Origin of the sequence: Paraburkholderia atlantica, assembly GCF_009362785.1 — a bacterium.
Lineage (GTDB): Bacteria > Pseudomonadota > Gammaproteobacteria > Burkholderiales > Burkholderiaceae > Paraburkholderia > Paraburkholderia atlantica.
Genome location: NZ_WHNQ01000005.1, coordinates 56,497 through 171,441, shown reverse-complemented (window position 1 = coordinate 171,441; position 114,945 = coordinate 56,497). Strand labels below are relative to the sequence as shown.

Below are 114,945 nucleotides of genomic sequence, written 5' to 3'. Positions count from 1 at the left end.
GCCTTCGGATTGCCGGGCCGCACCGCCGTCGACGAATTAACCGGCGCAGGCGCCTGCTGATCGAGCGGCCGCGCGCTCACCCCCGAATCGGGAATCGCGCCGACGGTAGGCTCGCTAACCTCGGGCTGCGAGGCGGCCGCCGGCGCCGTCGACGTAGCGGCCGCAGCAGCCTCCGCTTCCTGCGGCTGGATGTACTGGAACACCTTGACGACCTGCACGACACCCGGCACGCGGCTCGTGACGTCGGCGCCGATTTTGCCTTCGTCCATCGTGACGAGGCCCATCAGATAAACGTTGCTGCGCTCGGCCACGACCTTGAAGTTGTTCGCCGAAATGTTCTTCTCGGCAATCAGCGCGGTCTTCACGCGCGTTTCGAGATAGGTGTCGTTGGTGCGCGACGAGAACGAGCTCGCCGGCATGATCGCCAGTTCATTGACGATCGTATTCACGTTGCTCATGTTCCGCACGATGCTCTCGGCGCGCTGCTTCGACACCTCGCCCGCGACCTCGCCAGTCAGCAGCACGCGGCGGTTGAACACCGTGACGTTCACGTGCGCGGAGTCCGGCAGATTCTGGCTGATCTGCGACAGCGCCTTCACCTGAATCTCGCGATCCTCGGTCTGCGCGCCGAGCGTACGGCGGTCGGTCGCCATCAGCGCGCCACCGCCCGCCGCGGCCCCGACGGCGAGAAAGCAGCCTTGCAGCGTGGCCGACAGCCCCGCTGCGAACCCGACCACCAGCACGGTTCTAACCAGTGTCTTCTTGATGCGGAATACGCTCATCAACTAGCTCTCCTTCGAAATCAGTCTCAGTCTTCGCCGAGCAACATGGCATCGATGCCGTCGCACAGGCAATGGATGGTCAGCAGGTGTACTTCCTGAATGCGCGCGGTGCGATCGGACGGCACGCATACGTGGATGTCGGTGTCGCTCAGCACTTCGTGCGCGCGGCCGCCGCCCTTGCCGGTCAGCGCAACGACGATCATTTCGCGCTCATGCGCGGCCTCGATCGCGGCGAGCACGTTTGCGGAATTACCGGATGTGGAGATTGCGAGCAACACGTCGCCGGGCTGACCGAGCGCCCAGACCTGTTTCGCGTAAATCTGTTCGAACGAATAGTCGTTGGCGATCGCGGTGAGCACGGAGGTATCGGTACTGAGCGCAATGGCCGGCAGGCCTGGCCGCTCGCGCTCGAAGCGACCAATCAGCTCGGCGGCGAAATGCTGCGCATCGGCGGCCGAACCACCGTTGCCGCACGCGAGGATGCGATTGCCATTGGCGAGCGCGGCGAACATCGTGTCGATCGCGGCGGCGATCGGCATCGACAGGGTTTCGAGGGCTTCGAGTTTGACTGCCGCGCTGTCGCGGAAGTGTTGTTGGATGCGTTCGACTGACATCGAGTCTCTATCTTCTACCGCGAATGGACCGCACTGTGCGGCCGTGTTGTGAAGTCATACTGCCAGGCTATGGCCGCCGATGAGCTCGCGCGGCACGCGAGCGCAAGTTTATCGCACTCACGCACGTTGTCCGCGCGGGCCGTCAGAGTTCGTCGGCGCGAAACGCATCGCGCAACCAAACGAGCTTGCCGCTCTCGAACGCGATTACGTCGAAACGGCACGCGGGTTCGTCGCGCGGGCCGCCGCGGTTCGTCGCGGCGCGCGTCGCCAGATAGTGCCGCGCCGCTCGCACGATGCGCTGCCTCTTCTGCCAACCGATGCTCGCGGCCGCACCGCCGTAATGCCGCTGCGCACGGGCGCGAACTTCGACGAACACCAGCGCGCCGTCGCGATCACGCATCACGAGATCGATCTCGCCGCCCCGACACGTCACGTTGCGCGCAACTAAGCGCAGACGCTGTCGCTGCAAAAATTCTTGCGCGCGCGCTTCGAATGCCGCGCCGACGGATTTGGACTGGTGCGCGTAGTAAAAGTTGTGGGCGGTTTCCGGACTGGCGCTGATGGGCGTCTTTTGCGTATTCTTCGACGCGACCTGCTCGCGCAAGCCCACATGGCACAATGTCGGCCTCGTTCCGTCTGTTTGTGTCTTCCGTGTCATGACTCCTCTCTCCGAACTCGCGCAAGGGCAGCAGTACCCCGCCGCCGCGCTATATGTGGTGGCCACGCCGATCGGCAACATCGCCGACATCACGCTGCGCGCGCTGCACGTGCTCGGACTCGCGGATCGCATCGCCGCCGAAGACACCCGCAACACCGGTCAGCTGCTCGCGCGCTACGGCATCTCGAAGCCGCTCGTCGCCGTGCATCAGCACAACGAGCGGGCAGCCGCGCAGCGCGTGATCGAATACCTGCAAGCCGGCGAGCGCGTGGCCTACGTGTCCGACGCGGGCACGCCGGGCATCTCGGACCCGGGCGCCAAGCTCGTCGATGCCGTGCGCGAGGCCGGCTTCCCGGTAGTCCCGCTGCCCGGCGCGAGTGCACTCGCCACCGCGCTCAGCGCTACCGGCGACTGGGTCGCGACGTTCTCGTTCCTCGGCTTCCTGCCGCCGAAGCCGAAGGCGCGCGCCGCCGCCTTGCAGGCGCTCGTGCAACATCCTCACGCGATGGTGTTCTACGAAGCGCCGCACCGGATCGTCGAGACGGTGCAGGCACTCGCCGATGCGTTCGGCGGCACGCGCCGTCTGCTGATCGCGCGGGAACTGACGAAGTTACACGAAGCGTTGCACCAGGGCACCCTGGCCGAAGGGCCAGCGTGGCTCGCCGCCGATGCGAACCGGCAGCGGGGCGAATTCGTGCTGGTGGTCGAGGGCGCGTCGCCCGAAGCGGCCGGCGAGCACGATCACGACGCGCTGCTCGGCATCCTGCTGGAAGAATTGACGGTGAGCAGCGCGGCGAAGGTCGCGGCGTCGCTCACGGGCGCATCGCGCAACGCGCTGTACACGCGCGCGCTCGCGCTGAAGGAAGACAAGCCCGACGTCTGAGAGCCAAGCCGGGCGAGTAAAAGGTGGAAGGAAAAAGAAAAGGGCCGCATATCGCGGCCCTTCGCTTGTCTACAGACGATTCGTTCAGTGGACGCGGCGTCACCGCCGCGTCACGTCACATCACTTGTTCGAATCCGAGTTCGACGCGAGCGTCTCGTTCAGCTCGGCGCGCGCTTCCTGCTGCGTGAGCCCTTCGATCTTGACCCGCGCGGTGCCGCTGTGGCGCATGTCGAGCATGCCGGCGGCCGCCATCGACAGGTCGATCACGCGGCCACGCGCGTACGGACCGCGATCGTTGATCCGTACGATCACCGAGCGCGAATTGGCCGGATTGGTCACCCGCACGTACGAGCCAAGCGGCAGCGTACGATGCGCGGCCGTCATGGCGTGCATGTCGTAACGCTCGCCGTTGGCGGTGCGGCGGCCGTGGAAGAAGCGTCCGTACCACGACGCGCGTCCGATCTGATGGAAGTCCGGAACGTCGACGCCGTCGTCGGTGAGCGGCTTCGCGTCAGCCAGCGACGGCGCAGGCGCGTTCGACGTGCTCGGGCTCGAGGCCGGCGCGCTACCGAACGATTGCGGTCCGAAAGAACTCAGGTGCATGTTCTTCGTACGTTGCGGCATGTCGTCCGCGGACGTATCGCTCGCGCCCGGAGGCGTGGCGCAGCCGGCCAGTACAAAAAAGGCAAAAAGAGTCCCTAGACCACGGGATAGCCGAGTTTTCATAAGACGTGCAAACACATTGTCGAGCCGCGTCACCCGCGAAACTGCTGGGCATGTTGCTTGCGGCTCCGGCGGTAGGGACGACAACGCGCCGCGCGAAAAAGCGCAGTACGTCAAAGCCCGGATACGGCTCACTGAGCCGCTACCGCACGGTTAATTTTCACGTCTGGCGCAACCTGTCCCCGGCAGCCTGACCAGACCCCACATGCCGCCAATCGAACGTGGCAAAGACACGTTCTTGCGCGCGCAACTCAGCGCGCAGGAACGGCGGCGTAGGCCCCACCCAGCGTCACGGAGGTTAATTCCGTAGCAGGCGCGCGGCGCCTGGCTGGGCAAGACGTGTGCATCGAACGCATCGATACTTGATGGCCGTCGGCATTCCGACAGCCCTTACTTGAATAGCGAGCGGCATCCCCGTTTTGTGGAGAAGCATCGCCTTGTGGCAGCACAACTCTTGTGCATGGAGTCCATTATACCCAAAAAAAATTTTTGGGATGGCGAGCGCCCCAAATCGTTGATCAATCTTCACATTTATCGCAAAAATGGGCATGCGAAAGGCGCGACAATGCCTTGCGGAGGCCCCGTCGCGTCGGCGGCGGAGACTGTCGCGAGGCCGGTACAATCAACGTTTTTCCAGCGCGTCGTCCAGCCATGAAAGTCACCCTGATCCCCGTCACGCCGTTCCAGCAGAACTGCTCGCTGCTCGTTTGCGAGACCACCGGGCGCGCGGCCGTCGTCGATCCGGGCGGCGACCTCGACCTGATCCAAGGTGAGATCGCGCGGCAGAACGTGAGCGTCGAGAAGGTCTTGCTGACCCATGGCCACATCGATCACTGCGCCGGTGCTAAGACACTCGCTACCCACTACGGCGTGCCGATCGAAGGTCCGCATCCCGACGAACGCTTCTGGCTCGACAAGCTGCCGGATCAAAGCACCCGCTTCGGCTTCCCGGCCGCCGACTCCTTCGAGCCGGACCGCTGGCTACAAGACGGCGACACCGTGCAATTCGGCGGCGAGAACTTCGAGGTCTACCACTGCCCCGGGCACACGCCGGGCCACGTCGTCTTCTTCAGCCGCGCGCATAGGCTTGCGCTGGTCGGCGACGTGCTGTTCGCCGGCTCGATCGGCCGCACGGATTTCCCGCGCGGCAACCACGCGGACCTGATCCGTTCGATCCGCGACAAACTCTGGCCGCTCGGCGACGACGTCACATTCGTGCCGGGCCACGGCCCGACCTCGACGTTCGGCGCCGAGCGCCGCACCAATCCCTACGTCGCAGACGGAGTGGGCGCATGAGCAGCGAAATCTATGTCAGTACCGACGTCGAAGCGGATGGTCCGATCCCCGGTCCGCACTCGATGCTGAGCTTCGCATCCGCCGCGTACACCGAGGACAAGCAGCTGATCGCGACGTTCTCGGCGAATCTCGAACTACTCGAAGGCGCGGCGCCGCATCCGGTGCAGGAAGCGTGGTGGAAGACCCAGCCGGAAGCATGGGCGGCCTGCCGCCAGGACTTGCAGAAGCCCGAGGCCGCCCTGAGCGCCTATGTCGATTGGGTCGAGGCGCTGCCGGGCAAGCCGGTGTTCGTCGCGATGCCGGCGGGCTTCGACTTCACCTATATGTTCTGGTACATGATGCGCTTCGTCGGCCGCTGCCCGTTCTCGTGGTCGGCGCTCGACATCAAGACGCTCGCGTTCGCGATGACCGGTCTGCCGTACCGCAAGAACATCAAGCCGCGCTTTCCGAAGCACTGGTTCGACGAGCACCCGCACACGCACGTCGCGCTCGACGACGCAATCGAGCAAGGTGCCCTCTTTTGCAACATGCTGAAGGACTTGCGCGCCCGTCAGCCCGAGCTGCCGGGAGACGGCAAGGATGATGGGGACGGCTCAGGGCAAAACGCCGCTCCGGACCCGGTAAATTAGGCAATCTCGCTCGCGAGAGCCGTTTTACATTGCGTTTCGTTTTCGCGCCCTCTACCATTCGTTGATACGGCGACGCTAACGGAGGCGCAGTTGACACTCGATACGTTCTCACAGAAGATCCTGCGCCTGCTGCAGCTCGACGCACGCCGTTCCGTGCAGGAAATCTCCGACCAGGTCGGGTTGTCGAGCACGCCGTGCTGGCGGCGCATCAAGGATATGGAACAGTCGGGCGTGATCCAGCGTTACACGGCGCTGCTCGATCGCGAAAAGCTCGGCTTGCACGTATGCGCGCTCGCGCATATCCATCTGACTCGTCACACCGAAGGCGGCGTCGAGCAGTTCGAACGGGAAATCGCTACCTGCCCCGAAGTGACCGAGTGTTACAGCACGACCGGTGAATCCGATTACATCCTGAAGATCGTCGCGCCGGACATCAAGGCGTACGACAGCTTCCTGCACGAACGCATTTTCAAGATTCCGGCCGTCGCGCAGGTGCGCACGAGCGTGGTGCTGCGCGAAATCAAGTTCGATACGCAGTTGCCGTTGTGACGGATGCCGCCGCCGGCAAGATGGGAGTTCGCGGTTTCGAGCGTCCGAAACTCACCAAACTCAGGCGGCGTTGTGAGGCTCCGTGGCGCTTGACCGACCGGCGGGGGCGACGCCGGTCTTGAGATCGGCCGCCGAACCGCCTTGCGCGGCCGAGATATCCCGTTGCAGCAGCACGTCGAGCTTGCGCGCACCGAGGCGTCGCTTGAGCGCCGCCAGATCGACGCGGCCGAGCGACTGCGCCTCGCTTTCAAGCAGACGAGCGGCCTCGGCGCTCTCTGCAGCACGCCCTTCACCGGACCCCGCCGCAGGCAACACCACCTCCACGTCTAGCCCGGTGCTCAGGTAGTGCAAATTCACCGCAGCGGCCCGCAAGCCACCGGCAGCCAGCGCCGCGTCGACTTCGGCGGTCACGCGCTCGCGCGGCGGCAGATCGACCGGTGGATGCGCGAGCGCATCGTTTTCCGGGTCAACGTGGATCAGCGCGTCGAGCACGCGCTTGTCGGTCAGCACACGCAGACGCGCCGACTCCGCGATGTAATGGCCTTCCGACACCGAAATCATCGGATCGACGAGGATGTGCGCGTCGACGAGCGCGAAATCGCCCATCTTGCGCGTGCGCATTTCATGCACGTCACGCACACCCGGGGTGGACATCAGCAACGCGCGCATGTCGGCGGCGGCGGTTTCGTCGAGCGCACGGTCCGACAGATCCTGCAGCGCGTCCCAACCGAAGGTCCACCCCATGCGCGCGACCATGAAGCCGACGATGGCCGCCGCAATCGGGTCGAGCAACCGCAAGCCAACGAGACTGCCGATCACGCCGATCCCCACCACCAGCGACGACGCCGCGTCCGAGCGCGCGTGCCATGCGTTCGCGATCAGCATCGCGGAACGCACGCGCTTCGCCTCGCGCAGCATGTAGCGAAACAGCGCTTCCTTGCAGACAAGTACGAGCACCGCGACTGCGAGCGCGCTCATGTGCACGGCGGGGATATTTTGTAGATCGGCGAGCCGCGTACCGGCGCGCCACAACATGCCGACGCCGACCGAGATCAGCAGTGCGCCGAGAAATAACGACGCCACAGTCTCATAACGGCTATGTCCGTAATTGTGATCCGCGTCGGGTTTTGCCCCGCTATGCCGATTGGCAATCAGCACCACAAAATCGGAAATGAGATCGGCGAGCGAATGGACACCGTCGGCAACTAGCGCCTGCGAGTGCGCGATCGTGCCGATGATGATTTGCAGCGTCATCAACACGGTATTGACCGCAATACTCGCAAAGGTACTTTTGCGCGCAACGCGTTGTTTCTCGGCGGTTTGGGCGATCGCGGCGGACGGCATGCTGAAAAGGCGGAAAGGTCAATTGTTGTTATTGTACCCGCCTCGAATCGCTCGCGCAGGGAAGCCCGCGGAAAAACCTTTTTAAAATCAGTCGCTTATCTAAACGAAAAGCATTCGCGTTCCAGTTACCTGAAGCACATGCGACAACAGCCGGGCGCCCCACATGACAAAACCGCGCCCTGAACGGTGCGCGGCTTTTTGAGATTCTGCAGCAGGCTATAAACGCGATGGATTGCCGGTATTCGCATTACGTGCAGGCAACCTTCACCGCCCGCCGGATCGCGATTACTTCTGGATCAGAAACTTCTCGCGATCAAGACCCGCGATCCAGCGCGGCGGCTTGCCGCGACCGGACCACGTGCTGCCGCTTTCGGGATCGCGATATTTAGGCGCGACGCCTGCGCGCGGCCGGCTCGCTTTAGCGCCCTTCGGTGCGCGGCCGCCGCCGAGTTCGCTCAGCGAAATGCCGTAGTCCGCCATTTTCTGCTTGATTTCATTCAAGACTTCCGCGTATTCGCGCGACTTCGCTTCTTCAATCTGCTTTTCGAGCTTCTCGCGCTGCGCGAGTAGTTCCTTGTAGGAAGACATAGGTTCCCTTGTGGTATGGATAAATGACGCCGGTCTTTTGCCGACTCGCCTTTGAAGGTTTCATGCCTCGGAATTTGATGGCGAGATTAACACAAAATAGAAAGACTGGATAAGCGCCCGGAAAAAATTAATTTAAATTCGTTTCAAAAAGTTTCCTGCTGCTTCTCGGTCGGACTACGGCCTTTCAAATAGCTGATTTCGCACCCCGCTGAAAAAATCCCGCCGATCTGCATATTGATCCGATTTATCTATCAGAAAATGAGACTTGAGGCGTCTATTGCACATCAAACATTTCACGGCATGAAAGCTTTGGCTCGGATAAGCGCGCTATTGATACGGGTGCCCCTTCGCCGTGACTGCTGCACCCTAAGTTTCCCGATAAACGATAAATGCTTAATCCGCATGCCGCTCGATGCAGACTTCGAGCGCCGCGTGCAATGTCCCGGAATCGGACCGGGCGTCATCGAATGCGAAACGACGGCGCACGCCGTTGCGTTTCAGATCGGCGCCATAACGATCGATGCCCAGCAATTCGACGTCGCCCGCGCCACTCAGCCGGCGACCGAATTCCGTGATCAGCGCGTCCTCCTCGCTGGCGGCGAGCGGCGGCAGCGGATCGAGTTCGGCGCCGTCGAGCCAGCCCATCGCCCCGAAGCCGCCGATGTAGCGCAGCCGCTCGATCTCCATGATCCAGAACGTGAAATCGCCCAACGCCAGATAGCGCTCCGCGTCCGGCTGATAGCGCAGGTAGCGCCGCACCAGTTCCGGGCTGGAGTCGACCGGCTCAAAGCGGCCGAGCAGCGTGACGCGCTGGCCGCTCAGCACGTCGCCGTCGGCTGCGTCGACGGCCAGAAAACCCGCGCGCGGATCGGCGTGCAAATTGTGAGTGTGCTCCGCGAGCCGGCTCACGAGGATCGTCGGACGATGCCGCGCGTCCGGCGCGAACGGCAGCACCGACGGATACGGAAAGCCCTCGGGCTGGCGAGCGTGCGTGGCGAGCGTGCCGACCGAGGCCTTGTGCAGCAGATGCAGCGGAGCGTGAGCGGGAATATTCAACTGAGCGTTCCTCGGGTGAATTTGGAATGAACGAAGAGCGGTGAGCGGCACAAAAGCCGCCGGGCGTGGCGATGCAAAAGCCAACTGCGGCGCGGCAAAGCATGACCTCCGGCAATCCCGCTTCGTTGCATCCCCAGCCTATCAATCGTATGCGCCCGATCCCACGGCTCCAAGCGTTAGCCACCACGCTTCGATAAAATCGGAGATCCGCTTTCAATGCGCTTTCTCGCGCCCTCCGCCTCGAGACCTCCGTGCCCGATCACCACGCCTCCGAATTCGCCGTCCTGCCGGCCGCCCATCGCAACCTGTCCGTCACCGCACGGCAACGCGCACGAATCGCCACGATGGCGCTGTTTTTCATCGCCGGCATGATGTACGCGTCGTGGGGCGTGCACGTGCCGACGGTGCGCGACCGCTTCCATCTGAATCCGGCGATGCTGTCGTTCGCCTTGTTCGCGGTGGCGGGCGGATCGATCGGCGCAATGGTGACCAATGCGTCGTGGATCGCGCGGGTCGGCACGCGCCGCGCCTGCCTGGCCGGCGGCCTCGCGATGGCCGCCTGCGCGGCGCTGATTCTGGTCGTGCCGGCGTACTGGATTCTGCTGGTCGTGCTGGCCGTCTTCGGCGCCGGCATGGCCACGCTCGACGTCGCGATGAACGCCGAAGCGAGCGCTGTCGAAAAAGCGCTCGGCAAGCCGATCATGTCGTCGCTGCACGGCATGTTCAGCCTTGGCGGGATGTTCGGCGCGGCGGTCGGCGGGGCGCTGCTGTCGCGCGGCATGGCGCCGGCCCTGCATCTCGCGCTCGCGGCGGCGGTCAGCGCGCTCGTGCTGGTGCTGGCGTGCCCGTCGGTGCTGCCGCACGTGCCGCACGCCGAGCATCCCGATGCCGCTGCGCCGCGCGCAAGCCGCTGGCGCTCGCCGGCGCTCTGGGCGCTCGGCACGATGGCGCTGGTCGCGCTGATCGCCGAAGGCGCGATGTACGACTGGGCCACGGTCTATATGCGCGATGTCGTGCTCTCGACGCCGGCGCTCGCGAGCGCCGCCTACGCGGCGTTTTCCGGCGGGATGGCGGCCGCGCGTTTTGCCGGCGACGCGGTGCGCGCCCGCTTCGGCGCACCGCAGCTCGTGATGATCAGCGCGACTCTCGCCTGCGCCGGAATGGTCGACGCGCTGCTGCTGCCGAATCCGGTCGCCGCGCTCGCCGGCTTTGCGCTGATCGGCCTGGGCCTCGCGAACATGATGCCGGTGCTGTTCGCGGCGGCGGCGAGCGTGAAGGGCATCCACGCGGCCGAGGGGCTCGCGCACGTCGCCGGGCTGGCCTATTTCGGCTTGCTGCTCGGACCGGTGATCATCGGCGCGGTCGCGCAGGTGACCAATCTGACGATCGGGCTGTCGGTCGTCGCCGTTTGCGCCGCGATGATCGCCTTCGCCGGGCCGAAGGTGCTGCGGCGTCTGAAGATCTGACGGGAGCGGTGAACAAAAGAAAAGGCACGCAAGCCTCACGGCTCACGTGCCTCTAAAGCAGCGAATCGAATTGCGGCGCGACGCCGCCTTCGATCACACCGAATTTACATCTTCACGACGTCGAGCAGCGTCTTCTTGCCTTGCTTGTAGTTGTACAGCGAGATCACGCCGTGCTGCAGGTCGCCCTTCGAGTCGAACGTCGTTTCGCCGATCACGCCCTTGTAGTCGGTCGCCGGCATCGCAGCCAGGATCTTCGCCGGTTCGGTCGAGTTAGCGCGCTTCATCGCGTCGACGATGATGTACACCGCGTCATACGTGAACGGCGCGTAAATCTGGATCGGCTGGCCGAAGCGCTTCTCGTACTTCGTTTCGAACGCCTTGCCGCCCGCCATCTTTTCGAGCGCCATGCCGGCTTCCGAGCAGACGATGTTGTCGGTTGCGTCGCCGGCCAGGTCCGACAGCTTGTCGGTACACACGCCGTCACCTGCCAGCACCTTCGCGCGCAGGCCGAGTTGCTTCGCCTGCTTGGCGAACGGGCCGCCGGTTGCGTCCATGCCGCCGTACATGATCGCGTCGGGATTTTCACCCTTGATCTTCGTCAGAATCGCGCGGAAGTCGACGGCCTTGTCGTTCGTCGCGTCGTGCGACACGACGTTCAAACCGAGCGCCTTCGCCGTCTTCTCGAACTCGTTCGCGAGACCCTGGCCGTACGCGGTCGAGTCGTCGACGATCGCGACGCTCTTCACCTTCATGCCCTTCGCCGCGTAGTTCGCGAGTGCCGGGCCTTGCTGAGCGTCGGTCGCGACGACGCGGTAGGTCGTCTTGAAGCCTTGCTGCGTGTAGGCCGGGTTCGTTGCCGACGGCGAGATCTGCACGATGCCCGAATCGCTATAGATCTTCGATGCCGGGATCGAGGTGCCCGAGTTCAGGTGGCCGACCACGGCGACTACCTTGTCGTCGACGAGCTTCTGCGCAACCTGCGTAGCCGTGCGGGGGTCAGCCGCGTCGTCTTGCGCGTCGAGTTGCAGCGTGACCTTCTGGCCACCGATCGTCAGACCCTTCGCGTTGATTTCCTCAACGGCCAAGCGCGCGCCGTTCTCGTTGTCCTTACCCAGGTGAGCGATACCGCCAGTCAACGGCGCAACGTGACCGATCTTGATGACCGTGTCGGCCGCGGCCGATGTTGCCAACGTCGCGAACAGCAGAGCGGCAGCGCTGATCGGCAACAGCTTTTGAATTTTGATGCTCATGTAAGTCTCCAGTTTCGGTCAAAACAACGTAATCGCCCTGTGCCCCGCTTCCCCTACACGTGTCGCTCAGTCCCGTGGACGACCACGCCGGTTGCATCGTTCATGCACTTGGCCAGTACGTTTACCGGACTGTTTGTGGCAGTTGGCAAACCGTACTTGCGCGCAAGTGTAGGCCAACAAATTAATTTGGGGGAATTTTTTGAGAAAGTGGGAACAACACTAATAGCGCAGTTCCTACTCGAGCCGCTCGCGGCTTGGGTGAGTGAGCCGCAAAGCCCCGTCCCATGCGGGTTTCCGATAATTGGGAAGATTCTCCGCGGGCGCGGATTTAGCGTTTTTCCGGCTTCTGTCACATAAGATTCGAAGGTTTTTTCAACTCAAAAATGTGGCGTGCCGCACAGGAATGTGACTGCGGTAAAAAACTTAAATCAGCCTTAAATCGACCACGCAATCAACGCATGAACTCGGCGATTCGCACGGAGGTCGCCCGCCATTCCTGCTCGAACTGCGCCATCAGTTCGGCCGCGCCGATTCCTTCGGCGCGCGTGCGCCCGAGCGGCGCACCCTGCCCCGCCCACAACGACAGATAGTCGCCGTTCTGCGCACGCGCCGCGTTTTGCCGCAACTCCTGCGTCAACGCGTTTTGCACCGGATACGGCGCAATGCTTTGCGCCGATTCGCGCAAACGTTGCATCAACGGATTGCGGATGCCGCGCGCATGACGGCCGGTGATCGCGCGCGTCACCGTGGTCGACGTATCGGACACACCGCGCACGCGGGTTTTCCATACCTCGGGGATCGCGCTCTCGCGCGTGGTCAGGAACGCGGTGCCCATCACCGCGGCTTGGGCGCCGAGCGCGAGTGCCGCGACGATGCCGCGACCGTCCATGATGCCGCCGGCCGCCAGCACCGGCAGCCCGGTCGCGTCGCCCAGTTGCGGCACGAGCGCCATCGTGCCGACCAGCGCATCTTCGAATGCGCCGATGAACGTGCCGCGATGCGCGCCCGCCTCCGCGCCTTGCGCGGTGACCGAATCGGCGCCCGCATCGCGCCACGCGATGCCCTCGGCAACATGCGTCGCAGTCCCAACTACATAGCTGCCGCTGGCGTGCAAACGCTCGACGTCGGCCGCCGGGAGCAGTCCGAACGTAAAGCCGGCGACCGGCACTCGTAATTCGATCAGCGCCTCCAGTTGCGCGCGAAAGTCCGGCGCATACCGTGCGAGCGGCTGGCCCGGCGGCAAACCGAGCTCGGCGCGCAGCGGATCGATCGCGTCGAGCGCGCGGCGCACGGTCGCTTCATCGGGTGAGGCGGGATCGAGCACGAACAGATTCACGCCGAACGGGCGATCGGTCAGCGCGCGAATCGCCGCGACTTCGCTCGCGATCTTCTCGGGTGCGAGCGCCGCGCCCGCGAGAAAACCGAGTCCGCCCGCATTCGACACCGCCGCGACGAGCGCCGGCGTCGTCGCGCCGCCGGCCATCGGCGCCTGCACGACAGGTACTCGCATCCGGAAACGCTCGGCAAACGGCGTCACAAAACCGCCTTCATTCATGTTCGTTTCCTTTCCGGCGCAAAGCCGTCGATGTGCTGATCGATGCGCTCGCCAACATGTTGCGAGATGCGCTGACACGCGCGAGTCATTACGCGTTGACTGTACCCACACGCGCTATCGCAGAGAAATGAATTATCGAGATCGTTTCAATCGCCTTACGAGAATCGAAGCGCGCCGCATCGGCCGCGAGGCCCCGTCCCGCCTCGCTGCAAGCCGGTTCTTTTGATGGCAAACTGACCGCCCGCTGCAGGGCCGCGTGGCCTTGAGCGTTTCATACACACCGACCTCGCGCGGCGTTCGCGCGAGTCAATGGAGAACAGCATGAGCACGACTTCCCGATGGATCGACATCCCGGCCGGCAACGACACTTTCGGCGGCTACCTCGCGCTGCCCAAGGGCGGCAAGGGACCGGCGGTCATCATCATCCAGGAAATCTTCGGCGTGAACAGCCATATCCGTTCGGTCGCCGATCAGTACGCGCAAGACGGCTATGTCGCGCTCGCCCCGGACGTGTTCTGGCGCGTGCAGCCGCGCGTCGAGTTGACGTATGAGGGCAAGGATCGGGAAAAGGGCATCGAGCTGATGCAGAAGACCAAGGTCGACGACGCGGTCGCCGACATCGGCGCCGCCGCGGCTGCCTTGCGCGCGCTGTCGGAAGTGACCGGCAAGGTCGCAGCGATCGGCTACTGCTTCGGCGGCCGTCTCGCCTACCTGGCCGCGGCGGCCGGTTCGGTCGACGCCGCAGTCGCCTACTACGGCGGCGGCATCCACAACCATCTCGACAAGGCCGCGAACGTCAAGGTGCCGATGCAGTTCCACTACGGCGAGCTCGACGCGCATATTTTGCCGTCGGACATCGGCCAGATTCAGGAGCGCTTCGCGGGTCGCGCCGACGTGCAATTCAACATCTACCCGAACGCGGACCACGGCTTCAACTGCTCGGATCGTGCGTCGTACAACCAGCACGCGGCGGCACTGGCGCATGGCCGCACGCTGACGTTCCTCGGCGAGCGGATGTAATTCGCGGAGCTCACGCATTTGAAGTGAGCATTCGAATTCACATCAGTCACGTCGGCGTCCAACTCAGGTACTCTGTGCAAGACGGCGTGTCGGCCGACACGCCGTCTTGTCACATGCGCGACTCCCGAGCGGAGCAACGCGAAATCGAGCGAAACGACGCTGTCGCGCTTGCATGGCCGGCCGCGAATTCGACGCAGCATGCCAACCGACCGCGAGGGCTCAACCGACGTGCTATCAGACTATCTCGCTCATGACGCCATCGGCCTCGCCGAACTCGTGCGCACGCGCCAGGTTAGCGCGCGCGAACTGATCGACGTCGCGATTTCGCGCACCGAGGCCGTCAATCCCGCGATCAACGCGGTCGTTCTGAAAGACTACGATGCGGCCCGCCAGCGTGCGTCGCGCGACGACGCGAATCGCGCGAATAGCGTCGAAGGCGTGAACGGAATCGACGACTCGACCGCCCACGCCGCGCTCGCCGGCGTGCCGTTCCTGATCAAGGATCTCGGCGCGCCCGTGGCGGGACTGCGCATGGCCATGGGCAGCCGCCACTACCGCCACTTCATTCCGACGCAGGACGCGCCGGTCGTCGCGCTCGCGAAAGCGGCGGGTCTGAATATCTTCGCGAAGACCAGCACCTCCGAGCTCGGCCAGATGCCTTATACGGAGCCCGAACTATTCGGCGCGTGCCGCAATCCGTGGAATCTCGATCACACGCCGGGCGGTTCGAGCGGCGGCGCGGCGGCGGCGGTCGCCGCCGGCGTCGTGCCGCTCGCGCATGCGTCGGACGGCGGCGGCTCGATCCGGATTCCGGCGTCATGCTGCGGACTGTTCGGCCTGAAACCCTCGCGCGGCCGCGTGCCGCGCGCGGCGCAGGCCAGCGCCGGCGAACTCGGCATCGATCACGCCGTCTCGCGCAGCGTGCGCGACAGCGCATTGCTGCTCGACCTGCTGGCGGGCAACGCCGAGCGGCCGACCGGCGCGCCCGGCACCTTTCTCGGCGCGACGCGCGAGCCATGCAAGCCGCTGACGATCGCCTACGTGACCGAACCGATGCTCGCACCGTCGTTATCGGCCGATGCCCGCGCCGCGCTCGACGACGCCGCGCAACTCGCGAGCTCACTCGGCCATCGTCTGGAGCCGGTGTCGCTCGGCGTCGATTTCGCGGCGGTCCGTCATGCGTTCCTGACGCTGTGGTCGGTGACCGCCGAAGACCTCGTGCTGAACGCGGAGCGCATCACCGGCCACAAGCCAACGCGCGGCGAGTTCGAAATTTCGACGTGGGCGATGGCGCATGTCGGCCGCAAGATCGGCGAGCAGGGCTTGCCGGCCGCGCTCGACGAACAGCGCCGCATCACCGCGCGTCTGACCGATCTGCTGAACCGCTACGACGTGCTGTTATGCGCGACGCTCGCGTCCGCGCCGATCAAGATCGGCGAGATGCGGCCGAGCTCCGTCGAGCGCATGCAGATGCGCGCGGTCACCACGATGCCGCTGGAACGATTGATGAAAAAACTGCTGTTCGAAGCGTCGAACAAGGCATTCGCGTGGGCCGGCTGCACCGAGCTGTTCAACCTGAGCGGACAGCCGGCGATGTCGGTGCCCTTGTACTGGAACGCGCGCGGGCTGCCGATCGGCGTGCAGTTCGCCGCGCGTGTCGGCGGTGAGGCGACGCTGTTCAGACTCGCCGCGCAACTCGAGGCGGCGCGGCCGTGGTTCGACAGGCGCCCGCCATTGATGAAAGCGCGGCGCTGAAAAAACCAGCGGCCTGCTGCAATGAAGCTTTGAAAATGCCGCCCGGCTTGTGCGCTGCACAGCTTGCGCCGCATTCGGCGCAAAACGCCACGATGGGTGTAGTCACGGGATGCGCCGCGATGTCGCCACGCATCCGGCGCAAAGCCTGCTAACACATCAAACGCAGGCTCGATCAGGCCTTCTTGTTATAGGCGCTGCACCATCCCGTGGCCGCCACCTGTTTGCCCGCGAACATCGGGCAGCCGCCGTAGGCGTCGCCCGCCTTGCCCTGGAAGAAGCTGCAGTTGCTGCATTGCTGGCCAGGCTCGAATTTGGCGAATTTCGCCTTGTCGACCTTGCTCGCGTCCGCCTTGTAGCCAAGCGCCTGCGCGGTCGGATCGGTTTCGGAAACTTTCGGCGCGTCGGCGAACGCCTGGCGCGACAGTGCGAGTGTCGATGCCACACCGATGCTGGTGATCAAAAACGTACGACGGGAAGATCTCATGGGGACTCACTCCATTTCTATTGGAATCAACGCCGTTCTGATGACAGCGTTCGCAAAGCATAGCAACGAAGCCGTCTCCCGTGATATTCCAAATGCTGGAGATAAGCGGATCGGTACGGTGTAACCGCGGCCTTACGCGCGCCCCGCCAGCTCGCACACCCGCTGCGCGATCGCCAGTGATGCCGTCAAACCCGGCGACTCGATGCCGAACAGATTGACGAGGCCGCGCACGCCATGCGCGGCCGGCCCCTGAATCACGAAATCGGCGGCGGGTTCGCCAGGACCCGAAAGCTTCGGACGAATGCCCGCGTAAGCCGGCTGCAACGCGTCATCGGGCAAGGCCGGCCAGTACGCGCGGATCGCCGCATAAAACGACTCCGCGCGATGCGGATCGACGTCGTAATTGATCGCATCGACCCATTCGACGTCGGGCCCGAAACGCGCCTGGCCGCCGAGATCGAGCGTCAGATGCACGCCGAGGCCGGCCTCGTTCGGCATCGGATAGATCAGGCGGCTGAACGGCGCGCGCCCCGAGATGCTGAAGTAATTGCCGCGCGCGAAGTAAAGCGGCGGCACGTGGCGCGGGTCGAGACCGCGAATCTTGCGCGCGAGCGCGTTCGCATGCAGACCCGCGCTGTTGATCACGCAGGCGGCGCTGATCGTGGTGGGCGCCGCACCGCCGACCGCGATCGTGAAGCGGCCGTTGTGAGCCTCGATCGCCTCGACCGGCGCATGGAACGCGCACATGGCGCCGTCGCGCTCGGCATCGCCTTGCAGCGCGAGCATGTACTGATGACTATCGACGATGCCCGTCTGCGGCGAAAACACCGCCTCCACGCATTCGAGCGCCGGTTCGAGCGCCTGCGCCTGATCGCCGGTGATGCGCATCAGGTCGAGCACACCGTTGTCGCGCCCTTTGGCCATGATGCTTTCGAGCTGCGGAATCTGGTTGCGCGACGTCGCGACGAGCAGCTTGCCGCAGCGCGAATGAGGCACGTTGCGCTCGGCGCAGTAGTCATACAGCATTTCACGCCCGCGCACGCACAGCGTGGCCTTCAGCGATCCGCGCGGATAGTAGATGCCCGCGTGAATCACTTCGCTATTGCGTGAACTCGTGCCCACGCCGATCGCGTCGGCGGCCTCCAGCACGATCACTTCGCGCCCGCGCGCCGCGAGAGCGCGCGCCGTCGCAAGGCCGATCACGCCGGCACCGATCACTACACATTCGATTTGATCCATATCCGTTGACGCGGCGCATCGCGCCGCGCGCTGCCTCGTTCAGCCGATGGAAGGAAGACAGGAACGGCACCTCGCCGCCGCGTTCCGTTCATTGTCGAACGTATCTGTCCGCTGGGTCTGCTTATGTCTTTTTATCACCCCCACGGAAAATTGTACGACTCGGTACAGACAGAAGTGACAAACGCTCGTGCGCATCGACCTGGTGATGGCGGCGCAAACCGGCTTGGCTCCGCGATCCACATCGAAAACAGCAATAATTGCCGTTGCATTCACCACACACACCGTACGAATTGCCGCGACAGCCACCAAAATCGCAAAAAAGCGCAGGTTTGGTGCGAAAAACCGGCCGAAAACGTTAAAAACCGATCGGTTTTCGCCGGTTTCCGTAATCGAGCCGGATATCGGCGGGTTCGACCTGGTCGCGTCCCGCGATGCGCGCCGCGCCGAAGCCGTTCAGGATCGCGCGGCGCATTTCGCGCGGCGATGCCCGCTTGAGCGCATCGAGCGTCGCGTCGCCGAGCGTCTCCGGAAAGCGCAGGCCCCAGTTGTGCGCGCCGCGGATCTCGTCGTAGATCGACTGCGCGATGCGTCGCGCGCCCGCGTGGTCCGGCGGCGGGATCTCGTAGACGTTCATGCGGTTCAGGATCGGCTCGGGGATCGCGCGTTCGTCGTTGGCGGTCGCGATCCAGATCACGTTGCCCGCGTTGATCGCTATCTCGGCGAACTCGTCGACAAAGCTCTGGGCGGTGTCGTGTTCGAGTAGCGCGTACAACGCGCCGAGCGGGTCGTATTGCGAATCGCCGGTCGCCTTGTCGATCTCGTCGACGGCGATCACCGGGTTCGCGTAGCTGCCGTTCACGAGCGCATCGAACACCTTGCCCGGTTTCGCGTTCTTCCATTGCGACGACGCGCCCGACAGAATCCAGCCTGCCGTCAGCGAACTCATCGCGACATATTGGTACGCGGTGCCGAGCAGGCGCGCCAACTGCTTTGCGAAATGCGTCTTGCCGATGCCGGGTTCGCCGAGCAGCAGGATAGGCATCAGTTCGAGCCGGTCCTCGGTTTCGAGGCACAGCGCGACCTGCTTGCGGATGTCGTCGAGCGGCGCTGAAAAATTGGGCAGCGCGTCAATCAGATCGTCGATCGATGGCATCCGGTTCGGCTTCACGCAGAAGCGCAGATTGCCCGTCTTCAGCATCTTTTCGTAGGTTGCGCGCAGCGCCTCGTTCGCGCCCTCGCCGAGACCGTTCAGCGCGCTTTCGACCTCGTCGAGGTCATACACCCGGCTGAACGAGGCCACGGCGATTTCCTGTTTGACCATTGCTGTTGTCATCGCTCACCCCGTCTGGCTGATCCTGCAGCGGCGGCGCCTTGTGAGCGCCGATTCCAGTCCAGTGTAACGAGGACACAATCGCGTGCAAGCCAGCAGTCGCGCGGCTCTGCTGCTAACGATCGCTGGCGTTCCGATCCTTATCTCGAATGGATTGTTGCTGAACCGGCCCTCGTCGACCGTGTCAGAAATCGTTGCGGCCATCAGGGGTAAGATTGCTCTCTAACCTGCTGGCGAGAGGCAAGGCAACCCCGCAACCGACGCGTGAGCGGAGATCTTTTTATGTGGAAAACCGGTATCGTGGCCATGCTGCTTGGCGCTTCGTTGCTCGCTCACGCGCAACAACGGCCAGCGCAGCAGGTCGTGCAATGGCAGTTGCAGGTGGTGAAAGACGGCCAGCAGATCGATTCGTTCGACGGCACCACCACCGTCGGCCAGGCGCGCACGGATACGCATCATCAGGTCGTGCAACACAACGTCGGCTGCAAGGACCAGCCGGCCGGCAGCATCGATCTGTCGCGCACCATCACGGTGTCGCCGCTACGCGTCGATCCCGAGGGCGTGATGTTTTCGATCGACACGCAGGAAACGCTCGAGGACACCAACGCGGGGCGCACCGACATCGGCTGCAAGCTGCCGCCGCAGCCGCGCCAGGTGAGCGCGAGCCACCCGGGTTTGGTGGTGCCGCCGGACCAATGGGCGAGCTGGACGATCGTCGATCGCAATCCGAACCTCGTGTACCGCGTGCATGCGAGCGTCGTGAGCAACGGGGCGAACGGCACCGGTACGAATGGCGGCATGAGCGGCAATGGCGCCGCGACTGGCGGCAACAATCCAAACTGACAGGAACCGCGCGCCTGACCGGCGCGCTCAAACAGAACACGTGGATAACGCGGCATGCGAAACCCAGAAGAATTGATCCGCGAGAGCCTCGCGCCGAACGATTTCGTCGCTGTGAGCTGGAACCTGCACAAGGGCCGCACCCCGCTCGGTTTTCAGGCCTGGCAGGCGATGCAGCGCTGGGTTCAATCGACTCACGCGGACGCGTACTTCCTGCAGGAAGCGATGGCGCGGCGCATGCCGTCGCCGGTATTGGCGAGCAGTTTCGGCGCACCGATGGGCGATCCGCTGTCCGACGTCTGGCACTGTCAGGCAACCGAAATCGCGCGCGCGCTCGAACTCGAAGTCGCGCTCGGCCCGAACGTGTTCAAGCCGTCGTGGCGGCACGGCAATGCGATCCTGTCGCCGCATCCGCTGGACCTCGGCGGCCGCTGGGACATTTCGGCGCACCGCTTCGAAAAGCGCGGTCTGCTGGTCGCGCGTGCGACGTTCGGCGGCCGGCTCGTCACGCTGCTGTGCGCGCATCTCGCGCTGACGCGACCGGCGCGCTTGCGGCAGATGAACTGGATCGCGCACTGGATCGCGAAGGAAGCCCCGGACGGTCCGCTCGTGCTGGCCGGCGACTTCAACGATTGGCGCAACGACTCGGTACCGCTCTTTCGCGAGCACGGCTTGCAGGAAGTCGCGACGCTGCTCGGCGAACCGGCGCGCACGTTCCCGGCGTTCTCGCCGGCGCTGTCGCTCGACAAGATGTTCGTGCGCGGCATGCAGCCGGTCGAATGGATCCAGCCGACGCAGGAGACTGCGTGGCTGTCGGACCATTTGCCGTATATGGCGAAGTTGCGGGTGGAGTAAACGCTTCTGTTCGTTGCGCTTTCGCCAACGGAAAGCGCCTAACCCCTCACTCGCGATGCGGCGTCCAGCTCAACGCCGCTTCGATCTTTTCGCCCGACTGCAACACGCAGCCGCCGACATGCTCTTGTGTACCAACCGCGTTAAAGCAGTCGATCGTATTCGTGACCGGCTCCACGCATAGCTGCGGATCGTTGGCCGGCGCGAACACGACCAGGTGATCGAACGGCGCGTCGGCACGCATCGTCAGATTGCGGCGCTCGTCGGGCCACGCGATCGTCGCCACGCGTGACCGGTTCGAAAAGCTGTTGTCCAGATCGAACGCGTCGGGCTACATGCCCGCGCGCAACGCGTCGACGGCCGGATGCGGGCCGAGATGCGTCGGCAGCACGTCGGTGTCCGCGTGCCACATCGCCTGAACGTCGGCATGGATGCGCGTCCCCGCGGTGCGCGGATAGTACGGGTGATGGCCCATGCCGAACGGCATCGGCCGATCGGCGAGATTTCGCGCGGACATCGTGATGTGGAGCGCGCCACCGCGCAACTCGATACGCTGCCGCGCGCGATAGCGAAACGGCCAGTCGCCGGTCACGCTCGCAGCGGGCTCGTGCTCGAAGTGCAAGTCCACCGCGCTTTCGCTGCGCGCGCCGACGCGCCACGGACGACGCCACGCGTTGCCATGCAGCGCGTGGGCGAAATGCGGGTCGTTGCCGGCGAGATCGATCGTCGCGCCGTCGAACGCGAAGCGCGCATCGCGAATCCGGTTGCAGTACGGGAACAGCGGGAAGCTCGCCATGCGCAGCGGATTGCGCGCTTCGAACGCTTCCGGCAGCGCTGGCCGCAGCCAGTGCAACGGACCTTCCGACGTGACTTCCTAGAACGCCGCGAGAGCGCCGCCAATGTCCGGCGCCAGCACCGCGCGCAATGCGCCAGCCGACAATGTGACGAGGCGCGCGGCGTTCGCCGGATCGTCGAGCCATGACAGTGGCGCCGCCGCTCGGGTCACGGTATCTGCCTCGCGCGGCCGGGCAGGATTCAGGGAAACGTCGCGCACAGCGGCGAAGCGCCGGGCGGCTGATGGGGCTGTGTTCCTGCTGCTCGTGATCGTGTTGCAGGCGCGGGTGTTGAAGCAGCGCGGAAAAAAGCGGGCGGCGGCGGCGTGAGCAAGCGGCACCCGCGAGTTGGCGTCATCAATACCATCGGACAGATTTTCCTTATTTGACTGAGGCTTGCCGCTACAATCGCCGCCCCCGACCCATATCTGTGTACCGATAGATTCGCCGTGAAACCGTGTGACCGTGACGTGTCCCCGACGCGTCAGGACGTCCCCGATCGTCGTCCTCGGTTTCCTTATTGATTGTTCGTGCGCAACGTCCAGACCGTCGCGGTGTTGGTGGCGTCGTCCACCGCTGTGAACTGCAGGTGGCGGTTGCTATCGAGGCCGAAGGCGAGGCCGAACGCGGAGCCCGGCGCAGGATCGACCTGCAATTGGGCGACGAATTGTCCGTCGACGGTGAACTCGACGATTTCGCCGGGCTGATTCGGGTCGGGGTTGACCGCGTCGCCGTTTGCGGTAACGAGATGCCCGTTGGGTGCGAGCGCCAGCGCAAGCGGACCGTGCAGATGTTTGTTGTCGTGGTAAATCATCCGGCCGACGCCGCCATCGTGATTCGCGCCCGCGGCGCCGTAGATGGCGAACACCGCGTTGTCACCGGTCGAGGCGACGTACAGCACGTCATGCGTTGGGTCGTATGCCAGTCCGGTCGGGCCGACCAGCAGTGCCGCCGGATCGGTGCGGTGTAGATAGCCTGACGCGATGATGGTCGAGCTAGGCAGCATCTGAACGCCGTTCTCCCCGATCGAAAGATCGATCCGCGCGACCTTTCCGTTCAGCACATCCGAGACGAAGACCCGGACGAATCGTCCCCCGTCGATCACGGTGAGGTCCCAAGGGCCATCCAGCAGCCTCTGATCTTTCAGTTCCGTGACGAGCCCGCCTTGCGGATTGATGACGAGCAACGAGCCCGGAGGGACGACGTTCTTGCCATCCGTAGTCGGGACGTTGCCCACCAGAACGAAGCCGCTTCTGAGCACCGCGAGCGCCGTCGTGAGACCGAGATTTTGCCCCTGGAAGAAGGTCACGGGATTGCTATTGGACACGAGCTTGACGATCGTCGTACCGGTTCCCTGCAGGTTCGACTGAGCATTGAAATTCGACACCACCACATCGCCGGGTTTGAGTGTGCTCCAGGACGGCACGCCGAACGGCACGAACGCCATGCCATACGGATTGACATCCCCGTTGGCCGGAACGGTCGACGAGGTCACGGCCTGCGGCGGCAAAATCACCTCCTGCGCCTCGGCTCCGACCGCCCCCAACGATAAAACCAGCAGACCGGCTTGACACACCGCACGACGTACGCGGCGCGATGCGCGTGCCCGTATCACCAATCCGTTGAAGTCCGTGTATGAACCGAATGCAGATATCGCACGAGAAGTTTCCATTTGACACCTCCTACTGGCAGTGGCGGTCGCAGCCGCCAGGACGAGCCGCGCAGCCACCGCACTGCCCTGCTTCGCGCGACTCGCGTGCTGCGTAAACGACGTGACGTCAGGCGTATTCCCCAAAAAATCGCGCCGTGCAACCGATAGTCGAACGCGAGGCGATCCCCATCGCGCCGGGACAGTTCCGCCCCTTTTGCCAGTTATATCTGCAGGGTCAATGCTGCAGCGCACGCCGCGTTTCGGTATCATCTTGAAATTGTTGCCCACGCGGCGCGTTGCTTTCGCGCCTGGCGGACAGCCAATGGCAGCCGCCCTGCGCGGCATTCGCCGAATCGCCGTACCCCGCTGAAGCACGGCCGCACTCACGCCAACGTACTTCGCGGCGCCAGCAAGCCGGCGCCGCCGCTTCCCGGTTTGGCAACCCGCTTTACCACGCTCGAGCGCCGCGCTGCGGCCCCGCCCCGGCGGGCACGGTAAAATGCTCGATTGCGCGGGAGTCCCGACCACGGATCAGCGCAGCATCGCCCTTGCCGTGCCGGCCGGCTCAGACGACTGGCCGCCTTTGTTTTCGCACTATCCAAGAAGCCATGAGCAACCTGAATTCACAAACCGTCCTGAGCGTCCATCACTGGACCGATACGCTTTTCAGCTTCACCTGCACGCGCGATCCGTCGTTCCGCTTCGAAAACGGCCAGTTCACGATGGTCGGCCTGCAGGTCGACGGCAAGCCGCTGCTGCGCGCCTACAGCCTCGCGAGTGCGAACTACGAAGAACACCTCGAATTCCTCAGCATCAAGGTGCAGGACGGTCCGCTCACGTCGCGTCTGCAGCATCTGAAGGTCGGCGACGAAGTGCTGATCGGCAAGAAGCCGGTCGGCACGCTGGTGGCCGATAACCTGCTGCCGGGCAAGACGCTGTGGCTGCTGTCCACCGGCACGGGCCTCGCGCCGTTCATGTCGATCATCAAAGATCCGGACATTTACGACCGCTACGAGCGCGTGGTCCTCACGCACACCTGCCGTTTCGTCGACGAACTCGCGTACAAGGAATACATCACCGAGCACCTGCCGGCGCATGAACACCTCGGCGAGCTCGTGCAGGAAAAGCTGCTGTACTACCCGACGGTCACGCGCGAAGCGTTCCAAAACCGCGGCCGCATCACCGAGCTGATCGAAACCGAAAAACTGTTCGCCGACCTCGGCGTGCCGGGTTTCTCGCTCGAAAACGACCGCGTCATGCTGTGCGGCAGCCCGCACATGCTGCGCGACACGCGCAAGCTGCTCGAAGACGCGGGCTTCAAGGAAGGCAGCAACAACGAGCCGGGTCATTACGTGGTCGAAAAGGCCTTCGTCGGCTAAGCCGGCATTCCCTGTTGCGGCCCCCGCGCCGCGAATTCCAAAAAAGGAGCCTGCGGGCTCCTTTTTTTGTTGCTCCGTTACAAATCGGCCGCCGTTACATCACCTCCGCTGTCAGAATTCCTCCGACAAGGCGCGCGCATGAGGAACATCAAGTAATTTCTGCAAACCATGCGCTAACCCTTGGTGCGACTGCTTTTTTAATCTTTTTGGGATATCATCGCGCCGCGAGATCAGACGAATTCATGCATTGAACATCGTCAACCCGAGTTGTTACTGAATGTAAATTTCGTTACGTTGGGCCATCGTGTTTCGTCCGACGCGAAACCTCGTGATTCGCAGGCGTGATTCCGTCTGCGCGCGCCCGCTTCGCTGTCCACTCCGCTTCCTGAGAGGGAAATTCATGGATACGTCGACTGCCGTCCCGTTCAACGCTGCGCTGGCCTCGGCCGCGCAGCGTGATGGCTTCGACATGCCATCGCACGCCGCGCGCGAGATCGAGCGGCTGCGCGCGCGGGTCCGCGAGCTGTCGGCCGAACTGGTCGAGGCGCAGGAAAGTGTGCGCCGCCACGTCGCGCGCGAGCTGCACGACGGCGTCGGCGCCGAGCTGACCGCGACGCGCTTCGCGCTCGCCGGCATCGAAACCTGGCTGCCCACCGACGCGCCGCCGCAATGCGCGGCCGCGCTCGCGGTCGCGAACCGTTCGCTCGACGCCGTGCACGCAGCGAGCCGCGAGGCCATCGCGCAACTGCACGCGCCGTCGTTCGAAACGGGCGTCGCCGGCGCGCTGATGTGCTGGGTGCGCGACTTCTCCACGCGGACCGGCTTGCGCGCCACCTTTACCTGCCCCGACGACGCGCGGCTCGCGCGCCTGCCGGCCGATGCCGCGCTTGCCGTGTTCCGTGTCGCGCAGGAAGCGCTGAACAACGTCGCGAAGCACGCACGGGCGAGCTGCGCCGACGTGCGCATCGAAACCGGTGCGCGTCATCTGAAACTCCTCATCAACGACGACGGCATTGGTTTGCGGCGCGGCGCGCGCGATCGCGGTAGCAAGAAAGAACCCGGCGGTCAGTTCGGCCTCACCGGCATGCAGGCGCGCTGCGCAGCATTCGACGGCGCGCTGCGAGTCGGCACGAGGCGCTCGAGCGTCGGTCGCGGCGAGGACAGCGGCACGGGCGGCAACGGCGCCATCGCCTCGCGCGGCACCTTGATCCAGGCCCGCTTCGCGTGGCACGCGCTGCTGGCAGCCAGCCCCGCCCCGTGCGCCGCCCGCCGCGCGCTGCAATCGTGAGCCCGCGACCATGAGCCTGCGCATCCTGATCGTCGAAGATCACGCGGTGGTCCGCCAGGGCGTCCGCCAGCTGCTGCTCGATCGCGGCGTCGCGCGCGAGGTCGCCGAGGCGCAAAGCGGCTCCGAAGCGCTCGACTCGGTCGTCCATCACGGCTTCGACGTCGTGCTGCTCGACATCTCGCTGCCCGACATGAATGGCGTCGAGGTGCTCAAGCGCCTGAAGCGCAAAGCGCCGCGCGTCGCGGTGCTGATGTTCTCGATGTACCGCGAGGACCAGTACGCGGTGCGCGCGCTCAAAGCCGGCGCGTCCGGCTATCTGTCGAAGACGGTCGATGCCGCGCAGATGATCGGCGCGATCCAGCAGGTCGCCGCGGGCCGCAAATACGTGAGCCCGGAGATGGCCGAGGCGCTCGCCGACTACGTGTCGTTCGACGGCGAGCAGTTGCCGCACGAAAAGCTGTCCGATCGCGAGTACCAGACGCTGTGCATGCTCGCGTCGGGCAAACGGCTCACCGATATCGCGGCCACGCTGTCGCTGTCGGTGAAGACGGTCAGCGTGTACCGCACGCGGCTGCTCGACAAGATGAAGCTGCGCAACAACGCGGAGCTGACGTTCTATGTGATGAGCAACCGCCTCGTCGATCTGAATCCCGCGATGGCCGGCTAGTCCAGCAGGCGCCGCCTCCCGTGCCTGCGGCGTTGTGCCGCAGCTACCCATCGGTGCGCCGGTGCAGACGGAGAAATTCCGTCCCCATCAATCGCCTACTCGGTAAAAGCTCGACCGCCGCACTGCGTGCGGCACCGCAAGACCACCGTCGTCCCTCCTGGCGGGAACTTCCACCCATCGCCCCGACCCGCGAAGCGCCGCCTTGAACCGGCCCGATGGCACGCATCCGCTAGAATTGCGGGTTTTCCCCGACATTCGGCGCGCAACACGCGTGCACCACTGGAGACCCACGCCAATGTCCCTGTTTCGAAAAAAGAGCGTCGAGCACATGCTTGCGGCAAGCGCTCAGACCGCCGGCCTGAAAAAGGCGCTCGGCGCGCTCGACCTGACCTTCCTCGGCGTCGGCGCGATCATCGGCACCGGCATCTTCGTGCTGACCGGCACGGGCGCCTTGCAGGCCGGGCCCGCGCTGATGATCTCGTTCGTGATCGCGGCGATCGCCTGCGGCTTCGCCGCGCTCGCCTATGCCGAATTCGCATCGACGATTCCGGTCGCCGGTTCGATCTACACGTACTCGTACGCGACGCTCGGCGAGCTGGCCGCGTGGATCATCGGCTGGGACCTGATGCTCGAATACGGGCTCGCGACCTCGGCGGTGTCGGTCGGCTGGTCGGGCTATCTGCAGTCGCTGCTGTCGGGCTTCGGCGTGTCGCTGCCGATGGCGCTGACCGCGGCCCCCGGCGCCGTCCCCGGACACGAAACGCTGTTCAACCTGCCCGCCTTCCTCGTGATGATGGCGATCACCACGCTGCTGTCGGTCGGTGTGCGTGAATCCGCGCGGATCAACAACATCATGGTGGCGATCAAGGTCGTGGTCGTGCTGCTCGTGATCGGCGTCGGCGTGTTTCACGTCACGCCGGCCAACTGGCACCCGTTCATGCCGCACGGCTGGAGCGGCGTGTTCGGCGCGGCCGCGGTGATGTTCTTCGCCTTCATCGGCTTCGACTCGGTGTCGTCGGCGGCGGAAGAGGTGAAGAACCCGAAGCGCGATCTGCCGATCGGCATCATCGCGTCGCTCGGCGTGTGCGCGGTGCTGTACGTGGCCGTGGCCGCGGTCGTCACCGGCATCGTGCCGTCCGAGAAGTTCATGGGCATTTCCCACCCGGTGTCGTACGCGCTGCAGCTCGCCGGGCAGAACTGGGTCGCAGGTTTCATCGATCTCGGCGCCGTGCTCGGCATGCTGACCGTGATTCTCGTAATGGCTTACGGTCAAACGCGGGTGATCTTCGCGATGTCGCGCGACGGCCTGCTGCCCGCGAAGCTGTCGAAAGTGCATCCGCGCTTCGCGACGCCGTTTTTCACGACGTGGCTCGTCGGCATCTTCTTCGGCCTGATCGGCGCGCTGGTGCCGCTCAATGTGTTGGCTGAGCTGATCAACATCGGCACGCTCGCGGCATTCTCGATGGTGTCGATCGCGGTGCTCGTGCTGCGCAAGACGCACCCCGAGCTGCCGCGTGCGTTCCGTTGCCCGGGCGTGCCGGTCGTGCCGGTGCTCGCGGTCGCATCGTGCCTGTTCCTGATGCTGAATCTGCAAGGCATCACGTGGGGCGCGTTCTTGATCTGGCTTGCGATCGGCATGGTCGTCTATTTCGGCTACTCGCGCCGTCATTCGAAACTGGCAAAGTAAAGCGCCGTTTTCGACGAGGCCGCGCCAATGAGCTGAATGGTCGCGAGCGCGGCATCGCTTTCCGCTGATCTATCGAAGCGCCCCGTCATGCCCTGCAGACGGGGCGCTTGTCTTTGCGGCGTCCCGTTCCGTGGCCCCCATCTTCTCTACGTGCGCTCGCGCGCGCCGACACACTTCCCCTCATAGCGCGTCCGCGCGATTTGTGCTTTACTTTTCGGCAGACTTGTAAAACCCGCAGCACCCTCATCGGACCTCGCGAACCGCAGTCACTCGCAGTCGAAGCAAAAGCAGGGGCAACAACAATCACAGGTCCGGTCTCACCCACAGCAACTATCTTGCATGGGATCGTGGTCAGCGTGGAGGCGGGGATCGATACGCCGAAGCGCTCGCTCCGATCAATAAAGGAGACAGCTTCATGGCGATCAGCATCAGTCTGACGGTCAATGGCGCACCCGTGAGCGCCTCAGTCGACCCTGGCACCCTGCTTGTCCAGTTCCTGCGCGATCAACTCCGTCTGACCGGCACCCACGTCGGCTGCGATACCGCGCAATGCGGCGCCTGCACCGTGCATCTGAACGGCCGCGCGATCAAGTCCTGCAACATCCTCGCCGCGCAAGCCGATGGCGCCGAAGTCACGACCATCGAAGGGCTCGCGCACAATGGCGCACTGCATCCGATGCAGGCGGCGTTCAAGCACTGCCACGGTCTGCAATGCGGCTTCTGCACACCGGGCATGGTGATGAGCGCGGTATCGCTGGTCCAGCGTCAACCCGATCTGACCGGCGACGAAGTGCGCGAGCAGCTCGACGGCAATCTGTGCCGCTGTACCGGCTATCACAACATCGTCAAGGCCGTGCTCGAAGGCGCCGCGGGTATGAAGGCGTCCACAGCATCGAGCGCAACTGCCGGCGCGAATGCCGCCGGCGCAACCGCCGCCTGAGGAGCCGACGATGAACGCACCCGATACACAGAGCCTGATCGGCGCCGCCGTCGAACGCAAGGAAGACTATCGCTTCCTGACCGGCAAAGGCCAGTACACCGACGACATCGTGCTGCCGCAGCAAACCTACGCGGTATTCCTGCGCTCGCCGCACGCGCACGCCAAGATCAACAGCATCGACACGAGCGCGGCCAAACAGTCGCCGGGCGTCGTCGCGATCTTCACCGGCGCGGACCTCGCGGCGGAGAAGGTCGGCGGACTGCCGTGCGGCTGGCTGATCCACAGCACCGACGGCAAGCCGATGAACGAGCCGCCGCATCCGGTGATCGCGCATACGAAGGCGCGGCATGTGGGCGACCAGATCGCGCTCGTGATCGCCGAATCGATCAAGGCCGCCAAAGATGCGGCCGAACTGATCGAGGTCGATTACGAAGAACTGCCGGCCGTCGTCGATACCGCGCATGCGGCCGACCCGGGTCAGGCGGCGGTGCACGACGAAGTGCCCGACAACGTCTGCTACAACTGGGGCCACGGCGACAAGGCCGCGACCGATGCAGCGTTCGCCAAGGCCGCGCACGTAACCACGCTCGACATCGTCAACAACCGCCTCGTGCCGAACGCGATCGAACCGCGTGCGGTCAACGCGAGCTATTCGGCGCAGGACGACAGCTACACGCTGTACGTCGCGAATCAGAATCCGCACGTCGAGCGGCTGCTGATGGCCGCGTTCGTGCTGTCGTTGCCGGAATCGAAGCTGCGCGTGATCGCGCCCGACGTCGGCGGCGGCTTCGGCTCGAAGATCTTCCTGTACGCGGAAGACGTCGCGCTCACGTGGGCATCGAAGAAGATCGGCCGGCCGGTCAAATGGACCGCCGAGCGCTCCGAGGCATTCGTTTCCGACGCGCACGGCCGCGATCACGTGACCAAGGCCGAGCTGGCAATGGACGCCGACGGCAAGTTCCTCGCGATGCGCGTGCATACGATCGCCAACATGGGCGCGTATCTGTCGACGTTCGCGTCGAGCGTGCCGACGATCCTGTACGCGACGCTGCTCGCCGGCCAATACGCGACGCCCGCGATCTACGCGGAAGTGAAGGCGGTCTTCACCAACACCGTTCCCGTCGATGCATATCGCGGCGCGGGCCGGCCGGAAGCGACGTTCGTCGTCGAGCGTCTGGTCGAAGCCGCGGCGCGCGAGATGAAGCTCGACCCCGCGGAAATTCGCCGCCGCAACTTCATCACGCAGTTCCCGTACGCGACGCCGGTCGGCCTCACGTACGACACCGGCGACTACAACGCGATCCTGTCGCGCGCGCTGACGCTCGCGGACGTCGAAGGCTTCGCCGCGCGCCGGCAGGAATCGGAACAGAACGGCAAGCGCCGCGGCCTCGGCTACTCGTGCTACATCGAGGCATGCGGTCTCGCGCCGTCGAACATCGCGGGCGCACTCGGCGCGCGCGCGGGCCTGTTCGAAGTCGGCCAGATTCGCGTGCACCCGACCGGTTCCGTCACGGTGTTCACGGGCTCGCACAGCCACGGCCAGGGCCATGAGACGACCTTCGCGCAAGTAGTCGCGGATCGCCTCGGCATTCCGCTCGACAGCGTCGAAATCGTGCACGGCGACACCGGCCGCATCGCGTTCGGCATGGGCACGTATGGCTCGCGTTCGATCGCGGTCGGCGGCTCGGCAATCTCGAAGGCGCTCGACAAGATCGAAGCGAAGGCGAAGAAGATCGCCGCGCATCTGCTCGAAGCGTCGGCGGAAGACATCGAGTTCAAGAACGGCGTGTTCCGCGTCGCGGGCACCGACCGCACCAAGGCGTTCGCGGAAATTTCGCTCGCCGCCTACGTGCCGCACAACTATCCGCTCGACGTGCTCGAACCGGGCCTCGAAGAAAGCGCGTTCTACGATCCGACCAACTTCACGTATCCATCGGGCGCGTACATCTGCGAGATCGAAGTCGATCCGGACACCGGCGAGAGCCGCATCCAGAAGTTCACCGCGGTCGACGATTTCGGCAACGTGATCAATCCGATGATCGTCGAAGGCCAGGTGCATGGCGGCCTCGGGCAAGGCATCGGCCAGGCGATGCTCGAGCGCTGCGTGTACGACAACGACAGCGGCCAGCTGCTGTCCGGCTCGTACATGGACTACGCGATGCCGCATGCGTCCGACCTGCCCGACTTCACGGTCGAGACCTCGAAGGGCACGCCGTGCACGCACAACCCGCTGGGCGTCAAAGGCTGCGGCGAAGCGGGCGCAATCGGCTCACCGCCGGCCGTGATCAACGCGATCATCGACGCGCTCGCGCCGCTTGGCGTGACCAATCTGCAGATGCCGGCCACGCCGCATCGCGTATGGTCCGCGATTCAAGCGGCGAAGCAAGCCTGACCCAACGATCCTGAGCGGAGCATTCGACATGTATTCATTCGAGTATCAACGCGCGACGGATCCGCAAGCGGCCGCCGCAGCCCTCACCGCCGACAGCGACGCGAAGTTCCTCGCCGGCGGCCAGAGCCTTCTGCCGACGATGCGCCTGCGTCTCGCGCAGCCGTCGCAACTGATCGACGTCACGCGGATTCCCGCGCTGAAGACGATCAGCGTCGACGCCAACAAGGTGACGATCGGCGCGGCCGTCTGCCATGCCGACGTCGCCGAACACGCGGACGTGCGGCGCGTGTTGCCCGCGCTGGCGGAGCTGGCCGCGAACATCGGCGATCGCCAGGTGCGCGCGCTCGGCACGATCGGTGGCTCGCTCGCGAACAACGATCCGGCCGCGTGCTACCCGGCCGCCGCGATGGGGCTCGACGCGACGATCGTCACGGACCGGCGGCGCATCGCCTCGGGCGATTTCTTCGTCGGCATGTATGAGACCGCGCTCGCGCCCGACGAGCTGATCGTCGCCGTCGAGTTTCCGGTGCCCGAGCGGGCTGCGTACGAGAAATTCCGCAATCCGGCCTCGCACTTCGCGCTAGTCGGCGTGTTCGTCGCGAAGTCCGCAGGCGGCGTGCGGGTCGCGGTGACGGGTGCGGCGCCGTCGGTATTTCGCGTGCCTGAGCTCGAAAGCGCGCTGTCGGCGAACTTCACGCCCGAGGCGGCACGCGCGGTCAGCGTGTCGCCCGACGAGTTGAACGAAGACATGCACGCGAGCGCCGCATATCGCGCGCATCTGATTCCGCTGCTCGCCGCGCGCGCGGTCACGAAGGCAACTGCCTAGCGGTACTCGCCAGGCTGCCCGGCTTGCCGCGCGTGCGCATCACGACGCGCGCAAGCCAGCTTCGTTCACTTCGCGAGCGGGCGCGAGAGTTCGACGCCTAGCTCGCGCCCATTGCGTTCTTCACTCGCGCCACGCCTCGTCATGGCCAGTCGCGCAGATTCAGGATCACCATGCAGCCGGCTTCGATCGACGACACCCTCGCCCAACTCGCCGCCCAATGCTATTTCGCGAGCCGCGAACTCGCGACCGCGCTGTATCTCGCGCTGCGCATGGAGCGGCCGCTGTTCGTCGAAGGCGAGCCGGGTGTCGGCAAGACCGAACTCGCGAAAGCGGCGGCCGGCATGCTCGGCACCACGCTGCTGCGCTTGCAATGCTATGAAGGACTCGACACCGCGAGCGCGCTTTATGAGTGGGACTACCCGCGTCAGATCATGGCGTTGCGGCTCGCCGAAGCGAGCGGCGAACGCCCCGACAACGACACGCTGTATCGCGGCGAATTCCTGCTGAAGCGTCCGCTTCTACAGGCACTGATGCCGGACGAAAACCATCCCGGCGCGCGGCGCGTGCTGCTGATCGACGAAATCGACCGCGCCGACGAACCGTTCGAAGCGTTCCTGCTCGAACTGCTTTCGGATTTCCAGGTATCGATTCCCGAGTACGGCACCGTACGCGCGTCACAGCCGCCGCTCGTCATCATGACGTCGAACCGCACGCGCGAAGTGCACGACGCGTTGAAGCGCCGCTGTCTGTATCAATGGATAGGCTATCCGGATCGCGAGCGCGAGCTCGAGATCGTCGCCGCGCGCGCGCCGCAAACGTCGGCGCAACTACAGCGGCGCGCGGTCGACTTCGTGCATCGGCTGCGCGGCATGGATCTGTTCAAGGCACCGGGCATCGCCGAAACGATCGACTGGTGCCGCGCGCTCGAAGCGCTATCGGTGACGGAACTCGATCCGCAATCGGTGCAGAACACGCTCGGCGTGCTGCTCAAGTATCAGGACGATCTCGCGCGTGTGGATGCCGCGCAGATCGCGCAGTGTCTGGCCGGGTGAGGGTCGCCGGCATGACGAATGACATCGGCATAGGCAGACGCGACGGTGCGAACCAGCAGTCCGCGCCCATGCTCGCGCGCAACGTGGTTCATTTCGTGCGCGTGCTGCGCGGCGCCGGTTTGCCGATGTCGCCCGCACAAGCCGTCGATGCGCTCGCCGCGTTGCAGTGGATCGATCTCGGCCGCCGCGACGACGTGCGCGCGGCGCTTGCCGCGCTGCTCGTCACCGCGCCCGACGAACGCGAGCTCTTCAATGCCGCATTCGATCTGTTCTGGCGCGACCCCGATTGGGAAGGCAAGCTGCGCGCGCTGCTGTTGCCGAAAGTACGCGACGGGCTGCCGCCGCCGAAGCGCAACAACCGTCTCGCCGATGCGCTCGCGGTACGCATGCCGCCGTCGCCGCATCCGAATGCGCCGCAGGAAACCGAGCAGCACGAACTGCATGCGCAGTTGACGTTCAGCGCGGAAGAGCGCCTGCGTCATCGCGATTTCGACACGCTGAGCGCGGACGAATGGCGCACGCTGCGTCATCTGATCCGCGGCCAGCGGCTGCCGCTCGCCACCGAACCGACGCGGCGTCTGAAGGCGGCATCGCACGGCACGCATGCCGACCTGCGCGCGAGCGCGCGGCACGCGGTGCGCGCCGGAGGCGACTGGACCGTGTGGAAGTATCGCGCGAGGGTCGAGCGCAAGCCGCCGCTCGTGCTGCTGCTCGATATTTCCGGCTCGATGAGCAACTACTCGCGCGCGGTGCTGTACTTCTGCCACGCGTTGTTGCAGTCGCGCGAACGTCTGCAGGTGTTTCTGTTCGGCACGCGGCTCACCAACGCGACGCGCGCATTGCGCGAACGCGATCCCGACGTCGCGATCGCGACGCTCAGCGATCAGGTGGTCGACTGGTCGGGCGGCACGCGCATCGGCGCGGCGCTCGCCGAATTCAACCGACGCTGGGCGCGCCGCGTGCTCACAGGTCGTGCGACGGTGCTGCTCGTCACCGACGGTCTCGATCACGAAGCGATCGACGTGCTCGATACCGAAATGGCACGCCTCGCACGTTTCGCGCATCGCATCGTGTGGCTCAATCCGCTGCTGCGGTTCAGCGGCTTCACTCCGAAGGCGCGCGGCGTGCAGGCGATCCTGCCGTATGTCGACGCGCATCGTCCGGTTCATAATCTAGACAGTCTCGCAGCGTTCGGCCGCGATCTCGCGCAATTGACGCGCGCGCCTCGCCACGCCGTCGCCGCGACGACACTCGCAGGAGCAACGTCATGGAATTGAGCGAAACTCATACGCTGCCGGTCGCGCAGCAGCAAACGTGGGACGCGTTGAACGACACCGAAATTCTGCGCGCTTGCATCCCCGGTTGTGAAAGCATCGACCCGGACGGCGAAAACGCGTACCTGGTCACGCTGAGCGCGGCGGTCGGCCCGGTCAAGGCGCGCTTCAAGGGGCGTATGCAACTGACCGATATCGACGCACCGAACGCCTACACGATCGTGTTCGAAGGCCAGGGCGGCGCCGCGGGTTTTGCCAAGGGCAATACGCAGGTCACGCTTGAAGCCGACGGCGATGCCGCGACGAAGCTCTCCTACACCGCCAACGCGCAGGTCGGCGGCAAGCTCGCGCAGATCGGCTCGCGGCTCGTCGACGGTGCGGCGCGCAAGATTGCCGGGGAGTTTTTCAAGCGCTTGAGTGCGCAGCTCTCGGGTGAGAATAGCGCTGAGGAAGCAGCGGACGGCGACGCCTCGGTGGATACCGAAGCCGAAGCCGCGTCAGCGTCTGCGTCTGAGCAAACGGAATCGAACGAGGCCGCGGACGGCGAGTCCGGCGGCGAAGCAAAGAAAGGGAAGAAATCATGGACAGCGTGGATCTCGAAGTTCTGAAGACCAGCGCCCGCTGGCTCGAGGACGGACATCGCGCGCTCCTCGTGACGGTCGTGAAGACGTGGGGCTCATCGCCGCGTCCCGAGGGCGCGATGCTCGCGGTGCGCGACGACGGCCTCGTGGTCGGCTCGGTGTCGGGCGGCTGCATCGAGGACGATCTGATCGACCGCGTGCGGCAACGGGGAATCGAGCAGACGAATCCGGAAGCGGTGAAGTACGGCATCACGGCCGAGGAAGCGCATCGCTTCGGGCTGCCGTGCGGCGGCACGATCCAGCTCGTGCTCGAACCGTTGACACGGCAAAGCGGCATCGCCGAATTGTGTCACGCGGTCGAAAATGGCCGGCTCGTCGCGCGTGAACTCGACATGGCGACGGGCGCGGTGCGGCTCGACAACGCGCAGGCGACCGACGGTGTGCATTTCGACGATAAGCGTCTGCTGACGATCCACGGCCCGCGCTACCGGATGCTCGTGATCGGCGCCGGGCAGTTGTCGCGCTACCTGTGCCACATCGCGGTGGGTCTCGATTATCAGGTGACGGTCTGCGATCCGCGCGAGGAATACACGGAGGAATGGGACGTGCCGGGCACGAAGATCGTCCGCACGATGCCGGACGATACCGTGACCGACATGAAGCTCGACGAGCGCTGCGCGGTGATCGCGCTCACGCACGATCCGAAGCTCGACGATCTCGCGCTGATGGAAGCATTGAAGACGCCGGCGTTTTACGTCGGCGCGCTCGGCTCGCGCCGGAACAATCACGCGCGACGGGAGCGGCTGAAGGAGTTCGATCTGAACGAAGCCGAACTGGCCCGTTTGCATGGGCCCGTCGGCATATATATCGGCAGCAGGACGCCGCCTGAGATCGCGGTGTCGATTCTGGCGGAGGTGACGGCGGCCAAGAATGGCGTGTCGCTGCCGACGCTATTGCAGGTCGAAGGCGCGAAGGCTGCGCGGGAGATTGCGGCGTCGGGTGGCGCCGCCTGCAGCGTGTAGCCTGCCGCGTTCAACCAACGAGGTGGAGGGCACCCGACGTGCCTTCCACGCTTACATCAAACCGCAAACCACCGCCGCGATCACCGAGCCGCTCACCAGCACCACGCCCACCACGCGGCGTTTATTCAATTCGGTCCACAGCAGCACGCCCGTCAGCGACAGCAGAATCAGGCTGCCCGCGATCGTATCGATCAGCAGCACCCACCCGACGCTGAGACCCACGCCCTTGTGCAGATTGCTCAGCGTCGCGAAGAACGAGTTGCGCGTGTGCTTCACCGTCACGAAGCCATTGCCGACCCAGTACTCGGCCTGCACGCTCTGCCCCGGGCCCATGATGCCGACCTGCCATTGCTCAGGCTGAATCGTGCTGTGATCGCCCCACGCGACCGGATGGGCGGGCTCGCGCTTCGCGCGTCCCGGCTTGCCGTCGATCTTCAGTTCGCGTTGCAGCCACTTCGCCATTTCGCCCGGCGAGTGCAGCGGTTTCTCAGGCACCGCGATCTGCATTTCCTCGACCTGCGGCGCGCCCGTCGATATTTTCAGCGGGCCGGCGCGATGATTGAGCAGGAAGCCGGTCACGCCGAACATCAACCCGAGCACCGCGCCCCACAAGCCGATCCAGCCATGCACGTTGCGCAGCCACCTGATGAAGGTCGCACGACGCGAACGCTGCCGCCGCGGCGCCTGTTGCGCGACGGCGCCCGGCGTAGCGACGCCCGGCGCGGCGACGGTAGGTTTCAAATCGATCGATTCAGGCGCGTTCAAAACGGACTCCGGGCTAGAGCGGTAGGAAGAATTCGAGTGAGAAGAGGCGGATCGGCCAGCTTGTGATGGGCGATCCGCGTGAAGGGCTGGCTGGCAGTCACAGAGGAGGACAAATGTGACGAAAAGCTTGCGACGCCTTTCAATTGAGAAACGTTATCATTACACAGTTAAGTGTATTGCTCAATGTCGGGGCGCTGTGGGCGCGCGGCGCATACCCGCCGGGCAATCTTCGAATCGCTTCCAGATGCGCGCCAGCCGCTTGACATCCGCGCGGCGCGAAACGACGCTAGCTGGCGATGCCGTCAACGTCGTCGTCCGGATACCTGCCGTCATGCGACTCTGCCTCGTGGTCCTTGCCTCCGCCGGCTGGCTGGCCGGCATTCATGCCGCGAGCGCGAGCGTGCCGGTCAAACTGGACGACCCCTACACCAACGAAGGCGAGACGCAGACCTTCACCATCAACGCTGACGGCTCGTATGCGAAGCTCGATTCGATGACGCTACACGTGAACAACGAAGCCGGCGTCGAGCGGGTCGCGCAGCAATACGTCTGGTTCAACCGCAACATGGCCGACGTGCAGATTCTCGAGGCCTACACGGTCACCACCGACGGCAAGCGTCACGACGTAGCGCCCGAGCAGATCCGCGACGTGCAGGAAGTCCGCTCGTTCGACGCGCCGATGTTCCAGGACATCCAGGAAAAGGTGATCGTATTCCCCGCGGTCGAACCCGGCGCGCGCGTGCACCTGACGTACCGCAAGACGCAGCGTCAGCCGATCGTGCCTGGGGAATTCAGCGACTTCACGCCGCCCGATCTCGCACCGACCCGCAACTTCCGCCTGATCTACGACCTGCCCGCCGACAAGCCGCTGTACGCGGACGCGCGCGGCTTCAGCGCGGTGACGCCCATCACGCGCGACGGCCGCACGCGCTACGAATTCTGCTACGACAAGGCACATTTCGACCGGCTGGAACGCGGCTCGGTCGCGTACGTGTCGTACGGGGATCGGCTGATGGTGTCGACCTTTCCGAGCTATGCCGCGTTCGCCGCGTCCTATCGCGGCTCCGCAGCCGACCCGGGCACGCACGACGCCGCGATCACCCAGCTCGCGCAGCAACTGACCGCGCACGACCACACCGCGCACGACAAAGCCAAAACGCTGTACGACTGGGTTCGCCGCAATATCCGCTATGTCGCGATCTACGTCGGGCGTGGCTCCGTCGTGCCGCACAGCGCGAGCGCGATCCTCGCGAACCGCTATGGCGATTGCAAGGACCACGTCGCGCTCTACGGCGCGCTGCTCGACGCGGTCGGCGTGCGCAACGAGCCGGCGCTGATCAGCAGCGGCACGATCTACACGCTGCCGAGCGTGCCGGGCTACGGCGTCATCAATCACGCGATCACGTGGCTGCCCGACTTGCAGATGTACGCAGACTCGACTGCGTCGAACGTCGAATTCGGTTTTCTGCCTTCATCCGACATGGACCGTCCTACCGTATTGATCGACGACGGCGTGCTCGCGCAAACACCGGCCACCGCGCAGATGTCGCGCAGCACCGATCTCGCGATCAAGATCGAGCCGGACGGCTCGGCGAGCTTCACGTATCGGCTGCAGGATGCCGGACCGTACGCCGAGCAGGCCCGCGCGCGGCTGCGCACGCAGTCGCCCGCGCAACGCGAGGAATCGATTCAGGCCGAGTTGCGCAATGTGAATCTGCGCGGCACCGCGACGCTGACGACGAGCGACCTCAGCGCGGCCGACGGCCCGCTCACGCTGACGATGAAAGGCACGCTCGAAAGTCTCGTGGTAACCGGCATGACCGCATCGATCCCGGCCTTGACGAGCCTCGGTGGCGGCGTCGAAGCCGATACGCGCTACTGGCTCGGGGAACGCAAGCGCACGCAGCCGTTCGTATGCCACAACCTCGCGATCCACGAACGCGCGCGCATCGAACTGCCGGCCAACTTCCGCGTGCTCGACATGCCGGAGGCGCAACGCACGCAGGACCGCTTCGTCGATTACACGTCGGAGTACGCGTTCGATCCGCTCAGCAACGTGGTCACGATGACGCGCGACGGCGCCACCCATTTCGACAGCGACGTCTGCACGCCCGATGATTTCACGCGCATGCGTCCCGCGATCGAAGCGATCGGGCGGGACGTACGCGCGCAGGTGATCGTCAGATCGACGTTGGTGGAGTCGTCGAATGTGGCGTCGCAGGCGCCTTGACCGTCAACACGTCAACACGTTAAACCGGCCACAACGGCCCTTCCTGCATCGCGCCGATCTGCTCGCGCATCTCGAGGATGCGATCTTCCCAGTAGCGCTGTGTGTTGAACCACGGAAACGCGGCCGGAAACGCCGGATCATCCCAGCGGCGCGCGAGCCACGCTTGATAGTGAATCAGCCGCAACGTGCGCAGCGCTTCGATCAAATACAGTTCGCGCGGCTCGAACTCGCAGAAATCCTCGTAGCCGGCGAGCAGATCGGCGAGCGCGCGCGACGCCTCCGCGCGTTCGCCCGGCAACAGCAGCCACAGGTCCTGAATTGCGGGACCCATGCGGCTGTCGTCGAAATCGACGAAATGCGGGCCCGCATCGGTCCACAGCACGTTGCTCGGGTGACAGTCGCCGTGCAGACGCAAGGTGCGAATCTCGCCAGCCCGCTCGAACGCACGCGCGACGCCTTCGAGCGCGAGATTCACGACGGTTTCCCACGCGGTGCGCAGGTCGTCGGGCACGAAACGATGCGCGAGCAGGAAGTCGCGCGGCTCGTAGCCGAACGTATCGATGTTCAGCGCGGGGCGTTCCGCGTAGTCCTGGGTCTGCCCGATTGCATGAATGCGCCCGATGAAACGTCCGAGCCATTCGAGCGTGTCGCGCCGGTCGAGATCCGGCGCACGACCTCCGCGTCGCTCGAAGACCGAGAAGCGGAAACCGTCGAAGCTATGCAGTGTGCGGCCATCCAGCACGCGCGCGGGCACGGCCGGAATCTCGCGCGCGGCGAGTTCGGCGACGAACGCGTGCTCTTCGAGAATCGCCGCGTCGCTCCAGCGCTCAGGACGATAGAACTTCGCGACCACGGGCGGGCCGTCTTCGACGCCGACCTGATACACGCGATTTTCATAGCTGTTGAGCGGCAGCAGACGGCCGTCGGTCCGCACGCCGGACGTTGCGAGCACGCCGTCGATCGCGTCCAGCACGGTTTCCGGCGTGAGCCGCGCGAACGGCACGGCGCCATCGGCGCCGGCCTGGGGATGGGAATTATCGGGAATGGTGTCGTTCATGCCCCGCATTGTGCGCCGCGCCGCGGGTAAAGACGAGAGCGACGGCTCGCAATGCGTGCGTGGCATCGCTAGAAATACGGGCTGATTTGCGGCGCGCCGTGAATCGACGCGCGCATCGACCCGCAGCGATGCTGGCGAGCCGATCTCACCTTACAACATCACTACAGCCCACTCCTGCGTGTCACACAACGGCAATGAGCAACAGATAAGCCTCTCGTTCAATGCGTCTGCGCGCCGGCCGGACGTATCAGGTCGCCGGTATCGATCAGATCTTCGAGGAAAAAGGGTTCGGTATTGAGCTGCCGCGATGCGCCGGGTTCGCCGGCGTACCACGCCACCATCGCCATGTCGCCAAGAATGCGCATGACGATTCCGCGCGCGCCTTGCGGCACGGCGATATGTACCGATCGGACAATGGAACCGACTTGCATGATAATTCCCCGCTTCCCTTAGCCGGCTTTATGATTTCACGCCGGTCGAGGTGATGATAAAAACGCCGCTTCGCATTGGACGTTGCGTGCGCACTTAATCTGTCGCGCGCGTGGCGCGTGAGAGGTTCGAGTCATTGTTCCCGCTTTGCGGGGCTTTGGGAAGGCGAATAGAAGGCTTTCACCAGTCGTTTCGCCCTATTCCCATTACGCTGCGCACAGCCGATGATCTCGGCTTCAGACGTCGTAATGAAGACCATCATAAACCCTGCGGGGGGAGACATCAAAAACGTGCATTGCCAGAACGATCTGCAAGATGCGGGTAACGCGCAGCTTCGCACCTGCCTTCGCGCCGACGGGCGCGCCTCCGTTTCCGATCCGCGCGGCGCGGCCGCCGCTGATTTCATGAGTCTGCGCTAGTCATGTGGATCGTTCGTCTCGCGCTACGGCGCCCCTATACGTTCGTCGTGCTGGCTTTGCTGTTGCTGATCGTCGGACCGTTGACGATTCTGCGCACGCCCACCGACATCTTTCCGAACATCGATATTCCGGTGCTGTCGGTGATCTGGTCGTACAACGGCCTGCCCGCCGACGAAATGGAGCGGCGCATCGCGCTGAACTACGAGCGCGGCTTGTCGGTGGCGGTCAACGACATCGAACACACGGAATCGACGTCGCTGAACGGCATCACGGTCATCAAGATCTTTTTCCAGCCGGGCGCGAATATCGACGAAGCGCTCGCGCAGGTCACCGCGCTGTCGCAGTCGCAAGTGCGCTCGCTGCCGCCCGGCATCACGCCGCCGTTCATCCTGCGCTACAACGCGTCGACGGTGCCGATTTTGCGGCTCGCGTTGTCGTCCGCGTCGCTGACCGAGCAGGAACTGTTCGACTTCGGCAATAACTTCCTGAAGACGCAGCTCGCCACAGTGCCGGGTGCATCCGCGCCGCTGCCGTATGGCGGCAAGCAACGGCAGATCATGATCGATATCGATTCGCGCAAGCTGCAAGAGCGCAATCTGTCGCCGATGGACGTGGTCAGCGCGGTTTCCGCGCAGAACCTGATTCTGCCTTCGGGCACCGCGAAAATCGGCTCGACCGAGTACTCGGTGGTAATGAACGGCAGCCCCGATTCGCTCGCGGGGCTGAACAACATTCCGATCCGCACCACCGCAAACGGCACCATCTTTATCCGCGACGTCGCGCACGTGCGCGACGGCTACCAGCCGCAGACCAACATCGTGCGCGTGAACGGCCAGCGTGCCGCGCTGCTGACGATCAACAAAAGCGGCAATACGTCCACGCTCGATATCGTCGATCGCATCAAGACGATGATGCCGACGCTGCGCAATCTGGTGCCGCCGTCGCTGAATATCGACCCTGTCGCCGACCAGTCGCTGTTCGTGCGCGCATCGGTGGAGGGCGTGCTGCGTGAGGCGCTGATCGCCGCGTGCCTGACGGGCCTGATGATTCTGCTGTTCCTCGGCAACTGGCGCGCGACGCTGATCATCGCGGTATCGATTCCGTTGTCGATGATCACGTCGATCATCGCGTTGTCCGCGCTCGGTCAGACGATCAACATCATGACGCTCGGCGGGCTCGCGCTCGCGGTCGGGATTCTCGTCGACGATGCGACCGTTGCGATCGAGAACATCAGCCATCAGCTCGAACAGGGCAAGACGCTCGAACAGGCGATTCTCGACGGCGCGCATCAGATCGCGATTCCGACGCTCGTGTCGACGTTGTCGATCTGTATCGTGTTCGTGCCGATGTTTCTGCTCACCGGTGTCGCGCACTATCTGTTCATTCCGCTCGCCGAAGCGGTGGTCTTCGCGATGCTCGCGTCATACTTCTTCTCGCGTACGCTCGTGCCGACGCTCGCGAAATATCTGCTGCGCTATCACCACAAGCCTGCTGATCTGCATCACGCGCCGGCGCAAACACGCAATCCGTTCATGCGCGTGCACTATGCGTTCGAGCGCGGTTTCTCGCGTTTGCGCGAGCGCTATCGCGGGTTTCTCGAAGCGCGTGTCGCGCGGCCGGGCCTGTTCGTCACGCTGTTTCTCGTGTGCTGTGGCGCGTCGCTGCTGTTGCTGCCGTTTATCGGCCGCGACTTTTTCCCTGCCGTCGATGCCGGCACGATCGCGCTGCACATGCGCGCGAAAACCGGCATGCGGGTCGAGGAAACCGCGGTGCTGACCGATCGCGTCGATGCGCGCATCCGTCAGCTGATTCCGGCCGGTGAACTGCATTCGATCATCGACAACATCGGCCTGCCGGTGTCGGGTATCAACCTGTCGTACAGCAACACGGGCACGATCGGCACCTCCGACTCGGACATCCTGATCACGCTGAACCCCGAACATCATCCGAGCGCCGGCTATGTGCGCACATTGCGGCGCACGCTCACCGACGAATTCCCCGGCGTGCAGTTTGCGTTTCTGCCGGCCGATATCGTCAGTCAGACGCTCAATTTCGGCATGCCGTCGGCGATCGATATCCAGATCGTCGGCCGTGAGGTGGCCGCCAATCGTGCGTTCGCCGCGAAGCTGCTGAACCGTCTGCGCACGGTGCCGGGCCTCGTCGATGCGCGCATCCAGCAGCCCGCCGATCTGCCGCGGATCTTCATCGACGTCGATCGCACGCGGGCGCAGCAAGCGGGCTTTTCGCAGCGCGATATCGCGAGCAATCTGCTGATCACGCTGTCGGGCAGCCAGCAGACCACGCCGACGTTCTGGCTCAATCCGCGCAATGGCGTCAGCTACAACGTGATCACGGAAGCGCCGCAATACACGATCGATTCGCTGCAATCGCTCGCGAACATTCCGTTGAACGCCAACGGGCGCAACAACATTCTCGGCTCGCTCGCGACGATGCGCCGAGAAGCCAGCAACGCGGTGCTCACGCACTACAACGCGCAAACCACGATCGACATCTACGGCACCGCCGACGGCCGCGATCTCGGCGGCGTGTCCGACGACATCCGCAAGATCATCGACGAATCGAAAGCCGAGCTGCCGAAGAGCTCGAGGATCGAACTCCGCGGCCAGGTGCAAACGATGAACGAGTCGTTCTCGGGCCTGCTCGCCGGTCTGCTGTTCGCGGTGCTGCTCGTGTATTTGCTGATCGTCGTCAATTTCCAGTCGTGGCTCGATCCGTTCATCATCATCACGGCGCTGCCGGGCGCGCTGGCGGGCATCGTGTGGATGCTGTTTCTCACCCACACCACGCTGTCGATCCCCGCCCTCACCGGCGCGATCATGTGTATCGGCATCGCGACCGCGAACTCGATTCTGGTGATCAGCTTCGCGCGCGAACAACTGCTGCTGCACGGCGACGCGACCCGCGCGGCGATTGAAGCAGGCTTCACGCGTTTCCGCCCGGTGCTGATGACCGCGCTCGCGATGGTGATCGGCATGGTGCCGATGGCGATCGGTCTCGGCGAAGGCGGCGAGCAGAATGCGCCGCTCGGGCGCGCGGTGATCGGCGGGCTCGCGGTCGGCACGCTGGCCACGCTGATCTTCGTGCCGGTCGTGTTCTCGATGATCTATCGACGGCTCGCGGCGCGGCATCAGCGCGCCGCGGAACATGTGGTGCAGAAGCCATGAACATCCGGAACGCGATGACCGTACCAGCCGGCACGCGCATCATGCGATGCCACGACACAAGAGGCAGCATCGACTGCCCATGCAATTTCGAAGGGGAAGTTTGATGGAAGCACAACGTCCCGGCGGCTCGGGTTCAGGCTCTGGCGACGGCGGCCACGCCGCGCATGATCCGGCGAAAGCGCGACGCACGCGCCTGATCATGATTGCCGCCGCCGTCGCGGTGCTCGCGCTCGCCGCGCAAGGCATCTGGTCGCGCCACGATGCGCATGCGGCGCTCGAACGCGATGCCGAGCACACGAGCCAGATGAGCGTCGAAGTCGTGCAGCCGCAAAAGTCGTCAGCCGGGTTCGATCTGACGTTGCCCGGCAACGTCCAGGCCTTCCTCGACACGCCGATCTACGCGCGCACCAACGGTTATCTGAAGAAGTGGTACGCCGACATCGGCGCGCGCGTGAAGAGCGGCCAGTTGCTCGCGGAAATCGACACGCCCGAAATCGACGACCAGTTGCGCGCCGCCCGCGCCGATCTCGCGAACGCCGAAGCGAATTACGCGCTGGCGAAGAGCACCGCGGATCGCTGGACGGATATGTTCAGGAGCAAGTCGGTGTCGAAGCAGGAGACCGACGAAAAAGTCGGCGACATGCTCGCGAAAAAGGCCACGCTCGACGCCGCGCGTTTCAACGTCGCCCGACTCGAAAAGACCCAGTCGTTCCAGAAGGTCTATGCGCCGTTCGACGGTACCGTGACCGCGCGCAACGTCGACGTCGGCGCGCTGATCGACGCGGGCAGCTCGGGCGGCCCCGCGAAGGAACTGTTTCATGTCGCGCAGGCGGACCGGCTGCGCGTCTATGTAAACGTGCCGCAAGCGTACGCGCAGCAGGTGCGCGCGCAGCAAAGCGCGTTTCTGACGCTGACCGAGACGCCGTCGCGGCACTACCCGGGTATGGTCGCGCGCACTGCGGGCGCGGTCGATCCGCAGCAGCGCACGATGCTCGTCGAGGTCGACGTCGACAATCGCAGCGGCGAGCTGTTGCCGGGCGCGTACGCGCAGGTGCATTTCGCGCTCGGCGCGGGCACGGCGTCGTTCACGCTGCCGGGCAACGCGCTGCTGTTCCGTCCCGACGGCGTCAAGGTCGCGACCGTCGATCCGCAGCACAAGGTGAAGCTGCTGCCGGTGTCACTCGGCACGGACTTCGGCACGCGCGTCGCGATCGTGGCGGGTCTGCAGGGCAATGAGCAGGTGATCCTGAATCCGCAGGATTCGATCGTCGATGGCGCGCCGGTACGGATCGTGCCGCGCAAGGCGGAAGACGGTGCGGCTTCGGAAGGTGCGGCTGGGGCGGCCGGTGCGGCGGCCAGCTCGCCGGCGGCGCAAGGCGGCGCGCGGCCGGGCGCGAGGACGTGATCATGAAGATGTCGGTTATGCGGCGCGCGCTGGCGTCATCGGCTGAATTCGCGCGCGGGTCGGCGAGCGATTCCATTCGCGCCTCGGCAGTCGCGCTGGCTCTCGCCGGCGCGCTCGGCGCCTGCACCGTCGGCCCCGACTACGTGAAGCCCGCCGCCGTCACACCCGCGACCTGGCGCGAACTCGAAGGCACCGGCTGGAAGCCCGCGCAACCGGCCGACACGCTCACGCGAGGCGCGTGGTGGCGCATCTACGGCGACGCATCGCTCGATGCACTCGAACCGCAGGTCGCAAGCGCGAACCAGGACGTGCAGGCCGCCGAGGCGCGCTTTCGCGCGGCGCGCGCGAGCGTCGCGCAATATCGCTCGCAATTCTTCCCGGTAGTCACCGCGGGCGTCCAGTATTCGCGCACGCGGTCCTCGGAGAACGTGCTGCATAAATCGACCGCCGGTCTCGCGCTGAACGACTATCTGGTGCAGGTCGACGCGTCGTGGGAACCCGACCTGTGGGGCCGTGTGTCGCGCAGCGTCGAAGGCGCGAAAGCTGGCGCGCAAGCGAGCGCCGCCGACCTCGACGCCGCGCTGCTGTCGATGCAGGCCGAGCTCGCCACCGATTACTTCGAGCTGCGCGGACTCGATCAGGAGCGCCGACTCCTCGACGACACGATCAAGGCCTACCAGGAGGCGCTCGAACTGACGCAGCATCGCTTCACCGGCGGCATCGCGACCGATGCCGACGTCGCGCAGGCGCAAACCCAGCTGAAGACGACCCAGGCGCAGGCGCTCGACCTCGGCGTTCAGCGCGCGCAGCTCGAACATGCGATCGCGATCCTGATCGGCCAGCCGCCGTCGACCTTCACGCTGCCGGTCGCGCCACTGGTCGCGGTGCCGGTGATCGCCACGGCCGGCGTGCCGTCCGGATTGCTCGAGCGGCGTCCCGATATCGCTGCGGCCGAGCGGCACGTCGCCGCGATGAACGCGCAGATCGGCGTGGCCACCGCGGCGTTTTTCCCGAACCTCGTGCTGGCCGTGACGGGCGGACTCGAGGCGACCAACTATAGCCAGTGGCTGCTCGCGCCGAGCCGGCTGTGGTCGCTCGGGCCGACGCTCGCCGGCACGCTGCTCGACTTCGGCGGCCGCGCGGCCGTCAAGGAGCAGGCGCGCGCGCACTACGACGAAAGCGTCGCGCAATATCGGCAAACGGTGCTGAACGCGTTCGGCCAGGTCGAGGACAATCTGGCCGCGCTGCGCGTGCTGGAACAAGAAGCGGCCGCACAGGACGACGCGGTCGCGGCCGCGCGGCGCTCGCTCGCGGTCGTGTCGGACCGCTACCGGAACGGCGCGATCACCTATCTCGACGTGGTCGTCGCGCAGACGACCACGCTCACCAACGAGCGCAACGCGGTGTCGATCGCACGCCGCCGGATGGCCGCGAGCGTCGCGCTCGTGAAGGCGCTCGGCGGGGGCTGGGATACGTCGGTACTGCCGGGCGACGATGCGCTTGTACATCCGTCGACGGCGACTTCGGGGGCGACGCAGGCGCCGGCGCCGGCGCCGACGCCGGCCAGCGACGCCGGGGCGCACGGCTAGCGACGGAAGACGGGCGCGCGACATGCTGTGGGCAACGCGGCGCGCCGCGTTGCCCACGCCACCGGCTCGAAACGCGTTTTCAGCGTATCCTTAACGTCTTTGCGCGTTTCCGTGTGACCCAAGGAGTTCAGTTGTGACCCTGCCGCCGCAATCCCAGCGGACTGCATCTGCCGTTCCCTCCCCCCTAGCAGCTTCAGCAGCTTCCACCCGCACCACCAGCGTGTCGGACATCCCCTTTCTGGAACGCGGTTCGCGCGCGTACTGGCGTGCCAGCCTCGCGCTGCTGTTCGCCGGCTATGCGACCTTCTCGCTGCTCTACTGCGTGCAGCCGCTGCTGCCGTCGTTCTCCGAAGCGTTCAACGTGACACCGGCGCAAAGCAGTCTGTCGCTGTCGCTATCCACCGCGGCGCTCGCACTGGCGATTTTCGTCGCGGGTTTCGTCTCCGAGGGTTGGAGCCGGCACAAGCTGATGACGCTGTCGCTGACGGTGTCGTCGGTGCTGACGATTGGCGTATCGGTCGCGCCGCACTGGAATCAGTTGCTCATTCTGCGCACGCTCGAAGGGCTCGCGCTCGGCGGCGTGCCGGCCGTCGCGATGGCTTATCTCGCGGAGGAAGTGCATCCGGATGGCCTCGGTCTCGCGATGGGTTTGTACGTCGGCGGCACGGCGATCGGCGGCATGGCTGGGCGGGTGATCACCGGCGTGGTTGCGGATCTGTTTTCATGGCGCGTCGCAATCGGCACGATCGGCGTGCTCGGCCTGCTGTCGATGCTCGCGTTCCGCGCATTGCTGCCGCCGTCGCGCCATTTCGTGCCGCGCCGCGGCCTCGGCTTCGCGCATCACCGCACGTTGCTGTTGCGGCAGTTCACGCGACCGGGCCTGCCGCTGCTGTTCCTGCTCGGCTTCGTGCTGATGGGCAGCTTCGTCACGCTGTACAACTACATCGGCTACCGGCTGCTGGCGCCGCCGTATCGGCTGAATCAGACGGAGATCGGCGCGATCTTTATCGTCTATCTGGTCGGGGTGGTCGCGTCGCCGTGGTCCGGGCGCATGGCCGATACGTTCGGCCGCGCGCGCGTGCTGATCGGGAGCCTGCTGCTGATGGTGTTCGGCCTCGCGCTGACGATGCTGCATCCGCTCGCGGCGGTCGCGACCGGGATCGCATGCGTGACGTTCGGGTTCTTTGCCGGGCATTCGGTCGCGAGCGGCTGGGTCGGGCGTCTGGCGAAAGATGCAAAAGGCCAGGCCGCGGCGCTGTATCTGCTCGCGTACTACATCGGCTCGAGCCTGATCGGCTCGTATGGCGGCCACGTGTGGGCCGGTCACGGCTGGAACGGGGTCGTCGGGCTGGTCGGTGCGCTGCTCGCGATCGGCTTGATCGCCGCGAGGCACTTGCGCGGACGCGAATAGCCGCACGCGGTCACCCAGTCCGCGTGGATCGGCGAAAAACGAAAGGCTTGCGTAAGCGAACGCTTGATACTTCCCGGCGTGTTTTGTTGCGCCGCGCCAATCGCCGCATGCCTGCTGCGCCGGGGTTCAGCAGCTTGCGAATAAGCGCCGACGCGCACGCTTGCGCCGTCGCGCCGCTCCATCAGTCTCCTATACTCGATTAGTGCACTGGTACTGCATGATTTCAAAGCCGCAGCCTCTGCCGGAACGACATAGCGACCATCCCGCATGGGAGGAGACGAAGATGACGTACTTTACGATCGGCGATTTCATCCTGGTCATTCCGATGGCGTTGGCGGGTGCGCTATTCGTCGGCGCGCTGCCCTGCAAAACCGAGTTGCGTCACAACGCGCTGCGTGTGCTGGGCGCGCTGATCGGTGTGATGTGCGCGGTGGCGCTGGTCGAGGGTCTGCCGGCGCTCGTATAGAGCGCGGCGAAGTACCAACGAAAAAGCCGCACGCCGAGCGTGCGGCTTCGTTTTGCCCTTCGTTCCATCCGCCTGTTGCGCGGACGGCTTGTCACGCGATCAGATCGCCTGATCCGTCGACGGCTTTTCCCACAGATTGATCCCACCTTCGGTCGCATAGCGATCGATTTCGGCGAGTTCGTCGGCCGAGAACGCGAGGTTCTTCAGCGCGCCGACGTTCTCGCGCACCTGCTCCGCGCGGCTCGCGCCGATCAGCACCGAGGTCACGCGCTGATCGCGCAACGCCCACGCGAGCGCCATCTGCGCGAGGCTCTGACCACGGCGCTGCGCGATGTCGTTGAGCTTCCTCACGTGCTCGATGTTCTGCGGGCTCAGATGCTCGTCTTTCAGCGAACCGCCGCCCGGCTTGTTGACGCGCGCATCGGCCGGCACGCCGTTCAGGTACTTGCCGGTCAACAGCCCTTGCGCGAGCGGCGTGAATGCGATCGCGCCAGCGCCGACTTCGTCGAGCGTATCGAGCAGGTCGTGTTCGATCCAGCGGTTCAGCATGTTGTACGACGGCTGATGGATCAGCAGCGGCACCTTGTATTCGGCGAGCAGCTTCGTCATTTCGCGCGTCTTCGCCGACGAGTACGACGAGATGCCGATGTAGAGCGCCTTGCCCTGCTGCACCGCGCTCGCCAATGCGCCCGCTGTTTCTTCGAGCGGCGTGTGCGCGTCGAAGCGATGCGAATAGAAGATGTCGACGTATTCGAGGCCCATGCGCTTCAGGCTCTGATCGAGACTCGCGAGCACGTACTTGCGCGAGCCGCCGCCCTGGCCGTACGGACCCGGCCACATATCCCAGCCGGCCTTCGACGAGATCAGCAGCTCGTCGCGGTACGGTTTGAAATCGTCCTTGAACAGACGCCCGAAATTGGTTTCCGCGCTGCCATACGGCGGGCCGTAGTTGTTCGCCAGATCGAAGTGCGTGATGCCGAGGTCGAAGGCCGTGCGCAGAATGTCACGCTGCGTCGAGATCGGCGTGGTGTCGCCGAAGTTGTGCCACAGGCCGAGCGACAGCGCCGGCAATTTGAGACCCGACTTGCCGCAGACGCGGTATTGCATGTCCGAATAGCGTTCTGAAGCTGCTTCGTAAGCCATTGCTAGTGTCCTTGTCGATGAGATCGCCCGAGAATTGCGGGCGTGAGGATTCGCGCGTTGCGGGAGGCGTGCTGCTCGGGGGATTTATTGTCGTGATGTCGCCGTGGTGCGGCTAGACCGCTATGTTAGCCAATCGACGCGGCGCTTGCAGGCACCCAGTATGCGGGATGGACGAGCACGCGCGGCTCACCTACACTCTGGCCGGTTCAAGTTGATGGGAGGTGCAGATGGCGAAGGCGATTTCGATCGCGCTGATTGTCGGCGGCATCGTGCTGCTGTATTTCGGCGGGCAGGCGTTCAATTCGGTGAGCAGCGACGTGTCGCGCTTCTTTACCGGTTCGCCGAGCAACAAGGCGATCGTGCTGATCGTCGCGGGCGTGGTGGCGACGCTCGCCGGGCTGACGGGAATCGCGATGTCGGGGCGCAAGCGCTGAGCGTCCGCGCGAGGCCCGCGACCGAAACGACTAGAACGCGATCTCGGGCTTCGCAGCCGAGCGCGTGCCGGGCAGCGGCACGTTGCTTACGCCGTGATAGGTGAACACCAGCGAGAACTTCACCTGATCGCTGAGATTCTTGCCGGCCGAGTGCAGCGTGTTGCAGTGGAAGAACACCACGTCGCCGGTCTTCAGCTCCGGCGACACCGCGGTGCGGATCGCCGCCTCGTTCTCGGCGAGATCCGTGCGGAAAAATTTCGCTTCGTCGAAACGGTCGGACGTGAAGGCGGCGCCGTGCGAGTGCGGCACGAACCACAGCGCGCCGTTATCGATGGTCTCCGGGCCGACTGCGAGCCACACCGACACCAGATCGTCGCGCTCGAACGACCAGTAACGCACGTCGCGATGCCAGCCGGTCAGGCTGCCGTACGCGGGGTGCTTCGTCATCATGCAGTTGTGATGCGCGCGGGACAGTCGCGGCTCCTCGCCAAAATACAGTTCCATCCAGCCACGGATTTCGGGCGCGGTCGCCCATTGCGCGAATGCGGGGTGACGACCGTATGCATCGAGCAAGCGCCGCACCGTATGTCCGCCCGGCGCATCCTTCGATGACGGCGCGCCCGGATACTTCAGATCCGCTTCGAATTCGATCGGCGCTGCCGCTACCTGCAGCTGCCGCTGTGCGATCCGCTTCAGCTCGTCGCAACGCTCGGGCGACACGAGTCCTGGCACGACTACAAAACCCTGCTCCCGCAACGTTTGAATCTGCTCTTTCTTCGAATGGAGTGACATGGCGTTCCGTTACTGTCGACTAACTGATGTTCGATTGTAAAACGGGCGCGATCGGGGTGCGTTATTTCGCGGCGCGCCAATGCACCGGTTTCAGGCGCGCGGCGCACCCGCATCGCACATTTGCTGGGCAAATATGCACGTAAATCGCCCGTCAAAAGTGAGACCAGATTGGTGTCGGCGACGATTCGATCCACAGGGAATTCGATCTCGCAGGGTACTAACCCGACTTTCTGACGTCACGATTCCCGTGTAGCCTTCTCGCATGTCGATCGCCGCTTACGCAGTTCTCAATTGGGCGCAGGCCGTCAAGGCTCGTGCCGTCGGTTTCTCCGCGTTGTACCTTCGCTGCGCTGCGCGCCGTGTTTCGCGTCGTGAGTTCCCGCGACACGACTCGCACCGAGTTTCCGGCTTTCAGGCCGTTCATCGCAACCCCGTCATTGGCACATATGGTGCTGTTTGTCCGTGCACATCCGATGCACGCGCCGACGTGCGGTTCATTGCCTAAATGTGAAGCCATGCATACTCTTTTGAGCACCCGTCTTACCCGCGCCGCGCTGAAAGCGGCGCGTCCCGCGCGCCGTCATATGATGCGGGCGCTGCGTCACCATGCCGCGCGCACCCGCGCGCTCGGCGAGCAATGGCGTGACGCGAAAGCCGTCGACGGCTTTCGCACCTGGTTCCACACGTTCTTCTCGGCGCTACGCCAGCAGAGCGGCACACGCCGTCTGTCGCTGCGTACGCTGCTGCGCAAACCGACACCGCTGCGCCTCGCGGTTGCGAAACGCGCGCCGGCGGTGCACACGCCTGCGAGCCGCCGACCGCGTCGGCTGTCGACGAGCAGCAGCGGGTGGTTTGCGTTTGCTTTTGCGAGCCGGTGAGTTGCAGTTGCGCGTTGAGTGGCTAGACCGCTGATCTGCTGACCGGCTGCGCGTTCGCCGCTGTGCTGTCTTCGAGCAGCGCAGGACTTCGAGCGCGACGGCATCGCTCCGTGATCGACGGACAAAGAAAAACCCCGCCGGGCTCACGCCGGCGGGGTTTTTCTTTTGCTATCGCGTAACAAGCGACTTGCGCTTGTTACGCGCTGCTTGTTACGCGCTAGTTACGCGATTGCCGCGACCGGCTCGGTGCCTGCCGCTTCGGCGAGTGCGAGCGCCTTGTCGGTGGCTTCCCACGTGAATTCCGGCTCTTCGCGGCCGAAGTGGCCATACGCCGCGCTCTTCTCGTACACCGGGCGCAGCAGGTCGAGCATCTGGATGATGCCCTTCGGACGCAGGTCGAAATGCTGACGCACGAGTTCCGTGATCGTCGCATCCGACACGCGGCCGGTGCCGAACGTGTTGACCATCACCGAGGTCGGCTGAGCGACGCCGATCGCGTACGACACCTGGATCAGGCAGCGCGACGCGAGGCCCGCGGCCACGATGTTCTTCGCAACGTAACGGCCGGCGTAAGCTGCCGAGCGGTCGACCTTCGACGGGTCCTTGCCCGAGAACGCACCGCCACCGTGCGGTGCAGCGCCGCCGTACGTATCGACGATGATCTTGCGGCCCGTCAGACCGCAATCGCCCTGCGGACCGCCGATCACGAAGCGACCGGTCGGGTTCACGAGGTACTTGACGTCACCCTTGATCAGCTCGGCCGGAAGCGTCGGCTTGATCACTTCTTCGATCACCGCTTCGCGCAGCGCCTCAAGCGAGATGTCCGGCGCATGCTGCGTGGACAGCACGACCGTGTCGATCGAATGCGGCTTGCCGTCGACGTAGCGCACGGTGACCTGCGACTTCGCATCCGGACGCAGCCAGGGCAAACGGCCGTCGCGGCGCAGATTCGCCTGACGCTCGACGAGACGGTGCGACAGGTGGATCGGCAGCGGCATCAGTTCCGGCGTTTCTTCGCACGCGTAACCGAACATCAGGCCCTGGTCGCCTGCGCCTTGATCAAGGTTGTTGTCGTGCGCGCGGTCCACGCCCTGGGCGATGTCCGGCGACTGCTTGTCGTAGGCGACGAGCACCGCGCAGCCGCGGTAGTCGATGCCGTAGTCGGTGTTGTCGTAGCCGATGCGCTTGATCGTGTTGCGCGCGATCTGGATGTAGTCGACGTTCGCGGTGGTGGTGATTTCACCGGCCAGCACGACGAGACCCGTGTTGCACAGCGTTTCGGCCGCGACACGCGAGTACTTGTCTTGAGCGAGGATGGCGTCGAGGATCGCATCCGAGATCTGGTCCGCGACTTTGTCGGGATGGCCTTCGGAAACGGATTCGGAAGTAAAGAGATAGTCGTTTGCCACGTTGCAGACTCCTGTTAGTGGTTACGGTTGCGTTCCACGTAGCCGACTTCGGGAGTCTGAAGCGGCGACGCTTTAGCGGATTACCTTACCGATGGACGCAACCCATGGAACCCATGGACCGCACCCGCCGGCTTCGCCCCGCAAGTTGTCTATTAACTCGGCGAAGCCCTTATTATAGCGACTTCCCTTGAATGTCACAGAGTGTCCACGAGTGCGGTATCACGCCAATTTTTCCGCCCCCCCAAATCCCGCCCCCAGCAGCGCCGCGCGCCCGGAGGCTGCATGCTGAGCCGTTACGGCGCGAAGCTCGCGATCGGGCTGCTCAAACTCTTTGCCTTATTGCCGTATGGATTCGTGGCCCGTCTCGGCGACGGGCTCGGCTGGCTGCTCTATCAAATCCCGAGCCGTCGCAAGCGCATCGTTCATACGAATCTGAAGCTGTGCTTCCCCGACTGGAGCGACGAGCGCCGCGAGGACGTCGCGCAGAAGCACTTCCGTCACGCGATCCGCAGCTATCTCGAGCGCAGCGTGCAGTGGTTCGGCTCGGCGAAGAAGCTCGAGAAGCTGATCCAGCTCGACAGCGCAATCGACCTGACCGACCCGAACCTGCCGCCGACACTCTTTCTCGGCTTTCATTTCGTCGGCATCGAGGCCGGTTCGATTTTTCTGAATTACTCACTGAAGCGCCAGTGCGGCTCGCTGTATCAGCCGATGTCGAATCAGGAGCTCGAGGAAATCGCGAAAGCGGCGCGCGCGCGTTTCGGCGCCGACATGGCAAGCCGCGCCGACAGCGCGCGCGTCGTGCTGCGCTGGCTGCGCGAACGCAAACCGGTGATGCTGGGCGCGGATATGGACTACGGCGCGCGCAATTCGACCTTCGTGCCGTTCTTCGGCGTGCCGACCTGCACGCTGACCGCGGTCGGCCGACTCGCGAAGGTCGGGCACGCGCAGGTCGTCCCGTTCATCGGCGAAGTCCTGCCGAACTACAAGGGCTACCGGCTCAAAGTCTTCAAGCCTTGGGCCAACTATCCGACCGGCGATGATGACGCCGATGCGCGACGCATGAACGAATTTCTCGAAGAGCAGATTCCGCTGATGCCCGAGCAGTATTACTGGGTGCACAAGCGGTTCAAGACGCGGCCGCCGGGAGTGCCGGGGGTGTATTGAAGACGGCGCCGGGATCTGCTCCCGGCAATCGGAGTCCGTCGATTGGTGGACATGAAGCGGCATCCCGGCCGCTTGCCCGCCATACCGTTTCCGATGGGCCAACGTGTATCATCTGCTATTGGCCCAGCACGGCTCGAATGGGTGATTCACCCAACAGCCGCCAAGGCCCGGATTTTCGGCTCCGCCCGCACGCGCGAAGCCCTACGCAGCAACGGATACACGGAAAACGTGAAGCTCAAATTCACCAAAATGCACGGCGCGGGCAACGACTTCGTCGTGCTCGACGGCTATACCCAACCGCTTGATCTGACCACGGCGCAGGTGCGCGCGCTCGCGAACCGCCATTTCGGCGTCGGTGCCGACCAGCTGCTGCTGGTCGAAAAGCCGACCGTCGAAGGTGTCGATTTCAGATATCGCATCTTCAATTGCGACGGCGGCGAGGTCGAACATTGCGGCAACGGCGCGCGCTGCTTCGTCAAGTTCGTGCGCGAGCGCGGCCTCACCGACCAGCGCAGCGTGCGCGTGCAAGTCCAGAAAGGCACGATCACGCTGACGATGCAGGACAACGGCGAAGTGATCGTCGACATGGGCACGCCCGTGTTCGATCCCGAACTCGTGCCGTTCGCGACCAAAGGTCTGCAAGGCCGCCGCGAAGGCGCGGATACGCTCTGGCCGCTCGACGTGAACGGCACGACGCGCTGGATGTCGGTGGTGTCGATGGGCAACCCGCACGCGGTGCAGGTCGTCGACGATGCCGAGGCGTTCCCGGTGCTCGTCGAAGGTCCGGCCATCGAGCGGCACACGCGCTTCCCGCAGCGGGTCAACGCGGGCTTCATGCAGATCGTCAACCGCAACGAGATCAGGCTGCGCGTCTACGAACGCGGCGCGGGCGAAACGCTCGCGTGCGGCACCGGCGCGTGCGCGGCGGTCGCGGCCGGCATCCGGCGCGGGCTGCTGGATTCGCCGGTGCTCGTGCACACGCACGGCGGCGACCTGACGATCACGTGGGACATCGCGCAACCCGGCGCGCCGCTGCTGATGGCCGGCCCCGCGGCCACCGTCTTCGAAGGGGAGATCGAGTTGGCTGAAGAGGCGTCGGGCGCATCGCCAGACTCGTCGCAGCACCATTCGTCCCGCACGGCCGCCGTGGCGCCCTCCGTCTAACTCATTGACCTACGCGCCGCCGCGAGGCGGCCATCTTGTAGTCCTCTAGCCGAAACCATGAACGATCGCGAAGTCGCCGAATACCTGCTCGCCAATCCCGAATTCTTCGTCGAACACGCGGAAACGCTCGCGACCGTCCGACTCGCGAACCCGCACGGCAAAGCCGCGGTGTCGCTGCAGGAGCGGCAGATGGAGATGCTGCGCGACAAGAACAAGCATCTCGAGCGGCGCCTTGCCGAACTGCTGCGCTACGGTCACGAGAACGACAGCATTGCGTCGAAATTCAACCGCTGGACCATCCGAGTGATGGCCGAGCGCGATCCGTACGCGCTGCCGCGCACGATCGCCGGCGGTCTGCTCGATATCTTCGACGTGCCGCAAGCGGCACTGCGTGTGTGGGACGTCGCCGAGCCGTATGCGCAAGCCGACTTCGCGCGCCACGTCAGCGAGGAAGTGCGGATTTTCGCGGGCAGCCTGAGCACGCCGTATTGCGGCGCCAACACCGGCTTCGAGGCCGCACAGTGGCTCGCGCAAACGGCGGGCGCGGGCAACCCGGCGACAAATCTGGCAACGAGCGCGACCGACGACCCCAGCGCCGCATCGAGCGAAACGGCGCAGACCACCGAATCGATCGCGCTACTCGCGCTGCGCGACCCCGAAGGCGCCGAAGACGCGCCGACGTTCGGCCTGCTCGTGATGGGCTCATCCGACCCGCGACGCTTCCACGAAGGCATGGCCACCGATTTCCTCACGCAGATCGGCGCGCTCGCGAGCGCCGCGCTGAGCCGACTGCTGCCGCGCTGAGCCACGCAACGTCACCGCCCACCGTGACCGCCGCCGACCCGATCGCCGCCTACCTGTCGCATCTCGAGCACGAGCGGCGGCTGTCGGAGCATACGCTGCGCGGTTATACGCATGAGCTCGCGGAACTGAAGCTGCTCGCCAAAGGCCGACCGCTCGAAAGTCTGACCGCCGTCGACATCCGCGGCGCCGTCGCCCGCGCGCATGTGGGCGGCCTCACCGCGCGCTCGATCGGCCATCGGCTGTCGGCGTGGCGCGCGTTTTATCGCTGGCTCGCGGGCCACGTCGAGCTGCCGGCCAATCCGGTCGCCGCGGTGCGCGCACCGAAGCAGGCGAAAACGCTGCCGAAGGCCCTTTCCGTCGACGATACCGCGCGCCTGATGGACAGCCCGCCCGCCGACTCCCCCGAAGGCCTGCGCGACCACGCGATGCTCGAGCTGTTCTACTCATCGGGCCTGCGCCTCGCCGAACTGGTCGGCCTCGACGTGCGTTTCGCCGACGTCGACGGCTATCGCTCGGCCGGCTGGCTGAAGCTCGATTCCGGCGAAGTCGAAGTGCTCGGCAAAGGCAACCGGCGCCGCGTCGTGCCGGTGGGCAGCAAGGCGGTCGCGGCGCTGAATGCATGGCTCGCGGTGCGCGAACGGATGGTCGGCCACGATCCGCATCCGCTCTTCCTGTCGGCCCGCGGCAACCGGCTATCGCCGAACGTCGTGCGCGAGCGCGTGAAGCGCGCGGCGCTCGCCGCCGGCATTCCCGCCAACGTGCATCCGCACGTGCTGCGCCATTCGTTCGCAACGCACGTGCTGCAGTCGAGCGGCGATCTGCGCGCCGTGCAGGAACTGCTCGGACACGCGAGCATCACCGCGACGCAGGTGTATACGGGCCTCGATTTCCAGCACCTCGCCCACGTCTACGACAGCGCGCATCCTCGCGCGAAGAAACGCAACTGATCACGCGACTGCCGCCGCGCGCCACGACGCGCCGCCTTCGCTAGTACCTGACCGACACCTGATGAATACCGTTACGCTCAAACCGTCGAAAGAAAAATCGCTGCTGCGCCGCCATCCGTGGGTCTACGCCAATGCGATCGAACATGTCGACGGCCGCCCCGCGCCCGGCGCGACCGTGCTCGTGCGCGCGCACGACGGCCGCTTTCTCGCGCGCGCCGCCTACAGCCCGCACTCACAGATCCGCGCACGCGTGTGGAGCTTCGACGAAGCCGAGCCGATCGATCACGCGTTCTTCAAGCGCCGCGTGCAGCGTGCGTTCGCGCATCGTCAGGCGATGGTGCGCGACACCGGCGCCGTGCGGCTGATCTTCGGCGAGGCGGACGGTCTGCCGGGCCTGATCGTCGATTACTACGTCGCCGAGGACGCGGGGCAGCGCAGCCAGATCGTCTGTCAGTTCATGGCGGCCGGCGTCGAGGCGTGGAAGGACGCGATCGTCGCGGCGCTGGTCGGCGCGACCGGCTGCCCGAACGTCTACGAGCGCTCGGACGTGTCGATCCGTCAGAAGGAAGGGCTCGAACAGGTCACCGGCGTGCTCGCGGGCGAGCCGCCTTCGGAAAAGCTGATCGCGAGCGAAAACGGCGTGCGCTATCACGTCGACGTGCGCAACGGCCACAAAACCGGCTTCTATGTCGACCAGCGCGATAACCGCCTGCTCGTGCAGCAGTTCGCGAAAGATCGCGACGTGCTGAACTGCTTCTGCTACACCGGCGGCTTTTCGCTCGCGGCGCTCAAGGGTGGCGCGAAACGCGTGGTGTCGGTCGATTCGTCGGGTGAGGCGCTCGCGCTCGCACAGCAGAACGTCGCGGCCAACGGCTTCGATGCCGATCGCGCGAGCTGGCTCGACGCCGACGCGTTCAAGACACTGCGGCGTCTCTATGACGAAGGCGAGCGCTTCGACCTGATCGTGCTCGATCCGCCGAAGTTCGCGCCATCGCGCGAGCACGTGGACCGCGCGTCGCGCGCGTACAAGGACATCAATCTGACGGGCCTGAAGCTGCTGCGTCCGGGCGGTTTGCTGTTCACGTACTCGTGCTCCGGCGCGATCGATCCCGAGCTGTTCCAGAAGATCGTGTCCGGCGCTGCCGCCGACGCACGCGTCGACGCACGCATCCTGAAGCGGCTGGGCGCGGGCGTCGATCATCCGCTGCTCACGGCGTTCCCTGAAGGGGAGTATCTGAAGGGCCTGCTGTTGCAAATCGCCTGACCACCCATATTTTGGAGGTCATTGCGCGTGCTGGCGGCCGCACCGGCCAGCCTCCGCGCAGCCGGCCGTCAGCAGGCCGCAAGGCGGCCGCCCCTGCGCCCGCCAGGCAAATATGTTTCAATAACCGGCTGGACAGGGCCGCGCCATCTGGCTGCGGCGGCCGGCCTCACGCTTCTGGCTAGCGTTGCGCTAGCGTTCGATCACGCACCGTTTCACGACTTACAGGCGACCCACATGATTCCAGTCACCATCCTGACCGGCTTTCTCGGCAGCGGTAAAACCACCCTGCTCAAGCGCATCCTGAACGAAAAGCACGGCATGAAGATCGCCGTCATCGAGAACGAGTTCGGCGAAGAGAACATCGACAACGAGATCCTCGTGCAGGACACGACCGAGCAGATCATCCAGATGAGCAACGGCTGCATCTGCTGCACGATTCGCGGCGACCTGTCGCGCGTGCTCAACGATCTGGCCGCGAAGAAGCAGGCGGGCGAAGTGGACTTCGACCGTGTCGTGATCGAAACCACCGGCCTCGCGAATCCGGGCCCGGTCGCACAAACTTTCTTCATGGACGATCAGATTGCGAGCGACTTCCTGCTCGACGCGATCATCACGCTGGTCGACGCGAAGCATGCGGACCGTCAGCTCGACGAGCACGAAGTGGTGCAGCGCCAGGTCGGTTTCGCCGACCGCCTGTTCATCACCAAGGCCGATCTCGTCGACGAGCGGCACGTGGGCGATCTGCGCCACCGTCTGCTACACATGAACCCGAAGGCGGCGATCAGGATCGTCAATTTCGGCGAAGCGGACATCAAGGAAATTTTCGATCTGCGCGGCTTCAACCTGAACTCGAAGCTCGAAATCGACCCGGACTTCCTCGCCGAGGACGAACACGCGCACAGCCACGCGCATGCGCACGACGAACACGGCCACGCGCACGGCGACCATGATCACGAACACGATCACGCGAACTGCGATCACGACCATGGCCATTGCGATCACGAAGGCCACGATCATGGACATCACCACCATGCGCATCACGACGACAAGATCAAGTCATTCGTGTACCGCAGCGATCGTCCGTTCGATCCGAACAAGCTCGAAGACTTCCTCGGCGGTATCCTGCAGATCTACGGCGAGCACCTGCTGCGCTATAAGGGCGTGCTGTACATGAAGGGCGTCGATCGCAAGGTAGTGTTCCAGGGCGTGCATCAAATGATGGGTAGCGACCTCGCCGCGAAATGGCAACCGGCCGAGAAGAAGACCAACAAGATGGTGTTCATCGGCATCGAACTGCCGCGCGACCTGATCACCGACGGTCTCGACGCCTGCCTCGCCTGAGCGGGCGCGGCACCCTCACGTAACCAAACCCCGTAGAAGGCCCACGACATGCCGCGCAGCGCGGCATGCGTCGTGCTACTTCTATTGCGCCGAGACGCCCGAGGCCGACTGCGCGGGTGTGAATCCTCTGCAGAAACTGCCACGCCGCGGCGCCGAGATCGGGCGAATGCCGGTCATATGAAAAACGCGTGAAAACCCTGCTGTATTAAAGCGTGCACGACCATCGCTTTTTGGCTGTGTGCGCGTTATATTTTCGAGATATCGCTGCGCCGCGGGCAGATTTTCAGCAGTTGCGGTGCCGGATTGTGATTCAGTTACAATACGTGCCCACTGGAGAATGACAACGAATTGCCCGGTCGCGCGTATCCCGCGACGGGCCTGAAACGGCGCCGGAAAATCTTGTCCGGAGACACGCCGAAAACGCCGGCGGGCATGGCCTGAAAGGGCACGCGCTTGTCGGCGAGCGATGCCTCAGGAGCATGTGTGAATCGGTTTCCAGAGGAGTTCGGCCCCGCAGCGGCGTAGCTAGCAACGCCCGGTGTGTGTGGGCGCCAGGCGCTTCGGCGTCACGACAGTGCAACGTTCGTGGCCCAGTGCGCCGCGCGTCCGCGCGACGCGTTTGCGGGCAATACGAAAGTGCGGGCACTATGAGTTTTGCCTCACATTGAAGAAGTAAGCCAGATGACGACGAAACGACTCTTGACCGAAGCCGAAATCCTGAAGATGAGCGACAAGGATTACATGAATGAGGATCAGCTCGCCTTCTTCAAGAACAGGCTCGAACAGTTGCAGGCGGACATTCTCCGCAATGCCGGCCAGACGACCGAGAACCTGCGTGAAACGGTCATCGTGCCGGACCCGGCCGATCGCGCCACGATCGAGGAAGAGCATGCGCTCGAACTGCGCACGCGCGACCGCGAACGCAAGCTGCTGAAGAAAGTGCAGCAATCGATCGCACGCATCGAGGCGGGCGACTACGGCTGGTGCGAAGAAACCGGCGAGCCGATCGGCATTCCGCGTCTGCTCGCACGGCCCACGGCTACGCTGTCGCTCGAAGCACAAGAGCGCCGCGAACTGCGCCAGAAGCTGTTCGGCGACTGATTAGCTGAGGCGCGGCTTCGGCTTGGCGCCCTGAAAACGCTGCTTCGTCGAGAGGCGCACGGTGAACCGTGCGCCTTTTCTTTTTGCGCGACATCCCCGCAAGCTCCGCCATCCCTCCCGTCCCGCCGCCCCTTCCCGCCTCGTTTCTCAGGCTTCCTGAGCGGATTTCCCGTTTTTCGCCCTATGCCTTCCAGCGGATCTTGATATGACCGCGCCCGCCCTAAAATAGATCGGACATGCGCTCACGAGCGCGCCAGCCGGCGCGCCGTCCGCTGACTGGATTCATGCGGCAGCGCGCAGCGCTGCCGCGTCCTACCCGTTTTGCAAAGAGGAACGCATATGGAGCAATTTCACGGCACGACGATCGTTTCCGTGCGCCGCGGCAACAAGGTGGCGCTCGGCGGCGACGGCCAGGTGACGCTCGGCAACATCGTCATGAAAGGCGGCGCGAAGAAGGTCCGGCGCATCTATAACGGCAAGGTGCTGGTCGGCTTCGCCGGCGGCACGGCGGATGCCTTCTCGCTGCTCGACCGCTTCGAGGCGAAGCTCGAAAAGCATCAGGGCAATCTGACGCGCGCGGCCGTGGAGCTCGCGAAAGACTGGCGCACCGACCGCATGCTGCGTCGTCTCGAAGCGATGCTGATCACCGCGGACGCGACCACCACGCTCGTCATCACCGGCAACGGTGACGTGCTCGATCCCGAAGGCGGCATTTGCGCGATCGGCTCGGGCGGTGCGTACGCGCAGGCGGCCGCGAAGGCGCTTGCAGACAACACCGATCTGTCGCCGCGCGACATCGTGGAGAAATCGCTGGAAATCGCCGGCGACATGTGCATCTACACGAACCATAACCGCGTCATTGAGACGATCGAGTAAGGACCCATCGATGAGCACCATGACCCCCGCCGAGATCGTCTCCGAGCTCGACAAGCACATCATCGGCCAAGGCCGCGCGAAGAAAGCCGTGGCCGTCGCGCTGCGCAACCGCTGGCGCCGTCAGCAGGTCGACGAACCGCTGCGCCAGGAAATCACGCCGAAGAACATCCTGATGATCGGACCGACCGGCGTCGGCAAGACCGAAATCGCGCGGCGTCTCGCGAAGCTCGCGGACGCGCCGTTCATCAAGATCGAAGCGACCAAGTTCACCGAAGTCGGCTACGTGGGCCGCGACGTCGACAGCATCGTGCGCGATCTGATCGAGATCTCAGTCAAGCAGACCCGCGAAACCGAAATGCGCAAAGTGCGGACCAAGGCCGGCGATCTGGCCGAAGACCGAATCCTCGACATTCTGCTGCCGACCGCACGGCCGGTCGGCTTCGGTTCGAGCACGAGTTCGACCGATACCGCCGACGAAGGCAGCACGACGCGTCAGACGTTCCGCAAGCGCCTGCGCGAAGGCCAGCTCGACGACAAGGAAATCGAGCTCGACGTCGAGCAGCCGCAGGTCGGCATGGACATCATGGGGCCGCCGGGCATGGAAGACATGACCGAGCAGATCCGCTCGATGTTCGCCAACATCGGCGGCGGCAAGAAGACGCGCCGCAAGATGAAGGTCAAGGAAGCGCTGAAGGTGCTCACCGACGAAGAAGCCGGCAAGATGCTGAACGACGAAGAGGTGAAGTCCAAGGCGGTGCAGAACGTCGAGCAGAACGGCATCGTGTTCCTCGACGAAATCGACAAGATCGCGTCGCGCAACGAAGCCGGCGGCGGCGAAGTGTCCCGTCAGGGCGTGCAGCGCGATCTGCTGCCGCTCGTCGAGGGCACGACGATCAACACCAAGTACGGCATGGTGAAGACCGATCACATCCTGTTCATCGCGAGCGGCGCGTTCCATCTCGCGAAGCCGAGCGATCTGATTCCCGAGCTGCAGGGGCGCTTCCCGATTCGCGTCGAACTCGATTCGCTGTCGGTCAACGACTTCGAATCGATCCTCGTGTCGACGGATGCGAGCCTCGTCAAGCAATACCAGGCCCTGCTCGCAACCGAAGACGTGCACCTCGAATTCGCCGACGACGGTATCCGCCGTCTTGCCGAGATCGCGTACTCGGTCAACGAGAAGACCGAGAACATCGGCGCGCGGCGTCTTTATACGGTCATCGAAAAGCTGCTCGAGGAAGTGTCGTTCTCGGCCGGCAATCATTCGGGCCGTACAGTGCAGATCGACGCGGCTTACGTCGATCGCGCGTTGAACGAAGTGGCGGAAGACGAGGATTTGTCACGCTACGTGCTGTGATATGCGCTGTCACGGCGCCAAGCGCTGATGCATAAAAAACGGGCTGCCTTCGCATAGGCAGCCCGTTTTGTTTCGTGCCGCCCGATCGCGGCCTACTGCCTCACCGGCCGCTTCGCCAGCTTGCGCTGCAACGTGCGCCGATGCATGTTCAACGCGCGCGCGGTCGCAGAGATATTGCCGTTGTGTTCGGCGAGCACACGCTGGATATGCTCCCATTCGAGCCGCGCCACCGACAGCGGCTGCGGATGCTCGATCGCCTCCTCGGCCTGCAACGCGCTCGCCTCGCTTTGCAGCGCCGACAGGATCGTCTCGACGTTGGCGGGCTTCGCGAGATAGTTGTCGGCGCCGTCTTTGACCGCCTGCACCGCTGTGGCGATGCTCGCGTAGCCGGTCAGCACCAGCATGCGCGCATCGGGTTGCAGATCGCGTAACGGTGCGACGAGCGTCAGGCCAGAGTCGTTGCCCAGATGCAGGTCCACGGTGATCTCGCTGAACTTCTGCTGATTCGCGAGCCGGATCGCCTCGTCCGCGTTGTGCGCTTCGCTCACCGTGTAGCCGCGCCGCGTCAAGCCGCGCGCCAGGATGCCGGAGAACACTTCGTCGTCGTCGATCACCAGAAAATTCTTTTCGCTCATGCCTGTTTCTCCGTGTTGGATGGCGCGGCGCCTTGCGGGCTCGCTCCGGAAATCTTGCGCGCGCCGAGCGGCAGTCGCAGCACCGCACGCGTGCCGCGCGGCCGCCCGCCGTTGGCGTCGGTCAGCTCGATCGATCCCTTCAGACGCGCCGCCGCCGAAAACGCCAGATACAGGCCGACGCCGTGACCGCCCTGCGTGCTCTCCACGGGCATCGTGCCGAGCGAGCCGCGCAGCGCGACCGGAATGCCGGGACCGTGGTCGCATACTTCGAACTCTATCTGGTCGCCGCGTGGTGCGAGCGTGCAGGACAGCGTCACGTGATCGCGGCTCGCGCGCGCGGCGTTGTCGAGCAGGATCGTCAGTATCTGGCTGACGGCCACCGTGTCGTTGAGACTGACATCGGCGGGCGGCGTGCCGAGCCGCTCGAACTTTACGTGCGGATGGCGAAGACGCCATTGCTCGGCAAACGATTCGAGCCATTCGTCGACCGGCTGACGGTTCGTCGTGGTCGTCGCGCGGCTGCGCAAGCGCGCGAGCGCCGACGTGCACAACGTCATCTGCTGCTCGAGCAATTCGAGATCGGCGCGGTAGGGCGCGAGTCCCGCGTCGGTGCGCGCCGCGTCGCGCAATTCCTCTGACAACATCGCGATTGTAGACAGAGGGGTGCCGATTTCGTGTGCCACAGTGGCCGCCTGAACACCGAGCGCGACCGCCCGTTCGTCCTGGAGCAAGCGCTGCTGCGCTTCTCCAAGCGCTGCGTCACGTAGCCGCAGCGCCCGCGACATGCGCGCGACGAACCACGCGATCAGCCCCACGCTGACCATGAAGTTGACCCACATGCCCGAGCGATAGTAGTCGAACAGGTTGGCGGGATTCTCGAGATTGAGCGGCACCGAATCGAAACTGAGCATCGCGTAGCAGGCGACTGCGAACGCCGCGAGCCAGGCCATCAGATACCACGGCAGCACGGCCGCCGCGATCGCGAGCGATGGCAGGTACAGCGACACGAACGGGTTGGTGGTGCCGCCGGACAGGAACAGCAGCGCCGACAACGCGCCGAGATCGACCCAGATCTGCCCGAACAGCTCGATGTTGGACTCGGGACGCTGCTGCGACACGCGAAACCATGTGAGCGCATTGAACAGCACTTCGAGCCCGATCACGAGCAGCATCGCGGGCAACGGCAGATTGGCGCCGATGAAGATCTGCACGAACGCGATCGTCAGCAGCTGACCGATGATCGCGAGGCTGCGCAGCCAGAACAGGTGACCGAGATTGACGCGGCCGGTGTTGGTTATACGTTGCATGACCCTAGTCTATCCGTTCGGACCCGCCTGGCTGACCAGGCGGCCGAGTGCCGGTAACATGACTGTGTTCGAAATAGCATCGCACGCCGCCAGGCTGTATCGACGACTGTTCCACGCCATCCCTTCATGCCGCCCACCGCGATTCGCGAAGCCGACGCTTCGTCCGCATACCTGACTTTACTGCGCGATGCCGCCGCGGCCCGAGCCAGCGGCGCCACGGCGGACGAAGCCCGTTACCTCCACGCTGCGGCCAAACTGCATCCGCTCGATGGCGCCTCGCTCGACGCGCTGATGGCCGCATGGCTCGCGCAACAGCGCCATGCGGAGGCGATCGAACTCGCCGCCATTATTGCCCAACTCGATGCGGGGAGCGCCGTCGCGCACTTCCGCGCCGGCTATGCGCTGCAGATGGCCGGCCGGCATGCCGACGCGATCGCTCCGTATCGTCGGGCGCTGGCGCTCGATCCGGCGCTGCCGCAGCTACGCAACAATCTCGCGAGCGCGCTGACGCTTACCGACGGCGATCTGAGCGAACAGCTCGCGCTGCTCGAGACCGCGATTCGCGATGCCCCCGACGACGGCAACGCGTGGATCAACCTCGCCAACGCGTATCGCCAGAGTCTGGACCTGCCCCACGCGCTCGAAGCCGGCGCGCAGGCCCTGCAGCGCGCGCCTGGCAGTCCGCTGGCTTACAACAACTATGCGCTGACGTTACGTGAAGCGCAACGCTGGGACGACGCCGAACAGGCCGCCACGACGGCCTGCGAGCTCGCTCCGCAGAACCCGGCGATGCGCTCGAACCTCGGCATGCTGCAACTCTTGCGCGGTCGATACGCCGAAGGGTGGGCGTCGCACGAGGCGCGCTGGGACGGCTCGAAGGAACTCGGCGGCAGCCGTCCGGTGATGCCGGCGCCGATCTGGCGCGGCGAGCCGCTTGCCGGCAAGACGCTGCTCGTATGGGGCGAACAGGGAATGGGCGACGTGCTGCAGTTCAGCCGTTACATCCCGATGCTGGCAGAGCGCGTGCATCGCGAGGGCGGCCGCGTCGTGTGGAATTCGTTTCCGCAGATGGGCGCGCTGCTCGCGCGCAGCCTCGGCGCTCATGTCGACGGTTTCTCGTCCGGCGGCGGCGTCGAATCGCTGCCGCCGATGGACTATGAAATTCCGCTGCTGAGCTTGCCGCTGATCTTCGATACCCGCGAAGAGACCATTCCAGCCGCGCCCTACCTGTTCGCCGATGTGACCGCGCGCGAAGTGTGGCGCAAGCGTCTTGCTTGCGGAGGCCGCCTGAAGGTGGGCCTCGCGTGGACGGGTAGCCGCAGGCATCAGCGAAACCCGTTTCGCAGCGTCGGCTGGCAGCGCTATGCCGCGCATTTCGCCGGTATCGACGAGGTCACGTTCTACTCGCTGCAGCCGGGTGCGGCCGCCGAGGTCGCCGCCGCCCGCGCGGCCGGCCTGCAGATGATCGATGACACTGCGAGCCTCGCGACCTTCGACGACACCGCCGCCTTCGTCAGCGAGCTCGACCTCGTGATCACCGTATGCACATCGGTCGCACATCTGAGCGGCGCGCTCGGTCAGCGCACGTGGGTGCTGCTCGACGTCAATCCGCATTGGGTCTGGTTGCTGGAGCGCGGCGACAGCCCGTGGTATCCGAGCGCCACGTTGTATCGGCAACCGCGGTTCGGCGAATGGGAGCCGGCGCTGGGAGTAGTGGCGCGCGATCTGCGGGCGCTGGCGGCGCAGCATCGCGGCGCATAGGCGGGTTCAGATCGGCCGTTGGCAAACGCAGCGATTACGGCCGTTCAACGCCACTCCCCTCGCGTGTCGCCTGGGCAATCTCCGCGGCGAGACATTCCGGGCACAAGCACCGGCCGCCCGGCTTCAGCCGCTCCGCCGGCAGCGGCGGCAGGGCACGGCACCAGCACGGAGATGATGTCTCGCCCTGCATGCCGCAGTCGAAGGCATTGCCGCAGCGCGGACAGCGCGCGCTGCGCCCGGAACGGGTAGAAGACGATTTCATTGCGAATGGGCGGGAAGGGCCGGGGACATCGGTCAGATCATGATGCCATGACTGATACGCTTAGGTGCAGTCGTCCGTTCGGCCAATGCACGGCCGTCACGCAAGTGCGCTACGCTTGCTGTTTGCCCCGCCTCCGTGACCCGTCATGGTGCAGTACGCCAAGCCTGCACCGCCCGTCGTTGCGCTGCTGCCGAAAACCCTGTTGCAGCGCGCCAGTCCTGTACAATTCGCGCTGTTTTAACTGTTCCGTGCCCGAGCCTGCCGCCATGTCCGAGCTTCCCGACCTCTCGCAGATTGCGCCCACCCTGAAAGCCGAAATTCTGGCCGAGGCGCTGCCCTACATCCGCCAGTATCACGGCAAGACCGTGGTCATCAAATACGGCGGCAACGCCATGACCGAAGAGCGTCTGAAGCAGGGCTTCGCGCGCGACGTGATTCTGCTGAAGCTGGTCGGCATCAACCCGGTCATCGTGCACGGCGGTGGTCCGCAAATCGACCAGGCGCTTAAGAAAATCGGCAAACAGGGCACGTTCATCCAGGGCATGCGCGTCACCGACGAAGAGACGATGGAAGTCGTCGAATGGGTGCTCGGCGGCGAGGTGCAGCAGGACATCGTGATGCTGATCAACCACTTCGGCGGCCACGCGGTCGGCCTGACCGGCAAGGACGGCGGCCTGATCCACGCGCGCAAGATGCTGATGCCGGATCGCGAAAAGCCGGGCCAGTACGTCGACATCGGCCAGGTCGGCGAGGTCGAAGCGATCAACCCGGCGGTCGTGAAGGCACTGCAGGACGACGCGTTCATTCCGGTGATCTCGCCGATCGGCTTCGGCGAAGACGGCCTGTCGTACAACATCAACGCGGACCTCGTCGCGGGCAAGCTGGCGGTCGTGCTGAATGCCGAAAAGCTCGTGATGATGACCAACATCCCCGGCGTGATGGACAAGGAAGGCAATCTGCTGACCGACCTGTCGGCGCGCGAGATCGACGGCCTCTTCGAAGATGGCACGATCTCCGGCGGCATGCTGCCGAAAATCTCGTCCGCGCTCGATGCGGCAAAGAGCGGCGTGCGCTCGGTGCACATCATCGACGGTCGCATCGAGCACTCGGTGCTGCTCGAAATTCTGACCGAACAGCCGTTCGGCACAATGATCCGCTCGCATTGAGCGTTGCGGCATTCCCGGTACAGGGGTTGCGCCACTACGGCGCTACGCCTGTGCCGCCCCTCGCGGCCGGCAGTCCATGCGCGCCGCCGAGCGTCGATCCGCATCCGCAGCATGAAACGCCCGTCAGCGGCTGAAGATCTCTACCATGCGCACCCCCACTTCGCGGCGCCGCCGTCCTGACATCGCGAGCGGCAAGCCGGTCTGGCTGTTCGATCTCGACAACACGCTGCATCACGCGTCGCACGCCATTTTTCCCGCGATCAATCGCGGCATGACCCAGTACATCATCGACGCGCTGCAAGTCGACACCGACGAAGCCAACCGTCTGCGCACCGGCTACACGCTGCGCTACGGCGCAGCCCTGCTCGGTCTCACGCGCCATCATCCGCTCGACGCGCACGACTTCCTGAAGGTCGTGCACACGTTCCCCGACCTCGGCTCGATGATCCGCCACGAGCGCGGCGTCGCGCGGCTGGTCGCGGCGCTCCCGGGCCGCAAGATCGTGCTGACCAATGCGCCCGAAACCTACGCGCGCGCGGTGCTCGCCGAGTTGCGTATCGAGCGGCTGTTCGAGCGCGTGATCGCGATCGAGCACATGCGCGATCGCCGCCAATGGCGCGCGAAGCCCGATCACGCAATGCTGCGCCGCGCGATGCGCGACGCGCAGGTGTCGCTGAACGACGCGATCCTCGTCGAGGACACGCGCTCGCACCTGAAGAACTATCGGCGGCTCGGCATCCGCACCGTGTGGATCACCGGGCACCTGCCGCGCAAGCCGCACGCGGACGGCGTACCGACGCGCCTGCCGGGCACCGGCCGGCCGCATTATGTCGACCGCAGCATTCGTTCGCTAAAATCGCTACGACTGGGCACGCGCTCGGTTCGATGGAAGGGACGCAAGCCGGGACCGTAACGACGAAAGCCGCCAACGACACCAGCCGGGGGACGACAGCCATGCAGCCGATCGACAAGCCTGACGAAGCCTCAGCCGCAGCCTCCCCCGCGGCACCCGCCGCGACACGCGCAACGCGTCCGAAGCCTGGCGAGCGTCGCGTGCACATCCTGCAGACGCTCGCCAGCATGCTCGAGGCGCCGAAGAGCGAAAAGGTCACGACGGCCGCGCTCGCCGCTCGGCTCGGTGTGTCGGAAGCCGCGCTGTACCGCCATTTCGCCAGCAAGGCGCAGATGTTCGAAGGGCTGATCGAGTTCATCGAGCAGACGCTGTTCGGGCTCATCAACCAGATCACCGGTCACGAAAACAACGGCGTGCTGCAAGCGCGCTCGATCGCGCTGATGCTGCTCAACTTCCCCGCGAAAAATCCCGGCATGACGCGCGTGCTGACCTGCGAGGCGCTGGTCGGCGAGCACGAACGCCTGACGGAGCGCGTGAACCAGATGCTCGAACGGGTCGAGGCATCGCTGAAGCAATGCTTGCGGCTCGCGCAGACCGAAGCCCTTGCCCGTGCAGACAATCACCCCACGGACACGCCCGATCCGCAGACCGTCACATTGCCCGCCGGCTACGATCCCGCGATTCGGGCGAGCCTGCTGGTGAGCTACGTGATCGGCCGCTGGCATCGCTATGTGCGCAGCGGTTTCGCGCGGCCACCCGCCGAACACGCGGACGAGCAACTGCTGCTGATTCTTCAGTAGTCCCCGCGGACTCGCGCGCTTCGCGCGGCACCGTCCGCGCCGCTGCCGCGTGGGATTTTCCGCTATACTTTGCGCCTGATACCGCCGCGGTCCTACGATGCATAACAGACCGCGCCAAGGCATCCCCAACACGTTGCACCCGGTTTCACACCCTTTCACGCGCCGATTTGCTGACTCGATTGCGGGCGCGCGAACCTTGGGCCTTAGGCCCGCGGTTCACTATAAATGCGGCTAAAGAGGTCGTCAGCTGCGCACACCGCCCTTCTCCTCGTGCTTCGCCGACGCCGTTTAGCCGCCCTGTTGACTCAATGGCGGAATGAATGGACTCCATCGGCATCGTCGCTCCCCAAAAAATGCATTTCACCGAGCCGCTGCGATTGCGCAACGGCAGCTCGCTCGCAGGCTACGACCTGATGGTCGAGACCTACGGCACGCTCAATGCCGCGCACAGCAATGCGGTGCTCGTATGCCACGCGCTGAACGCATCGCATCACGTGGCGGGCGTGTATGCCGACAATCCGAAGGACATCGGCTGGTGGGACAACATGGTGGGCCCGGGCAAGCCGCTCGATACCGAAAAATTTTTCGTGATCGGCGTGAACAACCTCGGCTCCTGCTTCGGCTCGACCGGGCCGATGAGCATCGACCCCGCCACCGGTAAGCCGTACGGCGCGACGTTTCCGGTCGTCACCGTCGAAGACTGGGTCAACGCGCAAGCGCGCGTCGCCGACGCGTTCGGCATCACGCGCTTCGCCGCCGTGATGGGCGGCAGTCTCGGCGGCATGCAGGCGCTCGCGTGGAGCATGATGTATCCGGAGCGGATCGCGCATTGCATCGTGATCGCGTCGACGCCGAAGCTGTCCGCGCAGAACATCGCGTTCAACGAAGTCGCGCGTTCGGCTATCCTGTCGGACCCCGACTTCCACGGCGGCAACTACTACGCGCACGGCGTGAAGCCGAAACGCGGCCTGCGCGTCGCGCGGATGATCGGCCACATCACGTATCTGTCGGACGACGATATGGCCGAGAAATTCGGCCGCTCGCTGCGTCGCGCGGAAGGCGCGCTCGATGACTACAACTTCAGCTTCGACGTCGAATTCGAAGTGGAATCGTATCTGCGTTATCAGGGCGACAAGTTCGCCGACTACTTCGACGCGAACACCTACCTGCTGATCACGCGCGCGCTCGACTACTTCGATCCGGCCAAGGCCTTCGACGGCGACCTGACCGCCGCGCTCGAGCACACCACCGCGAAGTATCTGATCGCGAGCTTCTCGACCGACTGGCGTTTCGCGCCGGCTCGCTCGCGCGAACTGGTGAAGGCGCTGCTCGACCACAAGCGCACGGTCACCTACGCGGAGATCGACGCACCGCACGGCCACGACGCCTTCCTGCTCGACGACGCGCGCTATCACAACCTGCTGCGCGCCTACTACGAACGCATTGCAAACGAGGTCAACGCATGAACCAGCGAGCACTTGATTACCTGGCATCGCGCCCGGACTTCCGCGCGATCGCCCGCTGGGTCGAACCGCGCGCGACCGTGCTCGATCTCGGCTGCGGCGACGGCTCGCTGCTGTCGCTGCTGAACGAGGAACTGGAGGTGCAGGGCTACGGCATCGAGATCAACGACGCCGGCGTGCTCGCCGCGACGCAGAACGGCGTCAATGTGATCCAGCAGAATCTCGAAGACGGCCTGCGCCTGTTCGAAGACGGCAGCTTCGATTTCGCGGTGCTGTCGCAGACGCTGCAGACCATTCATCAGACCGCGGCGATCCTGCGCGAGACGGTGCGCGTCGGCAAGCAATGCATCGTGTCGTTTCCGAATTTCGGCTACTGGGCGCATCGGCTGTCGGTGCTGCAGGGGCGCATGCCGGTGTCGAAGTCGCTGCCTTATCAATGGCACAACACGCCGAACGTGCGCGTGCTGACGATCAAGGACTTCGAAGCGCTTGCCCCCGAAGTCGGCATCGAAATTCTCGATCGTGTCGTGCTGCACGACGGACAGGTGGTGCGGTGGGGCGTGAACTGGCGTGGTAGTCTTGCGGTCTATCGCGTCAAGAAAAGCTAACCTCAGTTATCCACATGTCGAACCCGCCGCACGAGGCGCCCGCACTTACCGCTCACGAAGAACATCCCGGCTGGCGCGCGTTTTTGAATACGCGCATGCTGATTTGCGTCTTTCTCGGCTTCACGTCGGGATTGCCGCTGTTTACGCTCGTCTACCTCGTGCAGGCGTGGCTGCGCTCGGAAGGCGTCAATCTGAAGGAAATCGGCCTGTTCGCGCTGATCCAGTTTCCGTATACCTGGAAATTCGTCTGGGCACCGCTGATGGACCGCTACGTGCCGCGCGTGCCCGGTTGGCGGCCCGGCCGACGGCGCGGCTGGATGCTGGTCACGCAATTGCTCGTGGCCGGCGCGATGGCGACGCTCGGCTTCGTGTCGCCGCGCGAATCGATCTGGAGTGTCGCCGCGCTGACCGCTCTGGTCGCATTCTTCGGCGCGAGCTCCGACATCGTGATCGACGCGTACCGGCGTGAATTGCTCAGCGACACGCAGCAGGGCCTCGGCAACGCGGTGCACGTGAACGCGTACAAGATCGCGGCGCTCGTGCCCGGTTCGCTCGCGCTGATTTTGTCCGATCATCTGCCGTGGAGCACGGTGTTCATCGTGACGGCCGCGTTCATGCTGCCGGGCGTTCTGATGACGCTGGTCGTGCGCGAACCCGAGGTGCACGGCCAGCCGCCGAAGAATCTGCGCGAGGCAATCGTCGAGCCGTTCAGGGAATTCATTCAGCGAGACGGCTGGCGCGGTGCCCTCTTCGTGCTCGGCTTCATCTTTCTGTACAAGCTCGGCGATACGATGGCGACCACGCTGTCCACGTCGTTCTTCCTCGACATCGGTTTTTCGCGCACGCAGATCGGCGTGATCGCGAAGACCACGGCATTCGGCGCGAGTCTCGCGGGCGGCATCGTCGGCGGCATCTGGCTGATGAGAATCGGCATCGGCCGCGGCTTGTGGATCTTCGGTTTGCTGCAGATGGTGTCGACGCTCGGCTTCGCGTGGCTCGCGCATCTCGGCCCGGATTCGCCCGGACTCGCCGCGATTTACAACATCGCCGTCGCCCTGAGCCAGGGGACGACGAAGTTGCTGTCGTTGGTCGGCATCGACTGGAGCGTGCAGCTCGATCCGCGCTCGGTCGCGCTCGCGCTCGTGTACGGCTTCGAGACCTTCGCCACCGGTCTGACGATGGCCGCATTCACCGCATATATCGCGAGCACCACCGACCCGCGCTACACAGCGACGCAGTTCGCGCTGTTCACGAGCCTCGCGTCGGTGCCGCGCACGCTCGCGTCGGCGGCGAGCGGCTTTGTGGTCGCGCGGATCGGCTGGTTCGACTACTTCATCCTCTGTACCGCGCTCGCGGTGCCAGGCATGCTGCTGCTGGTGCGTATCGCGCCGTGGAGGGACCGGTCGTGAAAGTACCGTTTCCGACCCGCGCGCGCCGCACCGCACTCAGCGCCGTAGGCGTGCTCGGCTGCGCGAGCGTCGCGCTGGCGATGCCGATGGGCGCCCATGCGGCCGGCACGCCGGCGACCGGCGCGAGCCCTGTGAGCGGCGCGCAAGCGCCCGCGCCGGCCGCCGCCGCCGCGACCACGAGCGGTGCGACAGCCAACCCGGCCCCGACGCCTGCGGCCAAGTCCGCGACAAGCGGCGCCAGCGCGGAAAACGCGACCTCGGCCGCGGCCGGCAACAGCGGCACCGGCGGCGGCAACCCCGGCGCGAACAACAGCACCGGCGCCAACGCTCCGAGTTCGCCCAGCGCTAGCGGCAGCGCTCCGAGCGCCGCTGCCTCCGGCTCCGCGCCGCAGTCCGCGCAACCGCCCGCCGCCGCCAAAGCGCCCGCCGGCGCGTCGGCCCCCGCAGCCGTCCCGCCGCCCTACTACGTGAGCCCGCAACTGCGCTACGGCGGCTACATGGTGTTTCGCAACCTGATCCCGTCGTCGATGCTCGAGGCGCAGGCCGCCGAGGAGTTCAGCCAGATCGTCTACGGTGCCAGCCACGCGAACCGCCTGTACGGCGACACGGACGCGCGCGTGACGCGCGTACGCTCGATCATCGACCGGATGATCCCGTACTCGCTGAAATGGAACGAGCGAGCCAAGGGCTGGAAGTGGGAAGTCGCGGTGGTGCGCTCGAACGACATCCGCATGTACTGCCTGCCGGGCGGCAAGATCGTCGTCTATAGCGGGATACTCGATCGCGTGCGCCTGAACGACAACGAGGTCGCTATGCTGATTGGCCACGAGATCGCGCACGCGTTGCGCGAGCACGCGCGCATGCGGCTCGGTCAGTTGCAGGCGAGCCAGCTCGATTCGTCCGGCACGATCCCGCAATTGTTCGGCCTCGCCGATCTGGGCATGGCGCCGCTCGGCATCGGTTCGCGTCTGCTGGAAATGAAGTACGAGAGCACCGACGAAACCGAAGCCGACGTGATCGGCAGCGATATCGCGTCGCGCGCCGGCTTCGATCCGCGCGCGGCGGTCACGCTGTGGGACAAGCTCGCGCAGGCGACGCGCGGCAATCGCGAGCAGGGCTTCATCTACGTGCACCCGTTCACAGCGGCGCGCCGCGACGACATCATCAAGCGGCTGCCGGACATGCTGTCGCTGTACGCGAAGGCAATCGGCAGGAGCGTCGACGAATTGCCCGATTACGCGGGCATCGGCCGGCCGACCCGCAAGACGGCGCGCGACTGACGCCCCGCCTCTATCGACCGCTAGCGGGCCACGGCGCTGCAACGCGCCGCGGCCGGTAGGCTTACTTTTTGACCTTGTGGTCGTAGTCGACGGTCAGCGGCGCATGGTCGCTGAACTTGATGTCGCGGAACACGTCGGTGCGCTTCGCCTTGCTTGCGATGCCCGGCGTCGCGATCTGGTAATCGATCCGCCACCCGACGTTCTTCGCATACGCCTGACCGCGATTGCTCCACCACGTGTACTGCTCGGGCCGCTGGTCGAGCGTGCGGAACACATCCACATAGCCGACTTCGTCGAACAGTTTGTCGAGCCACGCGCGCTCTTCGGGCAAGCAGCCCGAATTCTTCTGGTTGCTCTTCCAGTTCTTGATGTCGATTTCCTTGTGCACGATGTTCACGTCGCCGCACACGATCACCTCGCGTTCCTTCGCCAGCTCGGCGAGATGCGGCATGAACTCGTCCATGAAGCGGAACTTGGCCTGCTGGCGCTCGTCGCCGCTCGACCCCGACGGCACGTACACCGAAACCACCGACAACTTACCGAAACGCAGCTCGACATAACGCCCTTCCGGATCGAACTCCTCGCTGCCGAAGCCGATCACCACTTCGTCCGGCTCATGACGCGTATAGACGCCCGCGCCGCTGTACCCCTTCTTCACCGCATGCTGAAAATAGCCGGTGAAATCGTGCGGCGCCATGAACTCCGGCGTCATGTCGTCTTGCGAGCATTTGATTTCCTGCACGCATAGCACGTCGGCTCCTTGTTCGCCGAACCATTCGAAAAAGCCCTTCTTCGCCGCCGAGCGGATGCCATTGAGGTTGGCGGTAATCACACGCAACATGTCGTTCCTCTTTTGTTCGATTCGTTTCTAAAGCCAAAGGGCGAGGCCGCGTTCACTCGACCTTGACGCCCTTCAGCGATTCCTTGGCTGGCGGATATTCGAGCTTCAGCTCATTGAGCGTGCGCAGCAGCAGTTCGGCGACCATCACGTTGCGATGCGTCTTCGAGTCGGCCGGAATCACATACCACGGCGCGTATTCGGTCGACGTCGCAGCCAGCGCGTCGCGATACGCGTTCTGATACGCGTCCCACTGCTTGCGCGCTTCCAGATCCGACACGTCGAATTTCCAGTGCTTCAGCGGGTCGTCGATGCGCTCCTGCAAACGCACACGCTGCTCGTCCTTCGAAATGTGCAGCATGCACTTGAGGATCGTCGCGCCGCTGTAGGCGAGCAACTGCTCGAACTGACGGATGTGGCAGCAGCGCTGCTGGAACGCGTCGGCGTCGAGTTCGCCCTGCACGGTCGGCACGAGCAGGTCTTCGTAGTGACTGCGATTGAAAATCGTCAGCTCGCCGGCCGCGGGTGCCTGCGAATGCACGCGCCACAGGAAGTCGTGCGCGAGTTCGACGGGCGTCGGCGCCTTGAACGGCACGATGCGCAAACCGAGCGGGTCGACTTCGTGAAACACCGCGCGGATCGTGCCGTCCTTGCCGCTCGTGTCCATGCCTTGCAGCACCAGCAGAACGCGGCGCTTGCGCTGCGCGTGCAGCCGCTCCTGCAGGTTGTCGAGCAGCAGGCCCACTTCCGACAAGCGTGCGCGGTCCGCGTCTTTCGAGCCGCTCGAAAACGGCTTCGCCTTCGGATCGAAATGGTCGAGCGAGAAGTGGTTTCTTTTCTTGCCGTCGTCGAAGTACGGCACGCGGAAATCGTCGAGATCGGGATGCTTTGTCATGCACACACTCCGTGGGAGTCCGCAAAATAAAACGGGCCGTTGCCCTGCTTCGATCCGGCAACGGCCCGTGTGACGCGGGCGTGATCACGCCCGGCCGCGGCACTTCAACTCAGGACAACTTCTTCTTCAGCAATTCATTGACCTGAGCAGGGTTGGCCTTACCCTTGGTTGCTTTCATCGCCTGGCCGATCAGCGCGTTGAACGCCTTTTCCTTGCCGGCACGATATTCGTCGACCGACTTCTGGTTCGCGGCGAGCACTTCGTCGATGATCGCTTCGAGCGCGCCGGTGTCCGAAATCTGCTTCAGGCCCTTCGCCTCGATGATGCGATCGGCGGCGGCTTCGTCGGTGGCCTTCTCTTCCCAGATCGCGAGGAAGATTTCCTTCGCGATCTTGTTCGAGATCGTGCCGTCGGCAATGCGCTGCAGCACCAGTGCGAGCTGCGCGGCCGAGACCGGGCACGCGGCAATGTCGAGGCCTTCGCGATTGAGTTGCGACGACACTTCGCCCATCACCCAGTTCGCCGCGACCTTCGCGTTCGCCTCACCGACCTTCGCGATCACCGCTTCGTAGTAAGCGGCCGTCGCCTTGCTCGAGGTCAGCACGTTCGCGTCGTACGGCGTGAGGCCGTACTGCGACACGAAGCGCCGCTGGATCGCTTCCGGCAGCTCCGGCATCTCGCTCCTCACGCGCTCGACCCACGCGGCGTCGATCACGAGCGGCATCAGGTCGGGGTCGGGGAAATAGCGGTAGTCGTGCGCGTCTTCCTTGCTGCGCATCGAGCGCGTTTCGCGCTTGTCCGGATCGTACAGACGCGTTTCCTGCACCACCGTGCCACCGTCTTCGATCAGCTCGATCTGGCGACGCACTTCGTACTGGATCGCTTCTTCAAGAAAGCGGAACGAGTTCAGATTCTTGATCTCGGCGCGCGTGCCGAATTCTTTCTGACCAAGCGGACGCACCGACACGTTCGCATCGCAGCGGAACGAGCCTTCCTGCATATTGCCGTCGCAAATCCCGAGCCACACGACGAGCGTGTGCAGCGACTTCGCGTAGGCAACGGCCTCGGCCGCGCTGCGCATTTCCGGCTCGGTGACGATTTCGAGCAGCGGCGTGCCGGCACGATTCAGGTCGATGCCGGTCATGCCAGCGAAGTCTTCGTGCAGCGACTTGCCCGCGTCTTCCTCGAGGTGAGCGCGCGTCAGATTGATGGTTTTCTCGTACGCTTCCTTGCCCGCCTTTTCATTGGCCGGCACCTGGATCGTCACCTGACCGCCCTGCACGACCGGGATTTCGTACTGGCTGATCTGATAGCCCTTCGGCAGATCGGGGTAGAAGTAATTCTTGCGCGCGAAGATGCTACGCGGCGCAACCGTTGCACCGATCGCGAGGCCGAATTGAATGGCGCGTTCGACCGCGCCGCGGTTCATCACCGGCAGCGTGCCGGGCAAGGCCAGATCGACGGGGCTTGCCTGCGTGTTCGGTGCGGCGCCGAATTGCGTCGCGGTGCCCGAGAAGATTTTCGAATGCGTCGACAACTGCGTGTGGGTCTCCAGACCGATCACGACTTCCCATTGTTTGGTCATGGTGCTCACACTCCTGCCGGTGCCTGACGGTGCCAGTCGGTGGCGCGCTGGAACGCGTCGGCCACCTGCAGCATCCGGGCTTCATTGAAATAGTTGCCGATGATCTGCAGACCGACCGGACGCTGCGCATTCGCGCCCGCGCCGAAACCGCACGGTACGCTCATGCCCGGCAAACCGGCGAGGCTCACCGACAGCGTGTAGATGTCGGCCAGATACATCTGCACCGGATCGTCGCCCTTGGCGCCGATGTCCCATGCCACCGACGGCGCGACCGGTCCCATGATCACGTCGCACTGCTTGAACGCTTCCTGGAAGTCCTGCGCGATGATGCGGCGGATCTTCTGCGCCTGCAGGTAGTACGCGTCGTAGTAGCCGTGCGACAGCACGTAGGTGCCGACCAGAATGCGGCGCTTCACTTCCGGGCCGAAGCCTTCGGCGCGCGACTTCTTGTACATGTCGAGCAGATCGCGGTACTCGGCCGCGCGATGGCCGAAGCGCACGCCGTCGAAACGCGACAGGTTCGACGAGGCTTCGGCCGGCGCGATCACGTAGTAGACCGGGATCGACAGTTCGGTTTTCGGCAGCGACACCTCGACGAGCGTCGCGCCGAGCGCTTCGTACTGCTTCAACGCGGCATCGATCGACGCACGCACGTCGTCGGCGAGACCGGCGCCGAAGTACTCCTTCGGCAGGCCGATGCGCAGGCCGGCGAGCGGTTTCTCTGCGCCGCCGTCCCGCCACGACTTGCCGAGGTAGCGCGTGTAGTCCTCGTGCTCGTGCGACAGGCTCGTCGAGTCACGCTCGTCGAAGCCGGCCATCGCGTTGAGCAGCGTCGCGCAGTCCGCGGCGCTTTGCGCCATCGGGCCGCCCTGATCGAGCGACGACGCGAACGCGATCATGCCGTAGCGCGACACGCGGCCGTACGTCGGCTTGATGCCGGTGATGCCCGAGAACGACGCCGGCTGACGGATCGAGCCGCCGGTGTCGGTGCCGGTCGCGGCGGGCGCGAGACGCGCGGCCACGGCGGCCGCCGAGCCACCCGACGAACCGCCCGGCACGGCCTTGCGGTCCCACGGATTCTGCACGGCGCCAAAGTACGAATTCTCGTTGGACGAGCCCATCGCGAACTCGTCCATATTGGTCTTGCCCACGCACACCATGCCGGCATTCTGCAGACGCGCGACCACGGTCGCGTCGAAAGGGCTTTCGTAGTTCGCGAGCATCTTCGAGCCGGCGGTGGAGCGCCAGCCCTTCGTGACGAACACGTCCTTGTGCGCGATCGGCAGGCCGACGAGCGGGCCGGCGTGACCGGTGTGCAGCAGCGCGTCGGCGGCTTTCGCCTGCGCGAGCGTCAGTTCGGGATCGACCTGAATGAACGCGTTCAGGCTGTTGGCCGCGTCGATCCGCTTCAGGTACAGCTGCGCCAGTTCGACTGCGGAGCATTCCTTGGCCGCGAGCGCGGCGCGCAGTTCGGTCAAACTTTTTTCATGCATTGCGTTTTATCCTGGAAAGCGCGGCAGCGTGGTCACGCTGCCGTGGAGGCGTTCGGTTGCCCGTCGGCAGACCGGCCCGGCAAGGTTCGCGGCGACGCCGCGCGACTGCGGCACGAAAGGCTCGCGCCGACGCCAGGCCGGGAGTCTGCCCGGCGGGTCTTATTCGATCACCTTCGGCACGAGGTACAAGCCGTCCTGAACGGCCGGCGCGGGGCGCTGAAAAGCCTCGCGCTCGACCGTCTCGGTGACGGCGTCGTCACGCAGACGCAGCGCGACGTCTTCGATCTGCTCGATCGGGTGAGCAAGCGGCGCGATGCCGGTGGTATCGACCGCCTGCATCTGCTCGACGAGGCCGAAAAAATCATTGAGCTGGGCACGCGTGTGCTCGGCTTCGGAATCGGCCAGTTCGAGCCGCGCGAGATGCGCGATGCGTTTTACATCGGTCAGGGTCAGAGCCATGCAGTCACCGGAAAGGGTGGAATGTCGCAACAGTTAAAAAAGTCGCGCTGTAACAGCGGGTTACGACAAGATAGGACAATCTAAAAAAAGGAGCGGCAACGGCAAAATGTACGCTCCGTTTCCTTCAAAACATCCAAAATTATAAGGTATCATTACGCGTTCGACCCAAACCCGGACCGACTTACCAAGGCCTTACGGACAATTCAAAGAGCGTCCGGCGTTTTCCGCCCTGGCTTTGCAACGGCCTCCGGTAGACTCCCCCGCGGCTTCAAGTTCATGTGGCGTCGCTACCGCCCGGTTGAAGCTGTTATTTATTCCGCTGCCGCCCTACGCATACGGTGCGAGGCCCGGCCCCCAGCGAGACAGGATTTTGAATGTTCGGTTTTTTGCGCAGCTACTTCTCCAACGATCTGGCGATTGACCTCGGCACCGCCAACACGCTTATCTACATGCGCGGCAAGGGCATCGTTCTCGACGAACCGTCGGTCGTGTCGATCCGCCAGGAAGGCGGCCCGAACGGCAAGAAGACCATTCAGGCAGTCGGCAAGGAAGCCAAGCAGATGCTCGGCAAGGTGCCGGGCAACATCGAGGCGATCCGCCCGATGAAAGACGGCGTGATCGCCGACTTCACCGTCACCGAGCAGATGATCAAGCAGTTCATCAAGACCGCTCATGAGTCGCGCATGTTCTCGCCGTCGCCACGCATCATCATCTGCGTGCCGTGCGGTTCAACCCAGGTCGAGCGTCGCGCGATCAAGGAAGCCGCGCATGGCGCGGGCGCCTCGCAGGTGTACCTGATCGAAGAGCCGATGGCTGCCGCGATCGGCGCGGGCCTGCCGGTGTCGGAAGCAACGGGTTCGATGGTCGTCGACATCGGCGGCGGCACGACTGAAGTCGGCGTGATCTCGCTCGGCGGCATCGTGTACAAGGGCTCGGTGCGCGTCGGCGGTGACAAATTCGACGAAGCGATCGTCAATTACATCCGCCGCAACTACGGCATGCTGATCGGCGAGCAGACCGCCGAAGCCATCAAGAAGGAAATCGGCTCCGCGTTCCCGGGCTCCGAAGTCAAGGAAATGGAAGTGAAGGGCCGCAATCTGTCGGAAGGCATTCCGCGCAGCTTCACGATCTCCAGCAACGAAATCCTCGAAGCGCTGACCGATCCGCTGAACCAGATCGTGTCGTCGGTGAAGATCGCACTGGAACAAACGCCGCCGGAACTCGGCGCGGACATCGCCGAGCGCGGCATGATGCTGACCGGCGGTGGCGCGCTGCTGCGCGATCTCGACCGACTGCTCGCCGAAGAAACCGGCCTGCCGGTGCTCGTCGCCGAAGATCCGCTGACTTGCGTCGTGCGCGGCTCGGGCATGGCGCTCGAGCGCATGGACAAGCTCGGCAGCATTTTCTCGTACGAGTAAGCGAGCCTTCCTCCCATGTCAGTAGCGCGGATCTGGCACACGGCCCCTTGTGGGCCGCTTTGTCGTTGGCTGGGCCGACCAGCCTCCGCGCGCTGAACGCGCTTGCCTAGCGCGCCGCCGTCTCACCCAACCGCTCACGCCCCCGGCGCCGACCATGGAATACAGTCCGCCGCCCCTGTTCAAGCAAGGCCCCTCCGCTCTCGCGCGACTGGTGTTCTTCGTCGTGCTGGCGCTCGCCCTGCTGATCTCCGACGCCCGCTTCCAGACGCTCGAAATCGTCCGCGGCGTGCTCGGCGCGGGTCTTTATCCGTTGCAGCGCGCGGCGCTCGTGCCGCGCGACATCTTCATGGGCGCCGCCGACCTCGCCGTGACGAGCGCCACGCTGCGCAACGAAAACGCGAAGCTACGCGAGAAGGATCTGCAGCTGTCGCAGCAGGCCAACACGGCCGCGTCGCTCGCTGCCGAAAATAGTCATCTGCGCGCGCTGATGCAACTGTCGCAGCAGCTGACCACGCAATCGCTTCCCGCCGAGATCCAGTACGACACGCGCGATCCGTTCACGCAGAAGGTCGTGATCGGACGCGGCGCGCAGCAAGGCATCCAGAACGGCTCGCCGGTCGTCGACGAGGATGGCGTGATCGGCCAGGTCACACGGGTGTTCCCGCTGCAGGCCGAAGTCACGCTGCTGACGGACAAGGACCAGGCCGTGCCGGTCGAAATTCTGCGTACCGGCTTGCGCAGCGTGATCTACGGCACGCCGAAGGGCGACACGCTCGATTTGCGCTTCGTGCCGATCAGCGCCGACGTGCAGACCGGCGACGAACTCGTCACCAGCGGTCTCGACGGCGTGTACCCGCCGGGGTTGCCGGTCGCGAAAGTCGTGCGCGTCGACAGGCAGGCCGACACCGCGTTTGCGCGCGTGGTCAGTCTGCCGGTCGCGGCGGTGCGCGGTGCGCGTCAGGTGCTCGTGCTGCACGTCCAGAACACCGCGCCGCCGCGCCCGGCTGACGAACCCGACGCGGCGACCGTAGCGAAAGAAGCGAAAGCGAAGAAGGGCGCCAAAGCCGCGGAAGGCAAGGGCGCGGCGGACAAATCCGCCGCCAGGTCAGCCGACAAGAACGTCGCCGACAAAGCCCCCGCCGAAAAACCCGCAGCCAAATCCACGGAAAAGGCGCCGGCCAAAGCCCCCGCCGACAAAAAGTCCGAAAGGCCCGCAGCCGACAGGAAAGCCGAAAAGCCGGCCGCCGCGAAGAACGCCAAGCCGCAAGCCGAGCCGGGGGCTCAGCCATGAATCGCCCGCAATACATTCTGCAGCCGGTCAACCCGTACTTCATCGCGTTCAGCCTCGCCTCCGCGTTCCTGCTGAACCTGATGCCGTGGGGGCGTCTCGCCGGCGTGCCCGATTTCGTCGCGCTCGTGTTGCTGTTCTGGAACGTGCATCAACCGCGCAAGGTCGGCATGGGCATCGCGTTTCTGCTCGGCCTGCTGATGGACGTGCACAACGCGAGCCTGCTCGGTGAACACGCGCTCGCCTACACGCTGCTGTCGTACGGCGCGATCACGATTCATCGCCGCGTGCTGTGGATGTCGCTCGGCGTGCAAACGTTCGCGGTGATGCCGCTGCTCGTCGTCGCGCAACTGGTGCCGTTCGTGATCCGTCTGTTGACCGGTGCGGCGTTTCCGGGCTGGAGTTATCTGATCGACGGTTTCGTCGAAGCCGCGCTGTGGCCGCTCGCGAGCATCTTGCTGCTGATGCCGCAGCGCCGCCCCGCCGACCCGGACGATACGCGCCCCATTTGATCCCGCGTCGGGCCCACCGATCGCGGCCAGTTTGGGCGCACACTCTTGATGGCCGCATGCCGGCCTTTTGCAGAATCGCATGACCGAATTCAAGGACACTCAACAGCAGCTCACGAAATTCCGCCTGCGCGTCGCGGCGGCGGGCCTGTTCGTGTTCGTCTGCTTCGGGCTGATCGGCTTCCGCTTCCTGTTCCTGCAGGTCTGGCACTACAGCAAGTACTCGCTGCAAGCCGATGAAAACCGCATCTCCGTCGCGCCGATCGTGCCGAACCGCGGCATCATCACCGACCGCAACGGCGTCGTGCTCGCGAAGAACTACTCGGCCTACACGCTCGAAATCACACCGTCGAAGCTGAACGACACGCTCGAAAACGTGGTCGACAACCTCGCCACGGTAGTCTCGATCGACGCGCGCGACCGCCGCCGCTTCAAGAAGCTGCAGGAAGACTCGAAGAACTTCGAGAGTCTGCCGATCCGCACGCGCCTGACCGACGACGAAGTCGCGCGCTTCACCGCGCAGCGCTTCCGCTTCCCCGGCGTCGAAGTGCGCGCGCGGCTGTTCCGCCAGTACCCGCTCGGGCCGACCGCCGCGCACGTAATCGGCTACATCGGACGGATTTCGCAGCGCGACCAGGACCGCATCGACGACGCCAGCGACCAGAACGACAGCGATCCAGACCACTACGATCCGCGTCTGGACGCGAACAACTACAAGGGCACCGATTACATCGGCAAGATCGGCGTCGAGCAGAGCTACGAAACCGAGCTGCACGGCCAGACCGGCTTCGAGGAAGTCGAGGTGACGGCGGGCGGCCGCCCGGTGCGCACGCTATCGCGCACCCAGGCGACGCCGGGCAACAACCTCGTGCTATCGCTCGACATCGGGCTTCAGCAGGTCGCCGAGCAGGCGTTCGCCGGACGCCGCGGCGCGCTCGTCGCGATCGAGCCGTCCACCGGCGACGTGCTCGCGTTCGTGTCGGCGCCGAGCTTCGATCCGAATTCGTTCGTCGACGGCATCGACCAGCAGACCTGGGATGAGCTGAACAATTCACCCGACCATCCGCTGCTGAACCGGCCGCTGCACGGCACCTATCCGCCGGGCTCGACCTACAAGCCGTTCATGGCGCTCGCCGCGCTGTCGCTGCACAAGCGCACGCCGAGCTGGGGCTTCCAGGACCCCGGCTACTACACGTTCGGCGGCCACACGTTCCGCAACGACGTGCGCTCGGGCCAGGGCTGGGTCGACATGAACCGCGCGATCGTCGTGTCGAACGACACGTACTTCTACATGCTCGCGCACGATCTCGGCGTCAACAACATCGCGAGCTTCATGAAGCCATGGGGTTTCGGGCAGATCACCGGCATCGACATCGCCGGTGAAGCGAAGGGCATCCTGCCGTCGACCGACTGGAAACGCCACGCGTACCGCAAACCCGAGCAGCAGAAGTGGTACGAAGGCGAAACGGTCAGCCTCGGCATCGGCCAGGGCTACAACTCGTTCACGATCCTGCAGCTTGCGCATGCCACCGCAACGCTCGCGAACAACGGCGTCGTGATGAAACCGCACCTCGTGCGCGACATCGAGAATCCGATCACGAAGGACACGCGGCCGGTGGTGCGCGACCCGAGCGACAAGATCGCGGTCAAGCAGCAGGACATCGACTTCATCAAGCATGCGATGGAAGGCGTGGTCACGAACGGCACGGCGGCCAAGGTGTTCGCGGGAGCGGCGTACCAGGCGGCAGGCAAGACCGGTACCGCGCAGGTGTACTCGCTGCAGGGCGCGAACTACAAGGGTCACGCGATCGCCGAGAATTTGCGCGATCATGCGCTGTTCATCGCGTTCGCGCCGGTCGAACAACCGAAGATCGCGCTCGCGCTGATCGTCGAAAACGGCGGCTGGGGCGCCGAGTCGGCCGGTCCGATCGCGCGCAGGGTGCTCGACTATTACCTGGTCGGCAAGAACAAGCCCGGCGTCGTGGAAGCAGCTGTCGCGGCTGCGGCATCGAACACGGCCGAAGCGTCCGCGCCACAGGTCGGTGAGACGCCGGCGCAGCATGAGGGTGCTCAGCCGCTCAGGATTGCGGCGGGCTTCAAGGCACTGCCGGTGCCGGGAGCGGCGGCTGCCGCGGCGGCCTCGGGTGCGTCGGGGGCTGTTGCGGCTTCGGGCGCGAATGGCGCGTCCGCGCCGGTGGCGGCATCGGCTGACGCGACGGCAACGATGCCGGCCAGCGCGCCGGCAGCAGCTTCGGCCGGCGCGGCGCGGGCGGCGTCGGCGGCCAAGCCGGCTTCGGCTTCGGCCGCGGCAAAGAAATCCGCGTCGCGTACGTCCGGCGCCCCGCACAAACCCCGTCCGGCGAGCGAGCCGGCGCCGAGCGTCGCGGCCCCATCGCGCGAGGACAGCGTCCAGGGCGCGTCACCGCGCCAGCCCGCCACCGGCGGTATCGACGAATAAGGGAAAAGGCATGCAATTCGACAAGCGCGCCTGGCTCGACCGCATCAAGCGGATGTTCGCGGGCTTCGACCGTCCGCTCGCACTGATCGTGTTTCTGCTGCTGTGCGTCGGCATCGTCACGCTGTACAGCGCGAGTCTCGACATGCCCGGCCGCGTCGAAGACCAGTTGCGCAACATCCTGCTCACCTTCGTGCTGATGTGGGGGCTCGCGAATGTGCCGCCCAATACGCTGATGCGCTTCGCGGTCCCGCTTTACACGTTCGGGATCGCGTTACTGGTCGCGGTCGCGATGTTCGGCCTCACGCGCAAGGGCGCGAAACGCTGGATCAACGTCGGCGTGGTGATCCAGCCATCGGAAATCCTGAAGATCGCAACACCGCTGATGCTCGCCTGGTACTTCCAGCGCCGCGAAGGCGTGATGCGCTGGTACGACTACCTGGTCGGCTTCGTGATCCTGATCGTGCCGGTCGGTCTGATCGCGAAACAGCCCGACCTCGGAACGGCCGTGCTCGTGTTCGCCGCCGGCCTGTTCGTAATTTACTTCGCGGGGCTGAGCTTCAGGCTGATCGTGCCAGTGCTGATCGCGGCGGTGATTGCGGTTGTGTCGATCGCGGCGTTCCAGGACAAGATCTGTCAGCCGGAAGTGCAGTGGCCCCTGATGCACGACTATCAGAAGCATCGTATCTGCACGCTGCTCGATCCGACCTCGGACCCGCTCGGCAAAGGCTTCCACACGATTCAGGCGGTGATCGCGATCGGTTCGGGCGGCCCGCTCGGCAAGGGCTGGCTGAAGGGCACGCAAGCGCATCTGGAGTTCATCCCCGAGAAGCACACCGACTTCATCTTCGCGGTGTTTTCGGAAGAGTTCGGTTTGGCGGGCGGGATAGTGCTGCTCACGCTGTACATGCTATTGATCGCGCGCGGGCTCTACATCGCGGCCAACGGCGCGACCTTGTTCGGGCGATTATTGGCCGGTTCGCTGACGATGGCGTTCTTCACGTACGCGTTCGTCAATATCGGCATGGTGAGCGGGATTCTGCCGGTGGTCGGCGTGCCGTTGCCGTTCATGAGTTACGGTGGCACCGCGCTGACTACATTGGGTGTCGCGACCGGGCTGATCATGAGTGTCGCGCGACAGAAGCGGTTGATGCAGAGCTAAGCGTAGCCAGCGGCACGCAGCAAGCGAAAATGCAAAAGGGCGCTCATTGTGAGCGCCCTTTTGCGTCATGCCGGCTTCGCTATTGCGGCTTCACTTCCTTCTGATCACGCAGCTGCGCGCTCAACTGCTGATACTTCAGGCGCGCAGCCGGATCGCCCTGCGCCGCTGCGGCCGCGTAATACGCGCGCGCCACGTTCAGATTCCGGTCGACACCATCGCCGCCGCGCTCGTAGAACGAGCCAGTCACATACTGCGCGGTCATGTCGCCGCCCTGCGCCGCCTTCTTGTACCAGACGAAAGCCTGCTTGTTGTCACGCTCGGTGCCGCGTCCGTCGAGAAACTGATTCGCGAGCGCGAGCTCCGCCTGTACATGACCCTGCGCAGCCGCCTTCATGAACCAGCGATGCGCCTCCACCGGGTCGCGCTCGACGAACTCGCCATCGTCGTACATCTTGCCGTACACGTATTGCGCGTGCGACATGTTCGCATCGGCTGCCTTGCGCAGCCACTTCTTGCCTTCGTCGACGTTGACCGGCGTGCCTTCGCCGTTGAGCAGCATCATCGCGTAGTTGAACTGGGCGAGCCGGCTGCCGCGCTCGGCGGCTTCGCGGAATTCGGTCAGCGCAGCGGCAAGGTTGCCGGCGTTGTAATCGGCCACCGCGGATTGCGTCTGCGGATCGTTCGACCTGGCGACGTGATCCTGTGCGTACGCGGCGCTCCACGCGGCACTTGCGAGCAGCGCCGCTGTAATGGTCACTTGCGCAGTCACACGCGCAATCCTCGGCCCGGCGCCCCCCTGCACTCTGCCGTTCATGACCTCACCTCCTGTAATGCCTGGCGCGTCGCTCGCAACATCCAGATCACGTCGGCGGCCAGCGCCACGAAGCGAAAACCCGCGTCGCGATGCTGCCGCGCGCCGGCCACGTCCATCGCGAAGATGCCGGCGGCAATGCCCGCCTTGTCCGCTGCGCTGACGATGCGCGCCATCGCTGCCTGCACGTCCGCATGCTTCGCGTCGCCGAGATGACCGAGACTCGCGGCCAGATCGGCCGGCCCGACGAACACACAGGCGACGCCCGGCGTCGCCGCGATCTGCTCGACCTCCCGCAAGCCGCGCGCCGATTCGATCTGCACAATCGTCGCGATCTGTGCGTTGGCCGTCTGCACGTAGTCGCGCCGCATGCCGTAGCCGGCCGCGCGCACGACGCCCGCGACGCCGCGGAGGCCGTCGAGCGCCTCGGCGGTCGGATATTGGGTGAGCCGCACGGCGCGTGCCGCATCTTCAGCCGATTCGATGTTCGGGAACATCAGCGTGCGCGCGCCGGCGTCGAGCACGCGCTTGACGAGCCACGGCTCGCTCGCGGGCACGCGCACCACCGGCTCGCTCGGCAGATGGGCGGCGGCGATCGCGCGCAATTGCGACTCGACGCCGCCGCTATCGTTCGGCGCGTGCTCCATGTCGATCAGCAGCCAGTCGAAGCCGGCGTGCGCGAGCGCTTCCGCGCCGGCTTCGCTGCCGAGCGACAACCACAGCCCGAATAGCGGCGCGTGGTCCTTCAGACGTTGTTTGAGGGAGTTGGTGAAGGTGCTCATCGGCTGGCCTCGCGCAGGTTTGCAATGCGAAGCGGGGCCAGATAGCGAATCAGGCAGGCATCGGGGCGCTGACGGCCTCGATGCCTGCTGCGACGCGATGCGGTGACCGGCATGTCTCGCTCCGTGTGTTGGTCGGAACGATCATACCGTGACAATAACGCGGGAGTTCGCTCGCGCGGCGGGATGTCGATTCAGGCGGGAAGCTAGTCGCGGACCACGTCGGCCCAGCAGTTCGGCGTCTCGTACAAACGCACTCTATGCAGACGCAGGTTCACGCCATAGTGCGCGTCGTAGACGTTCGCGAGAATATCGAACGCAATCGCGGCGAGGTTTTCGACCGTCGGAATGCGATCGATCACGACCGTCTTATGACCCGCCATGCTGTCGAGAAAGCCACGCACCTGCGTGTCCCCTTCGTAGACGAGAAACGCATGGTCCCACTTGTCGACCAGGTGCTCATTTGCGAGCGACTTCACGTCGGCGAAGTCCATCACCATGCCGCGGTCGGGCGCGCCTTCGGTGTCGACCAGATCGCCTTGCAGCGTGATTTCGAGCACATAGCGATGGCCGTGCAGATTACGGCACTGGCTGCGGTGATCGGGAATGCGGTGGCCCGCGTCGAATTCGAGTTTTCGGGTAATCGTCAGCACGGCAATCAGGGAATGTTCAGATACTTGTGAGTCTGCATCGACAGGCGCCACTGCGGATGACGCTTGCACCAGTCGACCGCGAGCTTCGTGTTGATGTCGCGAGACGGACCGTCCATCGGCTGCACGAGGAAATACTCGAAGTCGAGCTTCGCGTAGTCGGCGAGGCGCTGGTTGTCCTGCGGAATCACGACCTTCAGTTCGTTGCCCTTGGTCACGACGAGCGGCGCGTCGGCCTTCGGGCTCACGCAGATCCAGTCGATCGTGTCGAGCACCGGCAGCGAGCCGTTGGTCTCGATCGCGATCTCGAAGCCGGCCGCGTGCAGCGCGTCGACGAGCGGCTGATCGATCTGCAGCATCGGTTCGCCGCCGGTGCAAACGACGAAGCGTTCGCCCTCGCCTTGCGGCCATTGCGACGCGATCATCGCGACGAGTTCGTCAGGTGTGCGGTACTTGCCGCCGTTCTCGCCGTCGGTGCCGACGAAATCGGTGTCGCAGAACCGGCAGACGGCTTCCGCGCGATCCTCTTCGCGGCCCGACCACAGATTACAGCCCGCAAAACGGCAGAACACGGCCGGCCGGCCGGCATTCGCGCCCTCGCCCTGCAACGTGTAGAAGATTTCCTTGACCGCGTACGTCATGCTGCTTTCTGTCCTGTGTTCCTGAATCAATGATGCGCGCTCTTGCGCGAACCGTCACACGGGCTCGGTGACTTTCTCACCGGCGAGGTAGGCCTCATAGCCACGTTTGCGCAACCGGCATGCCGGGCACTCGCCGCAGCCGAAGCCCCATGAATGCAGTTCGGCGCGTTCGCCGAGGTAGCAAGTGTGGGTCTCGACTCGCACCAGTTCAACCAGTGCGTCGCCGCCGAGCTCGTGCGCGAGACGCCACGTGTCGGCCTTGTCGAGCCACATCAGCGGTGTCTCCAGCGCGAAGCGCGTGTCCATGCCGAGATTTAGCGCGACTTGCAGCGCCTTCATCGTGTCGTCGCGGCAATCGGGATAGCCCGAGAAGTCCGTCTCGCACATCCCGCCGACCAGCACCTGCAAGCCGCGCCGATATGCGATGGCCGCGGCAATCGTCATGAACATCAGATTGCGGCCCGGCACGAACGTGTTCGGCAACCCATTGGCGGTGGCTTCGATTTCGATCTCGCGCGTCATCGCGGTGTCGCTGATCGCGCCGAGCAGCGACAGGTCGATCGTGTGATCGTCGCCGAGACGATCGGCCCACGCCGGAAACGCGCGCACCACGGCCTGGCGGAACCCCTCGCGGCATTCGAGTTCGACGCGATGACGCTGACCATAATCGAAGCCGATCGTTTCGACCGTGTCGTAACGGTCGAGCGCCCACGCGAGACACGTGGCGGAATCCTGGCCGCCGGAAAACAGCACGAGCGCGCTACGCTTAGCGTCTTTGCGAATCACCGTGATACTCCGTGAATGAGGGTGCCACGTCGCGCTGCGCCAGGTGCGCCATGCGAGCAACGGCGCGACGTGTGCCGGCATTGTGCCGGCCCAAAGCAGTATAGGTCGCGCGTTGCGCGCGTGAACGTGGCTGGGCGCTTATACCGCCGATCGTCGAGCGAAGGATTGGGTGCTTCGGTGCGATACGCTCGGCACCGCATTCGCGCGGTATACGACCGCGTGCGACGCCTGCATGCAAGTCCTTGAACTGGCGCGATTTTATCACGCGACACCGAATGTCACCGACGCCTGCAGCCCAATGCGCGCGGCTCCAACTGCATGGCGAGCCAATGTGACGACTTGTCCGCCAAACGGAAAAGCCCCAGGAATCTTGCGATTTCCTGGGGCTGAATCCTGGTGGCCTGGGGCGGAATCGAACCACCGACACGCGGATTTTCAATCCGCTGCTCTACCAACTGAGCTACCGGGCCAACGAAGAACGAAACTATATCAAGCGATCTGCAGTTCAGCAAGCCCTTTCATAAAAAATATTGCCGGGCCGCGTTCGCGTGCAATACGTGGCACTCACTCGCCCTTGTTCTTGCCGAGATCGACGCCGAGTTGCTTCAGCTTGCGATAAAGATGCGTGCGCTCGAGACCCGTCTTCTCCGCGACGCGCGTCATGCTGCCGTTCTCGCGCGCGAGGTGATATTCGAAGTACGCGCGCTCGAACGCGTCGCGCGCATCGCGCAGCGGAATGTCGAACGAGATCGATGCGGTTTGCGCGGCGATCGCACCGCCGCCGACGCCATCGGCCGACAGCATCGGCAACGCGGCCGCCGACGCGACCGACGATGCGCTGACCGGCAACGCCGGCTTCGCGGCCACACCGCCAGGCACGGCCGTCGAGTTGCCGCGCGCGAGTCCCTGCTCGACCGCCTTCAACAGCTTCTGCAACGCGATCGGCTTTTCGAGGAAGTTCAGCGCGCCGATCTTGGTGGCCTCGACCGCAGTGTCGATCGTCGCGTGACCGGACATCATGATGACGGGCATCGTCAATTGACCTTGCGCGGCCCATTCTTTGAGCAGCGTCACGCCGTCGGTGTCCGGCATCCAGATGTCGAGCAGCACGAGGTCCGGCGCCTGACGCAGCCGGAACTCGCGCGCCTCCTGCGCGTTTTCAGCGGCCTCCACGACGTGTCCCTCGTCGCTGAGGATCTCCGAGAGCAGTTCCCGGATGCCCATTTCATCATCTACCACCAGGATGGTTGCCATTTACGCTGCCCTTGTCTGCACTGTTGCTTTTGTCGTTCCCTGCGACGCGCCGCCGTGCGCCGGATGCGCACCCGAACCAGATGCACCCGGCTGCGCGGGGTCGTCCGCCAGTTGGAGGAAGAGAATCGAAATCTGCGCGCCTTCGATCACGTCGCCAGCCTTCATGCGATTGCGAATGTCGATGCGCGCGCCATGTTCGTCGACGATCTTCTTGACCATCGCAAGTCCTAGGCCCGTACCTTTGGCCTTGGTCGTCACGTACGGCTCGAACGCGCGCGTGAGGATACGCGCGGGAAAGCCTGGTCCGTTATCCGACACGGTCAGACGTACCGCGACGCGTGCCTTGCCTTGCGCGTCGGGGTCTCCGTATTCTACTGTCCTCGTCTCGAGCAAAACACGCGGATGCGTGACTTCGGCGACCGCGTCCTGCGCGTTCTGCAGCAGGTTGTGGATCACCTGACGCAACTGAGTCGCGTCGCCGCGTATCGCGGGCAAGGCCGCGAGCTCGACCTGGATCGCGCCCTTGCCTTCCTCGATACCGTACAGCGTGAGCACCTCGCTGACCAGATCATTCAATTGCAGATGCGCGAGCACCGCGGGCGGTGTGCGCGCGTAGTCGCGGAAATCGTCGACCATCTGCTTCATCGCGGCGACCTGATTGACGATCGTCGTCGCACCGCGCTTCAGCACGTCCGCATCCGACGGCGCGAGCTTGTCGGCGAGCTTCATCTGCAAACGCTCGGCCGACAGCTGAATCGGCGTGAGCGGATTCTTGATCTCGTGCGCGAGGCGCCGCGCGACTTCGCCCCATGCAATCGACCGCTGTGCGGAGATCACGTCGGAGATGTCGTCGAACACGACCACGTAGCCCGAGGTCTGGATGTCTTCGGCATCGCGCTCGTTCGCCGCGACGAGGCGCGCGCCGCGCACGAGCAACGTGAGCGGCTCGGTTTCGCCGGGCACCGGCACCGAGAACTGCTGCTGCCAGTGGCCGTTGTCCTCATGGCCGTCTTCGCTGGCCGCTTCGCGATCGGCGAATGCCTTGCGCACCATCGCGCCGAATTCGCCGAGCACGCCGATCTGATCGAGCGAAGAACCGAGCACCGTCTGGAACGGCTGACGGAAAATCCGCTCGGCGCCGCGATTCGCGGTGGTCAGCCGGAACTGCCGGTCGAACACGAACACGCCCGCGGTCAGGTTCGCGAGGATGCTCTCCAGATACGCCTTCGAATGCTCGAGCGCGATCCGATTTTTCTCGACCGCCCCGCGCGCTTCCGCCAACTGCCGCGTCATCGCGTTGAACGACTGAGTGAGGAAGCCGAGTTCGTCGCGCGACTTGATCTCGCGCTTCGGCGTGTAGTCGCCCTCGGTGATTTCCTTCGTGCCCTGCGCGAGCAGAAACAGCGGCCGCGCGAGCTGATTGCCGAGCGCGAGCGCGAGCATCATCGCGATGAAGGTCGCGAGAAACAGCGACAGCGTCAACGTGCCGATGTACATCTTGCGCAGGCCCGTGCGGCCGAGCGCCTTCTCCTGATACTCGCGATACGCGCGCTGCACCGCGTCCGCATTGCGCGCGAGTGTCGTCGAAACTGGCTGCGTCAGTTGCAGGAAGCGTTCGGCGGGCTGCAAGAGCGATGCGTTCGCATCGGGAATACGCTGAACCACGCGCAGACGCAGCGCGCCCTTGCCTCCCTGCGCATGCGCGTCGCCGTCCACCTCGCCTTCGATCGCCGCATAGCCGTGGCCGCGCGCCTGCTCGATCATCAGCGGTGTCGGCAGATCGTTCGGCAGCAGCATCGCGTAGTTGCTGGACGCCTGCGCGACCACGTGCATGTCCGGCGTCGCGCCTGACATACTGCGGGTCGGCTCGACGATCGTCGCATCCTGCACGCCGAACTGGTCGCGCAGACGCAAGAGCGTCAGCGTGGTGCCGGCCGCATCCGCGCTCGCGATCTGCTCGGACATCAGACGCGCCTTCGTCTGCAGATCGGACAGCGACGCGTCGAGCATGCCGCGCCCGAGATTGAGGCCGGACGCGAGCGCCGTTTCGACGTTCACGTCGAACCACGACTCGATGCTGCGCGACACGAACTGATACGACACGATGTAGATGATGCCGCCCGGCACCACGCCGACCAGCGCCATGAAGAACGCGAGCTTCGCGAGCAGCCGTGTGCCGAACTTGCCGGTGCGTAATCGCACCACGATGATGACGACCAGCGTCGCCACCACCAGCAGAAAGATCATCGCGACTGCGACGTTGGCCGCGTAGAGCCACTGGTAATAGCGGTCGAAGAATTCGGTGTTCGCACTCGCGGCGGCCAGCAATACGAGCAGCAGCACGGCCGTGACCGCGACCGTCGACACCAGCACGCGCACGACGATGCTGCTGACACTGGTCGAAGATGAGCGCACTTTATTTAGCACGATCGGCCGCCGTGAAAGTGAAGCGCTTCCAATCGGAGGCGAGGTTCCAGTCGCGGTTGTTCACCGCGTCGATCTGGAACGGCTTGGGCATCAGCCCGATATCGAGTTGCATGCGCACCGACGCGTTATAGGTTTCGCCGACACGCACCTGATTGCGGTCGATCACATGCCACGACGTCACGTGCTTGATCACCGCGAGCGCATCCTTCAGTGTGGAAAAGCCGAGTTGCAAACCGCCCGACTGCACGCTCGACACGCGATATTCGCGCGTGAGCGGCTGGAACGACAGCCGCAAGCTTTGCGACACGCTGACCGGCTGCTCGTCGAACCAGTACCAGCGTGGCCGGCTTAATTCAAAATCGGTCGTGAAATAAAGCGGGATGCCTTTGTTGACCGCGTCTTCGAGATTGCTGTTCAGCTCGAATTCGAAATGCGCATCGAGACTCCAGCCGCCGTTGTCGGCCTGCAGCGACGCCCGCTGCACCGCGATCGAGTCAGCATGCGCCGCGCCCGGCGCTGCAAGCCAGACGGCCAGCGCGATCCAGAGCACGGCAGCGAGCCGAAGCGGGAAGAAGCGTTTTATGGTCACCGTTTCTGAAAGCGCGCGTAGAAAAATCCGTCGTGGTCTGAGTTCGTGCCGGTGCTGAATTCAGCGGGTCGTCCAGCATGAGAACCGGCCGATGGGTCGGCGGGCGCGCGGGCAACTGAGGGTAAAAGCTGCCCCGGCGCGTCCAATCGTACCGCATCCTGATGCTGGTTTCCAAACCACTGAGCTTGCAACTCGCCCTCTTCGGGGAAGATCGAACAGGTAACGTAAAGCAATTCGCCGCCGGGTTTCACGAGCGGCCACAGCGCGTCGAGAATGCGGCGCTGTTCGGCGACGAGCGCGGCGATATCCGACTGGCGACGCAGCCAGCGGATGTCCGGATGACGCCGCACGATGCCAGACGCAGAGCACGGCACGTCGGCGAGGATGCGGTCGAACGGTTGGTCAAGGTCGTCGTGCCATTGCGCGGGGTTGCCAGCGTCGCCGATGCGCACTTCCGCTTCGAGCTTCAGACGCCGCAGGTTTTCGCCGATGCGGCGCGCGCGCGACGCATCGCTTTCGAGCGCAACGAGTTGAATGTTGGCGAGTTCGAGCAGATGGCCGGTCTTGCCGCCAGGGGCCGCGCATGCGTCGAGCACGCGCATGCCGTCGCGCACGCCGAGCAATTGCGCGGCGAGTTGCGCGCCTGCGTCCTGTACGGACACGACACCTTCGTTGAAGCCGGGAATGCGCTCGACCGGCATCGGCGTTGCGAGCGTAACCGCGTGCTCGCCAGCCTTGCGTGCGGCGATCTGCTGGCGTTGCAGCTCTTGCAGATAGGCGTCGACCGTCGAATGGCGCGCGTTCACGCGCAACGTCAGCGGACCTTGCGTATTGCCGGCGGCCAGCACCGATTGCCACGCCTCGGGCCACGTGCGCTTCACCGCGTCGATCCACCAGGCCGGATAGTTCCAGTGCGCGACTTCGTCGGCTTGCACGGCGGCGAGCAACGTGTCGCGCTCGCGCAAGAAGTTACGCAGCACCGCGTTGACGAGCCCCTTTGCGAACGCGAACTCGCGGCGTGCGCCGATCGCGCTGACCGCCTGGTCGACGACCGTAAACGGCGTGTAGGCGGCGCTCGTTTCGTCGTCGACGAGCAGCGCGAGCGCGCACGCGAGCACATGCGCGACGTGCGGCGGCGGTGCTTTCTTCACGAGCTTCGCGATCAGCCACTCGGCGCTCGCGAGACGGCGCATCGTGCGATAGGCGAGGTCCTGCACCGCGCCGCGCGCCGCTGCGGCGTTGCCCTCGGGCATTGCCGCGAAGACGCTTTGCAGCGCCGCGGGCAAGGCCGCGCCGAGACGCACGGCGCCGACGGCCTGGGCGGCGCAGTCGAGCGCGAACCCGAGCGATTCGGGCGACAGATGCAGCGCCGACAAACGGGATTCGCGCGAGCGCGCCGACGAGGAAGCAGAACGCGAAGAAGGCTTTGAAGTCATGAAGGGAGCAAGGGCAAGCCGCACGGTGCGCGCGGCGCAATCAGCGCACATTGTAGCGTGGCGCCGGTGGGGCGCCGCCGTGCGGGGGCGGCGGCGGCAAATGCTGTCGCGCAGTGGCGACGAGGGGTGCGAAAAAAAGCGGGCCTCGCGGGCCCGCTCTTCAGTACTTCAAGGTCGACACGCCGGACGACGCGCGCTCTCAGTCGAAACGCCCGGTGCGCGCCATTTCCATCAGACGCGCGATGCGTTCTTCGGTCGCAGGGTGCGTCGAAAACAGGTTCGCGATACCGCCGCCCGACAGCGGATTCATGATCATCATCTGCGCGGTGGCCGGATGGGCCTCGGCCGTCGGGAACGGAATGCCGCTTGCATAGCGATGGATCTTGTCGAGCGCCGACGCCAGTGCCTGCGGGTCGCCCGAAATCTGCGCGCCGCCACGGTCGGCTTCGAATTCGCGCGCACGCGAAATCGCCATCTGGATCAACGCGCCCGCGATCGGCGCGAGCAGCGCAACCGCGATGCTCGCGATCGGGTTCGCAGGACGGCCGTTTTCGTCGCGGCCGCCGAAGAACATCGCGAAGTTCGCCAACGCGGAAATCGCGCCGGCCATCGTCGCCGAAATCGTCGAGATCAGAATGTCGCGGTGCTTCACGTGCGAAAGTTCGTGCGCCATCACGCCGCGCATTTCGCGCTCGGACAGCACGCGCAGAATGCCGGTGGTCGCCGCGACCGCCGCGTGCTCCGGATTGCGGCCGGTGGCGAATGCGTTCGGCGCGTCTTCGTTGATCAGGTACACGCGCGGCATCGGCAGGTTCGCGCGCGTGGCGAGATCGCGCACCATCCGATAGAACTGCGGCGCACTGTTTTCGTCGACTTCCTGCGCGTTGTACATGCGCAGGACCATCTTGTCGGAGAACCAGTACGAAAAGAAATTCATTCCAAGGGCGATCACGAGCGCGAGCATCATGCCGCGCGACCCGCCGATCATCCCCCCGATCACGATGAAAAGGGCCGTAATCGCGGCCATCAACATCGCGGTTTTCACCCAATTGAACATGTCTGCAACTCCTTGCCCGAGCGTGGCCTTCATCTCCGTGCCGCGCGATTGCGGCGCCAGATTGTAAGTGAAATGTTAGATATGGGCGATGCGCGAAAATTCAATCATCGCGAGGCGGTCGCGAGTTTGATGCCGAGGCCGACGAACGCACTGCCGACGCCGCGATCGAGCCAACGCTTGACCGTCGGCTTGCCCGAGAAACGCTGCGTGACGCTGCCCGCGATCCACGCGACGAAGCTGTTCCATACCATGCTCATCAGCACGAAGACCGCGCCGAGCGTCAGAAACGCAAAGGTCTTGTGTTCGCTGCCCGTCGCGACGAATTGAGGGAAGAACGACACGAAAAACAGCACGACCTTCGGGTTCAGCACATTGGTCCAGAAGCCTTGCAGGAACAACTGCCGCAGCGACTTCGGCGTGGACGGTGCACGCGCGTCGCCGGCTGGCGCATCCGCGGCCGGCTTGGTGAAGATCAGGCGCACACCCAGATAAATCAGATAAATCGCGCCGACGAATTTGACGATGGTAAACGCCGTGGCCGACGCGGCCAGCAGCGCGGTCAGCCCGAACGCGCAGGCCAGCGAGTGTATGCAGCACCCCGCCGAAATGCCGAGCGCCGACATTAGCCCCGCGCCGCGGCCCTGGGCGACGCTGCGCCCGACGATATAAGCGGTGTCCGGCCCCGGCGTGATGTTCAGGAGAAAAACCGCGACGATGAAAAACTCGAAATGGACGATGCCGAACATGTGATGAACCCTCGAAAACCCGGTCTGCTGCATGGAGGATTCTAACGCGCGACGCGCTAGCGGCGGGCGCCGGGAACGCCGGCGGAATCGACGATGCTCTGGCGTGTGGCGCCGCGCTTATTGCGCCTCGGGCAGCTGAAAGCGCTGGCCTGCGACGAGCGGCGAACCAGCAAGGAATTCGCGCACCGGCAGGCGCTTGCCGCCGGGCTTTTGCAATTGCGTCAGACGCAGTGCGCCTTCGCCACAAGCGACCAGCACGCCGTCGGGAGAAACCTCGATGATGGTGCCTGGCGTCTTGCTGCTGCCCGACGCCGGGGAGGCCACGGCGGTGGCGGCCCAAATCTTGACGGTGTTGCCGTCGTCGAGCGTGCCGGCGCCGCCGGGAAACGGGTCGAACGCGCGTACCTGACGCGCAAGCGCCTCGGCCGGGCGGCGCCAGTCGAGCGCCGCTTCGTGCTTGGCGATTTTCTCGGCGTAAGTCACGCCGTCGGCCGGTTGCGGGGTCGAGGCCAGCTTGCCGCTGCGCTCGAGCTCTATCAGCGCGTCGACGATCAGTTGTGCACCTTCCTCGGCGAGGCGGTCGTGCAGCGTGGCGGTGGTGTCGTCGGCAGAGATCGGCGTGCGCACTTCGGAAATCATCGCGCCGGTGTCGAGGCCGGCGTCCATCTGCATCAGCGTGATGCCGGTTTGCGCGTCGCCCGCCTCGATTGCGCGATGAATCGGCGCTGCGCCGCGCCAGCGCGGCAGCAGCGACGCGTGAATATTGATGCAGCCAAAGCGCGGAATGTCGAGCACTTCCTGCGGCAGGATCAGCCCGTAGGCGGCGACCACCATCACGTCGTGCGGCGTCGCGCGCAGTTGCTCGATGCCGGCGGCGGCTTCCTCGGGATACTTGCCCGCGCGTCGCAGCGACGTGGGCTGCGCGACCGCGAGCCCATGCTCCTGTGCGTAGCGCTTGACCGGACTCGCCTGCAGCTTCATGCCGCGTCCCGCCGGCCGGTCCGGCTGCGTCAAGACGAGCGGCACGGCAAACCCGGCGCGATGAATCGCGGCCAGCGCGGCCGCGGCAAATTCCGGCGTACCGGCAAAGATGACGCGCAACGAATGAGTCATGAATGGGCGGCGGGCAAGTTGAAAGCGCGTTACATCGCGTGGGCGAGCTTCTTCATCTTGCTCTTGATGCGCGTTTGCTTCAGCGGCGACAGATATTCGACGAACACGCGGCCCATCAGATGATCCATCTCGTGCTGGATGCACACGGCGAGGAGCCCCTCGCAATCGAGCTCGAACGTTTCGCCCTTCTGGTTGAGCGCACGCACGCGCACTTTCTCGGCACGCTCGACGTTGTCGTAGATCCCGGGCACCGACAGGCAGCCCTCTTCCGACAACTTCCTTTCATCGCTCGACCAGACGATTTCCGGGTTGATGAACGCGAGCAGTTCGTCGTGTGTTTCCGACACGTCGATCACGATCACGCGTTCGTGCACATCCACCTGGGTGGCGGCGAGGCCGACGCCGGGCGCCGCGTACATCGTTTCGGCCATATCCGTGACGAGACGGCGGATACGGTCGTTGACCTCCTCGACTGGCTTCGCCACCTTGTGCAGCCGTTTGTCGGGGTAATTGAGGATGTTCAGTAAAGCCATGATTTCGAGTGTGATTTCAGACGCCGCTAACCATTGGAGGCTCGCGTTGGCCATTTGGCCAGGTTGTGAGCCCGTCGTAATACGCAGAGGATAGATGGTGTCGAACCGGTTCGATTCAACGCGCCTCGTGCGCCCGACGACGAACCCGCGCTCTCACGCGCGGCGCCGCAGTTATTCGCGGCTCATTGCCGTTCTATTTGCACGGTTTTATTTCGGATCATGAAAATTTTAGCATGGCGCCCGCCTGCCCGCAGGCCCCGCCAGAGGAGCGACCCGCATGCACACTTTGCCCGCAACCCGTATCGAGCTGGCCGCCTGGCTGCGGTTGTCGCTTGCGCCGGGCCTCAAACCCGCGGCGTTGCGCCTGTTGCTAGCCGCATTCGGGCTGCCGCAGGCGCTGTTTGCGCAGTCGCCGGAAGCGCTCGCCGAGGTCGCCGGTGATGCCGCGGCGCGCGCCGTGCTGGCGCCCCCGGGGCCAGCGTTCGACGGCCAGCTCGATGCGGTGCTCGCATGGCGCGAGCAGCCGGGTAACCAGATCGTCACGCTCGACGATCCCGCCTATCCGCCCGCGTTGCTGACGATGCCCGATCCGCCGCCGCTTCTATATATAAAGGGCCGGCTCGATCTGCTGCATACACGCGCGGTCGCGCTGGTGGGAAGCCGCAGCGCGACGCCGCAGGGCATCGAGGATGCGCGGCGGTTCGCACGCGAGCTGTCGGCGGCGGGCGTGACGGTCGTCTCGGGGCTCGCGCTCGGCATCGACGGCGCCGCGCATCGGGGCGGGCTGGAAGGTGTCGGCGGAACGGTCGCGGTGGTCGGCACTGGCGCGGACCTCATCTATCCGGCCGCGCATCAGGCACTCGCGCGGCAGATCGCGGTGCAGGGCGCGATTCTGTCGGAGTGGCCGCTCGGCACGCCGGCGCGCGCCGCCAACTTTCCACAGCGCAACCGGCTGATTGCTGGGCTGGTCAGCGGAGTCGTAATCGTCGAGGCGGCTATGCGCTCCGGTTCGCTGATTACCGCGCGACTCGCCAACGAAATGGGGCGCGACGTGTTCGCGTTGCCTGGATCGATTTACGCGCCGTTGTCGCGCGGCTGTCATCGGATGATCAAGCAGGGGGCGCGGCTCGTGGAAACGCCGGACGAGGTGCTGGAAGAACTGGGTTTTGTCCGGCGACCGGCGAGCAACACGGGGCGCGCGGCGAAGCAGGTCGGTCCGCTGGACCAGGCCGGTTTGCACGGTTTGTCGGGTGGGACCGCTTTGCAAGCGGCAACCGCCGCCTTCGCCGATGCACCGTCGTCCGGCTCGGCCCCACAGCCAGCGCTTGCGCCCGACGCCCAACGTCTGCTCGCCGCGCTCGGCCATTCACCGACCACGCTTGAAATTCTCGCCGCCCGCACCGAGATGGAGGACGCGGCCCTGCACGCCGCCCTGCTGCGGCTCGAACTCGCTGGCAAGGTCACGCTGCTGCCGGGCGGCCGCTTCATGCGAGCCCATCATGACTGAGCCGAGACTGACCGGCATCAACGCAGATCGGCAACTTTTCGCGACCGGCCATGCTACATTCGCGCCAAAGCACCCGACAAAGCACACAAGGAAATTACTTCATGCCCGCGCTGAACCTCGACACCGACCAGGACCGGATCGCCGAGCGCGTCAACGAACCCGACACACTGTTCGTTGCATGCCTGTGCGCGGAGTGGTGCGGAACGTGTCGCGAGTACCGGGACGCCTTCAACCAGCTGGCCGAGCGGCACCCGGAAGTCTGTTTCGCATGGATCGACATCGAAACTCATGCGGATCGGTTCGACGATCTGGACGTCGAGAATTTCCCGACCGTCCTGATCGAAGACTCGGTGACGACACGGTTTTTCGGTACGGTTTTGCCACAGGTGTCGATCGTCGAGCGGATGCTGTCGGATCTGACCGCACTGCCCGGCGTGACGGGCGCGCCGAAGCTGCGGCCGGCGCTGGCGGTCGCCTGAAGGCGGCTTCGCGCGCCGCCCGGCCAAACGGAAAGCTTCGCGAAGCGCGGCTTGCGGCACGGACCGTCGCAGGCCATTTCTGGAACGGCATCGCCGCTGGCATCGCTGTTCGCACGCGGCGTTTGCCGCAGTTGATCAACCGCCGGACGCGCAATTATGATGGCGCGCTTTTATGGCACTTGACCCGTTGGGTTCGCGCCTTGTGCTATAAAGCGGTCGTTATTGGGTCGAAAGAGGTCTCAAGCGAGCGTCGCGCGCCATGTTCGCGCTCAAGGCCACCAACCCGGATCTACCAACCTCACATCGAGTCATGTCCAAAGCACTGATCATCGCCGAAAAGCCTTCTGTCGCGAACGATATCGCGCGCGCTTTGGGCGGCTTTACCAAGCATGACGAGTACTACGAAAGCGACGACTACGTCCTTTCGTCGGCAGTGGGCCACCTGCTGGAAATCGCCGCGCCCGACGAATACGAAGTCAAGCGCGGCAAGTGGAGCTTTGCCAATCTACCCGTCATTCCTCCGCATTTCGATCTGAATCCGATCGCGAAGAGCGAGTCGCGCCTGAAGGTGCTGACCAAGCTGATGAAGCGTAAGGATATCGACCGCCTGATCAACGCATGCGACGCGGGGCGCGAGGGCGAGCTGATTTTCCGCCTGATCGCGCAGCACGCGAAAGCCAAGCAGCCGGTGCAACGGCTGTGGTTGCAGTCGATGACGGCCGGCTCGATCCGCGAAGGTTTCGCGCGTCTGCGCAGCGACGAAGAGATGCAGCCGCTCGCCGATGCGGCGCGCTGCCGCTCGGAGGCGGACTGGCTCGTCGGCATCAACGGCACGCGCGCGATGACCGCGTTCAATAGCAAGGGCGGCGGCTTTTTCCTGACCACGGTCGGGCGTGTGCAGACGCCGACGCTGTCGATCGTCGTCGAACGCGAAGAGAAGATTCGCCGCTTCGTGCCGCGCGATTACTGGGAAGTGAAGGCGGAGTTCGTCTGCGCGGCCGGCTTCTACGAAGGCCGCTGGTTCGATCCGAAATTCAAGCGCGACGAGTTCGACCCGGAAAAGCGCGATTCGCGGCTCTGGTCGCTGCCCGCGGCAGAGACGATCGTCGCGGCCTGCCGTGGCCAGATGGGCGTGGTGACCGAGGAGTCGAAACCGTCGACCCAGCTGTCGCCCGCCCTCTTCGACCTGACCAGCCTGCAGCGTGAAGCCAACGGCCGCTTCGGCTTTTCGGCGAAGAATACGCTGGGCCTCGCTCAGGCGCTGTACGAAAAGCACAAGGTGCTGACCTATCCGCGAACCGACGCGCGCGCGCTGCCGGAAGACTATCTGGACACGGTCAAGCAGACGCTCGGCATGCTCAAGGAGAGCAACAACTACCTGCCGTTCGCGAAACAGGTGCTCGACAAGGGCTGGGTTAAGCCGAACAAGCGCATCTTCGACAACTCGAAGATCAGCGACCACTTCGCCATCATCCCGACGCTGCAGGCCCCGAAGAATCTGTCCGAGCCGGAACAGAAGCTCTACGACCTCGTCGTGAAGCGCTTCCTCTCGGTGTTCTTCCCGGCCGCCGAATACCGTGTGACGACGCGCATCACCGAGGTGGTCGGCCATCACTTCAAGACTGAAGGCAAGGTGCTGGTCGAGCCCGGCTGGCTGCAGATCTACGGCCGCGAAACCAGCGGCGACGATGCGAACCTCGTGCCGGTGCAGAAGGACGAAAAGGTCAAGACCGACAAGATCGCCGCGCAGCAACTGGTCACGAAGCCGCCGGCGCGCTACAACGAAGCGACGCTGCTGTCGGCGATGGAAGGCGCGGGCAAGCTGGTCGAAGACGACGAATTGCGCGAAGCGATGGCGGCCAAGGGTCTCGGCACGCCAGCGACGCGCGCGGCAATCATCGAGGGTCTGCTGACCGAAAAGTACCTGATCCGCGAAGGCCGCGATCTGATTCCGGCCGCCAAGGCCTTCCAGCTGATGACGCTGCTGCGCGGCCTCGGCGTGAAGGAACTGACGGCGCCGGAGCTGACCGGCGAATGGGAATACAAGCTGTCGCAGATGGAGCGGGGCAACCTGCCGCGCGACGCGTTCATGCAGGAAATCGCGCGCATGACGCAAACCATCGTCAAACGCGCGAAGGAATACGATTCCGACACGATCCCGGGCGATTACGCGACGTTGCAGACACCTTGCCCGAATTGCGGTGGCCAGGTGAAAGAAAATTACCGGCGTTTCGCGTGCTCGAAGTGCGAGTTCTCGATCTCGAAGATTCCGGGCGGCCGTCAGTTCGAAATCGCCGAAGTCGAAGAACTGCTGCAGAACAAGACCATCGGACCGCTGTCTGGCTTCCGCAGCAAGATGGGTCGGCCGTTCTCGGCGATCCTGAAACTGTCGCTCGACGACGAGATCAAGAATTACAAGCTCGAGTTCGACTTCGGTCAGGACGCGGCCGGCGAAGACGGCGAACCGCCCGACTTCTCCGATCAGCAGCCGGTCGGCGCGTGTCCGAAGTGTCAGGGCCGCGTGTTCGAGCACGGCATGAGCTACGTCTGCGAAAACTCGGTGGCGAGTCCGAAGTCGTGCGACTTCCGTTCCGGCAAGGTGATCCTGCAGCAGGAAATCGCCCGCGAGCAGATGGCCAAGCTGCTCGAGGAGGGGCGCACCGATCTGCTGACGAACTTCAAGTCGTCGCGTACCGGCCGAAACTTCAAGGCGTTCCTCGTCAAGCAGAACGACGGCAAGATCGGCTTCGAATTCGAGAAGAAGGAACCGGCGGCGGCGAAGACCGCGGCGGCGAAGACTTCGGGGGCTCGTTCGGCGGCGAAGGCGATGCCGGAAGCGGACGAAGGCGATACCGCGGTGGCCGTGAAGGCCGAGCCGGCGGAAAAGAAGGTGGCGGCGAAGAAGGCGTCGGCTGCCAAAACCACGGCGGCCAAGAAGGCACCGGCGAAGAAAACCGCGGCGCGAAAGATCGGCTAATAAGGCGAGATTCGGTTCGGCGGCTCGCGAGGGTAGCGGGGAATAGCTACATTCCGCCGCCGCGGTCGGCGATCCTTGCATAGCCCGCGGTTTGCTCCGCATCCGCATCTGCCCATAGAAAAAGGCGCAGTCACTTCAGGTGACTGCGCCTTTTTATGGGCCGCCCGCATCGCTGCGGACTTAGACATTCAGCGGTTTACAGCGGCGACAACGCCGTCGGGCGGCTGCGGTTAGACGACTTTGTGATCGGCTTCGGCACCGCAGGCGACAGCTCGCTATCGAGCAGCCGCGACAGCGGCTCCGCGCCATCGAAGGCTTCCGGCGCGCGGGACTCGGCAGTCTCGAACGCGGTCGACGTCGCCGGGCGCTCCAGACCGTCCTTGATCCACTGTTCGCCGAGCACGCTGTTCGGCGTCTGGCTGAAGTGCTCGACCAGATGGTCGATGAACGTGCGCACCTTGGCCGGCAGGTGACGGCGGCTCGGGTATGCAATGTTGATCTCGACCTGCGGCAAACGGTAATCGCCGAGCAGACGCACGAGCCGGCCACGCGTCATGTCGCGACCAATCAGATAGCTCGGCAAAATCGCGATGCCCATGCCCAGCAGCGCAAACTGCCGCAGCATTTCAGTGTTATTCGCAACGATCACGTTCGACGGCCGCACGCGCACTTCACCTTCCGGCCCCGTGAACACGCGTTCATCGCCCCAGTATTCCGACGGCAAGCTCAGGCACGGGTGTTCGAGCAGATGCTCGGGACGCGTCGGCATGCCATGCTTTTCCAGATAAGCCGGCGTCGCACAGACGGTCATACAGCCCGTGGTCAAACGCCGAGTGACGATGCTCGCGCTGCGCATTTGCCGCGCGATCACGACGCCGACGTCGAAGCCTTCCTCGACGAGATCGACCTGACGATCGACCAGCGTGACGTCGGGAATGACTTTGGGATAGCGCTCCGCGTACGTTTGCAGCACGGGCGCGAGGTTGTGCAGCCCGAACACGACGGGCGCGACGATGCGCAGCGTGCCGACGGGTTCGTGATTGCGAGCGACCACCATCTGTTCGACGTCTTCCAGTTCGTCGAGAATCTGACGGGCGCGCTCGAGATAGACCTGACCGGATTCGGTCAGCGACAAGCTGCGGGTCGTGCGATTGAGCAGCCGCGTACCAAGACGGCCTTCGAGGTCGGCAACGTGACGGGTGGCAACCGCGTTGGAAATATCCATCGCGCTCGCGGCGCGGGCAAAACTGCCGAGATCCGCCACCTTGACGAAAACTCGCATCGACTGCAAATGATCCATAGGACAACTCCCTGCCTTGTTACTGCTTCCTGACAATTGGTGAAAACCAGTGAAGCGAACTTGGAATTCTCCTACGACTCGCAATATCGTGCAGAAGTTGCCCCCAAAACAGGAAATATTGTCAATTTTGGTACGACTGTGTCGATAAAACCGGGGCCCGACCAGCGATTATTCCCAAATCGAAAACAATCTGCTGCGCTGCAGCTTGCACTGTCTTTTTTGTTCGAACAGACGCAACGGTCGCTCTGGCGTTGCGGAAATCGAAAAGATGGAAAGAGACCCGCCGTCAAAAGGAAAAGCCGCCCAAGGGCGGCCTTTCATCGTGAGTGTGCGCTCACATGGTCAAGCTGTGAGCTTTTCCTCGAGCCCGCGCTTCGCTTCGGTTAGCGCCGGTGGCAGACCGTGTTGCAGTGTGTCAAACAGCTTCGTGTGCAACACCAACTCGTCGCGCCATGCGGCGGCGTCGACGGAAATTACCTGGTCGAACTGCTCGCGAGTGAAGTTCAGGCCGCTCCAGTCGATGTCCTCATAGTGCGGCGAAATGCCGAACGCATGCTCTTCGCCCTGCGCGGTGCCTTCGATGCGGCCGACCATCCAGCTCAGCACGCGCATGTTCTCGCCGAAGCCGGGCCACACGAACTTGCCGTCCGGACCCTTACGGAACCAGTTCACGCAGAAGATCTTTGGCAGCTTTGCGCTAAGTTGCTGCAGACGCTCGCCGGTTTTCAGCCAATGGCTGAAATAGTCGCTCATGTTGTAGCCGCAGAACGGCAGCATCGCGAACGGATCCCGGCGCACCACGCCTTGCTGGCCAGCCGCCGCGGCAGTGGTTTCGGAGCCCATTGTCGCCGCCATGTAGACGCCCTCGACCCAGTTGCGCGCTTCGGTGACGAGCGGCACGGTGGTCGAGCGGCGGCCGCCGAAGATGAACGCGTCGATTGCGACACCGGCCGGGTTTTCCCAGTCCGCATCGATCGACGGGCACTGCGAAGCCGGCGCCGTGAAGCGTGCGTTCGGATGGGCCGCCTTGCGGCCGGTTTCCTTTGCATCGGCCGGCGTCCAGTCCTTGCCCTGCCAGTCGATCAGGTGTGCCGGCGGCTCGTCGGTCATACCTTCCCACCAGACGTCGCCGTCATCGGTCAGCGCGACGTTCGTGAAGATCACGTTTTCCTTCAACGTGGCAAGCGCGTTGAAGTTGGTCTTTTCGCTGGTGCCCGGCGCCACGCCGAAGTAGCCGGCTTCCGGATTGATCGCGTACAGCCGGCCGTCCTTGCCCGGCTTGATCCACGCGATATCGTCGCCGATCGTCGAGATCTTCCAGCCGTTCAGGCCGGCCGGCGGGATCAGCATCGCAAAGTTGGTCTTGCCGCACGCCGACGGGAACGCCGCCGCCACGTGATGCTTGCGCCCTTCCGGCGACGTGACGCCGAGAATCAACATGTGTTCGGCAAGCCAGCCCTCGTCGCGCCCCATCGTCGATGCGATGCGAAGCGCGAAGCACTTCTTGCCGAGCAGCGCGTTGCCGCCATAGCCCGAGCCAAAGCTCCAGATTTCGCGCGATTCGGGGAAATGCACGATGTACTTGGTCTTGTTGCAAGGCCACGACACGTCCTGCTCGCCAGCCGCGAGCGGTGCGCCGACCGAATGCACGCACGGCACGAACGGGCCGTCCTCGCCGAGCACGTCGTACACCTTGCGGCCCATGCGCGTCATGATGCGCATATTGGTCACCACGTACGGGCTGTCGCTCAACTCGACGCCGATGTGCGCGATCGGCGAGCCGAGCGGGCCCATCGAGAACGGCACCACGTACATCGTGCGGCCGCGCATCGCGCCGTCGAACAGGCCGTCGAGCGTCGAGCGCATTTCGGCCGGAGCGATCCAGTTGTTGGTGGGGCCGGCGTCCTCGGCGCGCTGCGAACAGATGAAGGTGCGATCTTCGACGCGCGCGACGTCGGACGGATCGGACCAGGCAAGATAGGAATTGGGACGCTTGGCGGGGTTGAGCTTCTTCAGGGTTCCGGCTTCGACCATCTGCGCGCACAGGCGGTCATATTCTTCCTGCGAGCCGTCGCACCAGACCACTTTTTCGGGCTTGGTTAGCGCTGCGATGCGCTGGACCCAGTCGATCAGCTTGCGGTGTTTGACCCATGTGGGCGCCTCGATAGCGGGCGGCCCTTCGAACGAGGGAAGATTCATCGACTTGTCTCCGATTGAAGCAAAGAAAAACGGTACAAGCCCTGGGACGCTGCATGCGAGAGGCATTGAATTCATCACGCCGACGTGTCAATTTGCGACTGTCAGCGCATGATTGCGCAGATCGTCCTGGGCCACACAGTTTGCCAGGCGGAGGCCCGCTTTCTGCAAGGCTTCTGCAACCTTGTGTAAAGCGGCTTGCCTCAACACGCAACAAACTGCTAAAAACGTTCTCAATTCGCCTTCACGTAGCGCTGCCGTTCTTTTTCGTGCGGCAGCTTCTACGGTAGGGCATCTAGCCAGACCAACGTGTGACCTAAGTCACATGCTGGGACAGTCAGCATAACATTCGGTTCGCACCACAGAGGTGCGCCGCAAATCACATACCATGAAGATTGCCATCCTCGACGATTACCAGGACGCCGTTCGCAAGCTCGACTGCTTTCAATTGCTGGCCGACCAGGAAGTCAAAGTATTCAACAATACCGTGCGCGGTCTCGGACAACTTGCGAGCCGTCTTGCGGAAGTCGACGCCCTCGTCCTGATCCGCGAACGTACCCGGATCACGTCGCAACTGCTCGATAAGCTGCCGCGTTTGCGCATGATCAGTCAGACCGGCAAAGTGGCGAGCCACATCGATCTGGCGGCCTGTACCGAGCGCGGCATTGCCGTGCTCGAGGGCACCGGTTCGCCGGTCGCGCCGGCCGAACTGACGTGGGCACTCATCATGGCCGCCCAACGTCGTATTCCGCAATACGTGGCAAACCTTAAGCAGGGTGCCTGGCAGCAGTCGGGGCTGAAGACGTCGGCGCTGCCCCCGAACTTCGGTTTGGGGCAAGTGCTGCGCGGCCAGACGCTGGGGATCTGGGGCTACGGCAAGATCGGCCGGCTGCTCGCTGGCTACGGCAAGGCGTTCGGTATGAACGTTTTGATCTGGGGCCGCGAGCATTCGCGCGAAGCCGCCAGCGCCGACGGCTACGGCGTCGCGGCGAGCCGTGAGGAACTATTCGAGACCAGCGATGTGCTGTCGCTGCACCTGCGTCTGCACGACGACACGCGTGGCATCGTCAAGCAGGACGATCTGATGCGCATGAAGCCGACCGCGCTGCTCGTGAACACGAGCCGCGCCGAGCTGCTCGAAGAGAATGCGCTGGTGAACGCGCTGTCGCACAATCGTCCGGGGATGGTCGCGATCGACGTCTACGAAAGCGAGCCGATTCTGCAGGGCTACAGCCTGCTGCGCATGGAAAACGTGATCTGCACGCCGCACATCGGCTACGTGGAGCGCGAGAGCTACGAGCTGTATTTTTCGGCAGCGTTCAAAAACATTCTCGCGTTCGACGCCGGCGATACCGCCAGTGTCGCGAATCCGGAGGCGTTGCAGGGCGGGCGTCGGCGGTGATTCGTGGGTGATGCGGCCGGCGGGTCGGGAGTGTCCCCACCCCGCCCGGCCGCATCGCTCACCGCGCTTCGTGCGCTCCCGCCTCCATCAACGCAGGGATGCGTTCAAGAAAGACCTCGCCATCGGCACGGCCAAGGTTATAGGCGTGCACCATTTGCGATGGACTCGTGTAATCCCAACTCGAAATCGGCACCTTGCGCGACGGCTGCACGTAAAGCCGTTGCTGCACGCCGTGCGGCACGACGAACATCTGCGGCCGCGGATAAAGACGCGTGACCATCACGAGCACGTTGCCGGGAGTATCGGCATCTAGCGCGCCGACCGGTACGTTATCGACCATGCCGCCGTCCAGCACCGGCCGGCCGTTGCGCCGCAGAACCGGCGTGAATGGCGGTGTGCTCGACGACTGCAGGATGAGGTCCGCCAACTCGTCGACGCTCGCGCAATCCTGCGCGCGCACGAATTCAGGATGAAAGCCGAGCGTCCGACCGAGCGTCGGATGCAGCGTCTTACGCACGTATTTTTCGATGTTGTATGCGACCAGCCCCGCCGCGACCGCGCTGCGAGCGCCAAGCCAGCGCGGCAGATGCGACACGCCGATGCGGATTTCCGGCGCCTGCGCGAGCCTGGAAAACTTGTCGCCGTAGATGTCTAGCAGCGCCTGCCGGTAGATCCGGTAATGCGGGAACACCGACTCGCCGCGCAGCAGGTTGCCCCAGTAGGCGTTGCGCGTGTTATGGCGCAGCGCGTCCTCGTAATAGCGCATGACCCAGTCGGAATCACCGCGCGTGTAAATCATGCACGCAGTTGCGGCGCCGGCCGAAATGCCGGTGATCACGCGCGGACGGATGTCGAGCCGCGGCTGCACGACGTCCCAGAAACCCGCCTGCCACCAGCAGCGGTTGCCGCCGCCGGCGAAAACGACCTGATCGAACATGCTGCTTTTCCTTGCTTTCTTTTGCTTTTGCTACGGGCGGATTGTGTTGCCGGCCGACTCCGGTCCGGGCGGCATTTACTCCAGCAACGCGTAAGTCGTGGTGGCATGAACGGCCATGTTGCCGCCTTCGTCGAACAGTTCGACTTCGCCGAACACGAGATTGCGGCCCATGCGAAGCACGCGCGCCTTGATCAGCACATCGCCCTTGCGGACCGCACGCATGAAGCTGATGTTCAGCGACACTGTACTCATCGGCTTGAAGCCGCCGAGGGCGGCGGTGATGGCGACGACCATCGCCGTATCCGCGGCCGCCATGAACACCTGGCCGCTGATCATGCCGCCCGAGTGACGCCACTCGCCAGAGAACGGCAAACGCAGCGTGGCGCTTTCCTCGTCGACCTTGATCGGCGTCAGAGTCAGCGCTCGGACCCATGGCGCGAGAACTCGGTCGAGCAACTGGGTAATCTCTGTGCTATCCATGGGCATCCCCGGTCGAATGCCGCGATGCTGCGTGCGGCGAAGTGTCCGCGACATGATACCGGCCGCGTTGGACGCGACGATGTTTTCTGAATGGCGGCTTTGTCGAGGGAACGCTCAAGTTCGGGCGATGCCGATCTTTTTAATAAAGCTGCGAATAGGGCTTGGCAATCTCGAAAAGATGCTGCATAATCTCGTTTCTGTTGGGGCGTTAGCTCAGTTGGTAGAGCAGCGGACTCTTAATCCGTAGGTCGAGTGTTCGAGTCACTCACGCCCCACCACCAGATTCAAGCAAAAAGCCCGGTCACTGCGACCGGGCTTTTTGCGTTCTGGGCGCTCAATCACGAGCACCCGGTCATCCAACCCCCATCTGCGCGACCATATTCCGGCCACCGGCCTTTGCCGAATACAACGCCTCATCGGCAGCCCGAACGACGGCGCCGACATCCATCACCCGATCCGGCCGCGACGTGGTCGCGCCGATGCTGACGGTCACCCGACCGAACTCGCAGCCCACGTGCGCGATGTCCAACTCGCCGATCGCCGCGCGGATTTTCTCGGCAACCACTCCGGCGCCGGTCACGTCGGTATCCGGCAGCACCACGACGAACTCCTCGCCGCCGTATCGGCCGACGCAATCGCCCGGCCGCTGGATCACCCTACGGATGCAGCGCGCGACCGCGGTCAGCGCGACATCGCCTGCCTGGTGACCATACGTATCGTTGTAGGCTTTGAAGTGATCGATATCGACGAACAGCAGCGACAACACGCTGCCCGTACGGCGCGCGCGCAGCCATTCGCGGTCGAGCGTTTCGCACAGCGCGCGGCGATTGGGCAGGCCGGTGAGGCCGTCCGTGCCGGCAAGCCGTTCGAGTTCGTGCTCCACCCGCTGTCGACGCCGCAACTCGGCGCCGAGCCACGCCGCCAACACGATCACGCCGCCCCCCAGGATCAGCATCAGCGAACCGATCGTCAGCGCGCGCTTCCACCAGCCGGCGTAGATATCGGCAGTCGAATTGTCGACCAGTACGATCAGCGGCAATTGTGGAATCCGTCTGAACGAGTAGAGGCGCTCGACGCCATCGAGCGGCGAAGACGCGATAAAACTGCGCTCGTCTTTCGCGAGCAGGCGCTGGAAGAACTCCGTCTTGCTGATATCGCTGCCCGTCAGGTTTCGATCGTCGGGCCGTCGCACGATGATCGTGCCGTCCGTTCTGATGATCGACACCGAGCCGTGCTGCCCGATCCGCAGGTCCGCGAACAGGCTCGCGAAATACTCCTGATCGATACCGAGCGCGACGATTCCCGCAAACGATCCATCCGGCCGCGACAGTCGCCGGCTCAGCGCTATGCTGCGCGAACCCGGTCTGAGTCTCGAGTTATACGGCGCGCTGACATAGAGCCCGAAATTCGGATCTTCGCGATGAATCCTGAAGTACTGGCGGTCGGAGAGGTTTCCCTTGCGCGGCACGTCGTTTTCCGAATCGATCACGACATTGCCTAGTCCGTCGAGCACCACCATCGCGCCGACGTATTGCCCGGTCGCCGCGCGATCGAACAGGATCTCGCGCCACAACCGCGGCGAATCGAGCACGCCCGGACGCCCGAGGCCGTCGGCGACGGCCTGCAGCGACAGCGAGTACAACTCGAAATTGCGCGCGATGTCGCGCTGGATGATCGTCGCGACATCGCGCGTCGAATCTAGTGCATGTTCAATCGCATCCTCGCGGCTCTGATACAGCGTGTAGCCGCACAGCGCGAGCATTGCCAGCACCACGCCGCACCCCGCGACAATGACGCCATCGCGCGGCACCTGCCATCTGCGCGCCCGTGCGATCAGCACGCGAAACCGGCCCTTCCTTCTGTGGATCATGTGCTCTGCGTTTCCGACGGCGGGAGTCAGTTTGTCGAAGTGCTCACTGCGCTTCCGGTTTGTTGGGACAAAACACCCAGCAGATAGCGAATCCTCCCGCTATCTTCGTCGGACAGATCGTTCAAATGCCAGCATTCGAGATCACGCAGGTTGTCGCGCAGTCGCTTGAACGAGCGCTGCGTCGCATCGACGATCGGCCAGACGTGCAGCAGATACGCGAGCGGAATCACGCATCTGCGCTCACACCAGCCGTCGAATAACGCGAGACAGAGCTCGTTCAATTCGTCCGCAATTTTCTGCCTGCTCACATGGGGACCCACATGCACTCCCTTTATCCATTCGACTGGTCGTTTCCATTAGAAACGGACCTGCCTATTGATACTGATGCAAAGCATTCACCACGCGCTCAATGCATTAACTTCTTGCGCGTAAGTCGTTAAGCCCTGTATCGCTGGTTTTTCGAGGTCTCGGCCGGTTTATCGGGCCGAATACTTGCGCGCCGCATAGGGACATATCATAACTATCGATAGGTACAATTTGCCGGGTCATTCAGAAATTAATTTTTTCGGTAACGTTTGCGCGTAATCATTTCTAAAATCAAACGCGTGTTTGTTATCGAGTCACCGCGTCGTCGCATTATGTTTTGGTTTCGGATGGGTAATTTCCTTCAATACATGCCCTTGCCGTCTCGTTACCGTTGAGCGTCGCAATCCATTCGCACACTCACGTTTCGAGGCATCCAATGACCGCATTACTCTCGATGGCCGCGTTCGCGCTCGCCAGTTCTATTTCTCCCGGCCCGGTCAACGTCGTCGCGCTGAGCGCCGGCGCGCAGCACGGACTCGCCGCGAGTCTGCGGCACGTCACTGGCGCGACGGTCGGCTTCACGTTGCTGCTTCTGTTGATCGGCCTCGGCCTGCACGAACTGCTCGCGCGCTTTCCCGATCTGATCGAGATCGTCAAATGGGCGGGCGTGGGCTTTCTGCTTTACATGGCCTACAAGCTCACCATCGATAACGGCCAGCTCGGCGCGGACAAGTCGGCGCGCGGGCCGTCGTTCGCGCACGGGGCGGCGATGCAATGGCTTAATCCGAAGGCGTGGCTCGCGTCGCTGGCCGGCATGGGCGCGTATGCGGCAGGCGGCGACGGCGGGCTCGTCTGGCAATTCGCGGCGCTGTACTTCGTGATTTG

The 114,945-nt window shown here is 64.5% G+C and carries 104 protein-coding genes, 2 tRNA genes and 1 pseudogene (2 of these 107 cut by a window edge); 59 read left to right on the top strand and 48 right to left on the bottom strand.

Annotated features, from left to right (window positions below; genetic code table 11):
• From GCT19_RS09450 to GCT19_RS09440, 3 genes are all read right to left on the bottom strand, one after another.
• Window positions 1-782, bottom strand: partial view of a BON domain-containing protein gene (locus GCT19_RS09450; protein WP_018436882.1) — the 5' portion only. It extends 10 nt beyond the left edge of the window; only the first 782 of its 792 coding nucleotides appear in the window; its start codon is at window positions 780-782; its stop codon lies beyond the left edge, outside the window.
• Window positions 783-808: 26 nt separating this feature from the next.
• Window positions 809-1,396: a phosphoheptose isomerase gene (locus tag GCT19_RS09445; protein ID WP_013088130.1), complete on the bottom strand. Its 588-nt coding sequence runs from the start codon at window positions 1,394-1,396 to the stop codon at window positions 809-811.
• A 142-nt stretch (window positions 1,397-1,538) separates the two neighbouring features.
• On the bottom strand, window positions 1,539-2,054 hold the full coding sequence (locus GCT19_RS09440) for a YraN family protein (RefSeq protein ID WP_152851713.1): 516 nt from the start codon (window positions 2,052-2,054) through the stop codon (window positions 1,539-1,541).
• Here GCT19_RS09440 and rsmI point away from each other — a divergent pair.
• The gene (gene rsmI, locus GCT19_RS09435) at window positions 2,053-2,937 is read left to right on the top strand and encodes a 16S rRNA (cytidine(1402)-2'-O)-methyltransferase (RefSeq protein WP_152851712.1); all 885 of its coding nucleotides are present in this window, start codon (window positions 2,053-2,055) and stop codon (window positions 2,935-2,937) included. The genes GCT19_RS09440 and rsmI overlap by 2 nt on opposite strands.
• Before the next feature lie 120 nt (window positions 2,938-3,057).
• Here rsmI and GCT19_RS09430 read toward each other — a convergent pair whose 3' ends face one another.
• Entirely contained in the window at window positions 3,058-3,663 is a 606-nt protein-coding gene (locus tag GCT19_RS09430) for a septal ring lytic transglycosylase RlpA family protein (protein WP_013088125.1), read from the bottom strand.
• A gap of 648 nt (window positions 3,664-4,311) precedes the next feature.
• Between GCT19_RS09430 and GCT19_RS09425 the strand changes: the two genes are divergently transcribed.
• From GCT19_RS09425 to GCT19_RS09415, 3 genes are all read left to right on the top strand, one after another.
• A complete protein-coding gene (locus GCT19_RS09425) occupies window positions 4,312-4,956 on the top strand; it encodes an MBL fold metallo-hydrolase (protein ID WP_018436886.1) in 645 nt (214 codons plus the stop codon).
• Window positions 4,953-5,585: a 3'-5' exonuclease family protein gene (locus tag GCT19_RS09420; RefSeq protein ID WP_013088123.1), complete on the top strand. Its 633-nt coding sequence runs from the start codon at window positions 4,953-4,955 to the stop codon at window positions 5,583-5,585. Before GCT19_RS09425 ends, GCT19_RS09420 begins: the two co-directional genes overlap by 4 nt.
• A 90-nt stretch (window positions 5,586-5,675) precedes the next feature.
• Window positions 5,676-6,134 (top strand): Lrp/AsnC family transcriptional regulator, encoded by a 459-nt coding sequence (locus GCT19_RS09415; protein ID WP_012431468.1) that lies wholly within the window; start codon window positions 5,676-5,678, stop codon window positions 6,132-6,134.
• Between the two features lie 60 nt (window positions 6,135-6,194).
• On the opposite strand, the gene GCT19_RS09410 is transcribed toward GCT19_RS09415, so the two are convergent.
• Complete coding sequence (locus GCT19_RS09410; RefSeq protein WP_152851711.1) at window positions 6,195-7,478, bottom strand: cation diffusion facilitator family transporter; 1,284 nt, start codon at window positions 7,476-7,478, stop codon at window positions 6,195-6,197.
• Here GCT19_RS09410 and GCT19_RS42665 point away from each other — a divergent pair.
• On the top strand, window positions 7,377-7,661 hold the full coding sequence (locus GCT19_RS42665; protein WP_193727395.1) for a hypothetical protein: 285 nt from the start codon (window positions 7,377-7,379) through the stop codon (window positions 7,659-7,661). The two genes, GCT19_RS09410 and GCT19_RS42665, sit on opposite strands and share 102 nt — an antisense overlap.
• A gap of 102 nt (window positions 7,662-7,763) precedes the next feature.
• On the opposite strand, the gene GCT19_RS09405 is transcribed toward GCT19_RS42665, so the two are convergent.
• Both GCT19_RS09405 and GCT19_RS09400 read right to left on the bottom strand, forming a co-directional pair.
• Window positions 7,764-8,066 (bottom strand): H-NS histone family protein, encoded by a 303-nt coding sequence (locus GCT19_RS09405; RefSeq protein WP_008921239.1) that lies wholly within the window; start codon window positions 8,064-8,066, stop codon window positions 7,764-7,766.
• A gap of 393 nt (window positions 8,067-8,459) precedes the next feature.
• On the bottom strand, window positions 8,460-9,122 hold the full coding sequence (locus GCT19_RS09400) for a HugZ family pyridoxamine 5'-phosphate oxidase (RefSeq protein ID WP_152851710.1): 663 nt from the start codon (window positions 9,120-9,122) through the stop codon (window positions 8,460-8,462).
• Window positions 9,123-9,373: 251 nt separating this feature from the next.
• On the opposite strand from GCT19_RS09400, the gene GCT19_RS09395 reads away from it, so the two are divergent.
• A complete protein-coding gene (locus GCT19_RS09395; protein ID WP_018436889.1) occupies window positions 9,374-10,588 on the top strand; it encodes an MFS transporter in 1,215 nt (404 codons plus the stop codon).
• 104 nt (window positions 10,589-10,692) lie between these two features.
• Here GCT19_RS09395 and GCT19_RS09390 read toward each other — a convergent pair whose 3' ends face one another.
• Window positions 10,693-11,838, bottom strand: a complete 1,146-nt coding sequence (locus GCT19_RS09390) for a branched-chain amino acid ABC transporter substrate-binding protein (RefSeq protein WP_018436890.1) — start codon at window positions 11,836-11,838, stop codon at window positions 10,693-10,695.
• Window positions 11,839-12,289: 451 nt separating this feature from the next.
• Window positions 12,290-13,393, bottom strand: coding sequence for an NAD(P)H-dependent flavin oxidoreductase (locus GCT19_RS09385; protein ID WP_152851709.1), 1,104 nt, complete (start codon window positions 13,391-13,393; stop codon window positions 12,290-12,292).
• A 321-nt stretch (window positions 13,394-13,714) separates the two neighbouring features.
• Here GCT19_RS09385 and GCT19_RS09380 point away from each other — a divergent pair, with 321 nt between their 5' ends.
• Both GCT19_RS09380 and GCT19_RS09375 read left to right on the top strand, forming a co-directional pair.
• On the top strand, window positions 13,715-14,413 hold the full coding sequence (locus GCT19_RS09380; protein ID WP_018436892.1) for a dienelactone hydrolase family protein: 699 nt from the start codon (window positions 13,715-13,717) through the stop codon (window positions 14,411-14,413).
• A 198-nt stretch (window positions 14,414-14,611) separates the two neighbouring features.
• Window positions 14,612-16,168 (top strand): amidase, encoded by a 1,557-nt coding sequence (locus GCT19_RS09375; protein ID WP_152851708.1) that lies wholly within the window; start codon window positions 14,612-14,614, stop codon window positions 16,166-16,168.
• 172 nt (window positions 16,169-16,340) lie between these two features.
• On the opposite strand, the gene GCT19_RS09370 is transcribed toward GCT19_RS09375, so the two are convergent.
• From GCT19_RS09370 to GCT19_RS09360, 3 genes are all read right to left on the bottom strand, one after another.
• On the bottom strand, window positions 16,341-16,652 hold the full coding sequence (locus tag GCT19_RS09370; RefSeq protein WP_013088115.1) for a high-potential iron-sulfur protein: 312 nt from the start codon (window positions 16,650-16,652) through the stop codon (window positions 16,341-16,343).
• A 132-nt stretch (window positions 16,653-16,784) separates the two neighbouring features.
• On the bottom strand, window positions 16,785-17,891 hold the full coding sequence (locus tag GCT19_RS09365) for an NAD(P)/FAD-dependent oxidoreductase (protein ID WP_018436895.1): 1,107 nt from the start codon (window positions 17,889-17,891) through the stop codon (window positions 16,785-16,787).
• Window positions 17,892-18,246: 355 nt separating this feature from the next.
• Window positions 18,247-19,224, bottom strand: coding sequence for an AAA family ATPase (locus tag GCT19_RS09360; RefSeq protein ID WP_026228969.1), 978 nt, complete (start codon window positions 19,222-19,224; stop codon window positions 18,247-18,249).
• A 279-nt stretch (window positions 19,225-19,503) separates the two neighbouring features.
• On the opposite strand from GCT19_RS09360, the gene GCT19_RS09355 reads away from it, so the two are divergent.
• Both GCT19_RS09355 and GCT19_RS09350 read left to right on the top strand, forming a co-directional pair.
• A complete protein-coding gene (locus tag GCT19_RS09355; RefSeq protein ID WP_152851707.1) occupies window positions 19,504-20,064 on the top strand; it encodes a hypothetical protein in 561 nt (186 codons plus the stop codon).
• 54 nt (window positions 20,065-20,118) lie between these two features.
• Entirely contained in the window at window positions 20,119-20,916 is a 798-nt protein-coding gene (locus tag GCT19_RS09350; RefSeq protein ID WP_152851706.1) for an endonuclease/exonuclease/phosphatase family protein, read from the top strand.
• A 46-nt stretch (window positions 20,917-20,962) separates the two neighbouring features.
• Here GCT19_RS09350 and GCT19_RS09345 read toward each other — a convergent pair.
• A pseudogene (locus GCT19_RS09345) lies at window positions 20,963-21,919 on the bottom strand (aldose 1-epimerase).
• Here GCT19_RS09345 and GCT19_RS09340 point away from each other — a divergent pair.
• Window positions 21,813-22,076: a hypothetical protein gene (locus GCT19_RS09340; protein WP_193727394.1), complete on the top strand. Its 264-nt coding sequence runs from the start codon at window positions 21,813-21,815 to the stop codon at window positions 22,074-22,076. The pseudogene GCT19_RS09345 and the gene GCT19_RS09340 overlap by 107 nt on opposite strands.
• Before the next feature lie 187 nt (window positions 22,077-22,263).
• On the opposite strand, the gene GCT19_RS09335 is transcribed toward GCT19_RS09340, so the two are convergent.
• Window positions 22,264-23,418, bottom strand: a complete 1,155-nt coding sequence (locus tag GCT19_RS09335; protein ID WP_227749228.1) for an NHL repeat-containing protein — start codon at window positions 23,416-23,418, stop codon at window positions 22,264-22,266.
• A gap of 587 nt (window positions 23,419-24,005) precedes the next feature.
• On the opposite strand from GCT19_RS09335, the gene GCT19_RS09325 reads away from it, so the two are divergent.
• The 11 genes from GCT19_RS09325 (at window position 24,006) to GCT19_RS09275 (ending at window position 36,505) form a co-directional block, all read left to right on the top strand.
• A complete protein-coding gene (locus GCT19_RS09325; RefSeq protein WP_018436901.1) occupies window positions 24,006-24,776 on the top strand; it encodes a ferredoxin--NADP reductase in 771 nt (256 codons plus the stop codon).
• A 400-nt stretch (window positions 24,777-25,176) separates the two neighbouring features.
• A complete protein-coding gene (locus GCT19_RS09320; protein ID WP_018436902.1) occupies window positions 25,177-26,064 on the top strand; it encodes a sensor histidine kinase in 888 nt (295 codons plus the stop codon).
• 10 nt (window positions 26,065-26,074) lie between these two features.
• Complete coding sequence (rqpR, locus tag GCT19_RS09315) at window positions 26,075-26,731, top strand: response regulator transcription factor RqpR (RefSeq protein ID WP_013088107.1); 657 nt, start codon at window positions 26,075-26,077, stop codon at window positions 26,729-26,731.
• A gap of 295 nt (window positions 26,732-27,026) precedes the next feature.
• Entirely contained in the window at window positions 27,027-28,418 is a 1,392-nt protein-coding gene (locus tag GCT19_RS09310) for an amino acid permease (protein WP_018436903.1), read from the top strand.
• Window positions 28,419-28,833: 415 nt separating this feature from the next.
• The gene (locus tag GCT19_RS09305; protein ID WP_018436904.1) at window positions 28,834-29,358 is read left to right on the top strand and encodes a (2Fe-2S)-binding protein; all 525 of its coding nucleotides are present in this window, start codon (window positions 28,834-28,836) and stop codon (window positions 29,356-29,358) included.
• Window positions 29,359-29,368: 10 nt separating this feature from the next.
• Entirely contained in the window at window positions 29,369-31,750 is a 2,382-nt protein-coding gene (locus GCT19_RS09300) for a xanthine dehydrogenase family protein molybdopterin-binding subunit (protein WP_152851704.1), read from the top strand.
• A gap of 28 nt (window positions 31,751-31,778) precedes the next feature.
• Window positions 31,779-32,576, top strand: a complete 798-nt coding sequence (locus GCT19_RS09295; RefSeq protein ID WP_018436906.1) for an FAD binding domain-containing protein — start codon at window positions 31,779-31,781, stop codon at window positions 32,574-32,576.
• 170 nt (window positions 32,577-32,746) lie between these two features.
• Window positions 32,747-33,628, top strand: a complete 882-nt coding sequence (locus GCT19_RS09290; protein ID WP_018436907.1) for an AAA family ATPase — start codon at window positions 32,747-32,749, stop codon at window positions 33,626-33,628.
• 11 nt (window positions 33,629-33,639) lie between these two features.
• Window positions 33,640-34,905 carry a vWA domain-containing protein gene (locus GCT19_RS09285; protein ID WP_152851703.1) on the top strand — a complete coding sequence of 422 codons (1,266 nt, stop codon included), beginning with the start codon at window positions 33,640-33,642 and terminating at the stop codon, window positions 34,903-34,905.
• A complete protein-coding gene (locus GCT19_RS09280) occupies window positions 34,896-35,510 on the top strand; it encodes a CoxG family protein (RefSeq protein WP_018436909.1) in 615 nt (204 codons plus the stop codon). The genes GCT19_RS09285 and GCT19_RS09280 overlap by 10 nt, the downstream gene beginning before the upstream one ends.
• Entirely contained in the window at window positions 35,483-36,505 is a 1,023-nt protein-coding gene (locus GCT19_RS09275; protein WP_018436910.1) for an XdhC family protein, read from the top strand. Before GCT19_RS09280 ends, GCT19_RS09275 begins: the two co-directional genes overlap by 28 nt.
• Window positions 36,506-36,556: 51 nt before the next feature.
• Here the strand turns inward: GCT19_RS09275 and GCT19_RS09270 are convergent, their stop codons facing one another.
• Window positions 36,557-37,270, bottom strand: coding sequence for a PepSY-associated TM helix domain-containing protein (locus GCT19_RS09270; protein ID WP_018436911.1), 714 nt, complete (start codon window positions 37,268-37,270; stop codon window positions 36,557-36,559).
• Window positions 37,271-37,601: 331 nt separating this feature from the next.
• Between GCT19_RS09270 and GCT19_RS09265 the strand changes: the two genes are divergently transcribed.
• On the top strand, window positions 37,602-39,500 hold the full coding sequence (locus tag GCT19_RS09265) for a DUF3857 domain-containing transglutaminase family protein (RefSeq protein WP_152851702.1): 1,899 nt from the start codon (window positions 37,602-37,604) through the stop codon (window positions 39,498-39,500).
• A 19-nt stretch (window positions 39,501-39,519) separates the two neighbouring features.
• Here GCT19_RS09265 and GCT19_RS09260 read toward each other — a convergent pair whose 3' ends face one another.
• Both GCT19_RS09260 and GCT19_RS09255 read right to left on the bottom strand, forming a co-directional pair.
• Window positions 39,520-40,557, bottom strand: a complete 1,038-nt coding sequence (locus GCT19_RS09260) for a serine/threonine protein kinase (RefSeq protein ID WP_152851701.1) — start codon at window positions 40,555-40,557, stop codon at window positions 39,520-39,522.
• Window positions 40,558-40,775: 218 nt separating this feature from the next.
• A complete protein-coding gene (locus tag GCT19_RS09255) occupies window positions 40,776-40,988 on the bottom strand; it encodes a hypothetical protein (protein WP_013088095.1) in 213 nt (70 codons plus the stop codon).
• A 222-nt stretch (window positions 40,989-41,210) separates the two neighbouring features.
• Here GCT19_RS09255 and GCT19_RS09250 point away from each other — a divergent pair, with 222 nt between their 5' ends.
• The 6 genes from GCT19_RS09250 (at window position 41,211) to GCT19_RS09225 (ending at window position 49,461) form a co-directional block, all read left to right on the top strand.
• Window positions 41,211-41,405, top strand: coding sequence for a hypothetical protein (locus GCT19_RS09250; protein ID WP_035491798.1), 195 nt, complete (start codon window positions 41,211-41,213; stop codon window positions 41,403-41,405).
• A gap of 2 nt (window positions 41,406-41,407) precedes the next feature.
• Entirely contained in the window at window positions 41,408-44,590 is a 3,183-nt protein-coding gene (locus GCT19_RS09245; protein WP_152851700.1) for an efflux RND transporter permease subunit, read from the top strand.
• 103 nt (window positions 44,591-44,693) lie between these two features.
• On the top strand, window positions 44,694-45,995 hold the full coding sequence (locus tag GCT19_RS09240; RefSeq protein ID WP_152851699.1) for an efflux RND transporter periplasmic adaptor subunit: 1,302 nt from the start codon (window positions 44,694-44,696) through the stop codon (window positions 45,993-45,995).
• A gap of 17 nt (window positions 45,996-46,012) precedes the next feature.
• Window positions 46,013-47,584, top strand: a complete 1,572-nt coding sequence (locus GCT19_RS09235) for an efflux transporter outer membrane subunit (protein ID WP_051106783.1) — start codon at window positions 46,013-46,015, stop codon at window positions 47,582-47,584.
• Window positions 47,585-47,717: 133 nt separating this feature from the next.
• Entirely contained in the window at window positions 47,718-48,995 is a 1,278-nt protein-coding gene (locus GCT19_RS09230) for an MFS transporter (protein ID WP_321576780.1), read from the top strand.
• Window positions 48,996-49,278: 283 nt separating this feature from the next.
• Window positions 49,279-49,461 (top strand): hypothetical protein, encoded by a 183-nt coding sequence (locus GCT19_RS09225; protein ID WP_008923386.1) that lies wholly within the window; start codon window positions 49,279-49,281, stop codon window positions 49,459-49,461.
• Window positions 49,462-49,560: 99 nt separating this feature from the next.
• On the opposite strand, the gene mgrA is transcribed toward GCT19_RS09225, so the two are convergent.
• Window positions 49,561-50,604, bottom strand: coding sequence for an L-glyceraldehyde 3-phosphate reductase (mgrA, locus tag GCT19_RS09220; RefSeq protein WP_018436920.1), 1,044 nt, complete (start codon window positions 50,602-50,604; stop codon window positions 49,561-49,563).
• Window positions 50,605-50,831: 227 nt separating this feature from the next.
• Between mgrA and GCT19_RS09215 the strand changes: the two genes are divergently transcribed.
• Window positions 50,832-51,038, top strand: coding sequence for a DUF3185 family protein (locus GCT19_RS09215; RefSeq protein ID WP_152851698.1), 207 nt, complete (start codon window positions 50,832-50,834; stop codon window positions 51,036-51,038).
• Window positions 51,039-51,068: 30 nt separating this feature from the next.
• On the opposite strand, the gene GCT19_RS09210 is transcribed toward GCT19_RS09215, so the two are convergent.
• The gene (locus GCT19_RS09210; RefSeq protein WP_152851697.1) at window positions 51,069-51,830 is read right to left on the bottom strand and encodes a phytanoyl-CoA dioxygenase family protein; all 762 of its coding nucleotides are present in this window, start codon (window positions 51,828-51,830) and stop codon (window positions 51,069-51,071) included.
• 515 nt (window positions 51,831-52,345) lie between these two features.
• Here GCT19_RS09210 and GCT19_RS09205 point away from each other — a divergent pair.
• Window positions 52,346-52,708, top strand: coding sequence for a hypothetical protein (locus tag GCT19_RS09205; protein ID WP_035491836.1), 363 nt, complete (start codon window positions 52,346-52,348; stop codon window positions 52,706-52,708).
• Window positions 52,709-52,929: 221 nt separating this feature from the next.
• Here GCT19_RS09205 and metK read toward each other — a convergent pair whose 3' ends face one another.
• Window positions 52,930-54,117, bottom strand: coding sequence for a methionine adenosyltransferase (metK, locus tag GCT19_RS09200; RefSeq protein ID WP_013088085.1), 1,188 nt, complete (start codon window positions 54,115-54,117; stop codon window positions 52,930-52,932).
• A 282-nt stretch (window positions 54,118-54,399) separates the two neighbouring features.
• Between metK and GCT19_RS09195 the strand changes: the two genes are divergently transcribed.
• The 9 genes from GCT19_RS09195 (at window position 54,400) to hslU (ending at window position 64,138) form a co-directional block, all read left to right on the top strand.
• Entirely contained in the window at window positions 54,400-55,284 is an 885-nt protein-coding gene (locus GCT19_RS09195; protein WP_018436924.1) for a lipid A biosynthesis lauroyl acyltransferase, read from the top strand.
• A gap of 228 nt (window positions 55,285-55,512) precedes the next feature.
• Complete coding sequence (gene dapF / locus GCT19_RS09190; RefSeq protein ID WP_026228974.1) at window positions 55,513-56,448, top strand: diaminopimelate epimerase; 936 nt, start codon at window positions 55,513-55,515, stop codon at window positions 56,446-56,448.
• Between the two features lie 57 nt (window positions 56,449-56,505).
• The gene (locus GCT19_RS09185) at window positions 56,506-57,252 is read left to right on the top strand and encodes a DUF484 family protein (protein ID WP_018436926.1); all 747 of its coding nucleotides are present in this window, start codon (window positions 56,506-56,508) and stop codon (window positions 57,250-57,252) included.
• A gap of 23 nt (window positions 57,253-57,275) precedes the next feature.
• Window positions 57,276-58,199, top strand: coding sequence for a tyrosine recombinase XerC (gene xerC, locus GCT19_RS09180; RefSeq protein ID WP_321576779.1), 924 nt, complete (start codon window positions 57,276-57,278; stop codon window positions 58,197-58,199).
• A 61-nt stretch (window positions 58,200-58,260) separates the two neighbouring features.
• Window positions 58,261-59,463, top strand: coding sequence for a class I SAM-dependent rRNA methyltransferase (locus GCT19_RS09175; RefSeq protein ID WP_152851695.1), 1,203 nt, complete (start codon window positions 58,261-58,263; stop codon window positions 59,461-59,463).
• Between the two features lie 234 nt (window positions 59,464-59,697).
• A complete protein-coding gene (locus tag GCT19_RS09170; protein ID WP_152851694.1) occupies window positions 59,698-60,804 on the top strand; it encodes a CobW family GTP-binding protein in 1,107 nt (368 codons plus the stop codon).
• A 681-nt stretch (window positions 60,805-61,485) separates the two neighbouring features.
• Window positions 61,486-61,905 (top strand): RNA polymerase-binding protein DksA, encoded by a 420-nt coding sequence (gene dksA / locus GCT19_RS09165; RefSeq protein WP_008923580.1) that lies wholly within the window; start codon window positions 61,486-61,488, stop codon window positions 61,903-61,905.
• 339 nt (window positions 61,906-62,244) lie between these two features.
• On the top strand, window positions 62,245-62,781 hold the full coding sequence (gene hslV / locus GCT19_RS09160) for an ATP-dependent protease subunit HslV (RefSeq protein ID WP_152851693.1): 537 nt from the start codon (window positions 62,245-62,247) through the stop codon (window positions 62,779-62,781).
• A gap of 10 nt (window positions 62,782-62,791) precedes the next feature.
• Window positions 62,792-64,138 (top strand): ATP-dependent protease ATPase subunit HslU, encoded by a 1,347-nt coding sequence (hslU, locus tag GCT19_RS09155; RefSeq protein ID WP_013088077.1) that lies wholly within the window; start codon window positions 62,792-62,794, stop codon window positions 64,136-64,138.
• 92 nt (window positions 64,139-64,230) lie between these two features.
• Here the strand turns inward: hslU and GCT19_RS09150 are convergent, their stop codons facing one another.
• The gene (locus GCT19_RS09150; RefSeq protein ID WP_013088076.1) at window positions 64,231-64,773 is read right to left on the bottom strand and encodes a response regulator transcription factor; all 543 of its coding nucleotides are present in this window, start codon (window positions 64,771-64,773) and stop codon (window positions 64,231-64,233) included.
• Complete coding sequence (locus tag GCT19_RS09145; RefSeq protein ID WP_013088075.1) at window positions 64,770-66,080, bottom strand: ATP-binding protein; 1,311 nt, start codon at window positions 66,078-66,080, stop codon at window positions 64,770-64,772. Before GCT19_RS09145 ends, GCT19_RS09150 begins: the two co-directional genes overlap by 4 nt.
• 126 nt (window positions 66,081-66,206) lie before the next feature.
• Between GCT19_RS09145 and GCT19_RS09140 the strand changes: the two genes are divergently transcribed.
• Complete coding sequence (locus tag GCT19_RS09140) at window positions 66,207-67,841, top strand: tetratricopeptide repeat protein (protein ID WP_152851692.1); 1,635 nt, start codon at window positions 66,207-66,209, stop codon at window positions 67,839-67,841.
• Between the two features lie 34 nt (window positions 67,842-67,875).
• Here GCT19_RS09140 and GCT19_RS09135 read toward each other — a convergent pair whose 3' ends face one another.
• A complete protein-coding gene (locus tag GCT19_RS09135) occupies window positions 67,876-68,103 on the bottom strand; it encodes a cysteine-rich CWC family protein (RefSeq protein WP_084598419.1) in 228 nt (75 codons plus the stop codon).
• A gap of 266 nt (window positions 68,104-68,369) precedes the next feature.
• Between GCT19_RS09135 and argB the strand changes: the two genes are divergently transcribed.
• The 7 genes from argB (at window position 68,370) to GCT19_RS09095 (ending at window position 75,682) form a co-directional block, all read left to right on the top strand.
• Window positions 68,370-69,269, top strand: coding sequence for an acetylglutamate kinase (gene argB / locus GCT19_RS09130; RefSeq protein ID WP_013088074.1), 900 nt, complete (start codon window positions 68,370-68,372; stop codon window positions 69,267-69,269).
• A gap of 145 nt (window positions 69,270-69,414) precedes the next feature.
• Window positions 69,415-70,182: a pyrimidine 5'-nucleotidase gene (locus GCT19_RS09125; RefSeq protein WP_152851691.1), complete on the top strand. Its 768-nt coding sequence runs from the start codon at window positions 69,415-69,417 to the stop codon at window positions 70,180-70,182.
• Window positions 70,183-70,223: 41 nt separating this feature from the next.
• On the top strand, window positions 70,224-70,922 hold the full coding sequence (slmA, locus tag GCT19_RS09120) for a nucleoid occlusion factor SlmA (protein WP_152851690.1): 699 nt from the start codon (window positions 70,224-70,226) through the stop codon (window positions 70,920-70,922).
• Window positions 70,923-71,242: 320 nt separating this feature from the next.
• Window positions 71,243-72,388, top strand: coding sequence for a homoserine O-succinyltransferase MetX (metX, locus tag GCT19_RS09110; RefSeq protein WP_152851689.1), 1,146 nt, complete (start codon window positions 71,243-71,245; stop codon window positions 72,386-72,388).
• Window positions 72,385-72,993: a methionine biosynthesis protein MetW gene (metW, locus tag GCT19_RS09105; RefSeq protein WP_013088070.1), complete on the top strand. Its 609-nt coding sequence runs from the start codon at window positions 72,385-72,387 to the stop codon at window positions 72,991-72,993. Before metX ends, metW begins: the two co-directional genes overlap by 4 nt.
• Before the next feature lie 14 nt (window positions 72,994-73,007).
• A complete protein-coding gene (locus tag GCT19_RS09100) occupies window positions 73,008-74,402 on the top strand; it encodes an AmpG family muropeptide MFS transporter (protein ID WP_152851688.1) in 1,395 nt (464 codons plus the stop codon).
• Window positions 74,384-75,682 (top strand): M48 family metallopeptidase, encoded by a 1,299-nt coding sequence (locus GCT19_RS09095; RefSeq protein WP_408582375.1) that lies wholly within the window; start codon window positions 74,384-74,386, stop codon window positions 75,680-75,682. Before GCT19_RS09100 ends, GCT19_RS09095 begins: the two co-directional genes overlap by 19 nt.
• 61 nt (window positions 75,683-75,743) lie before the next feature.
• Here the strand turns inward: GCT19_RS09095 and GCT19_RS09090 are convergent, their stop codons facing one another.
• The 5 genes from GCT19_RS09090 to gatC all read right to left on the bottom strand — a co-directional run bounded on the left by GCT19_RS09090 (window position 75,744) and on the right by gatC (window position 80,952).
• Complete coding sequence (locus GCT19_RS09090; protein ID WP_013088067.1) at window positions 75,744-76,523, bottom strand: exodeoxyribonuclease III; 780 nt, start codon at window positions 76,521-76,523, stop codon at window positions 75,744-75,746.
• 52 nt (window positions 76,524-76,575) lie between these two features.
• The gene (locus GCT19_RS09085; protein ID WP_018436937.1) at window positions 76,576-77,415 is read right to left on the bottom strand and encodes a PPK2 family polyphosphate kinase; all 840 of its coding nucleotides are present in this window, start codon (window positions 77,413-77,415) and stop codon (window positions 76,576-76,578) included.
• A gap of 109 nt (window positions 77,416-77,524) precedes the next feature.
• Window positions 77,525-79,000, bottom strand: a complete 1,476-nt coding sequence (gene gatB / locus GCT19_RS09080; protein WP_018436938.1) for an Asp-tRNA(Asn)/Glu-tRNA(Gln) amidotransferase subunit GatB — start codon at window positions 78,998-79,000, stop codon at window positions 77,525-77,527.
• Between the two features lie 5 nt (window positions 79,001-79,005).
• Complete coding sequence (gene gatA / locus GCT19_RS09075; RefSeq protein WP_018436939.1) at window positions 79,006-80,493, bottom strand: Asp-tRNA(Asn)/Glu-tRNA(Gln) amidotransferase subunit GatA; 1,488 nt, start codon at window positions 80,491-80,493, stop codon at window positions 79,006-79,008.
• Window positions 80,494-80,652: 159 nt separating this feature from the next.
• Entirely contained in the window at window positions 80,653-80,952 is a 300-nt protein-coding gene (gene gatC, locus GCT19_RS09070) for an Asp-tRNA(Asn)/Glu-tRNA(Gln) amidotransferase subunit GatC (protein WP_152851687.1), read from the bottom strand.
• Between the two features lie 374 nt (window positions 80,953-81,326).
• Here gatC and GCT19_RS09065 point away from each other — a divergent pair, with 374 nt between their 5' ends.
• From GCT19_RS09065 to rodA, 5 genes are all read left to right on the top strand, one after another.
• Entirely contained in the window at window positions 81,327-82,370 is a 1,044-nt protein-coding gene (locus GCT19_RS09065; protein ID WP_004189550.1) for a rod shape-determining protein, read from the top strand.
• A 154-nt stretch (window positions 82,371-82,524) separates the two neighbouring features.
• Entirely contained in the window at window positions 82,525-83,661 is a 1,137-nt protein-coding gene (gene mreC / locus GCT19_RS09060) for a rod shape-determining protein MreC (protein ID WP_152851686.1), read from the top strand.
• Entirely contained in the window at window positions 83,658-84,170 is a 513-nt protein-coding gene (gene mreD / locus GCT19_RS09055) for a rod shape-determining protein MreD (protein ID WP_018436941.1), read from the top strand. Before mreC ends, mreD begins: the two co-directional genes overlap by 4 nt.
• A 79-nt stretch (window positions 84,171-84,249) precedes the next feature.
• Window positions 84,250-86,625, top strand: coding sequence for a penicillin-binding protein 2 (gene mrdA / locus GCT19_RS09050; protein ID WP_152851685.1), 2,376 nt, complete (start codon window positions 84,250-84,252; stop codon window positions 86,623-86,625).
• 10 nt (window positions 86,626-86,635) lie between these two features.
• A complete protein-coding gene (gene rodA, locus GCT19_RS09045; protein ID WP_152851684.1) occupies window positions 86,636-87,784 on the top strand; it encodes a rod shape-determining protein RodA in 1,149 nt (382 codons plus the stop codon).
• Between the two features lie 79 nt (window positions 87,785-87,863).
• Here rodA and GCT19_RS09040 read toward each other — a convergent pair whose 3' ends face one another.
• The 14 genes from GCT19_RS09040 to def all read right to left on the bottom strand — a co-directional run bounded on the left by GCT19_RS09040 (window position 87,864) and on the right by def (window position 100,606).
• Window positions 87,864-88,598: a tetratricopeptide repeat protein gene (locus GCT19_RS09040; protein WP_152851683.1), complete on the bottom strand. Its 735-nt coding sequence runs from the start codon at window positions 88,596-88,598 to the stop codon at window positions 87,864-87,866.
• Window positions 88,595-89,377 carry an HpcH/HpaI aldolase family protein gene (locus GCT19_RS09035; RefSeq protein WP_152851682.1) on the bottom strand — a complete coding sequence of 261 codons (783 nt, stop codon included), beginning with the start codon at window positions 89,375-89,377 and terminating at the stop codon, window positions 88,595-88,597. The genes GCT19_RS09040 and GCT19_RS09035 overlap by 4 nt, the downstream gene beginning before the upstream one ends.
• 203 nt (window positions 89,378-89,580) lie before the next feature.
• Window positions 89,581-90,024 carry a 6-carboxytetrahydropterin synthase QueD gene (queD, locus tag GCT19_RS09030; RefSeq protein ID WP_152851841.1) on the bottom strand — a complete coding sequence of 148 codons (444 nt, stop codon included), beginning with the start codon at window positions 90,022-90,024 and terminating at the stop codon, window positions 89,581-89,583.
• An 8-nt stretch (window positions 90,025-90,032) separates the two neighbouring features.
• Complete coding sequence (queE, locus tag GCT19_RS09025; RefSeq protein WP_152851681.1) at window positions 90,033-90,665, bottom strand: 7-carboxy-7-deazaguanine synthase; 633 nt, start codon at window positions 90,663-90,665, stop codon at window positions 90,033-90,035.
• 54 nt (window positions 90,666-90,719) lie between these two features.
• On the bottom strand, window positions 90,720-91,451 hold the full coding sequence (gene queC, locus GCT19_RS09020; protein ID WP_026228978.1) for a 7-cyano-7-deazaguanine synthase QueC: 732 nt from the start codon (window positions 91,449-91,451) through the stop codon (window positions 90,720-90,722).
• Between the two features lie 394 nt (window positions 91,452-91,845).
• Window positions 91,846-91,921: transfer RNA gene (locus tag GCT19_RS09015), tRNA-Phe, on the bottom strand.
• Between the two features lie 94 nt (window positions 91,922-92,015).
• Window positions 92,016-92,705 carry a response regulator transcription factor EsaR gene (gene esaR, locus GCT19_RS09010; RefSeq protein WP_018436946.1) on the bottom strand — a complete coding sequence of 230 codons (690 nt, stop codon included), beginning with the start codon at window positions 92,703-92,705 and terminating at the stop codon, window positions 92,016-92,018.
• On the bottom strand, window positions 92,706-95,132 hold the full coding sequence (locus GCT19_RS09005) for a sensor histidine kinase (RefSeq protein ID WP_026228979.1): 2,427 nt from the start codon (window positions 95,130-95,132) through the stop codon (window positions 92,706-92,708).
• Complete coding sequence (locus GCT19_RS09000; protein WP_013088051.1) at window positions 95,122-95,721, bottom strand: DUF4390 domain-containing protein; 600 nt, start codon at window positions 95,719-95,721, stop codon at window positions 95,122-95,124. Before GCT19_RS09000 ends, GCT19_RS09005 begins: the two co-directional genes overlap by 11 nt.
• Window positions 95,718-97,157, bottom strand: coding sequence for a 16S rRNA (cytosine(967)-C(5))-methyltransferase RsmB (gene rsmB / locus GCT19_RS08995; RefSeq protein ID WP_152851680.1), 1,440 nt, complete (start codon window positions 97,155-97,157; stop codon window positions 95,718-95,720). Before rsmB ends, GCT19_RS09000 begins: the two co-directional genes overlap by 4 nt.
• 199 nt (window positions 97,158-97,356) lie before the next feature.
• Window positions 97,357-98,214, bottom strand: a complete 858-nt coding sequence (gene htpX / locus GCT19_RS08990; protein ID WP_013088049.1) for a zinc metalloprotease HtpX — start codon at window positions 98,212-98,214, stop codon at window positions 97,357-97,359.
• A gap of 104 nt (window positions 98,215-98,318) precedes the next feature.
• Entirely contained in the window at window positions 98,319-98,960 is a 642-nt protein-coding gene (locus GCT19_RS08985; protein WP_152851679.1) for a LysE family translocator, read from the bottom strand.
• A 117-nt stretch (window positions 98,961-99,077) separates the two neighbouring features.
• A complete protein-coding gene (gene fmt, locus GCT19_RS08980; protein ID WP_018436951.1) occupies window positions 99,078-100,073 on the bottom strand; it encodes a methionyl-tRNA formyltransferase in 996 nt (331 codons plus the stop codon).
• A 29-nt stretch (window positions 100,074-100,102) separates the two neighbouring features.
• The gene (def, locus tag GCT19_RS08975; RefSeq protein ID WP_152851678.1) at window positions 100,103-100,606 is read right to left on the bottom strand and encodes a peptide deformylase; all 504 of its coding nucleotides are present in this window, start codon (window positions 100,604-100,606) and stop codon (window positions 100,103-100,105) included.
• Window positions 100,607-100,883: 277 nt separating this feature from the next.
• On the opposite strand from def, the gene dprA reads away from it, so the two are divergent.
• From dprA to GCT19_RS08960, 3 genes are all read left to right on the top strand, one after another.
• On the top strand, window positions 100,884-102,113 hold the full coding sequence (gene dprA / locus GCT19_RS08970) for a DNA-processing protein DprA (RefSeq protein ID WP_152851677.1): 1,230 nt from the start codon (window positions 100,884-100,886) through the stop codon (window positions 102,111-102,113).
• 101 nt (window positions 102,114-102,214) lie between these two features.
• A complete protein-coding gene (locus GCT19_RS08965; RefSeq protein WP_013088044.1) occupies window positions 102,215-102,592 on the top strand; it encodes a thioredoxin family protein in 378 nt (125 codons plus the stop codon).
• 310 nt (window positions 102,593-102,902) lie between these two features.
• Window positions 102,903-105,569: a DNA topoisomerase III gene (locus GCT19_RS08960; protein WP_018436954.1), complete on the top strand. Its 2,667-nt coding sequence runs from the start codon at window positions 102,903-102,905 to the stop codon at window positions 105,567-105,569.
• A gap of 196 nt (window positions 105,570-105,765) precedes the next feature.
• On the opposite strand, the gene GCT19_RS08955 is transcribed toward GCT19_RS08960, so the two are convergent.
• Together GCT19_RS08955 and GCT19_RS08950 are read right to left on the bottom strand one after the other, a co-directional pair.
• Complete coding sequence (locus GCT19_RS08955; RefSeq protein WP_152851676.1) at window positions 105,766-106,869, bottom strand: LysR family transcriptional regulator; 1,104 nt, start codon at window positions 106,867-106,869, stop codon at window positions 105,766-105,768.
• 342 nt (window positions 106,870-107,211) lie between these two features.
• The gene (locus GCT19_RS08950; protein WP_152851675.1) at window positions 107,212-109,068 is read right to left on the bottom strand and encodes a phosphoenolpyruvate carboxykinase (GTP); all 1,857 of its coding nucleotides are present in this window, start codon (window positions 109,066-109,068) and stop codon (window positions 107,212-107,214) included.
• A 385-nt stretch (window positions 109,069-109,453) separates the two neighbouring features.
• Between GCT19_RS08950 and GCT19_RS08945 the strand changes: the two genes are divergently transcribed.
• Window positions 109,454-110,467 carry a D-2-hydroxyacid dehydrogenase family protein gene (locus GCT19_RS08945; RefSeq protein ID WP_013088040.1) on the top strand — a complete coding sequence of 338 codons (1,014 nt, stop codon included), beginning with the start codon at window positions 109,454-109,456 and terminating at the stop codon, window positions 110,465-110,467.
• 58 nt (window positions 110,468-110,525) lie between these two features.
• Here the strand turns inward: GCT19_RS08945 and GCT19_RS08940 are convergent, their stop codons facing one another.
• Together GCT19_RS08940 and GCT19_RS08935 are read right to left on the bottom strand one after the other, a co-directional pair.
• A complete protein-coding gene (locus GCT19_RS08940) occupies window positions 110,526-111,404 on the bottom strand; it encodes a patatin-like phospholipase family protein (protein WP_018436957.1) in 879 nt (292 codons plus the stop codon).
• Between the two features lie 75 nt (window positions 111,405-111,479).
• On the bottom strand, window positions 111,480-111,884 hold the full coding sequence (locus GCT19_RS08935; protein WP_018436958.1) for a PaaI family thioesterase: 405 nt from the start codon (window positions 111,882-111,884) through the stop codon (window positions 111,480-111,482).
• 202 nt (window positions 111,885-112,086) lie between these two features.
• Between GCT19_RS08935 and GCT19_RS08930 the strand changes: the two genes are divergently transcribed.
• A tRNA-Lys gene (locus tag GCT19_RS08930) sits at window positions 112,087-112,162 on the top strand.
• 74 nt (window positions 112,163-112,236) lie between these two features.
• Here the strand turns inward: GCT19_RS08930 and GCT19_RS08925 are convergent.
• Window positions 112,237-113,754 carry a sensor domain-containing diguanylate cyclase gene (locus GCT19_RS08925; RefSeq protein ID WP_084598420.1) on the bottom strand — a complete coding sequence of 506 codons (1,518 nt, stop codon included), beginning with the start codon at window positions 113,752-113,754 and terminating at the stop codon, window positions 112,237-112,239.
• A gap of 26 nt (window positions 113,755-113,780) precedes the next feature.
• Window positions 113,781-114,062, bottom strand: coding sequence for a hypothetical protein (locus GCT19_RS08920; RefSeq protein ID WP_018436960.1), 282 nt, complete (start codon window positions 114,060-114,062; stop codon window positions 113,781-113,783).
• A gap of 434 nt (window positions 114,063-114,496) precedes the next feature.
• Here GCT19_RS08920 and GCT19_RS08915 point away from each other — a divergent pair, with 434 nt between their 5' ends.
• Window positions 114,497-114,945: the 5' portion of a LysE family translocator gene (locus GCT19_RS08915; RefSeq protein WP_018436961.1), read on the top strand. 139 nt of this gene lie beyond the right edge of the window; the window shows 449 of its 588 coding nt (coding positions 1-449); its start codon is at window positions 114,497-114,499; its stop codon lies off the right edge, out of view.

Bases quoted from the DNA above. Each gene is read 5' to 3' on its own strand.
- GCT19_RS09295 (WP_018436906.1), top strand. From the start codon at position 31,779: ATGTATTCATTCGAGTATCAACGCGCGACGGATCCGCAAGCGGCCGCC.
- GCT19_RS09375 (WP_152851708.1), top strand. From the start codon at position 14,612: ATGCCAACCGACCGCGAGGGCTCAACCGACGTGCTATCAGACTATCTC.
- GCT19_RS09185 (WP_018436926.1), top strand. From the start codon at position 56,506: ATGAACGATCGCGAAGTCGCCGAATACCTGCTCGCCAATCCCGAATTC.
- GCT19_RS08940 (WP_018436957.1), bottom strand. From the start codon at position 111,404: ATGTTCGATCAGGTCGTTTTCGCCGGCGGCGGCAACCGCTGCTGGTGG.
- GCT19_RS09225 (WP_008923386.1), top strand. From the start codon at position 49,279: ATGACGTACTTTACGATCGGCGATTTCATCCTGGTCATTCCGATGGCG.
- GCT19_RS09405 (WP_008921239.1), bottom strand. From the start codon at position 8,066: ATGTCTTCCTACAAGGAACTACTCGCGCAGCGCGAGAAGCTCGAAAAG.
- GCT19_RS09310 (WP_018436903.1), top strand. From the start codon at position 27,027: ATGTCCCTGTTTCGAAAAAAGAGCGTCGAGCACATGCTTGCGGCAAGC.
- hslU (WP_013088077.1), top strand. From the start codon at position 62,792: ATGAGCACCATGACCCCCGCCGAGATCGTCTCCGAGCTCGACAAGCAC.
- GCT19_RS09275 (WP_018436910.1), top strand. From the start codon at position 35,483: ATGGACAGCGTGGATCTCGAAGTTCTGAAGACCAGCGCCCGCTGGCTC.
- GCT19_RS09430 (WP_013088125.1), bottom strand. From the start codon at position 3,663: ATGAAAACTCGGCTATCCCGTGGTCTAGGGACTCTTTTTGCCTTTTTT.
- GCT19_RS09340 (WP_193727394.1), top strand. From the start codon at position 21,813: ATGTCCGGCGCCAGCACCGCGCGCAATGCGCCAGCCGACAATGTGACG.
- rodA (WP_152851684.1), top strand. From the start codon at position 86,636: ATGCAATTCGACAAGCGCGCCTGGCTCGACCGCATCAAGCGGATGTTC.
- mreD (WP_018436941.1), top strand. From the start codon at position 83,658: ATGAATCGCCCGCAATACATTCTGCAGCCGGTCAACCCGTACTTCATC.
- slmA (WP_152851690.1), top strand. From the start codon at position 70,224: ATGCAGCCGATCGACAAGCCTGACGAAGCCTCAGCCGCAGCCTCCCCC.
- GCT19_RS09100 (WP_152851688.1), top strand. From the start codon at position 73,008: ATGTCGAACCCGCCGCACGAGGCGCCCGCACTTACCGCTCACGAAGAA.
- htpX (WP_013088049.1), bottom strand. From the start codon at position 98,214: ATGTTCAATTGGGTGAAAACCGCGATGTTGATGGCCGCGATTACGGCC.
- GCT19_RS09285 (WP_152851703.1), top strand. From the start codon at position 33,640: ATGACGAATGACATCGGCATAGGCAGACGCGACGGTGCGAACCAGCAG.
- GCT19_RS09425 (WP_018436886.1), top strand. From the start codon at position 4,312: ATGAAAGTCACCCTGATCCCCGTCACGCCGTTCCAGCAGAACTGCTCG.
- GCT19_RS09370 (WP_013088115.1), bottom strand. From the start codon at position 16,652: ATGAGATCTTCCCGTCGTACGTTTTTGATCACCAGCATCGGTGTGGCA.
- rsmI (WP_152851712.1), top strand. From the start codon at position 2,053: ATGACTCCTCTCTCCGAACTCGCGCAAGGGCAGCAGTACCCCGCCGCC.
- GCT19_RS09235 (WP_051106783.1), top strand. From the start codon at position 46,013: ATGCGGCGCGCGCTGGCGTCATCGGCTGAATTCGCGCGCGGGTCGGCG.
- rqpR (WP_013088107.1), top strand. From the start codon at position 26,075: ATGAGCCTGCGCATCCTGATCGTCGAAGATCACGCGGTGGTCCGCCAG.
- hslV (WP_152851693.1), top strand. From the start codon at position 62,245: ATGGAGCAATTTCACGGCACGACGATCGTTTCCGTGCGCCGCGGCAAC.
- mreC (WP_152851686.1), top strand. From the start codon at position 82,525: ATGGAATACAGTCCGCCGCCCCTGTTCAAGCAAGGCCCCTCCGCTCTC.
- fmt (WP_018436951.1), bottom strand. From the start codon at position 100,073: ATGACTCATTCGTTGCGCGTCATCTTTGCCGGTACGCCGGAATTTGCC.
- GCT19_RS09355 (WP_152851707.1), top strand. From the start codon at position 19,504: ATGTGGAAAACCGGTATCGTGGCCATGCTGCTTGGCGCTTCGTTGCTC.
- GCT19_RS09410 (WP_152851711.1), bottom strand. From the start codon at position 7,478: ATGCCGTCCGCCGCGATCGCCCAAACCGCCGAGAAACAACGCGTTGCG.
- GCT19_RS09145 (WP_013088075.1), bottom strand. From the start codon at position 66,080: ATGCAACGTATAACCAACACCGGCCGCGTCAATCTCGGTCACCTGTTC.
- GCT19_RS09175 (WP_152851695.1), top strand. From the start codon at position 58,261: ATGAATACCGTTACGCTCAAACCGTCGAAAGAAAAATCGCTGCTGCGC.
- GCT19_RS09245 (WP_152851700.1), top strand. From the start codon at position 41,408: ATGTGGATCGTTCGTCTCGCGCTACGGCGCCCCTATACGTTCGTCGTG.
- GCT19_RS09195 (WP_018436924.1), top strand. From the start codon at position 54,400: ATGCTGAGCCGTTACGGCGCGAAGCTCGCGATCGGGCTGCTCAAACTC.
- GCT19_RS09210 (WP_152851697.1), bottom strand. From the start codon at position 51,830: ATGTCACTCCATTCGAAGAAAGAGCAGATTCAAACGTTGCGGGAGCAG.
- gatC (WP_152851687.1), bottom strand. From the start codon at position 80,952: ATGGCTCTGACCCTGACCGATGTAAAACGCATCGCGCATCTCGCGCGG.
- GCT19_RS09150 (WP_013088076.1), bottom strand. From the start codon at position 64,773: ATGAGCGAAAAGAATTTTCTGGTGATCGACGACGACGAAGTGTTCTCC.
- GCT19_RS09390 (WP_018436890.1), bottom strand. From the start codon at position 11,838: ATGAGCATCAAAATTCAAAAGCTGTTGCCGATCAGCGCTGCCGCTCTG.
- GCT19_RS09440 (WP_152851713.1), bottom strand. From the start codon at position 2,054: ATGACACGGAAGACACAAACAGACGGAACGAGGCCGACATTGTGCCAT.
- gatB (WP_018436938.1), bottom strand. From the start codon at position 79,000: ATGACCAAACAATGGGAAGTCGTGATCGGTCTGGAGACCCACACGCAG.
- rsmB (WP_152851680.1), bottom strand. From the start codon at position 97,157: ATGACTTCAAAGCCTTCTTCGCGTTCTGCTTCCTCGTCGGCGCGCTCG.
- mrdA (WP_152851685.1), top strand. From the start codon at position 84,250: ATGACCGAATTCAAGGACACTCAACAGCAGCTCACGAAATTCCGCCTG.
- GCT19_RS09250 (WP_035491798.1), top strand. From the start codon at position 41,211: ATGATCTCGGCTTCAGACGTCGTAATGAAGACCATCATAAACCCTGCG.
- GCT19_RS09140 (WP_152851692.1), top strand. From the start codon at position 66,207: ATGCCGCCCACCGCGATTCGCGAAGCCGACGCTTCGTCCGCATACCTG.
- GCT19_RS09215 (WP_152851698.1), top strand. From the start codon at position 50,832: ATGGCGAAGGCGATTTCGATCGCGCTGATTGTCGGCGGCATCGTGCTG.
- GCT19_RS09255 (WP_013088095.1), bottom strand. From the start codon at position 40,988: ATGCAAGTCGGTTCCATTGTCCGATCGGTACATATCGCCGTGCCGCAA.
- GCT19_RS09135 (WP_084598419.1), bottom strand. From the start codon at position 68,103: ATGAAATCGTCTTCTACCCGTTCCGGGCGCAGCGCGCGCTGTCCGCGC.
- GCT19_RS08985 (WP_152851679.1), bottom strand. From the start codon at position 98,960: ATGTTCGGCATCGTCCATTTCGAGTTTTTCATCGTCGCGGTTTTTCTC.
- esaR (WP_018436946.1), bottom strand. From the start codon at position 92,705: ATGGCAACCATCCTGGTGGTAGATGATGAAATGGGCATCCGGGAACTG.
- GCT19_RS09365 (WP_018436895.1), bottom strand. From the start codon at position 17,891: ATGGATCAAATCGAATGTGTAGTGATCGGTGCCGGCGTGATCGGCCTT.
- GCT19_RS09350 (WP_152851706.1), top strand. From the start codon at position 20,119: ATGCGAAACCCAGAAGAATTGATCCGCGAGAGCCTCGCGCCGAACGAT.
- GCT19_RS09335 (WP_227749228.1), bottom strand. From the start codon at position 23,418: ATGGAAACTTCTCGTGCGATATCTGCATTCGGTTCATACACGGACTTC.
- GCT19_RS08925 (WP_084598420.1), bottom strand. From the start codon at position 113,754: ATGATCCACAGAAGGAAGGGCCGGTTTCGCGTGCTGATCGCACGGGCG.
- dksA (WP_008923580.1), top strand. From the start codon at position 61,486: ATGACGACGAAACGACTCTTGACCGAAGCCGAAATCCTGAAGATGAGC.
- GCT19_RS08935 (WP_018436958.1), bottom strand. From the start codon at position 111,884: ATGGATAGCACAGAGATTACCCAGTTGCTCGACCGAGTTCTCGCGCCA.
- GCT19_RS09280 (WP_018436909.1), top strand. From the start codon at position 34,896: ATGGAATTGAGCGAAACTCATACGCTGCCGGTCGCGCAGCAGCAAACG.
- def (WP_152851678.1), bottom strand. From the start codon at position 100,606: ATGGCTTTACTGAACATCCTCAATTACCCCGACAAACGGCTGCACAAG.
- GCT19_RS09265 (WP_152851702.1), top strand. From the start codon at position 37,602: ATGCGACTCTGCCTCGTGGTCCTTGCCTCCGCCGGCTGGCTGGCCGGC.
- GCT19_RS09380 (WP_018436892.1), top strand. From the start codon at position 13,715: ATGAGCACGACTTCCCGATGGATCGACATCCCGGCCGGCAACGACACT.
- GCT19_RS09125 (WP_152851691.1), top strand. From the start codon at position 69,415: ATGCGCACCCCCACTTCGCGGCGCCGCCGTCCTGACATCGCGAGCGGC.
- GCT19_RS09445 (WP_013088130.1), bottom strand. From the start codon at position 1,396: ATGTCAGTCGAACGCATCCAACAACACTTCCGCGACAGCGCGGCAGTC.
- GCT19_RS08950 (WP_152851675.1), bottom strand. From the start codon at position 109,068: ATGAATCTTCCCTCGTTCGAAGGGCCGCCCGCTATCGAGGCGCCCACA.
- GCT19_RS09290 (WP_018436907.1), top strand. From the start codon at position 32,747: ATGCAGCCGGCTTCGATCGACGACACCCTCGCCCAACTCGCCGCCCAA.
- dprA (WP_152851677.1), top strand. From the start codon at position 100,884: ATGCACACTTTGCCCGCAACCCGTATCGAGCTGGCCGCCTGGCTGCGG.
- GCT19_RS09325 (WP_018436901.1), top strand. From the start codon at position 24,006: ATGAGCAACCTGAATTCACAAACCGTCCTGAGCGTCCATCACTGGACC.
- GCT19_RS09040 (WP_152851683.1), bottom strand. From the start codon at position 88,598: ATGAACGGCAGAGTGCAGGGGGGCGCCGGGCCGAGGATTGCGCGTGTG.
- GCT19_RS08945 (WP_013088040.1), top strand. From the start codon at position 109,454: ATGAAGATTGCCATCCTCGACGATTACCAGGACGCCGTTCGCAAGCTC.
- GCT19_RS09360 (WP_026228969.1), bottom strand. From the start codon at position 19,224: ATGACAACAGCAATGGTCAAACAGGAAATCGCCGTGGCCTCGTTCAGC.
- metW (WP_013088070.1), top strand. From the start codon at position 72,385: ATGAACCAGCGAGCACTTGATTACCTGGCATCGCGCCCGGACTTCCGC.
- GCT19_RS09305 (WP_018436904.1), top strand. From the start codon at position 28,834: ATGGCGATCAGCATCAGTCTGACGGTCAATGGCGCACCCGTGAGCGCC.
- metX (WP_152851689.1), top strand. From the start codon at position 71,243: ATGGACTCCATCGGCATCGTCGCTCCCCAAAAAATGCATTTCACCGAG.
- GCT19_RS09420 (WP_013088123.1), top strand. From the start codon at position 4,953: ATGAGCAGCGAAATCTATGTCAGTACCGACGTCGAAGCGGATGGTCCG.
- GCT19_RS09320 (WP_018436902.1), top strand. From the start codon at position 25,177: ATGGATACGTCGACTGCCGTCCCGTTCAACGCTGCGCTGGCCTCGGCC.
- argB (WP_013088074.1), top strand. From the start codon at position 68,370: ATGTCCGAGCTTCCCGACCTCTCGCAGATTGCGCCCACCCTGAAAGCC.
- GCT19_RS09170 (WP_152851694.1), top strand. From the start codon at position 59,698: ATGATTCCAGTCACCATCCTGACCGGCTTTCTCGGCAGCGGTAAAACC.
- GCT19_RS09260 (WP_152851701.1), bottom strand. From the start codon at position 40,557: ATGAACGACACCATTCCCGATAATTCCCATCCCCAGGCCGGCGCCGAT.
- mgrA (WP_018436920.1), bottom strand. From the start codon at position 50,604: ATGGCTTACGAAGCAGCTTCAGAACGCTATTCGGACATGCAATACCGC.
- GCT19_RS09090 (WP_013088067.1), bottom strand. From the start codon at position 76,523: ATGTTGCGTGTGATTACCGCCAACCTCAATGGCATCCGCTCGGCGGCG.
- GCT19_RS08965 (WP_013088044.1), top strand. From the start codon at position 102,215: ATGCCCGCGCTGAACCTCGACACCGACCAGGACCGGATCGCCGAGCGC.
- GCT19_RS09205 (WP_035491836.1), top strand. From the start codon at position 52,346: ATGCATACTCTTTTGAGCACCCGTCTTACCCGCGCCGCGCTGAAAGCG.
- GCT19_RS09300 (WP_152851704.1), top strand. From the start codon at position 29,369: ATGAACGCACCCGATACACAGAGCCTGATCGGCGCCGCCGTCGAACGC.
- gatA (WP_018436939.1), bottom strand. From the start codon at position 80,493: ATGCATGAAAAAAGTTTGACCGAACTGCGCGCCGCGCTCGCGGCCAAG.
- GCT19_RS09385 (WP_152851709.1), bottom strand. From the start codon at position 13,393: ATGAATGAAGGCGGTTTTGTGACGCCGTTTGCCGAGCGTTTCCGGATG.
- GCT19_RS09035 (WP_152851682.1), bottom strand. From the start codon at position 89,377: ATGAGCACCTTCACCAACTCCCTCAAACAACGTCTGAAGGACCACGCG.
- GCT19_RS08955 (WP_152851676.1), bottom strand. From the start codon at position 106,869: ATGGATCATTTGCAGTCGATGCGAGTTTTCGTCAAGGTGGCGGATCTC.
- queE (WP_152851681.1), bottom strand. From the start codon at position 90,665: ATGACGTACGCGGTCAAGGAAATCTTCTACACGTTGCAGGGCGAGGGC.
- GCT19_RS09240 (WP_152851699.1), top strand. From the start codon at position 44,694: ATGGAAGCACAACGTCCCGGCGGCTCGGGTTCAGGCTCTGGCGACGGC.
- GCT19_RS08960 (WP_018436954.1), top strand. From the start codon at position 102,903: ATGTCCAAAGCACTGATCATCGCCGAAAAGCCTTCTGTCGCGAACGAT.
- GCT19_RS09065 (WP_004189550.1), top strand. From the start codon at position 81,327: ATGTTCGGTTTTTTGCGCAGCTACTTCTCCAACGATCTGGCGATTGAC.
- GCT19_RS09085 (WP_018436937.1), bottom strand. From the start codon at position 77,415: ATGACAAAGCATCCCGATCTCGACGATTTCCGCGTGCCGTACTTCGAC.